At 56.7% G+C, this 115,343-nt stretch carries 96 protein-coding genes, 2 tRNA genes and 1 riboswitch (1 of these 99 running past the window's edge); of the genes, 20 read left to right on the forward strand and 78 right to left on the reverse strand.

Annotated features, from left to right (window positions below; all coding sequences use genetic code 11):
* Positions 1 to 521 precede the first annotated feature (521 nt).
* The 21 genes from ftsZ to IDH41_RS16255 form a co-directional block, all read right to left on the reverse strand.
* Entirely contained in the window at positions 522 to 1,640 is a 1,119-nt protein-coding gene (gene ftsZ, locus IDH41_RS16155) for a cell division protein FtsZ (protein ID WP_190862786.1), read from the reverse strand.
* Between the two features lie 115 nt (positions 1,641 to 1,755).
* Positions 1,756 to 3,003, reverse strand: a complete 1,248-nt coding sequence (ftsA, locus tag IDH41_RS16160; RefSeq protein WP_190862788.1) for a cell division protein FtsA — start codon at positions 3,001 to 3,003, stop codon at positions 1,756 to 1,758.
* A gap of 222 nt (positions 3,004 to 3,225) precedes the next feature.
* On the reverse strand, positions 3,226 to 3,996 hold the full coding sequence (locus IDH41_RS16165) for a cell division protein FtsQ/DivIB (protein WP_190862790.1): 771 nt from the start codon (positions 3,994 to 3,996) through the stop codon (positions 3,226 to 3,228).
* Between the two features lie 125 nt (positions 3,997 to 4,121).
* Positions 4,122 to 5,390 (reverse strand): UDP-N-acetylglucosamine 1-carboxyvinyltransferase, encoded by a 1,269-nt coding sequence (murA, locus tag IDH41_RS16170; protein WP_190862792.1) that lies wholly within the window; start codon positions 5,388 to 5,390, stop codon positions 4,122 to 4,124.
* A 15-nt stretch (positions 5,391 to 5,405) separates the two neighbouring features.
* Positions 5,406 to 6,311 carry a UDP-N-acetylmuramate dehydrogenase gene (gene murB, locus IDH41_RS16175; RefSeq protein ID WP_190862794.1) on the reverse strand — a complete coding sequence of 302 codons (906 nt, stop codon included), beginning with the start codon at positions 6,309 to 6,311 and terminating at the stop codon, positions 5,406 to 5,408.
* Positions 6,312 to 6,623: 312 nt separating this feature from the next.
* Positions 6,624 to 7,721 (reverse strand): stage V sporulation protein E, encoded by a 1,098-nt coding sequence (gene spoVE, locus IDH41_RS16180; RefSeq protein ID WP_190862795.1) that lies wholly within the window; start codon positions 7,719 to 7,721, stop codon positions 6,624 to 6,626.
* A 46-nt stretch (positions 7,722 to 7,767) separates the two neighbouring features.
* Positions 7,768 to 9,198 carry a UDP-N-acetylmuramoyl-L-alanine--D-glutamate ligase gene (murD, locus tag IDH41_RS16185; protein WP_190862797.1) on the reverse strand — a complete coding sequence of 477 codons (1,431 nt, stop codon included), beginning with the start codon at positions 9,196 to 9,198 and terminating at the stop codon, positions 7,768 to 7,770.
* A 72-nt stretch (positions 9,199 to 9,270) separates the two neighbouring features.
* On the reverse strand, positions 9,271 to 10,227 hold the full coding sequence (mraY, locus tag IDH41_RS16190; protein WP_190862798.1) for a phospho-N-acetylmuramoyl-pentapeptide-transferase: 957 nt from the start codon (positions 10,225 to 10,227) through the stop codon (positions 9,271 to 9,273).
* A gap of 5 nt (positions 10,228 to 10,232) precedes the next feature.
* Entirely contained in the window at positions 10,233 to 11,645 is a 1,413-nt protein-coding gene (locus tag IDH41_RS16195; RefSeq protein ID WP_190862800.1) for a UDP-N-acetylmuramoyl-tripeptide--D-alanyl-D-alanine ligase, read from the reverse strand.
* Entirely contained in the window at positions 11,642 to 13,129 is a 1,488-nt protein-coding gene (locus IDH41_RS16200; RefSeq protein ID WP_190862802.1) for a UDP-N-acetylmuramoyl-L-alanyl-D-glutamate--2,6-diaminopimelate ligase, read from the reverse strand. Before IDH41_RS16200 ends, IDH41_RS16195 begins: the two co-directional genes overlap by 4 nt.
* A 76-nt stretch (positions 13,130 to 13,205) precedes the next feature.
* Positions 13,206 to 15,146 (reverse strand): stage V sporulation protein D, encoded by a 1,941-nt coding sequence (locus IDH41_RS16205; RefSeq protein WP_190862803.1) that lies wholly within the window; start codon positions 15,144 to 15,146, stop codon positions 13,206 to 13,208.
* 110 nt (positions 15,147 to 15,256) lie between these two features.
* Entirely contained in the window at positions 15,257 to 17,524 is a 2,268-nt protein-coding gene (locus tag IDH41_RS16210; protein WP_190862805.1) for a penicillin-binding protein, read from the reverse strand.
* A gap of 11 nt (positions 17,525 to 17,535) precedes the next feature.
* Complete coding sequence (ftsL, locus tag IDH41_RS16215) at positions 17,536 to 17,928, reverse strand: cell division protein FtsL (RefSeq protein ID WP_317890762.1); 393 nt, start codon at positions 17,926 to 17,928, stop codon at positions 17,536 to 17,538.
* Positions 17,929 to 17,950: 22 nt separating this feature from the next.
* Positions 17,951 to 18,901: a 16S rRNA (cytosine(1402)-N(4))-methyltransferase RsmH gene (rsmH, locus tag IDH41_RS16220; protein ID WP_190862808.1), complete on the reverse strand. Its 951-nt coding sequence runs from the start codon at positions 18,899 to 18,901 to the stop codon at positions 17,951 to 17,953.
* Positions 18,902 to 18,931: 30 nt separating this feature from the next.
* Positions 18,932 to 19,369 (reverse strand): division/cell wall cluster transcriptional repressor MraZ, encoded by a 438-nt coding sequence (gene mraZ, locus IDH41_RS16225; protein WP_190862810.1) that lies wholly within the window; start codon positions 19,367 to 19,369, stop codon positions 18,932 to 18,934.
* Between the two features lie 129 nt (positions 19,370 to 19,498).
* Entirely contained in the window at positions 19,499 to 20,509 is a 1,011-nt protein-coding gene (locus IDH41_RS16230) for a DUF4349 domain-containing protein (protein ID WP_190862812.1), read from the reverse strand.
* 115 nt (positions 20,510 to 20,624) lie between these two features.
* Positions 20,625 to 21,890 (reverse strand): adenosylhomocysteinase, encoded by a 1,266-nt coding sequence (locus IDH41_RS16235; RefSeq protein WP_190862813.1) that lies wholly within the window; start codon positions 21,888 to 21,890, stop codon positions 20,625 to 20,627.
* A gap of 50 nt (positions 21,891 to 21,940) precedes the next feature.
* Positions 21,941 to 23,581: a bacillithiol biosynthesis cysteine-adding enzyme BshC gene (bshC, locus tag IDH41_RS16240; protein ID WP_190862815.1), complete on the reverse strand. Its 1,641-nt coding sequence runs from the start codon at positions 23,579 to 23,581 to the stop codon at positions 21,941 to 21,943.
* Positions 23,582 to 23,725: 144 nt separating this feature from the next.
* Positions 23,726 to 24,127: a DUF3397 domain-containing protein gene (locus tag IDH41_RS16245; protein WP_190862817.1), complete on the reverse strand. Its 402-nt coding sequence runs from the start codon at positions 24,125 to 24,127 to the stop codon at positions 23,726 to 23,728.
* Positions 24,102 to 25,130: a ketopantoate reductase family protein gene (locus IDH41_RS16250; RefSeq protein WP_190862819.1), complete on the reverse strand. Its 1,029-nt coding sequence runs from the start codon at positions 25,128 to 25,130 to the stop codon at positions 24,102 to 24,104. The genes IDH41_RS16245 and IDH41_RS16250 overlap by 26 nt, the downstream gene beginning before the upstream one ends.
* A 157-nt stretch (positions 25,131 to 25,287) precedes the next feature.
* Positions 25,288 to 25,938: an RsfA family transcriptional regulator gene (locus IDH41_RS16255; protein WP_190862820.1), complete on the reverse strand. Its 651-nt coding sequence runs from the start codon at positions 25,936 to 25,938 to the stop codon at positions 25,288 to 25,290.
* A 261-nt stretch (positions 25,939 to 26,199) separates the two neighbouring features.
* Here IDH41_RS16255 and IDH41_RS16260 point away from each other — a divergent pair, with 261 nt between their 5' ends.
* On the forward strand, positions 26,200 to 26,436 hold the full coding sequence (locus IDH41_RS16260) for a DUF2626 domain-containing protein (protein ID WP_190862822.1): 237 nt from the start codon (positions 26,200 to 26,202) through the stop codon (positions 26,434 to 26,436).
* Positions 26,437 to 26,523: 87 nt separating this feature from the next.
* Here IDH41_RS16260 and IDH41_RS16265 read toward each other — a convergent pair whose 3' ends face one another.
* Entirely contained in the window at positions 26,524 to 27,702 is a 1,179-nt protein-coding gene (locus tag IDH41_RS16265; protein WP_190862823.1) for a class I SAM-dependent methyltransferase, read from the reverse strand.
* Between the two features lie 80 nt (positions 27,703 to 27,782).
* On the opposite strand from IDH41_RS16265, the gene IDH41_RS16270 reads away from it, so the two are divergent.
* Positions 27,783 to 28,880, forward strand: a complete 1,098-nt coding sequence (locus IDH41_RS16270; protein ID WP_223829783.1) for a coiled-coil domain-containing protein — start codon at positions 27,783 to 27,785, stop codon at positions 28,878 to 28,880.
* Positions 28,881 to 28,931: 51 nt separating this feature from the next.
* On the opposite strand, the gene IDH41_RS16275 is transcribed toward IDH41_RS16270, so the two are convergent.
* Together IDH41_RS16275 and IDH41_RS16280 are read right to left on the reverse strand one after the other, a co-directional pair.
* Positions 28,932 to 30,221, reverse strand: a complete 1,290-nt coding sequence (locus IDH41_RS16275; RefSeq protein WP_190862825.1) for an ABC transporter substrate-binding protein — start codon at positions 30,219 to 30,221, stop codon at positions 28,932 to 28,934.
* A gap of 135 nt (positions 30,222 to 30,356) precedes the next feature.
* The gene (locus tag IDH41_RS16280) at positions 30,357 to 31,688 is read right to left on the reverse strand and encodes a PhoH family protein (protein WP_190862827.1); all 1,332 of its coding nucleotides are present in this window, start codon (positions 31,686 to 31,688) and stop codon (positions 30,357 to 30,359) included.
* Positions 31,689 to 31,806: 118 nt separating this feature from the next.
* Here IDH41_RS16280 and IDH41_RS16285 point away from each other — a divergent pair, with 118 nt between their 5' ends.
* A complete protein-coding gene (locus tag IDH41_RS16285; protein ID WP_190862829.1) occupies positions 31,807 to 32,346 on the forward strand; it encodes a YhcN/YlaJ family sporulation lipoprotein in 540 nt (179 codons plus the stop codon).
* Between the two features lie 255 nt (positions 32,347 to 32,601).
* On the opposite strand, the gene IDH41_RS16290 is transcribed toward IDH41_RS16285, so the two are convergent.
* The 6 genes from IDH41_RS16290 to IDH41_RS16315 all read right to left on the reverse strand — a co-directional run bounded on the left by IDH41_RS16290 (position 32,602) and on the right by IDH41_RS16315 (position 37,522).
* Positions 32,602 to 33,642, reverse strand: coding sequence for an LCP family protein (locus tag IDH41_RS16290; RefSeq protein ID WP_190862831.1), 1,041 nt, complete (start codon positions 33,640 to 33,642; stop codon positions 32,602 to 32,604).
* 17 nt (positions 33,643 to 33,659) lie between these two features.
* Positions 33,660 to 33,932: a hypothetical protein gene (locus IDH41_RS16295; protein WP_190862833.1), complete on the reverse strand. Its 273-nt coding sequence runs from the start codon at positions 33,930 to 33,932 to the stop codon at positions 33,660 to 33,662.
* Positions 33,929 to 34,243: a YlaH-like family protein gene (locus IDH41_RS16300; RefSeq protein WP_190862835.1), complete on the reverse strand. Its 315-nt coding sequence runs from the start codon at positions 34,241 to 34,243 to the stop codon at positions 33,929 to 33,931. The genes IDH41_RS16295 and IDH41_RS16300 overlap by 4 nt, the downstream gene beginning before the upstream one ends.
* Positions 34,244 to 34,322: 79 nt before the next feature.
* Positions 34,323 to 36,164: a translational GTPase TypA gene (gene typA / locus IDH41_RS16305; protein WP_190862837.1), complete on the reverse strand. Its 1,842-nt coding sequence runs from the start codon at positions 36,162 to 36,164 to the stop codon at positions 34,323 to 34,325.
* A gap of 41 nt (positions 36,165 to 36,205) precedes the next feature.
* Positions 36,206 to 36,688 carry a hypothetical protein gene (locus IDH41_RS16310; RefSeq protein ID WP_190862839.1) on the reverse strand — a complete coding sequence of 161 codons (483 nt, stop codon included), beginning with the start codon at positions 36,686 to 36,688 and terminating at the stop codon, positions 36,206 to 36,208.
* A 171-nt stretch (positions 36,689 to 36,859) separates the two neighbouring features.
* Positions 36,860 to 37,522, reverse strand: coding sequence for a TerC family protein (locus tag IDH41_RS16315; protein ID WP_190862841.1), 663 nt, complete (start codon positions 37,520 to 37,522; stop codon positions 36,860 to 36,862).
* Positions 37,523 to 37,661: 139 nt separating this feature from the next.
* On the opposite strand from IDH41_RS16315, the gene IDH41_RS16320 reads away from it, so the two are divergent.
* Entirely contained in the window at positions 37,662 to 38,360 is a 699-nt protein-coding gene (locus IDH41_RS16320) for a TerC family protein (protein WP_190862842.1), read from the forward strand.
* Positions 38,361 to 38,396: 36 nt separating this feature from the next.
* Here the strand turns inward: IDH41_RS16320 and thiI are convergent, their stop codons facing one another.
* The 10 genes from thiI to IDH41_RS16370 form a co-directional block, all read right to left on the reverse strand.
* Positions 38,397 to 39,617 (reverse strand): tRNA uracil 4-sulfurtransferase ThiI, encoded by a 1,221-nt coding sequence (gene thiI / locus IDH41_RS16325; RefSeq protein ID WP_190862844.1) that lies wholly within the window; start codon positions 39,615 to 39,617, stop codon positions 38,397 to 38,399.
* A 2-nt stretch (positions 39,618 to 39,619) separates the two neighbouring features.
* Positions 39,620 to 40,768, reverse strand: a complete 1,149-nt coding sequence (locus IDH41_RS16330; protein ID WP_190862846.1) for a cysteine desulfurase family protein — start codon at positions 40,766 to 40,768, stop codon at positions 39,620 to 39,622.
* A gap of 94 nt (positions 40,769 to 40,862) precedes the next feature.
* Entirely contained in the window at positions 40,863 to 41,534 is a 672-nt protein-coding gene (locus tag IDH41_RS31805) for a lytic transglycosylase domain-containing protein (RefSeq protein ID WP_190862848.1), read from the reverse strand.
* A 56-nt stretch (positions 41,535 to 41,590) separates the two neighbouring features.
* On the reverse strand, positions 41,591 to 42,451 hold the full coding sequence (locus IDH41_RS16340) for an HAD family hydrolase (protein ID WP_190862850.1): 861 nt from the start codon (positions 42,449 to 42,451) through the stop codon (positions 41,591 to 41,593).
* A gap of 52 nt (positions 42,452 to 42,503) precedes the next feature.
* Complete coding sequence (locus IDH41_RS16345; RefSeq protein ID WP_190862852.1) at positions 42,504 to 43,106, reverse strand: nitroreductase family protein; 603 nt, start codon at positions 43,104 to 43,106, stop codon at positions 42,504 to 42,506.
* A 98-nt stretch (positions 43,107 to 43,204) separates the two neighbouring features.
* The gene (locus IDH41_RS16350; protein ID WP_190862854.1) at positions 43,205 to 43,894 is read right to left on the reverse strand and encodes a YwaF family protein; all 690 of its coding nucleotides are present in this window, start codon (positions 43,892 to 43,894) and stop codon (positions 43,205 to 43,207) included.
* A gap of 80 nt (positions 43,895 to 43,974) precedes the next feature.
* Entirely contained in the window at positions 43,975 to 44,661 is a 687-nt protein-coding gene (locus IDH41_RS16355) for a response regulator transcription factor (RefSeq protein WP_317890759.1), read from the reverse strand.
* A gap of 7 nt (positions 44,662 to 44,668) precedes the next feature.
* Entirely contained in the window at positions 44,669 to 46,087 is a 1,419-nt protein-coding gene (locus IDH41_RS16360) for a sensor histidine kinase (protein ID WP_190862856.1), read from the reverse strand.
* 194 nt (positions 46,088 to 46,281) lie between these two features.
* Positions 46,282 to 48,036 (reverse strand): methyl-accepting chemotaxis protein, encoded by a 1,755-nt coding sequence (locus IDH41_RS16365; RefSeq protein ID WP_190862858.1) that lies wholly within the window; start codon positions 48,034 to 48,036, stop codon positions 46,282 to 46,284.
* A gap of 86 nt (positions 48,037 to 48,122) precedes the next feature.
* Positions 48,123 to 48,207: riboswitch (cyclic di-GMP riboswitch) on the reverse strand.
* Between the two features lie 78 nt (positions 48,208 to 48,285).
* Complete coding sequence (locus IDH41_RS16370) at positions 48,286 to 49,056, reverse strand: DUF1836 domain-containing protein (protein ID WP_190862860.1); 771 nt, start codon at positions 49,054 to 49,056, stop codon at positions 48,286 to 48,288.
* A 242-nt stretch (positions 49,057 to 49,298) separates the two neighbouring features.
* On the opposite strand from IDH41_RS16370, the gene IDH41_RS16375 reads away from it, so the two are divergent.
* A complete protein-coding gene (locus IDH41_RS16375; protein ID WP_190862862.1) occupies positions 49,299 to 50,618 on the forward strand; it encodes a hemolysin family protein in 1,320 nt (439 codons plus the stop codon).
* Positions 50,619 to 50,661: 43 nt separating this feature from the next.
* On the opposite strand, the gene IDH41_RS16380 is transcribed toward IDH41_RS16375, so the two are convergent.
* Complete coding sequence (locus IDH41_RS16380; RefSeq protein ID WP_190862864.1) at positions 50,662 to 51,195, reverse strand: pyridoxamine 5'-phosphate oxidase family protein; 534 nt, start codon at positions 51,193 to 51,195, stop codon at positions 50,662 to 50,664.
* Positions 51,196 to 51,300: 105 nt separating this feature from the next.
* Between IDH41_RS16380 and pdxR the strand changes: the two genes are divergently transcribed.
* From pdxR to IDH41_RS16395, 3 genes are all read left to right on the forward strand, one after another.
* Positions 51,301 to 52,716, forward strand: a complete 1,416-nt coding sequence (gene pdxR, locus IDH41_RS16385) for a MocR-like pyridoxine biosynthesis transcription factor PdxR (protein ID WP_223829785.1) — start codon at positions 51,301 to 51,303, stop codon at positions 52,714 to 52,716.
* An 87-nt stretch (positions 52,717 to 52,803) separates the two neighbouring features.
* A tRNA-Thr gene (locus IDH41_RS16390) sits at positions 52,804 to 52,879 on the forward strand.
* A gap of 9 nt (positions 52,880 to 52,888) precedes the next feature.
* Positions 52,889 to 52,965 (forward strand) — tRNA-Pro (locus tag IDH41_RS16395).
* 121 nt (positions 52,966 to 53,086) lie between these two features.
* Here the strand turns inward: IDH41_RS16395 and IDH41_RS16400 are convergent.
* Entirely contained in the window at positions 53,087 to 54,472 is a 1,386-nt protein-coding gene (locus IDH41_RS16400; protein ID WP_190862866.1) for a M48 family metallopeptidase, read from the reverse strand.
* Between the two features lie 311 nt (positions 54,473 to 54,783).
* Between IDH41_RS16400 and IDH41_RS16405 the strand changes: the two genes are divergently transcribed.
* Positions 54,784 to 55,203, forward strand: coding sequence for a GNAT family N-acetyltransferase (locus IDH41_RS16405; protein WP_190862868.1), 420 nt, complete (start codon positions 54,784 to 54,786; stop codon positions 55,201 to 55,203).
* A gap of 77 nt (positions 55,204 to 55,280) precedes the next feature.
* Here the strand turns inward: IDH41_RS16405 and IDH41_RS16410 are convergent, their stop codons facing one another.
* Positions 55,281 to 58,037 carry a glycoside hydrolase family 2 protein gene (locus IDH41_RS16410; RefSeq protein ID WP_190862870.1) on the reverse strand — a complete coding sequence of 919 codons (2,757 nt, stop codon included), beginning with the start codon at positions 58,035 to 58,037 and terminating at the stop codon, positions 55,281 to 55,283.
* A gap of 214 nt (positions 58,038 to 58,251) precedes the next feature.
* The gene (locus IDH41_RS16415; RefSeq protein ID WP_190862872.1) at positions 58,252 to 59,916 is read right to left on the reverse strand and encodes a hypothetical protein; all 1,665 of its coding nucleotides are present in this window, start codon (positions 59,914 to 59,916) and stop codon (positions 58,252 to 58,254) included.
* A 152-nt stretch (positions 59,917 to 60,068) separates the two neighbouring features.
* Here IDH41_RS16415 and IDH41_RS16420 point away from each other — a divergent pair, with 152 nt between their 5' ends.
* Positions 60,069 to 60,278 (forward strand): DUF2536 family protein, encoded by a 210-nt coding sequence (locus IDH41_RS16420; RefSeq protein WP_190862874.1) that lies wholly within the window; start codon positions 60,069 to 60,071, stop codon positions 60,276 to 60,278.
* A gap of 379 nt (positions 60,279 to 60,657) precedes the next feature.
* On the opposite strand, the gene IDH41_RS16425 is transcribed toward IDH41_RS16420, so the two are convergent.
* Genes IDH41_RS16425 through IDH41_RS16440 form a run of 4 tightly spaced genes read right to left on the reverse strand, consistent with a single transcriptional unit; the run spans position 60,658 to position 65,171 of the window.
* Positions 60,658 to 62,031, reverse strand: coding sequence for an ADP-ribosylglycohydrolase family protein (locus IDH41_RS16425; protein ID WP_190862876.1), 1,374 nt, complete (start codon positions 62,029 to 62,031; stop codon positions 60,658 to 60,660).
* A gap of 24 nt (positions 62,032 to 62,055) precedes the next feature.
* Complete coding sequence (locus tag IDH41_RS16430; protein ID WP_190862878.1) at positions 62,056 to 62,868, reverse strand: MBL fold metallo-hydrolase; 813 nt, start codon at positions 62,866 to 62,868, stop codon at positions 62,056 to 62,058.
* A gap of 22 nt (positions 62,869 to 62,890) precedes the next feature.
* Positions 62,891 to 63,742 carry a sugar phosphate isomerase/epimerase family protein gene (locus IDH41_RS16435; RefSeq protein ID WP_397328082.1) on the reverse strand — a complete coding sequence of 284 codons (852 nt, stop codon included), beginning with the start codon at positions 63,740 to 63,742 and terminating at the stop codon, positions 62,891 to 62,893.
* A gap of 52 nt (positions 63,743 to 63,794) precedes the next feature.
* A complete protein-coding gene (locus IDH41_RS16440) occupies positions 63,795 to 65,171 on the reverse strand; it encodes an N-acyl-D-glucosamine 2-epimerase (RefSeq protein WP_223829786.1) in 1,377 nt (458 codons plus the stop codon).
* Positions 65,172 to 65,324: 153 nt separating this feature from the next.
* Here IDH41_RS16440 and IDH41_RS16445 point away from each other — a divergent pair, with 153 nt between their 5' ends.
* Positions 65,325 to 66,893, forward strand: a complete 1,569-nt coding sequence (locus IDH41_RS16445) for a DUF4127 family protein (RefSeq protein WP_190862882.1) — start codon at positions 65,325 to 65,327, stop codon at positions 66,891 to 66,893.
* Here IDH41_RS16445 and IDH41_RS16450 read toward each other — a convergent pair.
* The 11 genes from IDH41_RS16450 to IDH41_RS16500 all read right to left on the reverse strand — a co-directional run bounded on the left by IDH41_RS16450 (position 66,890) and on the right by IDH41_RS16500 (position 82,591).
* Positions 66,890 to 67,951 (reverse strand): Gfo/Idh/MocA family protein, encoded by a 1,062-nt coding sequence (locus tag IDH41_RS16450; protein ID WP_190862884.1) that lies wholly within the window; start codon positions 67,949 to 67,951, stop codon positions 66,890 to 66,892. The two genes, IDH41_RS16445 and IDH41_RS16450, sit on opposite strands and share 4 nt — an antisense overlap.
* Before the next feature lie 126 nt (positions 67,952 to 68,077).
* Positions 68,078 to 68,776 carry an N-acetylmannosamine-6-phosphate 2-epimerase gene (locus tag IDH41_RS16455; protein WP_190862886.1) on the reverse strand — a complete coding sequence of 233 codons (699 nt, stop codon included), beginning with the start codon at positions 68,774 to 68,776 and terminating at the stop codon, positions 68,078 to 68,080.
* Positions 68,773 to 69,732, reverse strand: coding sequence for an ROK family protein (locus IDH41_RS16460; RefSeq protein WP_190862888.1), 960 nt, complete (start codon positions 69,730 to 69,732; stop codon positions 68,773 to 68,775). Before IDH41_RS16460 ends, IDH41_RS16455 begins: the two co-directional genes overlap by 4 nt.
* A gap of 43 nt (positions 69,733 to 69,775) precedes the next feature.
* The gene (locus IDH41_RS16465; RefSeq protein ID WP_190862890.1) at positions 69,776 to 70,771 is read right to left on the reverse strand and encodes a carbohydrate ABC transporter permease; all 996 of its coding nucleotides are present in this window, start codon (positions 70,769 to 70,771) and stop codon (positions 69,776 to 69,778) included.
* Between the two features lie 17 nt (positions 70,772 to 70,788).
* Positions 70,789 to 71,691 carry a carbohydrate ABC transporter permease gene (locus IDH41_RS16470; protein WP_190862892.1) on the reverse strand — a complete coding sequence of 301 codons (903 nt, stop codon included), beginning with the start codon at positions 71,689 to 71,691 and terminating at the stop codon, positions 70,789 to 70,791.
* Positions 71,692 to 71,694: 3 nt separating this feature from the next.
* On the reverse strand, positions 71,695 to 74,259 hold the full coding sequence (locus IDH41_RS16475) for a DUF5696 domain-containing protein (RefSeq protein WP_190862894.1): 2,565 nt from the start codon (positions 74,257 to 74,259) through the stop codon (positions 71,695 to 71,697).
* A 4-nt stretch (positions 74,260 to 74,263) separates the two neighbouring features.
* Positions 74,264 to 76,330 carry a YIP1 family protein gene (locus tag IDH41_RS16480; protein ID WP_223829787.1) on the reverse strand — a complete coding sequence of 689 codons (2,067 nt, stop codon included), beginning with the start codon at positions 76,328 to 76,330 and terminating at the stop codon, positions 74,264 to 74,266.
* A 20-nt stretch (positions 76,331 to 76,350) separates the two neighbouring features.
* Positions 76,351 to 77,166, reverse strand: coding sequence for a carbohydrate ABC transporter permease (locus tag IDH41_RS16485; protein ID WP_190862977.1), 816 nt, complete (start codon positions 77,164 to 77,166; stop codon positions 76,351 to 76,353).
* A gap of 59 nt (positions 77,167 to 77,225) precedes the next feature.
* Positions 77,226 to 78,179 carry a carbohydrate ABC transporter permease gene (locus tag IDH41_RS16490; RefSeq protein ID WP_223829788.1) on the reverse strand — a complete coding sequence of 318 codons (954 nt, stop codon included), beginning with the start codon at positions 78,177 to 78,179 and terminating at the stop codon, positions 77,226 to 77,228.
* A 15-nt stretch (positions 78,180 to 78,194) separates the two neighbouring features.
* Positions 78,195 to 81,089 carry an extracellular solute-binding protein gene (locus IDH41_RS16495; RefSeq protein ID WP_190862897.1) on the reverse strand — a complete coding sequence of 965 codons (2,895 nt, stop codon included), beginning with the start codon at positions 81,087 to 81,089 and terminating at the stop codon, positions 78,195 to 78,197.
* Positions 81,090 to 81,193: 104 nt separating this feature from the next.
* Positions 81,194 to 82,591, reverse strand: a complete 1,398-nt coding sequence (locus IDH41_RS16500; RefSeq protein ID WP_190862899.1) for an ABC transporter substrate-binding protein — start codon at positions 82,589 to 82,591, stop codon at positions 81,194 to 81,196.
* A 463-nt stretch (positions 82,592 to 83,054) separates the two neighbouring features.
* Here IDH41_RS16500 and tlp point away from each other — a divergent pair, with 463 nt between their 5' ends.
* Positions 83,055 to 83,270 (forward strand): small acid-soluble spore protein Tlp, encoded by a 216-nt coding sequence (tlp, locus tag IDH41_RS16505; protein ID WP_190862901.1) that lies wholly within the window; start codon positions 83,055 to 83,057, stop codon positions 83,268 to 83,270.
* 63 nt (positions 83,271 to 83,333) lie between these two features.
* On the opposite strand, the gene IDH41_RS16510 is transcribed toward tlp, so the two are convergent.
* Entirely contained in the window at positions 83,334 to 84,200 is an 867-nt protein-coding gene (locus IDH41_RS16510) for a MurR/RpiR family transcriptional regulator (RefSeq protein ID WP_190862904.1), read from the reverse strand.
* Positions 84,201 to 84,462: 262 nt separating this feature from the next.
* On the opposite strand from IDH41_RS16510, the gene IDH41_RS16515 reads away from it, so the two are divergent.
* Complete coding sequence (locus IDH41_RS16515) at positions 84,463 to 87,171, forward strand: glycoside hydrolase family 10 protein (RefSeq protein ID WP_190862906.1); 2,709 nt, start codon at positions 84,463 to 84,465, stop codon at positions 87,169 to 87,171.
* Between the two features lie 30 nt (positions 87,172 to 87,201).
* Positions 87,202 to 88,017, forward strand: coding sequence for a creatininase family protein (locus tag IDH41_RS16520; RefSeq protein ID WP_190862908.1), 816 nt, complete (start codon positions 87,202 to 87,204; stop codon positions 88,015 to 88,017).
* A 50-nt stretch (positions 88,018 to 88,067) separates the two neighbouring features.
* Here the strand turns inward: IDH41_RS16520 and IDH41_RS16525 are convergent, their stop codons facing one another.
* The 8 genes from IDH41_RS16525 to IDH41_RS16560 all read right to left on the reverse strand — a co-directional run bounded on the left by IDH41_RS16525 (position 88,068) and on the right by IDH41_RS16560 (position 95,086).
* Positions 88,068 to 88,541: a GNAT family N-acetyltransferase gene (locus IDH41_RS16525; protein ID WP_190862909.1), complete on the reverse strand. Its 474-nt coding sequence runs from the start codon at positions 88,539 to 88,541 to the stop codon at positions 88,068 to 88,070.
* A 28-nt stretch (positions 88,542 to 88,569) separates the two neighbouring features.
* Complete coding sequence (locus IDH41_RS16530) at positions 88,570 to 88,959, reverse strand: response regulator (RefSeq protein WP_190862911.1); 390 nt, start codon at positions 88,957 to 88,959, stop codon at positions 88,570 to 88,572.
* 352 nt (positions 88,960 to 89,311) lie between these two features.
* Positions 89,312 to 90,763: a SulP family inorganic anion transporter gene (locus IDH41_RS16535; RefSeq protein WP_190862912.1), complete on the reverse strand. Its 1,452-nt coding sequence runs from the start codon at positions 90,761 to 90,763 to the stop codon at positions 89,312 to 89,314.
* A gap of 244 nt (positions 90,764 to 91,007) precedes the next feature.
* Positions 91,008 to 91,682: a DUF1961 family protein gene (locus IDH41_RS16540; RefSeq protein ID WP_223829789.1), complete on the reverse strand. Its 675-nt coding sequence runs from the start codon at positions 91,680 to 91,682 to the stop codon at positions 91,008 to 91,010.
* A gap of 181 nt (positions 91,683 to 91,863) precedes the next feature.
* A complete protein-coding gene (locus tag IDH41_RS16545) occupies positions 91,864 to 92,256 on the reverse strand; it encodes a YmaF family protein (RefSeq protein WP_190862916.1) in 393 nt (130 codons plus the stop codon).
* Positions 92,257 to 92,421: 165 nt separating this feature from the next.
* The gene (tatC, locus tag IDH41_RS16550; protein WP_190862918.1) at positions 92,422 to 93,153 is read right to left on the reverse strand and encodes a twin-arginine translocase subunit TatC; all 732 of its coding nucleotides are present in this window, start codon (positions 93,151 to 93,153) and stop codon (positions 92,422 to 92,424) included.
* Position 93,154: 1 nt separating this feature from the next.
* Positions 93,155 to 93,370, reverse strand: a complete 216-nt coding sequence (tatA, locus tag IDH41_RS16555; protein WP_190862919.1) for a twin-arginine translocase TatA/TatE family subunit — start codon at positions 93,368 to 93,370, stop codon at positions 93,155 to 93,157.
* 78 nt (positions 93,371 to 93,448) lie between these two features.
* The gene (locus tag IDH41_RS16560) at positions 93,449 to 95,086 is read right to left on the reverse strand and encodes a PhoX family protein (RefSeq protein ID WP_190862922.1); all 1,638 of its coding nucleotides are present in this window, start codon (positions 95,084 to 95,086) and stop codon (positions 93,449 to 93,451) included.
* Positions 95,087 to 95,178: 92 nt separating this feature from the next.
* On the opposite strand from IDH41_RS16560, the gene IDH41_RS16565 reads away from it, so the two are divergent.
* The gene (locus IDH41_RS16565; protein WP_190862924.1) at positions 95,179 to 95,427 is read left to right on the forward strand and encodes a hypothetical protein; all 249 of its coding nucleotides are present in this window, start codon (positions 95,179 to 95,181) and stop codon (positions 95,425 to 95,427) included.
* Between the two features lie 230 nt (positions 95,428 to 95,657).
* Positions 95,658 to 96,020, forward strand: coding sequence for a winged helix-turn-helix transcriptional regulator (locus IDH41_RS16570; RefSeq protein ID WP_190862926.1), 363 nt, complete (start codon positions 95,658 to 95,660; stop codon positions 96,018 to 96,020).
* 78 nt (positions 96,021 to 96,098) lie between these two features.
* On the opposite strand, the gene IDH41_RS16575 is transcribed toward IDH41_RS16570, so the two are convergent.
* From IDH41_RS16575 to IDH41_RS31430, 8 genes are all read right to left on the reverse strand, one after another.
* On the reverse strand, positions 96,099 to 96,659 hold the full coding sequence (locus IDH41_RS16575; RefSeq protein WP_190862928.1) for an NAD(P)H-dependent oxidoreductase: 561 nt from the start codon (positions 96,657 to 96,659) through the stop codon (positions 96,099 to 96,101).
* 305 nt (positions 96,660 to 96,964) lie between these two features.
* A complete protein-coding gene (locus tag IDH41_RS16580) occupies positions 96,965 to 98,506 on the reverse strand; it encodes a GH35 family beta-galactosidase (RefSeq protein ID WP_190862930.1) in 1,542 nt (513 codons plus the stop codon).
* 102 nt (positions 98,507 to 98,608) lie between these two features.
* Positions 98,609 to 100,111 carry an ABC transporter substrate-binding protein gene (locus tag IDH41_RS16585; protein ID WP_190862932.1) on the reverse strand — a complete coding sequence of 501 codons (1,503 nt, stop codon included), beginning with the start codon at positions 100,109 to 100,111 and terminating at the stop codon, positions 98,609 to 98,611.
* A 185-nt stretch (positions 100,112 to 100,296) separates the two neighbouring features.
* The gene (locus IDH41_RS16590; RefSeq protein ID WP_190862934.1) at positions 100,297 to 101,184 is read right to left on the reverse strand and encodes a carbohydrate ABC transporter permease; all 888 of its coding nucleotides are present in this window, start codon (positions 101,182 to 101,184) and stop codon (positions 100,297 to 100,299) included.
* Between the two features lie 17 nt (positions 101,185 to 101,201).
* Complete coding sequence (locus IDH41_RS16595) at positions 101,202 to 102,104, reverse strand: ABC transporter permease (protein WP_397328084.1); 903 nt, start codon at positions 102,102 to 102,104, stop codon at positions 101,202 to 101,204.
* A 317-nt stretch (positions 102,105 to 102,421) separates the two neighbouring features.
* Complete coding sequence (locus tag IDH41_RS16600; RefSeq protein ID WP_190862936.1) at positions 102,422 to 104,005, reverse strand: response regulator transcription factor; 1,584 nt, start codon at positions 104,003 to 104,005, stop codon at positions 102,422 to 102,424.
* Positions 104,002 to 105,747, reverse strand: coding sequence for a sensor histidine kinase (locus IDH41_RS16605; RefSeq protein WP_317890760.1), 1,746 nt, complete (start codon positions 105,745 to 105,747; stop codon positions 104,002 to 104,004). Before IDH41_RS16605 ends, IDH41_RS16600 begins: the two co-directional genes overlap by 4 nt.
* A 399-nt stretch (positions 105,748 to 106,146) precedes the next feature.
* Positions 106,147 to 110,055, reverse strand: coding sequence for an adenosylcobalamin-dependent ribonucleoside-diphosphate reductase (locus tag IDH41_RS31430; protein WP_223829791.1), 3,909 nt, complete (start codon positions 110,053 to 110,055; stop codon positions 106,147 to 106,149).
* A 278-nt stretch (positions 110,056 to 110,333) separates the two neighbouring features.
* Here IDH41_RS31430 and IDH41_RS16625 point away from each other — a divergent pair, with 278 nt between their 5' ends.
* The 3 genes from IDH41_RS16625 (at position 110,334) to IDH41_RS16635 (ending at position 114,143) form a co-directional block, all read left to right on the forward strand.
* Complete coding sequence (locus IDH41_RS16625; protein WP_190862937.1) at positions 110,334 to 112,163, forward strand: DEAD/DEAH box helicase; 1,830 nt, start codon at positions 110,334 to 110,336, stop codon at positions 112,161 to 112,163.
* Complete coding sequence (locus IDH41_RS16630) at positions 112,160 to 113,119, forward strand: YqhG family protein (RefSeq protein WP_190862939.1); 960 nt, start codon at positions 112,160 to 112,162, stop codon at positions 113,117 to 113,119. Before IDH41_RS16625 ends, IDH41_RS16630 begins: the two co-directional genes overlap by 4 nt.
* A 121-nt stretch (positions 113,120 to 113,240) precedes the next feature.
* Positions 113,241 to 114,143, forward strand: coding sequence for a hypothetical protein (locus IDH41_RS16635; protein ID WP_190862940.1), 903 nt, complete (start codon positions 113,241 to 113,243; stop codon positions 114,141 to 114,143).
* Here IDH41_RS16635 and IDH41_RS16640 read toward each other — a convergent pair.
* Positions 114,134 to 114,334 carry a YqzE family protein gene (locus tag IDH41_RS16640; RefSeq protein ID WP_190862942.1) on the reverse strand — a complete coding sequence of 67 codons (201 nt, stop codon included), beginning with the start codon at positions 114,332 to 114,334 and terminating at the stop codon, positions 114,134 to 114,136. The two genes, IDH41_RS16635 and IDH41_RS16640, sit on opposite strands and share 10 nt — an antisense overlap.
* A 131-nt stretch (positions 114,335 to 114,465) precedes the next feature.
* On the opposite strand from IDH41_RS16640, the gene IDH41_RS16645 reads away from it, so the two are divergent.
* Positions 114,466 to 115,158 carry an N-acetylmuramoyl-L-alanine amidase family protein gene (locus tag IDH41_RS16645; protein ID WP_190862944.1) on the forward strand — a complete coding sequence of 231 codons (693 nt, stop codon included), beginning with the start codon at positions 114,466 to 114,468 and terminating at the stop codon, positions 115,156 to 115,158.
* Here IDH41_RS16645 and IDH41_RS16650 read toward each other — a convergent pair.
* On the reverse strand, positions 115,123 to 115,343 hold the 3' portion of the coding sequence (locus tag IDH41_RS16650) for a divergent polysaccharide deacetylase family protein (protein WP_190862983.1). The gene runs 562 nt beyond the window's last position; only the last 221 of its 783 coding nucleotides appear in the window; its start codon lies beyond the right edge, outside the window — the gene reads right to left on this strand; the stop codon is at positions 115,123 to 115,125. The two genes, IDH41_RS16645 and IDH41_RS16650, sit on opposite strands and share 36 nt — an antisense overlap.

A 115,343-nucleotide genomic window follows, 5' to 3' on the forward strand; every position in this document is an offset into this window, starting at 1 on the left:
TGACGCATCTTTTTTTGTCGAGCATCCGTATAAAAACCGTCATGCTCTTCGTTCATGCCAATTGCTATTTTTCTGGTGATTGTTGTAAAAAATAAGTGTCCGCCTCGCTTTGATGGTTGCCGCTATACCGGGAAAGCTTACTTTACCGACATTATCGGGTTATTTTTTGGAGGTGAGGCTGCAGGATCTTGTCATTTCATGCGGTAGGCGAGGAAGGGTTGATGGCTGGTCACAAACAGCGTAAGGGAGAGCTTCTCCTCATAGAATAGAATTGCCAAATCACTGGCGTCTGCTGTATGACGTTGGCTGACTGCTTGTTTCAAACAACGGACAGGGGAAAATAAGAGCAGACTCGAGCAGGGTTTGGGACATGCGGAAAAGCAGTCTTTGGTGCAATCGTACTTATTGGCCGTGCGCCCTCCCGTATCGCAATAAGGGCGTTATCATGCCTGCACCGCACCGCAAGCAACAAAAAATCCCGCCTCATCCGGACAGCGCCGGATAGGCGGGATATCGGGTTATTAACGGTCGTTTCTCGGACGGTTGCGCAGGAACGCCGGAATTTCCAGCTGATCGCTCGAGGCGCCGCTTGCGCCGAACGGCTTCACGGCCTGGGAGCTTCCGGACTGTCTTGGATCCGCCGCTTCCGGCTGCTGCTGGGAAGCGCGGCGAACCTGGGCGGCCGGCTTATGCTCGAAGCCCGTCGCGATGACGGTTACCTTGATTTCGTCCTTCAAGTCCTCGTCGATGATCGCGCCGAAGATCATGTTCACTTCCGGATCGGAAGCGCTGATGACGATTTCCGCCGCTTCGTTCACTTCGTACAGCGACAGGTTGCTTCCGCCGGTAATGTTCATGATGACGCCGCGCGCGCCGTCGATCGACGTTTCGAGCAGCGGGCTCATAATCGCTTTCCGCGCCGCTTCCGCCGCGCGGTTCTCGCCCGTCGCGATTCCGATGCCCATAAGCGCGGAGCCGCGTTCGGTCATGATCGTCTTCACATCCGCGAAGTCGAGGTTGATCAGGCCCGGAACGGCGATAAGATCGGAGATGCCCTGCACCGCTTGGCGAAGCACGTTGTCCGCCTCGCGGAACGCCTCAAGCATAGGCGTCTTCTTGTCGACGATTTCAAGCAGGCGATCGTTAGGGATAACGATCAGCGTGTCTACCTTCTCCTTAAGCGCTTCGATGCCGAGCTCGGCTTGCGAGGAACGCTTGCGGCCTTCGAAGGTGAACGGACGCGTCACGACGCCTACCGTAAGCGCCCCGCATTCGCGGGCGATTTCCGCGATGACCGGAGCAGCGCCCGTGCCCGTTCCGCCGCCCATGCCGGCCGTGACGAACACCATGTCGGCGCCCTTCAGCTGGTTCATAATAATTTCGCGCGATTCCTCCGCCGCCTTGCCTCCGACTTCCGGATTGGCGCCGGCGCCGAGGCCGCGCGTCAGCTTGTCGCCGATCTGCAGCTTATGCTCGGATTTCGCCAGGTGCAAAGCTTGCGCGTCGGTGTTGACCGTAATAAACTCGACGCCCTTAACGCCGTTCTCGATCATTCGGTTGACGGCGTTGCTGCCTCCGCCGCCTACCCCTATTACTTTAATTTGAGCAAGCGTTTCGAGCTCAAAATCGAATTCCAACATTCTTCATCTTCCCCCAGTCAAGCGTAAACCGCTGCGGCCGCCAAGACGGCGGCCGGCTGCGTTCCGCGGTGAAATATAAGCGCCTTTAGAGCAGAACCTTATATTGTGTTCATAATTAAATAAATTCGTTAAACATGCTTTTAATCCGCTCGAACATGCCGGGTTTAGGCGCAGCTGCCGGCGCAGCCGCTTTGCGGCTTGCGGTCGATTTCTTCACCGCGCCCGTTCCGCGGGCGCCCATGTATTTCGACACGTATTGGATCATGCCGACGCCGCTGCTGAAAGCCGGATCCCTAACTCCAATGTAATCCGGCAAAGCGATTCTGACGGAAGATTCCAGCTCTTGCTGCGCGAGTGGAAGCGTGCCCGGCATCGATACCGTTCCGCCCGTCAGGACGTAGCCGTTCACCTTGTCCCCGTATCCGAGTCTGCGGACCTCTTGACGGATCAGATGGAAGATTTCCTGCATTCGAGGCTCGATGATGCTTGCCAAATCCAATTGGGAAAATTCCTTCTCGACGTTGCTCCCCATGCGGGTCACCTTGAACCTTACGTCGTCGGCCGCGTCCGCTACGTTCGCGCAGCCGTATTTCAGCTTGATCTTGTCCGCTTGCTCGCTCTGCGTCCGCAAGCCGTACGCGATATCGCTCGTGACGTATTCGCCGCCGATCGGCAGCGTCGATACGGCCGCCAGTCCGCCCTGGTCGAAAATGGCGATCGTGGTCGAGCCCTCTCCGATGTCCGTCAGCACGGTCCCCATCGATTTCTCGTCCTTCGTTAGCGACATGACGCCGGATGCCAGCGATAGCAGGATAACGCCCGAAATACGCAGTCCTGCCTTCTCCACGCAGCGCATCAAATTATGGATCGCCGTCTTCGTCCCCGTGACGATGGTCGCCTCAACCTCGAGGCGGACGCCGATCATTCCCCTCGGATCGGATATCCCTTCCAATCCGTCTACCAAATATTGCTTCGGAACAAGATTGATGATCTCGCGCTCCGGCGGCAGCGCGACGACCTTCGCCGCCTGCAGCACGCGCTCGATATCCTCTTCTCCGATTTCGCGATCCTCGTTGGATACGGCAACGACGCCCCGGTTGGTCTGCAGCGCGATATGATTGCCCTGTATTCCGACGTAGACGTCTGATATTTGAATGTCAACCATGCGCTCCGCATGCTCGACCGCGTTGCGGATCGATTGCACGGTTTGATCAATATCTACGATTGCTCCTTTGCGAATACCCTCCGAGTCGGCAGATCCAACTCCAATAATATTAATGGCCCCGTTGTTCACTTCGCCAATAATAGCACGAACTTTGGATGTACCGATGTCCAAACTAACGATGATGTCGTTGCTGCTCAACTCGCGGCACCTCCGTTTCAAAATAATGAAATAATATTGCGCTTGCTAAAGGTCTTTCTACATATTCAACGCTTTTAATATTTTCCCTCTTTTTTCAACAAAATTTTCGTCGTTTTTTTCGGTTCTTGTCGAGGCCCGCCCCTTGCGGAGCCTCATTTTTCTAATGAATTCCAGCTTTCACGGCAACAAATGCGATAAATAAAATTCTACCATTCTTTCAAGCTATTGAGTAGTCTCTTTTTGCTCGGAGTCCGCATTTTCTATAGGCTCGTTGTTGAAAGGAACGTAGGTGTCGGCGAGCAGCATCGTAATTTTGCCCGGCTCCTGCGTCTCGATGACCGCGTTCAACGCTTCGATTTTGTCCGCGAGGACGGAGACGGCCGTGACCACCTCGAACTTCGTCCGCGTATAGATCACGATCCGGTCGGGATAGGCGTTCGATGGGTTCGGAATGATTTCCGACAGGTCCGAGAGCTGTTTTGCGGGGATTTGGCCTAGCTGCTTCGTGAGCTCCGCCTTAACCGGATCGCCTTGCGCCCAGCCGGAGAGCACGGGCTTGTCCACCAGAAGCAGCTCGTCGTTGCTCGCGTCGACGCTCGTTCCGTTCGACAACAGCGCCGTCATTTCACCTTGATCCGACAGCTCGAACGCGACGACCGGGTGTTCCGTCACGGCAATCTTCACGACGCCCGGAAACACCTTCGTTACCGCCACTTCCTTAACCGGCGGAAGCGTTCCGACCCTCGCTTCGATCTCCGCCGACGACGTCCCGAAAAAAGCGTCTCCCACCGCGACAGCGGCGGCTTGTCCGACCTCCTCCTCCGCCGTGAACCTCGTTCCTTCGATCTGGATTTCCGAAATTTTGCTGATTGAAGAATTGAAGAATAATACGGCCAGAATGGCAATAAATAATAGAAAGAGGATGGTGAGCAGCTTGCGGCTTCCCATTCGCTTTCGGGCAGGTTCCTTAAGTACAGGCATCTGAGAGCTCATAACTCGTCCCTTCCTTCGCCAAAAAACATCCGGCTTTCCCGTCGCGTAATGTCGGCTTAGCTTTACGGCGTAAAGCTAAGTGAGGGAAGCCGGCCGTTTCGATCTTGCTGCTCATGCGCATATCCTTAATTGTTAGGCACCGGCGAGTTGCGCATGATGCGCGCGCCAAGTCTTGATAGCATCGTTTCGATTTTGTCGTAGCCGCGGTCGATATGGTGAATCTGCTCCACGACCGTCTTGCCCTGCGCAGCCAGACCGGCAATGACAAGCGCGGCGCCAGCACGCAGATCGGTCGCTTCGACCGTCGCCCCGTACAGCCTCGGCACGCCTCGAATGAACGCGGCGTTCAAATCCACGCGAATATCGGCGCCCATTCGGGTCAATTCGTCGACATGCTTCAAGCGGCCCTCGAAAATCGTTTCCTTCAATACGCTCAACCCGTCGGCAAGCGTTAAAAGAACCATGACTTGCGATTGCAGATCCGTCGGGAAAGCGGGGTACGGAGACGTGACGATTCTTTCCACCGCCCTTGGTCTGGCGGAGCTGCCGACTTTAATTATATCACCGTCGACGATGATTTGAACACCTGCGCGGCGCAGAACGTGTATGAGAGAAGATAAGTGCGCGGGCTGCGTATTCTGGAGCGTCACTTGGCCCCGCGTCGCCGCGGCGGCTACCATGATCGTCCCCGCGACGATCCGGTCCGGAATCACCTTGTAACGACATGGCGTTAGCGACTGTACCCCGTCTATCGTAATGGTGTCCGTGCCGGCGCCCATGATCTTCGCGCCCATCGTGTTCAGAAAACGCTGCAAATCTTGAATTTCCGGCTCGCGCGCGGCATTGCTGATCGTCGTCCGGCCTTCGGCCAGAACGGCGGCCATCATAATGTTCTCCGTCGCCCCGACGCTAGGGAAGCTCAAATGGATGTCGGCTCCCGTCAATTTATCGGCCCGACATATGATGCGGTTGCCAAATTCCTCGATTTCCGCGCCAAGCGCCTTCAATCCTTCCAAATGCAGATCGATCTTGCGCTCGCCGATCGCGCATCCGCCCGGCTGGTAGACCTGCGTCTCGCCGAATCTCGCAAGCAGCGGCCCCATAAGAAATATGGAAGAACGCATCTGTCTCATTAACGACTCCGGCACGTGGGACGTATGCGCGGTTTCGGTATCCAGCACAACCGTACCTCCCGCATGCTCGGCGCGGCATCCCAGTTCGCGCAAAATGTTCAGCATGACGTCGATATCCAGCAAATCGGGCACGTGGTCGACCGTAATCGTGCCTTCCGCCAGCAGACTGGCAGCCAATATCGGCAAAGCGGCATTTTTCGCTCCTTGGATAACGATGGTTCCTGAGAGAGGTTTCCCGCCTTCAATCACCAATTTGTCCAATGTATCACCTCCGAATTACCGCTCGCCCACCACCAATACTTCCGGTACCAGCAGGATGCCGAAGCGATCCTGGACGGTGCTTCGAATATGTGCGATGAGGGCGAGTACGTCTTCGGCTGTCGCTTGCCCGGTGTTCACGATAAAATTGGCGTGCTGCTCGGAGACTTGCGCGCCGCCGCGGCGTACGCCTTTGAGCCCAGCCTCTTGGATGAGGCGGGCGGCGTGGTCGTTCGGCGGGTTGCGGAATACGCTGCCCGCGCTCGGCAATTGCAGCGGCTGCGTTCTTCGCCTCTTGTCCTTATACGTGGCCATAGCCGCCGCAATTTCCTTCCGGTCCCCTTCCGCGAGCTCGAAGGTGGCTTCGACGACGACGCCCTTCTGCTCCTGCAGGATGGAATGCCGGTAGGAAAACCGCATGTCGTCCTTCTCGTAGCGAACCAATTCTCCCGTTTCCAGTACAATGTCAGCCGACTTAAAAATACGTGACACATCCGATCCGTGCGCGCCTGCGTTCATGTAGACGGCTCCGCCGACCGTTCCCGGAATTCCCCCCGCGAATTCGAGTCCGGTCAGCCCTTCCTTCCCCGCCATGACCGAAAGCTTAATAAAGGAATACGAAGCGCCGGCCGTCGCGAGCGATCCTTCGAAATGCGCGTAATCTAACCCTTTGTGCGGCTTCATTACAACTCCGCGAATCCCTTTGTCGCTCACCAGCATGTTGGAGCCCCTGCCCAGATTGGTCCATGCGATCCGATGCTTATTCATCAGCCGGACGGCGGTAACCAATTCTTCTTTGCCCCGGGGAAGGATAAGGATGTCGGCGGGTCCGCCGATTTTCCAAGTCGTATAGTTCGATAGCGGTTCATTGTACAATATTTCGCCGATGCCAGCTTGTTCCAATTCCGCCTTAAATGCTTCCATTGTTGAATCCTCCTAAAGAACCAGCATTGTTGTTGAGCTGCATTCGGTTCGCCAATGCCGGGCCGCCGGCGCGCAGCCGGGCTGCCGTTCGGCGGGACATTGCCGTTGCAACGGCCGCCTTTCCGGGCGACGGTCACGAATATAGTGTATCTTATGCCCCCGTAGGCTCTTGTGTGACAAACGCCCATGCGGCTGCGCGCCGCCCCTTGCCCACGGTATGAGGCAAAGTTCCTTCGTCCTTCTATCTTCAATCGGGCGGCCGGCATGTTGCGCCTCGCCGCCCGTTCCATTCGCGCTTAAACGTCCGAGAGCTCATCTTGAATAACGCGATATATTAAGCAAAATGCCCAGCGCCGTCAGAAGCAGCGTCAGCGAAGAGCCGCCGTAGCTCACGAGCGGCAGCGTAATGCCGGTAACCGGCATCATGCCGATGACGACGCCGATGTTGATCAGCACCTGCACCCCGATGATGCCCGTAATGCCTATCGCAAGCAGGCTCCCGAACGTGTCGGGCGAGGCGATCGCCGCTCGCACGCCGCGCCATACGACGACCAGGAACAATAAAATTAACGTTACTCCGCCGATGAAGCCTAGCTCCTCGGCCAATATCGAGAATATAAAATCCGTCTGGGGCTCGGGCAAGTAGCTGTATTTTTGCCGGCTCATGCCGAGTCCCAATCCGACCAGGCCGCCCGGCCCGATCGCGAACAGCGATTGAATGATTTGATAGCCTCCGCCAAGCGGATCGGCCCATGGATCGAGGAAATTCGTAATCCGCTTCAACCGGTATGGCGCCGCGATAATGAGGCCGACGAAGCCGGCTACGCCGATCATCGCAAGCCCCCCCAGATGCGCCATTCTCGCGCCCGCCGTGAAGATGAGCAGCAGCGAAGCGCCGACCATCACGGCACCCGTGCCGAGGTCGGGCTGCAGCATGATCAGGCCGAAGGCCAGTCCGACGAGACCGAGCGGGGGAAGAAGGCCCTTCGTGAAATGCGTGATCGTCTGCTGCTTCTCCGACAGCCATTTGGCCAGGAACAGGATCATCGCAAGCTTCATGAACTCCGAGGGTTGAATGCCGAAGGAGCTGATGCCAAGCCAGCTGCGCGCCCCCCCGCGGACGACGCCGACTCCGGGTATAAGGACGAGCACAAGCAAGCCGAAGCAGACAAGCAGCGCCATCGGCGCCCATTTTTTCCAGACGGTATAATGCGTATTCATCGTAAAAATCAGCGCGCCGATGCCGAGAGCGGCAAATAGCGCCTGACGCTTCACAAAATAGAATCGATCGCCGTGCTCGTGAAAAGCGAGGACGGCGCTTGCGCTGTACACCATAATCAATCCGATCGCGAGTATAAGCCCGATTGCGGCAAGCATCCAAATATCCGGGGCAGAACGCGCTTTGGCCATAGCGAACACACCTCTTAGCATGGGAAAGTAGGGACATGCCCCCTACTTACAAGGTATGCGCCGAATCTTTAAAAATGCGCCCTCTTTGCTCGTACGACGGGAACATGTCCCAGCTCGCGCAGGCCGGCGACAACAAGACGATGTCGCCCGGCTCCGCCATGGCTGCCGCTTTCTTCACCGCTTGCCTGAGGACGGACTCGGCGTCCTCACTAGGTTCGACGGTTTCCACGCTCGCTAAACCTGCCAGCTCCGCTACGCGCGCCAGCTTCCCGCGCGTCTCGCCGAGCGCGACGAGCCCTTTCAGCCGATCGCGGAACAGCGGCACGAGCTCCATGTAATCCGAGCCGCGGTCAAGCCCGCCCGCCACCAGCACGATCGGCGCGGACAACGAGCGGACCGACATCGTCGTCGCCGCCGGGTTCGTCGCTTTCGAATCGTTGTAATAGTTGACGCCGTTCACCTCGCGCACGAACTCCAGCCGGTGCTCGACGCCTTTGAACCCGCGCAGCGGCCCGGCAAGCAGCTCGGGCGCGACGCCCGCCGCCAGACACGCCGCGATGGCCGCAAGCGCGTTGGCGGCGTTGTGGCGGCCCGGAATGCCCAGCTCATCCACCGGCATGATCGCCTCCTCCCGGCCGCCCTCCGGCCGGAATACGATATGCCTGGACGCGTTCGGCGCCGTATCCTCCGGATCCTGGGAGAAGGGAGGCTCCAGGTAGACGCCCTGCTCGAGGCGCTCGTACAGCGAGAACGGGAACCGGCGCGCCGCAAGCAGCTCCGACAGAGCCCGGCATTCCGGGTCGTCCCAATTGACGACGGCGACGTCTTCCTCCGTCTGATTGTCGAAGATCTTCGCTTTGGCATTCACGTAATCGTCCATATCGCCGTGATAATCGAGATGCGTCTCCGCGATGTTGAGCAGCAGCGCGACGCGCGGGCGGAACGCGTCCGTCCCCTTCAGCTGGAAGCTGCTCAGCTCGGCGACGATCCATTGCTCCTCCGTCGCTTCGAGCGCCGCTTCGCAGAGCGGCCGCCCGATATTGCCGGCCACGATCGGCTTCAGGCCGGCAGCGTCCAGCAGCTCGCCGATCCACGTCGTCGTCGTCGTTTTGCCGTTGGAGCCGGTAATGCCGATAATCGGCGCGGGCGAGAGCCAGTACGCGACCTCCACCTCCGTAATAATCTCGACGCCGAGCTCCTCGGCCTTCGCCACGGGCGGCGCGGAATAGGGAATGCCCGGGTTTTTGACGAGCAGCGCCGTATCCTCCGTCACGAGGTCGTCCGGATGATAGCCGCATAGCACAGAAATGCCCAAAGCGGTCAATTCGTCCGCTTCGGGGCATAGATCGCGTTCCTTCTTGTCGTTCACGACAACGTCCGCGCCTAATTGGTGAAATACTTTCGCGACGCTTACGCCGCTTCTGGCCAACCCCAATACGACGACTCGGCGGCCTTGATATGTAGCCGGATGGTTCATATGTGACAGTCCCTTCTATGGATACATGAAACGGCTTTTCGCGCATGCGCAAAGCCGCCGTCTGCTTCATTTTTAAATAACGAACAACAAGCCGATCGCCGCCAGAACGAGCCCGGTGAGCCAGAAGACCGTCACGACCTTCCATTCCGACCAGCCGAGCAGCTCGAAGTGGTGGTGGATCGGGCTCATCTTGAATATCCGCTTGCCGCGGAGCTTGAAGGAGGCCACCTGCAAAATAACCGACAGCATCTCGAGCACGAACACGCCGCCGATCACGATGAGGAGCAGCTCGGTTTTGGTCAGAATGGCCACCGCCGCGATCCCTCCCCCGATGCCGAGCGAGCCCATGTCGCCCATGAACACCTTGGCCGGATGGGCGTTGAAGACGAGGAAGCCGAGCACCGCTCCCACCATTGCCGCGGAAAATACCGCCGACTCGTGCGCCGAGGTTTGCAGCGCCACGATCGTGAAGGCGCCGAACGCGATGGCGCTCGTCCCGGCCAGTAAGCCGTCGAGGCCGTCGGTGAAGTTGACCGAGTTGCTCGCGGCGAACATCATGATGACGACCAGCGGATAATAGAACCAGCCGAGGTCGACGCCCCACCCGGTGCCGGGAACCGAAATTTCCGTGCTGTGATTCATATTGTACAGCATCGCGCAGACCAGAATCGAGAACAACAGCTGGCCGAACAGCTTTTGCCGGGCGGTCAGGCCGAGCGAACGCTTGAACACGATTTTGATGTAATCGTCGAGAAATCCGACGAGGCCGAAGCCGAGCGAAGCCGTCAGCAGCACCCAGAATTCGGCCGTCTTGTCGGAAAACTTCATGAACGCGATCATGAGCGCGATCATAATGATGATGCCGCCCATCGTCGGTGTCCCGCTTTTCTTCAAATGGCTTTGCGGGCCCTCCGTCCGAATCTGCTGCCCGAACTTCAGACGCCGGAGGAGCGGAATAAACAATGGTCCGAGCAAGATCGTTAGAAGGAACGAGGCGCCGATCGAAAAAAAGATGACCATCATGTCCATCCCTCTCACCCCATCTCCAAAGCTTGGACAATCTGTTCCATGCGCATGCCGCGGGAGCCTTTGATCAGCACCAGATCTTCCGGCTGCAGCTCCGCGCGCAGCTTCTGCGCCAGCTGTTCCTTATCGTCGAAATGAAGGACCGCATTCGCCGCACCGGGAGCGAACCGCGTTCTCGCGCCTTCTGCCGTATACGCTGACAGCGGCCCGAAGGCGAGCACGGCATCGGCCTTGGCCGGCGTGATGTAGGCGCCGGTCTCGAAGTGCAGCTCATTCTCCTCCGGTCCGAGCTCGAGCATGTCGCCGAGCACGATCCATTTGCGGCGGTAGCCTTCGAGCTGCTCGACCAGGTCGATCGCCGCCCTTACCGCGGTCGGATTGGCGTTATATGCGTCGTTGAGCAGCATCGCGCCGTTAAAGGCGCGAACCGGCTGAATCCGCATGCCCGTCAGCTTCATGCCGGCGAGGCCTTCCGCGATCTTCGCGCCCGGAACGCCGAAGAAACGGCCGACGGCGATCGCCGCCAGCGCGTTGCTGACGTTATGCCGACCGGGAACGGGAATGCGGACCTTGCCGACGCCGCTCGGGGTTCCGCCGTAGACGGGCGTGAACGCCGACGACTCCGGGCCGACCTCGATATCGGACGCCGACCATTCATTGCGTTCGGACAAGCCGAACGTCCGGCGCACGATGCCGCCCGGCAGAACGCCTCGATGAAGCTCGGCTTCCAAGAGCGGCTCGTCGCCGTTGTACAGCAGCAGGCCGTCTTCGCTTAAGCCTTGCGCGATCTCCAGCTTCGCCTTGGCGATGCCCGCTCTCGAGCCGAGCTGGAGCAGATGGGCCTCGCCGATATTCGTAATGATTGCGGCGTCGGGCTGCGCGATCTTCGTCAGCTGCTCGATCTCGCCGAAGCCGCTCATGCCCATCTCCAGCACGGCGACCTCCGTCTCCTCGTCAAGGCCGAGAACCGTTAGCGGCAAGCCGATATGGTTGTTCAAATTCCCTTCCGTCTTGACGACCTGATACGTCGTGCCGAGAATGGCGGCCGTCATGTCCTTCGTCGTCGTTTTGCCGTTGCTGCCCGTAATGCCGACAACGCGAACGACGAGCTCGCTGCGGTAGGCCGAGGCCAAGCGCTGCAGAGCGACCAGCGTATCGCCGACGATGAGCAGCGGCAAGCTCTCGAGGCCTTCCGGTACTTTGCGTCCTTTCTGCCAAAGCGCGGCGGCCGCTCCGCGCTCCGCCGCCTGCTTCGCGTATTCATGTCCGTCGAACCGCTCCCCGACCAGCGGCACGAACAACTGACCCGCTTCAATATGACGCGAGTCGGTCGATACGCCCTCTATTCGGAGCGAAGGATCGCTTCCCTTCCATATGGCGCCGCTCATTTCGGCAACTTGCTTGATCGTACGTTTAATCAATTTATGATTCCCCTTATCGCTTCTTTCGCAACTATTCGGTCGTCAAACGGATGCTTGACTCCGTTAATATCCTGATAGGTTTCATGTCCTTTCCCCGCAATCAATACTACATCGCCGGGGCTTGCCATTTCAACCGCTTTTTGAATGGCGGCCCTCCGGTCGGCGATCAGCTCGTATTTGTCCCGGGGCGCGCCTGCGCCGGTCAGCCCTTCCTCGATGTCCTTCATTATAAGCGCCGGATCTTCGGTTCTCGGGTTATCGGAGGTAACAATAATATATTCGGAAAGCCGCGCCGCTATCAGTCCCATTAACGGCCGCTTCGTGCGGTCGCGGTCGCCGCCGCAGCCGAAGACGCAGATGATCCGCTTCCCGGCGAACTCCCTTACCGCCTTCAGCACGTTGTCGAGACCGTCCGGCGTATGCGCGTAATCGACGATGACGGCGAAGCTTTGCCCCGCATCGACCGCTTCCACGCGTCCGGGCACGCCGGGAATGGCGCCCAGGCTCGCGGCGATCGCATCGAGCGGCACCCCTTCGAGCAGGAGGGCGCTCATGGCCGCCAGCGCGTTATTGACGTTGAACTTGCCGGCCATCCGCAGCGTGACGTCCGCCTCTCCGCGGAACGTGTTCACATGGAACGCGGTTCCCTTCGCCGTTATGCGGATGTCCGATGCCCGGACGTCCGCGGCGTTGTCGATGCCGTAGGTGACGACCTCCGCCGCCGTCAGCTCCGCGTATGCCGCTGAGGCGCCGTCGTCCGCGTTCAGCACGGCGTAAGAGCGGTCGCTCTCCTTCGGCGCGTATTCGTTCCCGAGCCGCGAGAAGAACAGCCCCTTCGCCGCTTCGTAGCGGTCCATCGTTTCATGATAATCCAAATGATCCTGGGATAAGTTCGTAAAAACGGCCGTTCGGAAACGGCATCCTTTCACCCTGCCTTGCTCGAGCGCATGCGAGGATACTTCCATCGCGCAATATTCGGTTCCGGCATCGCGCATCCGGCTTAAATACTCTTGAAGCCGCAGCGTCTGCGGCGTCGTTCCCGACATCGGGAACGATTGTCCGCCGTACCTCAGCTCGATCGTGCCGATGACGCCGGCCGGCATGCCCCGATCGTTCAAAACCTGTTCGATCAAATACGTGGTCGTCGTCTTGCCGTTCGTGCCGGTAACCCCGATCAGCTTCACGTCCCGGCTCGGATACCGATAATAATGATTGGCGATCGCGGCCATCGCCAGCCGGGAATCCTTGACGATAAGCTGCGGCACGCGAACGGCAAGCTCGCGCTCCGCCACGATCGCGGCCGCTCCGGCCTCCGCCGCTTCCGCGGCGAACCGGTGGCCGTCCACCCGATGCCCCTTCAGGCAAATAAACAGGTGGCCGGCCCCGATCGTTCTGGAATCGTTGCCGATTCCGGCAATTTCCGTCTCTCCGTCCCCGACGAGCCTTGACGTGACAAGCAGCTTCGCAACATCCTTCAATCGCATCTGCTTTCAACCCCTCTCCCAAACGTTGACGAAACATGATATGCGTCTGCAGCGCCCTCGTTAACTACCATTATAGTCAATGGGAGTGGGATATATTATCGTCTTCGCCCAAATAGATGCGGATCGTGGACCCCCGATCGACGCGGGTGCCGGCCGCGGGCGCCTGCTGGATGACCGTCTTGCCGGAACCGGCGGTCGTCAGGTTGAAATTCATGTTCAAGTCTTCGTAAATTTCCGATACGGTCTTGCCGATCAGGTTCGGTACCGTCACGATCGGCACTTCCCCGTAGGCGTATTCGCGCTCGATCTGCTTCTCCCGCCGAGGAATTTCCAGAATGGCGAGCGCATCCTCCATAATGTTGTGGACGATCGGCGCGGCGACGACGCCGCCGAACTGGATGCCCTGCGGATTGTCGACCGCCACGTAGACGACGATCTGCGGATCGTCGGCCGGCGCGAAGCCGATGAACGAGACGATATGCTCGTTCGGGGAGTACCGCCCGTTCTTGACCTTCTGCGCGGTACCGGTCTTGCCTCCGACGCGGTAGCCGTCGATGAACGCGTTTTTGCCCGTTCCTTTGGCCACGACGCTTTCGAGCGCTTCGCGCACCTCCTTGGACGTTTCCTCCGAGATGACGTTGCGCACCGCCTCCGGCTCGACCGTCTTCACCGTCTCGCCCGTCTCGGGGTTGACCCATTCCTTGGCCACGTGCGGCTTGTAAAGCGTGCCGCCGTTGATCGCGGCCGACACGGCCGTTATTTGCTGAATCGGCGTGACGGAAACCCCTTGGCCGAACGCGGTCGTCGCCAGCTCCACCGGTCCGACCTGGCTCGGCTTGAACAGGATGCCGTTCTCCTCGCCGCCGATGTCGATGCCCGTCTTCGTGCCGAAGCCGAAGTTCTTAATATATTCGAACAGCTTATCTTTGCCGAGCCGGTTGCCCAGCGTAACGAAGCCAGGGTTGCAGGAGTTCTCGACGACTTCCAGGAACGTTTGGCTGCCGTGGCCGCCCTTCTTCCAGCAGCGGAGCTTCGCCCCGCCCACCTCGATGGAGCCCGGATCGAAGAATCGCTCGTTTTTCAAATCGACCTTGTTTTCCTCCAGCGCCGCGGCAAGCGTAATAATCTTGAACGTAGAACCCGGCTCGTACGTCATCCAGATCGGCAAATTGCGGTTGTACACCTCGGAGGGCACCTCGCGGTACTTGTCCGGCTCGTACGTCGGCCGGCTGGCCATGCCCAATATTTCTCCGTTGTTCGGATCCATCGCGATGGCGATAATGCCGTCGGGCTGAAGCTTCGTCATCGCCTGGTCAAGCTCCCGTTCCATGACGGTCTGGATGTCCTTGTCGATCGTAAGCTTCATCGTAAGGCCGTCCTTCGGCTCGTCGTACGTATCGGACGAGCCGGGCATCAGCCTGCCGGCCGCGTCCGACAGAAACGAGACGCTGCCGCCGATGCCGCTGAGCTCCGAATTGTATTTCGCCTCGACGCCCGTCAGCCCTTGATTGTCGATGCCCGTAAATCCGAGCACATGCGCGGCCAGGCTTCCGTGCGGATAGAACCGCTTGTTGTCCTCGGCGACCACGATGCCCGGCAGTCCAAGCTCGCGGATCTGCTCCGCCTTGTCGATCGTAATTTTTCTGCCGCCCGGCCCGAGATTCACGATGAATTGCTTCTTTTTTATTTTGCCGAGAATCGTCTCCTGCGACATGTCGAGCAGCGGCGCAAGGGCGGCCGCCGTCGCCGGATGATCCTTGATTTGCACCGGAATCGCGAATACGGTCGGCGAGCTCACGTTATAGGCCAGCTGCACGCCGTTGCGATCGACGATCTCGCCCCGCTTCGCGACGTACGGAATTTCGCGCCGCCACGAATCCTCGGCTTTGCCGGCCAGCTCCTCGCCTTGCCAGAGCTGCACGTAGGCAAGCCTGAGACATAAAGCAATAAAGGAGACGCCGGCTAGCAGCAAAATGATGAATAGCCGGCGTCTGACCGTCACGTTGGATACTTTCATTCCTTGTTCCCCCTCCGCAAGACTGGTTTGCGCGGAGCGTACGCTTACGCTCACTCCCAGCCTATTCGGGACAAGCGGAGGATAGAACAAGCCTTACGGGGTCATTCGCGTTACTCCGGAGAATCGCCGGACTCGGCCTGTTCGTCGGTCGAGCCCTGCTCGCCGCTTGCTTCCGAGCCGCCGTCGCTGGCTTCGTCTTCGGCGCCCCCGGCATTTTGTTCGGCCGCGCCGTTCGGCGGCTGCAGCACCACCCTCAGCACCTTTACGTTGTTCATCGTCTCTTCCTGCTGAGAGACGACGAAGCCCTGTCCTTCGGGTATGAGCCGGATGCCGATCAGCGCGGCGATTTCAAGCGCGTCCCGGAGCGATACGCCGGTAAGGTCAGGAACGACCAGCTTGTCCCGCTGCTCCGTGATCAAGTAGACGCGCTGCGTCGGATGGACGGCGGAGCCGGCAGCCGGGATTTGCTGGACCACCGTCCCTCCGTTTCCGACCAGCTCGTAGCCGAGCGTCTTCGCCTCCAGCTCCGCTTTCGCCTGCGCGACCTTCTTGTCGGTCAAGTCCGGAACCTGCACGCTCGCTTCCTTCTTCTCGGAGCCGCCTGCCTCCGTCTCGTAATTCGGCGCCACGCCCATCTTGCGGAGGCTCTTCAGCACGATCTGCTTAAAGGCGGGAGCGGCTACGGTTCCCCCGCCGACGAGCGGATCGTTCGGCTCGTCGACGACGACGTACACGACGATTCGCGGATTGTCGACCGGCGCGTATCCGATGAAGGAGACGACGAATTTGTCCGCCGAATATTCACCGCCTACGACCTTTTGCGCCGTACCGGTCTTGCCCGCGACGCGGTAGCCTTCGATGTAGGCGTTTTTGCCGGTGCCGTTCTCCTGGTCCGAGACGACCTGCTCCAAATATTCGCCGACCTTCTTCGAAGTTTCCTCCGAAATGACGCGGCGAACGACCTTCGGCTCGATTTCGGTCGTCGTTTTGGTAACCGGATCGGTTATTTTGCGCACGATCTGCGGCTGCAGCAGCTCGCCGCCGTTCGCGACGGCCGCCACCGCGGCCACCTGCTGGATCGGCGTGACCTGGACGTTGCCTTGTCCGAACGTCGCGCGGGCCACGTCGCTCGGATATTGGAGATTGATCGCGCCGGACAGCTCGTTGCTGAGCGCAATGCCCGTCTTCTGCCCGAAGCCGAAATTCGTGAAATAATCGCGAAGCTTCGCGGCTCCGAGCCGTTCGTAGCCAAGCTTGACGAAAGCGACGTTACTCGAATGCTTCAGCCCTTCCAGGAACGTGATCGTTCCCCAGCCTTCACGCTTAATGTCGCGGATCGGAACGGGAATGTCGTCGAGCTTGATGCTGCCCGACTTGTATTTTTCGTTCGGATTGAACACGCCCTCCTCGACCGCCGCCGCGAGCGTGGCGATTTTGAAGGTGGAACCCGGCTCGTACAAAGACTTGATCGCATGATTGTAAAAGTTCGCGTAATCGCTTTTCCAAAACTCGTTCGGGTTGAACGTCGGTACGTTCGCCATCGCCAATATTTCCATCGTGTTCGGATCGGCCGCGATGACCGTCGCGCTCTTCGGGTTGTATTCCTTGACGATTTCCTGCAAAGCCTCTTCCGCGTATTGCTGAATGTCCCCGTCGATGGTCAGCTCGATTTCCTGTCCGTTCCTCGCGGGTACGAATTCGACTTCGCCTTCGGCCAGCTGAACCCGCTTGCCGTCCTTCTCGTACTTGATCTTGCCGTTCTCGCCGCTGAGCTGCTCGTCGAAGAACGCCTCGACGCCCGTAATCGCTTTGCCTTCCTTGTCCAAATAGCCTACCAGCTGCGAGGCGCGCGCGTTTCTTGGATAAAAGCGCTTCAAGCTCTCGGTGAGGTAAATGCCGACATCAGTCACACCCTTGTCTTTGTTTTCTTTCAGCAGCTCCTCGCGGAATTCCTTCAGCTTGTCCGCCAGCGCCTTATCGACTCCCCAGCCTCCTTGCCGCATTTCCCTGTTGCTATAGTACTTGCCGTCCTTGTTCTTCGCCGTCACCAGCTCGCGCAGCTCTTCCTTCGGCCGGCCCAAAATGTCGTGAAGCCCGTCGACGACGTCCTCCACGAGATCCGCGTCGTGAATCGCCTGCGGATTGACCGAGACGTTGTAGGCGATCGTATCCATCGCCAGCACGTTCCCGTTCCGGTCCGTGATCGAGCCCCGTTTGGCGGTCAGCGTCTCTTCGGCCGACCAGCGCTCCTTCGCGAGTCCATACCATTCGGCCCCTTGCACGACCTGCACATAATAGATTCGGCTAATTAAAATAAGAAAAAGGAGGGTCATAATCCCTCCAAACAACAACGTCCGCAATCTGATTCGTTTCGCCATGACCGTTCACCCTATTCGCCCATTGCCGTTTTCGTTTCTTTATCGCCGGTCTTTACCGTGATGCCGCCTTCGAGCATGCTGACCATCCCTTGCGATTCCGCCAGCTTGCGGATTCTCTCCGGATCGCTGAGCATCTCGACCTGCTTCTTCATATCTTCCATTTCCACGTTCATCGTCTGATAGTCGCTGGTCAGCTTCTTGATCTGCAGATTCATATCGTAGATTTGGGCGTAGCGGAAAATAATGACGCCTGCCACGGCCACGCATACGAGCACCGTGAACATGTACAACAGCTTCTCCTGGACCGGGATGGATCTGCGGGTCTTTACGACTCTCTTCGTTTCTTTCACTACCGTTTTCCGATCTTGCTTTCGTTTCGGCTGGAGCGCCAAATTACCGTTCACGTACGCCAACTCAAATCCCCCTTTACAATTTTTCGGCTATTCTAAGCTTGGCCGATCTGGCCCGCGGATTGCGTTCGAGCTCCTCCTCGCCGGGCACGATCGGCTTCCGGCTGACGAGCTTCAAGATGCCCGCGTTCCCGCATACGCATAGCGGAAAATCGGGCGGGCACGTGCATTTCTCGACAAATTTGGCAAATATTTGCTTGCAAATGCGGTCTTCCAGCGAGTGGAACGTGATGACGGAGGCGCGTCCCCCGGGCTTCAAGCAGCGCACCGTCTGCTCAAGCGCGTCCTCCTCCGCTCCCAGCTCGTCGTTGACGGCGATGCGGAGCGCCTGGAAGGAACGCTTGGCCGGATGAGGGCCGGTCCTTCGCGTGGCCGCCGGAATCGAATTTTTGATGAGCTCCGCCAGCTCGCCCGTCGATTCGATCGGCCCCTTCTCCCTGGTCTTGACGATATTGCGGGCGATCTGTCGCGCGAACTTCTCTTCGCCGTAACGGTCCAGTATACGCGACAGTTCCCGCTCGTCCCAAGTATTCACGATTTCGCGGGCCGTCAAATCCCCCTCCCGGTCCATCCGCATATCAAGCGGCGCGTCATGGTTATAGCTGAAGCCGCGCTCCGCTTCGTCAAGCTGCGGGCTGGAGACGCCGAGGTCGAACAGGATGCCGTCAACCTGAGGCACGCCGTCCTTCATCGGAACGCCGCAGCCCGCCAGCTCCCGTTCCAATTCGCGAAAATTGCTTCGTACCAGCGTTACTTTATCCATATAAGGAGCCAGCCGCTTGCGAGCATTATCCAGCGCCCAATCGTCCTGGTCGAAGGCGATCAGCCGGCCTCCTTCGCCGAGGCGCGAAGCGATCAGCTCGCTGTGGCCCGCTCCTCCGAGCGTGCAATCGACGTATATGCCGTCCGGCTTTATGGCCAAACCGTCAACCGCTTCTTCCAATAGCACCGTAACATGCTGAAACACCATTCAGCCCTCCTCGTCATGTTGTCCGCTCTAGAAGTTAAAGTCGAAATCGACGAGCTTCTCGGCGATTTCGTTAAAGGCTTGCTCCGACTGCGCGTAGTAGCCGTCCCATGTCTGCTTGCTCCAGATTTCCACCCGGCCGGATACGCCGAGCACCATGCATTCCTTGTCCAGCTTCGCGTATTCGCGCAGATGGCTCGGCAGGTTTACCCTTCCCTGTTTATCCAGCTCGCATTCGGTGGCGCCCGAGAAGAAGAAGCGCGTGAAGGCGCGGGCGTCCGACTTCATAAGCGGCAGCGACTTGAGCTTCTGCTCGAGCACGCTCCACTCGCTCATCGGATAGACGAACAAGCAGTTGTCGAGGCCGCGGGTAGCGATGAACGAGGCGCCGAGCGCTTCGCGGAATTTCGAAGGGATGATAATGCGGCCTTTCTCGTCGATGCTATGTTGATACTCACCCATAAACATGAGACCGCCCCACTCCTTCCCCCTGAGCCACCACTTTGCCCCACTTTTCCCCACCTTGATACTTTAGTTCGCCACCTAAAATAAAAATCCTGCTCCATGAGCAGGATTTTTCAAATTTAATTTATCCTATTAATGATCGGGATCGGACGGCTCCCGCTCCTCGTCAGGCGAGACTTGAACGGCTTTCGCGGGACGCCGCAGCCGGCGCGACACCCATACGGCGGGAACGGCGACGACCGCAAGAACGACAATGACGGGAATCGCGCCGGCGATCGCGACGAGCAGGAACTTCAAGCCTTCCCATACGGCCTTCGTGCTTCCCGCGAGCGCTTCGGCCAGCCGCGTGCCCAAATTCGGCTCGCCGTCGCCCGCTTGCTTAATCGCTTGGTCCGTTTGATACAGGCGGAGCTCGACGGTGGAGAAGGCGACGTTGTTGTCCAAGTAACGGATCCTCCCTTTAATCCGTTCAATCTCCTCCTGCACGTCGCCGAGCTGCTGCGAAAATTTCAGCAAATCGTCGGCCTTCGCCGCTTTCTCCATCATGGAGAGCAGGCGCTCCTCGACGAGCTGCCTCGCCTTAAGCCTCGATTCAAGATCGACGTACTCCTCGGACACGTCCTTACTCCCTATATTTCGCTCGAAGCTGCGATGTTCGATCTGCTCGATCCGGTCGATGAAGGACATGAAGCCGTCCGCGGGCACCTTGACCGTATAGCTCGCGCCGATTTCGCCGTCATGTCTCGTATCCTGGAATTGCATAATGTACGCGCCGCTCAGTCCGATCGCTTGACGCAGCGCCGACGACGCCGCGCCAACGTCATCCACCTGCATCGTCAAGGACGCCGAATAAATGATCTTCTGGTTGTACGCCTCCCCGCCGGTCAGCGCGTCCGCGGCAATCCCGCCGCCGGCCGCCTCGTCCGAAGCCGCTCCTCCGTCCGCGGCAGCGATCGCAAGCGCTTCCGAATCGCCGCCTGCCGAATCGGCGACCGAGCCGCTTTCTTCGGTGAGCGCCTGCCCCTTCGCGGCGTTGCTCATCGAACTAGCCCCGTTCTCGTTCGCTGCCGAACAACCTGCTAGCAAGCAGAATGCCAATAGTACGATAAATCCGAGCCATATCCCTCTCTTCTGTCTATGCAAGGAAATCCCCCCTCATCGTTTCCTTTCTTGACGCAGACTGCAAATAAAAGGTTACAGCCCGAATAAAAGAAAAACCGCGATTGCTCGCGGCTCCCTCCTTGGCTTGCGCAGCCTGTTATTCAGCTTCTCTCCAGCTGTCCAAATAAGCGATCTGCTCGTCCGTCAGCTTATCGATGCCGAAGCCGAGCGATTCCAGCTTCAGTCTCGCCACCTGCTCGTCCAGCTCGTACGGCACGTTGACGACTTTGTTGCCGATCGACTCGTACTTCTCGTTCACGTGCTTAAGCGCCACCGCCTGCAGCGCGAACGTCATGTCCATAATCTCCGCCGGATGGCCGTCGCCGGCCGCCAGGTTGACGAGACGCCCTTCCGCCAGCAAGTAAATGCTGCGGCCGTCCTTTAGCCTGTATTCCTCGATATTGCGGCGAACGGTACGGACGCTGCCCGACAATGCCGCAAGCTCCGGCTTATTCGCTTCCACGTCGAAATGGCCGGCATTGGCGATGATCGCGCCGTCCTTCATCGCCTCGTAGTGCTCGCCGCGAATGACGTCGCGGTTGCCGGTTACCGTTACGAAGAACTCGCCGACCTTCGCCGCTTCCAGCATCGGCATGACCGCAAATCCGTCCATGTACGCCTCGACCGCTTTGATCGCGTCGATTTCCGTTACGATCACGTTCGCACCAAGTCCCTTCGCGCGCATCGCCACCCCTTTGCCGCACCAGCCGTAGCCGACGACGACGACGGTTTTGCCCGCGACCATCAGGTTGGTCGTCCGGTTGATGCCGTCCCACACCGACTGGCCGGTACCGTAGCGGTTATCGAACAAATGTTTGCAGTACGCATCGTTGACGGCGACCATCGGGAATTTCAAAGTGCCGTCCTTCTCCATCGCCTTCAGGCGGATAATGCCGGTCGTCGTCTCCTCCGCGCCGCCGCGCAAATTGTCCGCGAGCTCGGGGCGCTCCGAATGCAGAATGGTGGCGAGATCCCCGCCGTCGTCGATAATGAGATCCGGCTTCCATTCCAGCGCCTTGATGTTCAGCTCCTTGAACTCCTGCGGGGACGGATTATATTTGGCGAATACCGTAATGCCGTCCTCCACCAGCGCGGCGCACACGTCGTCCTGCGTCGACAGCGGGTTGCTGCCCGTAATTGTCACGTCCGCGCCGCCGGCTTTGACCACTTTCGCCAAATAAGCCGTTTTGGCTTCCAGGTGAAGCGCGATCGTCACCTTCAGCCCTTTGAACGGCTGCTCCTTCTCGAAGCGCTCCCGGATCGTGTTCAATACCGGCATGTGCGCCCGCACCCAATAGATCTTCCGATGCCCCTCCGGCGCCAAAGCCGGATCGGCGATAATGCTTTTCTCCGCAACGCTCATCTCATGACAGCCTCCTTATATAGATAGAATAAAGCCCCATCGCCGCCGCATTATAAATAAACGATCCGATGCCCGCCCGTGCGGTCGAATGGCGTATCCAGCAGCTTCTCGATCCATGCCGCGTCGTACCGGTTCCAGTACGCCGCCATGTTAAGGACGCGCTCCTGCGGCTTTCCGAGAGGCTTAATGGCGAGCTGGACTCGGTCGAGCTGGCGGGTGGAAGCCTCGAACTGCTTATTGAAGGCGTCGACCGTCTTGCTCCCCATATACTGGATTTGCTCGATAATCTTCTGCATATTCGTGTCTCCGAGCTTGGCGAGCCCGGGTTGCACGCCGGCGGCGAGCGTCAGAAGCGGCTTATACAGCTCCTCGAAGGCGCGCTTCGCGTCGTCGAACCGCTGCTCGATGGACAAGCCGTCCTGCACCTTCAGCCAAGCCGCCTTCTTCTCGTCGAACCGGTTCATGACGTCGTCGAACGAAAGCTCGTACTTGTCCATATATTTCGCGATCGTCCCCTCTACGAGCGTATAGGACATGCGCGGAACGATGATCGGCATCTCCATGCCCATGACGCGGAACGCCTCGCCGGTCAGCGCCCAATACGCGATTTCGCCGGGACCTAACACGACGGCGAGCACCGGGAACAAATAATCCTGCATGAGCGGCCGGGTCAGCACGTTATTGCTTAGCTGCTCCGGCTCACGATCGGCGATATGCAGCAATTGCTCCGCGGATATCGAGAGCTGGCCCTTGCGATCCTGGAAAGCGCCGTCCCGTTTATGCAGCAGCGTGCGTTCGTAGCCGTTCGCCTCGTGGAAGAGGAACAGGTTGGCGCTGCCCGGCGTTACGTCGGCCTGCATCGAATAGCCGAGCTGCCTCACCTTCTCGGCGGAAGCGGCATACGCCCGCTCCAGCTCGTCGTTGCGCTCGATCATCGCCCGGAACATCGGCGCTTCCAGCCGGCGGACGTTCTCGTCGTCCGCGTCGATAAGGACGAGACCGGACTTGCCGAACAAATGGCTGATCACCCGCGCGAACATATCCGATAAGGATCGGGCACCGAGCGACATCCGGCGCAGCTCCGCCAGCATGGCCGGCTTGAATTCGGAATGCGGCAGCGCCTCCTCCAGCTCGCCCAGCAGCCGCTCCCACGTCTCGTCTGCGACGGCCGTCCGGCTGACCGATGTGCGCGACCCTTCCGGGCGCGCCGCCGACAGCTTGCGAAGCTCCTGCTCCGCCGTAATCACGTACGCGTGGTTGGCTTCGTCCCAATCATGGTCTTCCCCTGCTACCCAGAACACCGGCACGACCGGTCTCCCGAGCTGCTCGGCCGCTTCGGCAGCCGCCCGGACGATGGACACGGCCTTGTGGATGACGAGCAGAGGTCCTGTCCACAAGCCGGCCTGCTGCCCGCCGATCACGACCGGCGCCCCTTCCGCTATCGCCGCGATGTTCGCGAACGTCTCGGGCGAAGCGCCGGCCTTCTCGTTGTACAGGCGAAGCGCATCCGCGAGCCCCGCGGAATCCGTCCGCGTTCCGCCCGCGGCCGCGAGCCGCTCGGCGCGTCTTTGCCAATCCTCGTCCGCTCCGGCATGATAGCCGTATAGCGAATCGATGCGGCTATCCGTCCGGTGTATATAGGCCTCTGCCAAAGGCTGTGCGCTTGGCATCGGATAGGTATCGGTTCTCATAGCGCAGCTTGCAACCTCCCGCTTGATCGCCGCGATCGCGGCATCTCGTATAATAATGTTACCCTCGTCATTGTACACAAATGGAAAGCCGCCCGTCAAAACAAAAACACCTCTATGCGAATAGAGGTGCTTCCCCGTTGAACGTCAGGCGTTGCCGGTAATGATCATTTTGCTGACGGCGATCAGCATGAACACGATATAGAGAAGGCTCATCGTAAAAAAGCTGAGTCTCCAAATCGCGCGAAAAATTTTTTTGGCGTCGATGTTGCCGCGCTTGCGAAACTGCGCGTTGCCGATCAGGCCGCCTCCCAGCAGCATGAACAGCAAAATGCCGTATAAGCCGAAGCGGCTGCTGAATATATCGTCGAACAGCACGGCTACGCAGCCGATCAGCAGCGCGGTCGTAATGTCCATCGCCAGGCGGAACGCTTTCTTCCGATCCTGCACGATCGCGCCGTAACCGAACAAAATCAAAGCGAAGGGAATGACGGGAATGACCGCCAAGTAGGCGTATAGATGTTTAATGCTCTCCCAAATCATCGCCATGATCCTTCGCTCCTTTCGTTAACGGCTCTTTATGCAGCGCATGAATTAGCTCGGTAACCGCTTCGTTGAGCGGGGACTTCAGCTTCCATTGCCGCGCCAGCCGGATAATGCCGCCGTTGATGGCGTCGATTTCCGTCCTTCTTCCGGACCTGACATCGCCGAGCATGGATGAAATATTGCCGCTTGTCCGATCGCACACGTCCAGAACGGCTTGCCAGCCATCCGGATCGGTCGCGATGCCTGCTTGCCGCAATAAGCATTCGGATTCGTCGTACAGCGCTCTCATCAGCCTTCGCCTGGCCGGATGGGCCGGCAGCTCGCCGTTCGTCACGTCAAACAGCGCAGTAAGCGGATTAATGACTGCGTTAATCAATAACTTATTATACATGCGATCTTTCATGTCATTCGACAGGAACGCGGCAAATCCTGCCGATTCCAGCATCGATACCAACATTTTTTGCGAGCTTTCGCGCGTATCCCCATGGCGGCTCGCTACGGTTCCCCACTCGCCCAGCCACGTCCGTCCGGATCCGGTATGGACGACCGTTCGGGCATCGAGCCGCTTGGCGCCTTCCGTCGTCACCGCCGCAACGAGAGGCGCTTCAGGCAGAACGGTCTGGATCCGCTCCATATGCCCGATGCCGTTCTGAAGACATACGACCGCCGAAGCCATTCCGTCCCCGCGCGCCGCCAGCCGTCCGATCTGCCGCAGCAAGCCGTCATTCAAATCCGTCTGCTTGACCGCCAGTATAATAAAACGTACCGGCGCCTGTCCAGGGCTCGCCCCGGCCTCCGGCTCCATATGCGCCGTTTCGATCCATTTGCCGTCGACGCGGACGATCCGCTCCTCCGCATCCGGCGAACGCAGCCGGATACCGCCGGAGCCCAGCAAGTAGGCCTGCCGCTCGCTTCTCGTCCAGACCGTGACGCCCGCACCCGCTCCGGCAAGCCGCCCGCCGAAGAGCAGGCCGAGCGAGCCGCCGCCGATTATATCGAATTTCACGCCGCACCTCTTTCCGGACGCCAAGGGCTTTCAGCCTTATCTATCCGCGATCCTAATCGCATCCATCGTAACAAATTTGCACAAATTATGCCAACGCAAACGTAGGCGGGGCATGCCGATCAACCCGGCTCGCCCCGCCTATGCCTTGCCCGATAACTTATTCAATACGTTCCAAATTGCCGTTCGCATCCATTTTGAATCGCGGCTTCGCTTCTTCTTCATCGGTTAATACGGTTAACCTTCTCGCGCGGTCCATGATCTGGATCAACGTCTTATAATCGTCATTAACGGCGCGGTAATCCGTTTGCACGTTGTTGACTTCTTTAGACAATCTCTCATTCTGCTCGCGCAGCCGGTCTAACTCTTCCTCTTTGTCTTTCAGTTCCTTCTCGAACAGCTTGATCTGTCTCGTTAAATCCTGATAGGTCGTCTTCCAGCTACGCAAGAAACGGATGACGGCGTCGATCGAGATGCCTTCCTCGATCGAGCCGGCGTCTTGCCTGAAGCCTCGCTCTTCCGATTCGAATACGGCTATCGACGAAACGTGCGGCGTTGCTACTACCGTTTGCTTTTTCAAGTAATTGCGTTTTTGCCGCTGCTGTTTGGCGATCTGAATGGCGTCCTCGTACCGTTTGCGAACGCAGCTGTTCCACCGGAACCCGCAGGCGGCGGACGTACGGCCGATTCGTTCTCCGACTTCCTCGAACGCGGCAAGCTGTGTGCTTCCTTCGCGAATATGGCGTAGCGTTACCTCGGCGAGAATCAAATCGTCGTCCGGACTCCACGCGTCTTGTCTGACTGCTGTCATGCAACGAAAACCTCCTAACGTAAAGGCGCTTACTTTATCTCTATGCCCTTGGTAGAGTTCATAGAATCTATTGGATACTAATTTGTATAACCATTTTTTCGCGCGCTCATACATGTCAAGTCTTATTCCGGAGCAAACTATGGACAGGAACGGCAATGGACAAAAAGTTTGCGAATTCGTCACCGTTGCCGGTTTACACAATTTTCTTCAACCGTTATAATGATCATTAGAAAACGGGTCGAGCGAAAGGGGGATATTATCATGGCACGCATGTATCGGGTACTCGGGTTTTGGACCCTGGTAATCGGACTAATGGCTTTCGCAGGCCACATGACCGAGTTTGCGCTATTGTTCTTCGCGCAGGCCGTCGCTTTCGTATTTCTGGGCTACTTGAATTTCTCCGAGAGAACTTACATAGTGATGTTCTGGGGATATATGGCTATTTCATTCGTGGGCTTCACGTATTGGTCGGTCTTCAAGCTGGACTTGCCTTTCTAAAGGCTCATTCGTTCAAGTGCAAGCATGCGGGAATAAAGAACCGGCGTCAGCTCCTAGGAGCTGACGCCGGTTTTTTATTCCCGCGCCTCAGCGCGTCCCGTTCGCCTTGTCCAGCACCATCACCTTAAACGACTCGCTCATCCGGTCGCTGAGCAGCAGCTGCCTGACGGCCCGGTTCATGCGTGCCGCCTCCCCGAACGGATCGGCGCCGCTATGTTCCGCAAGAAGATCGAGAACGCCGTTGTCCGTCAAAAATTGCTTCTGGCTCGAGTAGCCGGCCAGCCGCCAGCCGCTCCGCTCCGCTTCCTTGCGAACGAAAGTGAACGGCACGTGCGAAGTCATATCCTGTTCGCCGATTCGCTCGTACGGGCTGTCGCTCGCCTGATGCCGCCAATAGCACATCAGCGTGCCGAGCATGCGATGCTCCGCCGCGTATTCGTCCGCCTCATGGCCGTAATCGATGAGGATCAAGCGGCCTTCGGTCATCGCGCCGCCGAGACGATTCAGAAACGACGCCGCATCGGCATGAACTTCCGTCCGCTGGCCTTCGCGCAGCCGGATGCCGTCCCGCGCCAGCCATCCGCCGATTCGCGGATCGGAAACCGGCATGCACGCCTCGCGAAATCCTTCCGCCGCGTCTCCCGTTACCCCAAGCTCGACCAATTCGTCTTGCAGGATTTGCACGCGATGAACCGGGAAAGCATCCAGCAGTTCGTTGGCGAGGATGACCGCCGGTTCCCGAAGCCAATCCGCGCCCCATGCCTCCTCGGAAGAGGCGACCACGGGTTCGTCGATTCGCTGGTACCCATCCGACCGAAGCACCCGGAAGCTCTCCTTGGCCGCATGCGTATGGGCCGGATGATCCTCGACGATTACGGATCGGTAACGGCTGCCCCAGTCCTTGTCCAGCAGGCTGCCCGCTGCGGCGATTTGTGCCGACAGCCTGCCGGTGCCCGCTCCCCACTCGATAAGCGGCAGCGGCCCCGCCTCTGCCCCTCGCCCGAATCGGATCAAATAGCGGGCAAGCACTTCCGCCAGAACCCGTCCGATGCCGGAGCTGGTGTAGAAATCGCCCTCCTTGCCGATCCGGACGCCGCCCTTCCGGTAATACCCGTACGCCGGGTGATACAAACATTGCTGCATATAGTCCCGAAATGTAATGCAGCGGACCGGCTGACCGGCAGCCTCGCCGCCGGCAAGCCAGCCGACTGCCGGCGCTGCCGCGATTATGCGGGCGATCGACGCCGCAAGCGGATTTTCTTTCATCGCTCGTTCATCCTTTTCCAAATGTAAGATATAATAGATTTGATTGCCGCATAAACTAACTGCTGAGGAGGGGGATGCCGTTGTCCGAAACTGCAAAACGCAACCGCATCGTCCGCAAAGCCGCCGCCCTGCTGCTTGCCGTATTCGTCGCGCTTCAGACGCCTGCGTCGGCTGCGCCCGATCCGGCGGATGACGAGTTGCATGATTTGCTTGAAAAAAGCTTGTCCGTCGTCGAAATCGACAAGGAAATCGAACGCATCCGGAAGCAGCAGGAGCAGTTGACGCAAGAAATGGCCGATGCCGAACGGCAGTTAGAGCAACAGGAAGAGCGGATAGCGGACAAGCGGGATGAGGCCGGGAGCGTCCTGCGCGCTTATTATATGGGAGAACGCGATTTTTTGTTGGCCGCACTCATCTCTTTCGATTCTTTATCCGATTTGTTGCAGATGATCGATTACGCGGAATTTTTGTTTTCGCACGACAAGTTTACCTTGGATTCTTACATGGAGCAATATCGAAAAGTGAAGGAAGGCCACGAACGACTTGAAACGAGGAAGTTGGAGCTTGCTGCCGTCGAAAGCGGGCTGAAGCTTCAACGGGAACGGGTGCTCGACCTGGAAAGGCAGCTGGACGAGCAGCTGGCCGGAAGATCCGACGCCGACAAGCTGCGGCTTCTGATGGAGGAGCTGACCTCCTTCTGGGAATCGGCAGGCATAGACGAAGTGAAGCAATATTTCCAGGCGCTGTCGAAGGCTATGCAGAAGCTGCCGGAATGGGTGCAAAGCAATAAGCAGCTGCTGGAGATTAACGGCTTCCAATACACGATTACGGTGCCGGAGAAGGAAATCAACGCGTTCCTGCGGGAGCAGAACGACATTTTCAACAACTTTTCGTTCGAATTTTCGAACGGCGCCGTCGTCGCGCGCGGGCAGAGTGACAATATGGAAATCCGGATCTCCGGCCACTATACGATCGAGAACGATCCCAAGAACGCGATTTTGTTCCATGTCGACGAGCTGCTCTTCAACGGTTTCCGGCTCCCGGATACGACCCGGCAGGCGCTCGAGCGGGAATTCGATTTGGGCTTCTACCCCGATTTGATCGTATCGTTCCTGAAGGCGACGAGCGTCGAGATGAAGGACGACAACCTGATCATCCAATTGAGCCTCAAGCTTTGAATACGACCGACAGAGACCGCCCGCGTCTGCCGGCCGGCGGTCTCTTTCCCCTTATGCCCCACCCTGCAGCGCTTGAACGAAAGCTTCCAGCTGCAAGCCGCTCTCGGAATACTGCCTCCACATCCCTTCGCGGCGCTGCCAATTCTCCGGCCATTGCGGATCGGCGGCCGGGATGTGGCCGGCCGGCTGGTTTGCGTTAAGCGCCGACTTCCACCAAGCGGGCGGTATGCGCGATTGCCCGGACCGCTCATCGTCGTTTGCCGCATACAAGGAAGCCCGCGCGGGAAGCTGGCCGAATAAATCGTAATTGCGCTGCTGATTATAAATTTCCGTCATTTCGGACACCCATAGCATCGACTCTTCTTCCGCCTTGCAATACGAAGAGACGACATAGCTCCGACCGTTCAGCCAAGGGAACAAGATACGCTCTCTGTCGAAGATAAGCCCGTCTCGAACGGATGCGCTCAGCTTCTCGAACGCCGTCCACGGCAGCACCGCCGTCAGCAGCTTGCGGCCGGCCAAGGCTTCGCTGATTTCGGCGATCGAGTCCGTCCCTATGCGGCTGATGCGGGCATTCATCGTGTCCAGCCAGCGAAGCTGGCTCACCAGCGCGTCGCTCGGTTCCTGCAAATTGATCAAATCGGAAGGATCCGCTTGCAAGGCGGCGAGCCAAACCAGCTGCTGGCGCAAGTCGCCCGCGCTCCAATTCAGGATGCTCGCGTCCGCGTGCCTCTCGATAACCTTGGCCGCGGCGGTCTGGTAAGCCGGCCAATCGGCGGGCGGAGTCTTAAGTCCCGCTTCGTCGAGCAGCAAGCGGTTCCATACGACTACGTACGGATCCACGTCCATCGGCACGCCCCATAAGTACCCGTTCCACTTCAGCGGATCGAGCAGCCCTGCCATTTGATCCGTAAGCGTGTCTCCCGTCATTGCGTTGTCCGCGGATTGCAAATATCCCCTCACCGCGAACGCCCTGACCCAGCCGTTGTCCATCAGCATCACGTCCGCGGCTTCTCCCCTCCTGCTGTCCTCCGTCCATGCGCCGTAAGCCTTGTTCGCGTCCGGCTCGTTCGCGAGCGTCACTTGGATATAAGGATATTTAAGCATAAAATTATCGGATAACTCCTTCAGCTCGCGATATTGATCCGCGGGCAAGGAAACGTTTACACGAATCTCCGTCCGCTCTTCGATGACCGCTTCGCCTGTCGCGGGCTGATCCGCGGATTTGCCGTCCGGGCTGCCGGTGCTTGCCGGATCCGCATTTCTCGATAGTTGGAGAAGCAGCAGTGCCGACAACAGGATGACGCCGATAAGGAGCGGCGCGTATTTTCGGGGAGACACGGCATTCTTCCTTTCATCCTAAAGACCTACTACACACAGGATAGCAATAAATGTGCGCCTTGTCCAAACGAACTTACGACAGCCATAAAAAAAATCTCCCTTCGCATATAAGGGAGACAAGTAGCTTGCTTGCGATTACAACAAATCCGCGGCAAGCTGCGCCAGTTTGGAGCGTTCGCCTTTCTCCAGCGTCATATGGCCGCTTAGGCTTTCGTTCTTGAACCTTTCCACGATATGCGTCAATCCGTTGCTTATGGAGTCAAGGTAAGGATGATCGATTTGCTCCGGATCGCCCATCAGGACGATTTTGCTGCCCTCGCCTACACGGGAGACGATCGTCTTCACCTCGTGCTTCGTCAAGTTCTGGGCTTCGTCGATAATGATGAATTGACCGGGAATCGACCTTCCGCGAATATACGTGAGCGCCTCGACCTGAATGCTGCCCATGCCCATCAATATTTTATCGATGTCGCCCGCCTTCTTCGTATCGAACAAATATTCCAGGTTGTCGTAGATCGGCTGCATCCACGGCCGCAGCTTCTCCTCCTTCTCGCCGGGCAAATACCCGATGTCCTTGCCCATCGGCACGACCGGTCTTGCGATAAGCAGCTTCTTATATTTATGCTCATCCTCCGTCTTCAGCAGGCCGGCCGCAAGCGCGAGCAGCGTCTTGCCGGTTCCGGCTTTGCCCGTTAACGTGACGAGCGGAATTTCGTCGTTGAGAAGCAGCTCCAGCGCCATTCGCTGCTGCGCGTTCCGAGCCGTAATTCCCCATACCGGGTCGTTGCTGAGGAAGAGCGGCTCCAGCCGCACGCCGTCCTGGCTCACCTTCAGAAGCGCGGATTTGGACGTCCCCATCTCATCCCGCAAAATGACAAACTCATTCGGATTCAGCTTGACCTTGAGCTGCAAGTTGTTGATCGTCAAAAACCGGTACGTGTAAAATTCGTCGATGACGGACGGATGAACGAACAGCGTCAAATAACCCGCATAAAAATCCGAGGAGACGACGACTCGATCCGACAAATAATCCTGCGCCTGCAGCCCGAGGACGTCGGCCTTGATCCGGACGAGCACGTCCTTGCTCACCAGCACGATGCTCTGTTTCTCCGATTCGTTCTCCTGCTCGAGATGGTAATTGAGCGCTACGGCCAATATCCGGTTATCGTTGGACATCTCGCCGAACATTTCCTGCACGCGCATGAAGCTGCGGTGGTTTAGCTCTACTTTCAGCACGCCTCCGCCCGGAAGCTCGATCCCCTCGTGCAGCCGTCCTTCTTCTCTCATCTTATCGAGGAGACGGGAGACGGAACGGGCGTTGCGGCCCAATTCGTCTGCAAGCCTCTTCTTCGAATCGATCTCTTCCAACACGACCGCGGGAATTATGACCTCATTATCATCGAATGCAAAAATCGCTTGCGGATCATGAAGCAGCACGTTCGTATCGAGCACGAATATTTTTTTCATGAGAACCCTCCCGGCGTTGGATAATCATTAGAAAGCATACATAGCCTTGCTCTGCTGCGGGTACACTATGGCGGACAAGCGACGATTTTCAATGACAAAAGAGGTGGCAGACATGCACATGAATAAATGGCTTGCTTCAGCGATCATCGTGATCCTGGCGACGACCGGCTGCACCGTCGCAAGGAACGAAACATCACCCTCTCCCCAAAATAATGACCGCGTAGAAGCTCAGCAGACCGAGCCGCGGAGACAGGAAATCAATAATTCGGAGCAGGTGGCGACGCATTTGGAGCAGCTTGCCAAAGGCATTGAAGGCGTTCAGGACGCGCATTGCGTCGTCATCGGCAATACGGCCGTCGTCGGCATCGACGTCGACGCGAAGATGGAACGCTCCAGAGTAGGGACGATCAAGTATTCCGTTGCCGAAGCGTTCCGCAAGGATCCTTACGGAATCGACGCGCTCGTGACGGCCGACATGGATTTGGCCCAGCGGCTGAACGAAATCGGCGCGGACATAAGGCGCGGCCGGCCCGTAGCGGGCTTTGCCGAGGAGATGGCCGACATTATGGGCCGCCTCGTGCCGCAGCTGCCGCGGGAAATTATGCCGGTGGAGCCCGAGAAGCGGCAAGACGCTCCCAAGCTGAACAAACAAATGTGATTCGGCCTCGCATGCATGAAGAAATGGTAAACGCCATCCGAAGACGCAAAGAGCCTAGTGAGTAATCACCAGGCTCTTCGTCAAGCAGCGGAACCTTGTACCAATGTCCCGTACTCTGCCGATTCGTATGTTATTCCCCTTATGGATGGCTGCCGCGTTTACGGATTCGGTCATGCAACATGACCTCCTTCTGAACAGAATTCATTACGACTTCTGTAGCATCATTATATCCATAATATTAGCGTTAGTCCATGGTTATTCAGCCATTTTTGCTTGAAGAGCGGCTTTCGCCTCTTCGAGCTTAGTATCGTCCAGGTAGACGTACGGGCTTCTCCAGCTGCCTTCGAGCGCGATGAAGTTAATGTCGCTTTTGCCCATGCCGAAGTACTTCGCCATCATGCTTCGGATCTCGTCGGACGGCATATCCATCGTCAGGTTGTTGCCGACCGCTTCGATGACGCCGCCCAGCTTGGACACGCCGCTTAACGACTTCATCTTGTCGGTCAGCGCCCCGATCACTTCGCTTTGCCGCCTGTTGCGGTCGAAGTCGCTCGACATGTTGCTTCCGTCGTTCGACTTGCGGTAGCGGACGAAGTCGAGCGCCTGATCGCCGTCGAGCACCTGCAGGCCCTTCTCCAGATCGATGTTCGTGCCGTCGGCCGAATCCTTGTACTTCATCCGCATATCGACGTTCACTTCCACGCCGCCAAGCGCGTCCACGACGTCGGAGAAGCCTTGGAAGTTGATGACGCCCGCGTACTTCACGTCGATGCCGAACAGCTTGCTCATGACCGTCCGCACTTCCTGCTTCGCATCGGCGTATGCCGCTTCCTTCTTCAAGCCGTCATTGAGCGCCATGCTGTAGAAATCCGCGTAGAAGCTGTTCGCCTTCCTCTCCCGGTAGCCCTCGACATCGATTAACGAGTCTCTCGGGATGGATACGACCGTCGCCGATTTCGTATTCGGATTGAACGCCGCCACCATCATGACGTCCGTGTTCAATCCTCCCCCGTGCGAGCGGGAATCGAGGCCCATCAGGACGAGTGCGACTGACTTTGCCTTCACCGATTCCTCCGGCGGGATGACGACTTCGGGATTTTCCACCCCGATCTGTCCGACGGCATCGTCCACCTTCAGCACCAAATAAGCCAGAAAACCCGCCGTTATGAGCAGTATGCCGAAGACCGTTATAAAAAAGATCTTGAAAAACGACCGTTTTTTGCGCGGCTTCTGCTTGCCCGGCTTCGGCGCTTTGCGTGCGCCCGATCTAGGAGGTAAGGATGATCCTTGACTCATAAGTTCCACCTTCAAGCTCAGTTGTATTTGGGGTTCGATTCGATGTCCGCGAGGAGCTGCTCTGCCTCTTCCCGGGGGTAGAGCTGCAGCTTCAGGCGTCCATCCTTCTCGAACTTCACATGGATCATCGTCGCATCCGTCTTCGCGATGGCAAAATCCGTCAGCCCGTGATCCTCCCTCAAAATCTGTTCGAAAAAATCGGCCGTATCGATCGCGGCCCGGTCATCCGGCCGGGCATCCGCCACGAGGCGGATCTGCAGCCAGTTGAACATAGCGTCCTCCAGCTTCATTTGCCGGGCTCCGCTTTGCCTTGGGCCGATGCGTCGCCTGCTTTGTTCCCCTTCCATTTGTCGTACAGCTGGCGTCCGCGGAGCATAAGCATCATGATGACCGCCACGCCCATGCACTGGATGATCGGCAGCTTGTCGACCTGCAGGATCATCAAGATGAACGAGCCGAACGCGATCAGGACGTACACGAGAATTTCCTTGAGCAGCGGCAGCTTCTGCTGGGGACGAAATACTTTGTTGAATATGTAAATCGTAAAACCCAAAATAAGCAAATAGGAGACAAGCTTGTGATCGCTTAGCCATGCTTGCATAGAACGTACCTCCTTTTGAAAATAGAACGTAAGGCTTTGCCCCTTGCGCAAAACCTTACGTTCGAATCAATCCGTTAATTTACACGCCTGCTTGAGCGGTTTTGCGGTGCTTCTCGGCACGCTCGCGCTCGCTCTTGTTCAAAATCTTCTTGCGAAGGCGAATCGACTTCGGCGTAATTTCGCAATATTCGTCGTCGTTCAAATATTCAAGCGCTTGCTCGAGGGAGAACAGGCGCGGCGTCTTCAGCTTAACCGTATCGTCCTTGCCGGCCGAACGCACGTTGGAGAGCTGCTTCTCTTTGCAAATGTTGACGATGATGTCGTTGTCGCGCGTATGCTCCCCGACGATCATGCCTTCGTAAATCTCGGTGCCCGGCTCCAGGAACTGAATGCCGCGGTCCTCGACGCCCAGCATGCCGTAGAACGTCGACGTGCCGGTCTCGCTTGCGACGAGAACGCCTTGGTGGCGGCCGCCGACGCCCGCGCCGGCAAGCGGCCCGTAGCTGTCGAACGCATTGTTCATAATGCCGTACCCGCGCGTAAGCGTAAGGAACTGCGTACGGTAGCCGATCAAGCCTCGCGCCGGAATGACGAACTCAAGGCGGACTTGGCCGTTGCCGTTGTTGATCATGTTCACCATCTCCGCCTTGCGCGTGCCGAGGCTCTCCATGACCGCGCCCATGCTCTCTTCCGGCACGTCGATCAAGAGGCGCTCGTACGGCTCCATCTTCTGGCCGTCGATTTCCTTGATGATGACTTCAGGCTTCGATACTTGCAGCTCGTAGCCTTCGCGGCGCATGTTCTCGATCAGGATGCCGAGGTGAAGCTCGCCGCGGCCCGATACGATGAAGGCATCCGGGCTGTCCGTCTCTTCGACGCGAAGCGCCACGTCCGTCTCCAACTCCTTGTACAACCGCTCGCGGAGCTTGCGCGACGTTACCCACTTGCCTTCGCGGCCCGCGAACGGGCTGTTGTTCACGAGGAACGTCATTTGCAGCGTAGGCTCGTCGATCTTAAGCACGGGCAGCGCTTCGGGCTTCTGCGGATCGGCGATCGTCTCGCCGATGTTGATCTCGCGGATGCCCGCGATCGCGACGATGTCGCCCGCTCCCGCTTCCGGAACCTCGATGCGCTTAAGACCCTGGAAGCCGAACAGCTTCTCGATTCTCGCCTGCTTCGTCTGGCCTTCGCGGTTAATGACCGCGACCGATTGGCCTTGGCGGATGAGGCCGCGGTTAACCCGTCCGATCGCGATCCGCCCCAAATATTCGTTGTAATCGAGCAGAGTCACAAGAAATTGAAGCGGCTGCTCGGTATCCTCCGTAGGGGACGGAATATGCTGCACGATCGTTTCGTACATCGCTTCCATGTTCTCGTCCTGCTTGTCGGGATCGAGGCTGGAAGTACCCATGAGGGCGGAAGCGTACACGACCGGGAATTCGAGCTGGTCGTCGTCGGCGCCGAGCTCGATGAACAGGTCAAGCACCTCGTCGACGACTTCGGAAGGCCTCGCGTTCGGACGGTCGATCTTGTTCACGACGACGATCGGCGTCAGCTTCGATTCGAGCGCCTTGCGCAGGACGAACTTCGTTTGCGGCATGCAGCCTTCGAAAGCGTCGACGACGAGAAGCACGCCGTCGACCATCTTCATGATTCTCTCCACCTCGCCGCCGAAGTCGGCGTGTCCGGGCGTATCTACGATGTTAATTAAATAGTCCTTATAATTAATGGCTGTGTTCTTCGCCAAAATCGTAATGCCGCGCTCGCGCTCCAGATCGTTGGAATCCATTGCGCGCTCCTGCACCGCTTCATGCTCGCGAAACGTTCCGGATTGTTGAAGCAGCTTGTCGACCAATGTCGTTTTGCCGTGGTCGACGTGGGCGATGATCGCGATATTACGAATGTTCTCTCTTGCTTGCATGACTCTTAATCCACTCCAATTGTTTTTTTATTTATGCTTGATTACCAACGTTTGCGCTTGCCCAGCATCATCCAGGCGCCTGCCGCGATGAGCGCGATGGCAATCGCGTAAATTCCCCAGCTCCACAATAAGGGAAGAACGATAAAGACGGCGGATGCGGCGGCGAGGGCGATCGATGCCGTAAACACGACGCGGTTTCGGGACGAACCGAACAAATAATATTCGTAAAGGCCGGCTGCGACGCCGAATACGAAGAGCGGCCACAAATATCTCAATTTATCCCATCCGAACAGGTTGCAGAAGATAAACAGCAAGGCGTAGACGATCAACGCCCCGCCGGGCACGAGTACGACTGCCGGAACCAGCCTGCCGAAATAAAGCACGTGCAGCAGCAATCCCGGAATCAGAACGAGCAGCGGCCAGAAGATCGCCCCCAAGAAGCTGAATACCCCCAACTTGCCAAGCAAAATAACGACCCCGGCTAACAGCAAAATGATTCCAGCGGAATATTTGTTATTAGGCATGTGCGCTTCCGCTCCTTACAACGCCGATCGCGAATTTCCGCGAAAGACGACAGTTTTTATCTATACTAGTTTAATGGAACTGAAACGAAAATACCAGTGCGAAGCCTCTCTTTGCGCAAAAAAAACCGTTCCGCCATCGTTTGCGGGGAACGGTCGGCCTTCCGATCCGCCTCAAGCCGGCTTTCTTTTTAATACCGCCAGCGCGATGACAAGCGGCACGCACAGCAGCGGAACCGCCTCGGCGAGCGTCTTCGAGCCGTGGAACAGCAGCTTGTCCAGGCCCGGGTCGTGCATCAGCATCTCCCCGGCCGCGTAAGCGAGAAGCGCGGCGCCGATATAAGACAGCGCGGGAAACCGGTTCAGCAGGCTGCCGAGCAGCTGGCTTCCCCATATGATCATGGGGATGCTGATCGCGATTCCGAGCAGAATGAGAATCAGATCTCCTTCCGCGACGGCGGCGATCGCCAGCACGTTGTCGAGGCTCATCACGAAGTCGGCGACGACGATCGTCCAGACCGCCTGTCCGATCGTGCCCGCTTTTTTGACCGACTGCCTTTCCGAGTGACCGCCCCTTGCGTCCGCCAGCAGCTTGAGCGCGATATAAAATAACAGCAGCGCTCCAGCCGCCTGGAGAAACGGGATTTTCAGCAGCGTAACCGCGGCAACCGTAAGCAGGCACCTCAGCGCGACCGCGGCGAGCGCCCCCCAGCGGACCGCCCTCTTGCGCTGCTCCGGCGGAAGGTGGCTGCTCGCCATCGCGATGACGATCGCGTTGTCTCCGCTAAGCAATACATTAATCAATACGATTTGGATAAAAATTAGCAAGCTGTCCAAGGTGCATCCCCCCTCCTATCAGCAATATGAACAAGCTTTGGCGATTATGTCCAAAAAAAATGTGAATCCATCTTTTCGCGGGCTCGTATTTATTGTAGACTTCAAAGAGTGCTTGTTTTAGAGAGGAGGGAAACAACGAATGGAATTATTCTCGCCTGAGTTTTTCACCGCTCTGTTGACTATCGTTTTCATCGACCTTATATTGGCTGGAGACAACGCCATTGTCATAGGGCTGGCAGCTCGCAACTTGCCTAAGGAACAGCAGAAGAAAGCGGTCATCTGGGGTACGGCGGGCGCAGTAGCCATCAGGATCATCGCGACGCTTCTCGTCGTTCAGCTGCTTAACGTGCCGTGGCTGAACCTGGTCGGGGGCCTTCTCCTCGTCTGGATCGCCTACAAGCTGCTCGTACAGGACGATGCGCACGACAACGTGAAGGCCGGCAATACGCTCTGGCAATCGGTACGCACGATCATTATCGCGGACGCGGCAATGGGTATCGACAACGTCATTGCGGTCGCGGGCGCCGCGCACGGCGATACGCTGCTCGTTATTTTGGGCCTTATCATCAGCGTGCCGGTCGTCGTATGGGGAAGCACCTTGTTCATCAAGCTGATCAACCGCTTCGAATGGATCGTGTACGTCGGCTCCGGGGTACTTGCCTACACGGCGGCGAAGATGATCACGCACGAGAAATCGTTCAAGGAGTTTTTCGAAAGCAGCCCGGCGATTTATTGGGCTTTCATCGCGATCGTCATCGTTCTCACCATTGCGGCCGGCTACTTTACGAACGTCCGGAATAAGCAAGCGGCGCAACAAAAAAGCAGCGAATCCCACTAAGGGATTCCTGCTTTTTTTGTCGTGCGCGGGCAACGATCAGAACCAGCTGTCTTCGCCCGCGGCTTGCGCGGCGGTCGCGGTGTCCGGCGACAGCATGACCGCTTCCGTCCCGTCGGCCGCCGCGGCCAGCAGCGCCTCGTAATCGGGAATAAGCGATTCCACCTTCTCCACGATCTTTAAATTCGGATTGGTCGTCGGCGACTTCGGCAGGAACAGCGTGCAGCAATCCTCGTACGGCAAGATGGACGTGTCGTAGGTCCCGATCCGCATCGCGATATCGATGATTTCCTGCTTGTCCATCATGATTAACGGCTTAAGCAGCGGCAGTTCGGCCGACCTGCCGATGACGTTCATGCTTGGCAGCGTCTGGCTGGCGACTTGGCCGAGGCTCTCTCCGGTTACGATGCCGCCAGCGCCGCTCCGGGCCGCCAGCTCTTCGGTAATGCGAAGCATCGCCCTGCGCATGAGCGTAATGATCAGGTTGTCGTTATTCGACTGTGCCAGCCTCGTCTGAATGTCCGTGAACGGCACGAGATGAAGCTTGATCGGCTCTCCGCTGAAATAGGAGAGCCGTTTGGCAAGCTCGACGACCTTCTCCTTCGCCTGCTCGCTCGTGAACGGATAGCTGTGGAAATGGACCGCCTCCAGCTCCAGCCCTTTGCGCAGCGCCATCCAGCCCGCTACCGGGCTGTCGATGCCGCCCGAGAGCAGCAGGAGCGCTTTGCCGTTCGAGCCGTACGGAAACCCTCCCGCCGCCGGAATGACTTCATGGAACAGATACACCGCTTCCTCCTGAATATCGACCCGCAGCTCGACTTCGGGATTCCTCACGTCGACCTTCAGCCCCGGCAACCCGCGCAGCACGTGGCCCCCGACCAAATGATTCATTTCCTGCGATGTATGCGGATACCCTTTCCAAGCACGCTTCGCGCTGACCTTGAAGGTAGCCGGCTGCACGGGGATCGCTCGCATGAGCTCGAGCGCGGCCGCCTGGATTTTCGCCAGATCGGCCTCCGAGCTGATGACGGGGCTGAGCGAAGTGATGCCGAACAGATCCTTCAGCCGGTCTGCGACCGGTTCGTATGGCTGCCCGTTCAGCTTCACGTATAACCGTCCGTATGCTTTAAAATAGGAAATCCCGTCAAACCCGGCAAGCGCGCGCCTCACCTGATCGATCATACGCTTCTCGAACCGGTTCCGGTTCCGCCCCTTCATCGTTAAATCGCCGTAGCGCAGCACAATTTGTTCATATTGCAACGTTAGGTCAATCTCCTCTCAAGCGGCTTCAATTGCTCGACGATGCTTCGGAGCGCCTCGCCGAGCCTGTCGACGTCCCTTTCACGGTGCTCGTCTCCGAAGCTGATGCGAATGCCGCCGGCGGCATTCTCCAGGCTTGCCCCTAGCGCAAGCAGCACGCGGCTCGGCTTGGCGTCCTTCGACGAGCAGGCCGATTTCGTCGATGCCATTATACCATGCTGCTCCAGCATGTGGACGATGACCTCCGGCTTCATTCCGGGATAGGAGAAATGAACGATATGATCCGCCGACGGCTCGCCGCCGTTCACCCTCAGCTCCGGAATGACGCCAAGCAGCCGAAGCAGCCTCGCCTTTAACCCGGCCATGCGCCGCCCGCGCTCCTCCATCGTTTCCGTTGACATCCGCAGCGCTTTGGCGGCAGCGACGATGCCCGGCACGTTCGGCGTGCCCGGCCGGTAGCCGGATTCCTGCGCCCCGCCGGCAAGCAGCGGCTGAAGCGTCACGCCGTCGCGCACGTACAACAGCCCGACGCCTTTGGGTCCTCTAAGCTTATGCGCCGAAGCGGACAGCAGATCGATGCCCCATTCCTCGATCCGGACGGGCAGCTTGCCGACGCTTTGAACGGCGTCGACATGGAACAATACCTTCGGATGGCGCTTCAAAAGACTGCCGATCCGCTCGATCGGCTGCACGGTGCCAATCTCGTTATTGACGTGCATGACGCTGACGAGCACGGTATCGCCGGTCAGCGCTTCCTCCACCTGCTCAGGACGAACGTGGCCCGACTCGGAGGCCGGCAAATACGTGACCCGGAACCCTTCCCTCTCCAGCCGGCCGAACGTCTCGAATACGGACGGATGCTCGATCATCGTCGTGATCAAATGCTTGCCCCTGCCCGCGTATTGCCGCGCGGCGCCCTGGATCGCCAAATTATTCGACTCCGTTCCGCCGCCGGTGAACAGCCACGTCCCGCCGCGGGTCTGCAGCTGGCTCGCGACAAGCGCGCGCGACCGCTCGATCAGCTTGTCCGCGTCCGTGCCGGCGGCATGCAGCGAAGAAGGGTTCGCATAATGCGCGCGCATCACTTCCGCCATCGTCTGCACCGCTTCCTCGTAGGGCGGCGTCGAGGCGCAATGGTCAAAATATAACATAGCCCTTCAGCTCTCCTTCCCAAAAAAGAAAAAGACCAGCGATCAATTTCGCGTGTGGCGGAAGGCCGGATCGTGATCTAATCGGCAAGCCCCCTTACCTGGCTTGCAATACCTTGGCGACGTAACGCTGCGTCTCCTCGGGCAGCGCTTCGTGATTGGCGATCAGCTGCTCGTTCGTCTTGATGCCTGCACGGTCGACGCGGCCAGGGCCGGCATTATAGGCGGCCAGGGCAACCTGTACGTTGCCGTCATATTTCCGAAGCAGCATGGCCAAATATTTCGTCCCGCCGTCAATGTTCTGCTCCGGGTCGAAGGAATCCGTGACGCCAAGCCCTCTCGCCGTACCGTCCATGAGCTGCATCAAGCCCTTCGCCCCGGCACCGGATACCGCGTCGGCACGGAAGCCGGACTCCGTGCGGATGACCGCTTGGATGAGCGAAGCGTCCACGTTGTACTTCGACGACGCCTGCATGATCAATTCGTCGTATTCGCTCGTAACGGGCGATGGATGATTGCCGCCGTCCAGGATATTCGGCATGCCGCTTAGCGAAGACAGTTGGGCGAGCGCCTCGGCGGGCATGACCGGCGCAGCCGCTTCGCCGCCAAGCGCGCTATCGGACATATATTGGGACAATAAAGTATCGAATAAGGAGGCGGAACTTTGTCCTACAGATGCGCGCAGCGGGCTGGCCGCGGACTTGAAGTCGACGCCGGGAGTCAGCTGCAGCTGAAGCAGCGACTTGATGATTCTCGGATCAATGCTCATAATTTCCTCCATGACGGTCTTTGTTACTTCTTTATCGGCTATTATTGTACATGATTTTAGACCGGTCGGCCAGTTTCCTTGGCGATGAGCTTCGATAGCAGCGCGGAAAGCTGTTCGACGTCTCCGCATTCGAAGCGGCGCACGCCGGAATCGTCCGTTTCCGGAAGCTGCTTTCTCCCGTTCAGCCAGATCGGCGTCCAGCCCGCACGGAAGGAAGGGACGATATCGTTATGCCAGGCGTCTCCGACATAAGCGAGCTGCTCCGGCCGAAGCCCCGACAGCCGCTGCGCGTATCGGAACGTTTCCGGGTCGGGCTTGGCCACCCCGATGCCGTCCGAAATATGGATGAATCGATCCATGATCCATCTATCAAGACCGAGCGCCATGATTTTGTTTCCTTGATGATCCACCGGACCGTTCGTGATGAGTCCGATCCGAACGCCGCATGCCCGAAGCTGTTCGAGAAGCCCGCTAACTCCCGGACGCAGCGCGAGACGCAATTGCTCCCGCTCGTAATGCCCCTGCAGCCTAGCGGCTGCCTCAGCCGTTATCTTGACGCCTAAATCGGCGAACGCGGCCGTCGTCCGCTCGATCCGCAGCTCCTTAAGCGTCAACTCGCCGTTCTTATGCAAGCTCCACAACCGGTCGCTGTGGCGTCTTAGGCGCGTATAAAGCGCCTCGATCCGCACGTCCCGAATATCCTCTTCCCGGAAGCCTGCTTGCCGCACCGCCGTCCGGAACGGCAGCAGCTGATCGTACAGCGTATCGTCCAAATCGAAATAAACGGCTTCGATCAACGCCGTCCCCCCTTCCCCCGGGCTCGTTATCCCGTCTCCGAATCGCCTTTCCTTATTATAGGCGGAGCGCTGCCCGTTTGCCAGCGTTTGCGTAAGCGGCCGATGCGCCCGGCCATGCAAAAAGCGGACTCCGCCGGAGCATCGGCGAAATCCGCTCATCCATATTCATCGGTTATTTGAATACTTTAATCCGCTCGTCAAGCGGCTTAAATTCCTTCTCGCCCGGCTGCGCGGTCGGCTTGCCGAACGGCATTTGCGCGATCAGCTGCCACGAGTCCGGAATCGACCAAGCCGATTTCACTTCTTCGTCGATCAATGGATTGTAGTGCTGCAGCGAGGCGCCGAGCCCTTCGTTCACGAGCGCCGTCCAGATGACGAATTGGTGCATGCCCGACGTTTGATTCGACCAAATCGGGAAGTTTTGCGCGTACGACGGGAAGCTTTCCATCAAGCCGTCGACGACGGTTTTGTCCTCGAAGAACAGGACCGTGCCGTAGCCGCTTTTGAAGGATGCCATTCTTTGCGCCGTCGATTCGAATTGGTCTGCCGGAACGATCTTGCGAAGCGTTTCCGTCGCAATATCCCACAGCTTGTCGTGGTTTTCGCCGAATAGGACGACGACCCGCGAGCTCTGCGAGTTGAAGGCCGAAGGCGTATATTTCACCGCGTCCTCTACGATTTGAACGACTTTCTCGTCGGGGATGACGGATTCCTTGCTAATGCCGTAATAAGTACGTCTGTTCTTGACTGCTTCCAGAAACGCTTGCGATGTCATAGTTTCTCCAGCCTCTCCTTTAGTTCAATTCTAACTTTATGTTAGTTACTTTAATATATCTAGGTGCCGTTGTCAAGCAGCACGGATACATTATGCCCTTATTTGCCGTAAGTATGACTTGCCAATCTTACCGCTCCCCAAAGCAGCATGCACATCGCGAAAGCGACGAGCTCCAGCTGAAGCAGGTACCAAGGCCAAGGTGCCAGCAAATCGAGCAGCGAGGCCGTATCGGGCTTGCGGGCCAGGAACATGAAGTTCGTCGTCCCCGTCAGGGCATTCGCGATTGCCGCCGGAACCGCCAGCGCGTGAAGCCCGAGCAGCGCGCCGATCACGGACCGGATGGTCGGCCGGTAACGCTCGACCGCCAGCAGGAAGACGGCTGCCCCGATAATCGCGATATGCGCGGCGAAGAAGTGGAAATACCGGAAATGCGGAAACCCTTCGTTAAGGCTGGGCGTCAGCAGCGCCTGCAGCGCGCCCAAAGTTCCGAGAAAAAACACGAGTCCGTACAGCCGCTTCCGGTTCGCAAGCATGACGACCGCCGACAAAAGCACCATCAGGCTGCACAGCTGGAACGGAAGCGACTCGACGCCCCAGCTGCCGGCCAGTACGTACGAGAGCTGGAGCGACGCTTCGCTGGCGAGCAGCACAACGGCAAGCGAGGCCCGGGCAATCCGGTTCGGCTTGGGCCGGCGCAAATATTTCCTGCATGCGATGATGATCGCAAAGAAGATACCGGCAGCGCCAAGCGCCGAATAATGCGCAGCCGAGAACGGTTCGAAATCCATCGCCAATTCCCCCTCGAATAACCATTAAGCGTCTTTACCCTTATCATGCGAAATAAGGGCATAAAAAAATAGTACCAACTTCACTTGGTACTATCGTTGTCGTTGCCGCGCTGAAATAAGCCCATTTCCTTCACTTTGTCTGCCGCTTCGCGAGAACCCGGGAGGTTCAGCTTTTTTAAAATATGGTTTACGTGGTTCTTGACCGTGCGCAGCGATACGACAAGCTTGTCGGCGATTTGCGGCTGCGTGTACCCTTGATCGATCAGGTCCAGCAGCTGCAGCTCCGATGGCGTAATCAGGTCGCCAACCTTCTTTGCCTCAAACTCGCGCTCCAGCTGCTTCAGCCTGCGGAACTCCTCCCGCATCCGATCCGCTACCGCAGCGTTGATCGGCGACCGGCTGGCGTAGGCGGACCTGATCGCCGACGGCAAGCTTTCGAAATCGGATTTGATCTGGTAATCGATCGCTCCCGCTTGAAACGACCGGAAGATCAGCTCCTTCTCCTCCATCGACGTCAGCATGACGATGCGCGCTCCCGTCATCGCCGCCGCTTCCTCGGCGAGCAGCACGCCGTCAGGCTTGCCGTCCAGCATAATATCCATCAGGACTACGTCGGCCCGAGCGGGTCCCGCATCGCCCGATCCCGCGAGCGCCTCCCTGACCGCATCGGTCCGGTTAGCGGTCCATACAACTTCGATATCCGTTTCCTTATTTAAATAAGCAACCAAACCGCGGAGCCAGTCCGGATCGTCCTCTACGATCCACACCCGTATTTTATCCAGAATGCTCCCCTCCTTCCATAGCTTCCTGCCGAGTCTCCTCCGCGTTTGCTTTCGACGCCTGAACGCTCCTCTTCGGGAACGTCATGTAGACCGCCGTCCCGGCGCCGGGCTTGCTGCGGAGCTGCAGCATTCCTTTGTGCTTGCGCATGACATGGTACGCATAAGGCAGCCCAAGTCCGAAATTCGCGCCGCTGCCTCCCTTGGACGTATAAAACGGCTCAAGCGCCTTCGCCGCCTCGCGCCTGTCCATGCCCGGTCCCGTATCCCGGACCTCGATAATGAGCTCCCGCTTCGTCTCGGTCAGGAACACGGACAACTCGCCGCTTCCCCGCATCGCTTCAAGCGCGTTCGCCACCAGATTGCCGAGCGCTTCCCCCACCTGCGCGGGATCGATCCGGACCTCCCAGCCCCGGGCCAGCCCGCGCGTCAATCTTACGTGGCCGAGCGCCGGCTCGTAAGGCTTCAGCGTCCGGTCGATCAATCGGGAGAGGTCGACGGCTTGCGTCTGCAGCACCAGATCCTCCGTCCGCCTATGAACCCGCTGCAGCATTTCCTGCATATGTCGCGAAGCCTGCAGAACCGTCTCCACGTCGGCCAGCAGTTCCTTCTGTCCGGTTTCGATGGCGTAGGCTTTCATTTTCTCCGAGAAAAGCCTCATCTTGCCGGCGTCGTTTTTGATCGCGTGGTTGAGGATGGCCGTGCCGGACGTAACGGCCCGCAGCGTGGAATCGAATCGCCGGCGGTCTACGAGCACCCGGACGCCCATGAAGCCGTACGTGAACAGCCCGATGACGAATACCGTAACGCCAAGCCCGACGATCCACGTATTGTACACCCACATCCGCAAATGGCCAAGCGTCGGGAGGATGTAGTTCATGACCATGCTGAACAGCACCGGCGGCAGCACGGCCGAACAGACGATCCAATGGGTGCGCGAGAACGACGCATACAGCTGGCGCTTCAGCAGCACCTGCGCCGCACCGTACAAAATATAAGGCACCGCCCACCAAACGACGATGCGGAACGTGATCGGATACATTTCGTTGTAGGCCGGCGTGAAGATCAGGCAAAAGGCGATCGGAATCAGAAGAACGAACGGCAGCCCTTGCTGCCAACGCTTCGATAACGGCACGGGGCGGTAGGCGATCGCGAACAGGACGAACGAATACGGCACGCCGTAGTATGAAAAAACAGATGACGCCGCCTGCAGCCGGTAAAGCAGCTGCCTCCCCACTTCGTTCAAGCCCGCTTCCGCCGCTGCGGGCATCACGTACAGATCGATGACGGCGGCCAGCGCCCCCGCTCCGCCGCTGAACGCGACCATTCCGAGCCACCGGTTGACCGCGGCCTGCCGGTCCGACAGCCAGACGATGGCGGCCACGGCCCATAATGCGATTAGAACAAACAGCATGACGCTTCTCCTTCGCTACGCTATATAGAAATTCAAACATTTAATCGGCTATTTTACAAGTATGCGGCTCCTCTGAACGGAGAACATTTTCCGTTACGATTTCCCGGCCCAGGCGCGAACCCCTTCCTGCCGCGCAAAAAAAAGCCGTCCGGCATCATACCGGACGGCTTCGCTTCATTCGTTACGGACCACGCTTACACTTTAAATACGGATGCGCGCTCCTTCAGCTCCAGCGACGAACGGTTAAGCTGTTCCGCCAAGACGCGCAGCTCGTCCGAAATGCCGTTCTGCTTGACGGTCAGCTCGCTCATGTGCTCCATCTTGCCGTTTACGTCCGAGGACGTCTGAAGCAGCTTGTCCACGGCGGATACGATATGCGTCATGCCCGTCGTAATTTCGCCGATCGCCGTCGAAATTTCGCTTACCTGATCCGACAGCACGCTGCTCTGCGATTCGAGCGTGTCGAACGTTGCGCTTGCCGTCTCCGAAGCCTGCCTGGTGGAGTGGATCACGTGCGAGAAGCTGCCGATCGTCCGGCTGCTCGCTTCCACGTCGCCCTGGATAAGCGCGAGCTCCTGCGTAATTTGTTTGGAGATCGAATCCGTCTGACCGGACAGCTTGCGGATCTCCTCCGCGACGACGGCGAACCCCCTGCCGTGCTCGCCCGCTCTCGCCGATTCGATCGACGCGTTCAGGGAGAGCAAATTCGTCTGCGTGTTCAAGTCTTGAATGCCGGTCAAAAACTTCGAAACGTTGCCGTACCGGTCCGTCATCGTTTGGAATACTTCCGTCAGCTTCTCGAATTGCTTGGACGTCTCGTTAACCATTTGCACGACGCCGGCCATATGCTCCGAGCCGTTCTGGGAGGAATGCTTCATTTTTTGCATATCGCCGTTAATATACTCGCTGGAAGCCGCTATCTGCTGCGAGCTTGCCGATATTTGCTCCGTGACGGCGGAGATCGACGAGGCGTCGTCGTACTGCGACAGAAGAACCTGCTTGCCGAGATCGACTTGCCCTCTCACGTCCTCGGACGCTTTGCGGTTGCTGCCGATCATCTCGTTCATGTTTTTCGACACGGTCAGAACGGACTGGCTGACGGCCAGCGTGGATTGGATCGTATCGCGCAGGTTGCCGCCCATGCCGGCGAGCTCCCGGTCGATCTGGCCGAATTCGTCCGAACGCTCCAGCTTCTCGTTATACGTAAAATCGTTGTCGCCGTATGCCTTGATCCGTCTTGTCAGGCCCGCAAGCCCCGTCTTGATCGACTGCGTAATGCCGAATATCATCAGCGCCGGAAGGACGGCCAGCAAAATAATATTAATGATAACGATAACGTTGGCGCTCGAGACGCTGCCGTTCAGCGAATCCATCGTCAGCTCCGAATCATGGTCAAGCCGGCTCTGGATCGTGTCGTTCGCGAAGCTGAGAATGATCGTGTACGTGCCGATCAGCGTGCTGATGCGCAGCGATTTCTCTTCAGCCTTCAGCCCTTTGATTTCGGTATTCGTCTTCAGCAGATTATCGAGCGCCAGCCGGATGACGTTTACCTGATTCGCGTACAGCGGCTCCTCGTCCACGGCCGGATATTTGCGATCGAGTTCGATCATTTGCTTCTCCAGGTCGTCGATTTCCGGAGGCAGGCCTTTCAGCTCCTCCAATATGGCCGCGGCGTCGCCTTCGCCGTTCTCGATCGCGTCGACCATGCGCAGCATCGCGTTCAAAATTTTGTTCGAAATGTCCTGATAGTCGCTCTCGGCTCTCGTAATGATCTGCGAGTCCTCGACCGCGCGCGCCACCGACTGGTTCTGCACGTAGATAAGCACGCCCGAGCCCAGGTTGAACAGCGTAATAACAGCGGTAACCGCAAGCAATCTCGCCGTAATTTTTTTCGCGTTCGCTTTCTTTGCGATTCCGGCGAATCTCTCCATCCATTGTTTCCGTTTCAAGCTTCTTTCTCTCCTCCGCGTTCTGAAAAAACAAAAAAGCCATCCAGCCCCGGAAGGCTGACAGCTATATGAACCGTTCTATTCCTGCCGGCAGTCTGGCGACCGTTGCGCTAGCGCCTTAGGCCCATGACTTTGCGTCCTTTCCTTTCGGAAAGTTTGCCTTTTTCAGTTAGTCTGTATCTATTTGTTAGCAACATAAACCAGTATAGGGGATATTCGCCTGCTTGTACATCCCTTTAGCACTATTTTTTATTCAGGAGATAGAAACAAAGTCGCATTGCAATATCGCCTCGCCAGCGAATGGAAATAGGACGTTTGGATCGATATGACCGCGACGAGCAAAATGTTCCGGACCGCTTCCCGCTGATTGAGCGTCAAATTCGGCAGCTTGGCCGCGAACTGGTCGGCAGCAGCCCGTATAACCTGCTCCGTCGGACCGTCCTGATGCGGATGTTCCTTCATGGGCCCTGAAATATCGAGCAGCTGGTCGTTATTCGCGTCGAGCTCCTCGAACATGCCCGTATAGGCGGCGTACAGCTCGATCGGTCCGACTAGGTCGTCCGTGTCGTCCTCCGGCTGCTTGAACACGATTTCGAACAGCCTGCGGATCGATTCGAAATCAAGATTCGACTTCAGGTCGTCGATGATGAAGAGCAGCGCCGCCTGATTGAGCGAATATTTTTTGCCGACCTTCGGGGATTCGAAATACGGCTTGAAATCCCGCTTCACCCAGTTTTGCATGGAGGTGATCGTCAGGTTCGAATATTCGATGAGCTGGCCGAGCGTCGCGATCTCGTGGAGGGAGAAGCCCTTCAGATCGCTTCGCTTGATCAGCTTCTCGATGATCGGCGGCAGCAGCGTGGACAGAAACGCGGGAAGCACCGCGCCCTGCTCCACATCGTTCTTATGCGATTTGTTCCAGGCGGCTTGCAGCACCTGCAGCGGTTTGGGACCCGGCCTTCCTTCCAGCGACAGCAGCAAGCATGCCATATCTTTTCGTGTGAGCGTAAAGGACTCCATGACCGTTCCTCCTTGCATTTCTTTCGTTCGAGTTCATATGAACTCATCATAAGCCCGAGAATGTTGCTTGTAAAGGCTCGAAAATCGATGAGAATAAGCCGCTCTATTTGCCAAAATCGCTTTTTAAGCGCAAAAAAGGCCGCTAGCGTTGCATACGGCGTTTGTCATAGCGGGCCCGGATTCGATATAGTATCTCATAAGCATATAAAAATTTATAAAAAAAAGGGTAGTGAGAATCGAAAATGGGTATAGGATTCAATTTATTCATGGTTGCTCTTCTAATCGTATTGACTGCTTTTTTCGTCGCTACGGAGTTTGCCATCATCAGACTTCGCTCGAGCCGGATTGATCAGTTGGTGCTTGAAGGCCGGAAGAACGCGCTTGCCGTTCAACGGGTTACGAGCAATCTGGATGCCTACTTGTCGGCCTGCCAATTAGGGATTACGATTACCGCGCTCGGGCTCGGCTGGCTAGGGGAACCTACGGTTGAAAAAATGCTTTTACCCTTGTTTGAACGAATGGAGTTAAACGACGATGTCAGTCATATATTATCCTTTTTGATTGCCTTTATGTCCGTCACGTTTCTTCACGTCGTCGTCGGCGAGCTCGCCCCGAAATCTTGGGCGATCCAGAAGGCGGAATTCATCAGCTTCCTTACGGCAAAACCGATTATTTTTTTCCATAAGCTGATGTATCCTTTCATCTGGCTCTTGAACGGTTCGGCCAACGGCCTCGTGCGCATGTTCGGCTTGAAGCCGGCAACCGAGCACGAGGAAGCGCATTCGGAGGAAGAGATTCAAATTATCCTTAACGAAAGCTACCAAAGCGGCAAGATCAACAACACCGAATACGGCTACGTGAGCCGCATCTTCGCGTTCGACGAGCTGCTTGCCAAGGAAATCATGGTGCCGCGCACCGACATGATCTGCTTATTTACGAACAAATCGCTGCAGGAGAATATGACCATCATCCGCAAGGAACAGTACACCAGATTCCCGGTTGCCCTCGAGAGCAAGGACAACATCGTCGGGATGATCAATACGAAGCAGCTGTTTCTGGAATACGAAAGCAATCGTGACTTGGACTTCAAAAAGCTTGTACATCCCGTACTTAGCGTATCCGAGGTTACGCCGGTCAAAATGCTTCTGAAGCGGATGCAGCAGGAGCGCGTTCATATTGCGATATTGGTTGACGAATACGGCGGAACGTCGGGCCTGATCACGATCGAAGATATATTGGAGGAGATCGTCGGCGAAATCCGCGACGAGTTCGACGCGGACGAACGAAGGGAAATCGAGCAATTGGCGGAGAATTGCTACCTGCTCGACGGGAAAGTTTCGCTCGGGGAGCTGAGCGATCTGACCGGCGTCAACTTCGAGGACGAGGACGTCGACACGGTTGGCGGCTGGCTCTACAGCCAAGTGCCCGATCCGAAGCCGGGCAAGGAGCACGAATTCGAGCAATTTAAATTCATTATCCGCGAAACGAGCAAAAACCGCATTCGCAAGGTCGAGCTGCTCATTCAACAGAACGAGCCCGCGATCGAAGGCGAATCGGCCTAACATAGATCGTAAGGGCTGTCCCCGGGGACGGCCCTTTTTTGTCTTAAGCTTGCCCGCGCCCTTCGTGCATGCGGCCCGGAACCGGCTCGTTCTCCTTCGCCGTTATTTGGCGGGCGACCAGCTTGAACACCGCGGTCGCGCTGTCCATCGAGGAGCGGTATTTGTCCAGATGGGCCTTCGCAAGCGGCTCGCCGTAATAGCCGGGGACGTATTTGTCCAGCATGGCCTGCATGGCCCCCGTCGCTTCGTCGAGATCGGCTACCTCCTCGATGCGGCCGAACGCCATGACGCTCATGTAAGCCGTGTCGGTATGGGCCGGCACCGGATCCGTAATCGTCCCGTACGCCTCGCTAATCGTGAAGCATCCTTCGTTATTGGATCTTATCATATCCAGCTTGCGGCCTTCCCCCGCGCCGTGGAAATAGAACGAATCGCCAACTTTGACGAAATTCAGCGGCACGACGTAAGGCAGTCTTCCGTCCGACAACCCGAGAAAACCCGTCTGGGCGCCGCTTAAAAAAAGCTCGATCTTATCCGTATCCGTACACTCGCGTTTGCTTAACCTTACCGAAAACATGGTTATCCACTTCCTTTTTGCGTTCATCTGTGATAGGGTCACTATAAATCGGATTTGTCACCTTGAAAAGTGACAGAAATCGAATAACGGAAGGGGACAGACTTGATGAGACTCGGCTATACGCCTTTGCTGGACGACAGCAGCCCGACGCCGATATACATGCAGCTTTATCGCTACGTCCGCGGGCTCATTGAGACCGGAACGGTCTGCCCGGGCGAGAGGCTGCCTTCGATCCGGCTGCTTGCCCAGCATCTCGGCATCGGCAAAAACACGGTGGAATCGGCCTACCAGCAGCTGCTTGCCGAAGGGTATGTCGCAAGCAAGGAGCGGGGCGGGTACGTCGTCCAGCCGCTCGACGAGCTCGACGCCGTCAGCGAGCCCGCAATAGCGGCTCCGGTATTCGCGGTCGGCAACAACGGCGACCGGCTAGCCTGCGCTTACGATTTTCAATACGGAGACGTGGCGTTTCATCGGTTCCCGCTGGATGCGTGGAAACGGTGCATGGCTGGTGCGCTGGCCTCATCCGACCCGCAGGTGCTCGGATACGGCGAGCAGCTCGGTCACGAAGGGCTTCGCGCGGAAATCGCGAGTCTGGCGCTTCAGTCGCGCGGCGTGAACTGTCACCCCGATCAGATTTTGATCTGCGCGGGAACGCAGCAGGCCGTCAGCCTGCTGTGCCAGCTGCTGCCCCTCAGAGGCGCTGCCGTCGGCTTCGAGGAGCCGGGCTACAACGGCGTAAGGACGGTGCTTCGCAATCACGGCTGCGCGCTATCCCCGATCGCGCTCGAGCCGGATGGCATCCGCCTCGACCTGCTCCAAGCTTCCGGCGTCAAGACCGTCTACGTGACGCCTTCCCATCAATTCCCTCTCGGCATGGTGCTTCCGATCGGGAAGCGCATCCAGCTCCTTCAGTGGGCGGACGAGAACGGTGCGCATATTATCGAGGACGATTACGACAGCGAATTTCGCTATAACAGCAAGCCCATCCCTTCGCTTAAAGCACTGGACAAGCGGGAGAGGGTCATCTATTTGGGCACGCTCTCGAAGTCGTTCCTTCCGGCCGCAAGGCTCAGCTACATGATTCTGCCTCCAGAGCTGATGCGGTCGATGCACGGAGAGCTGCAAAATTATAACCAATCGGTATCTCCGATCATTCAGCAAGCCGTGTGGCTGTTCATGAAGAACGGGGATTACGGCCGTCATATCCGCAAAATGAGACGGATTTATCAAGCGAAGCATAAAGCGCTGATCTCGGCGGTTGCGCGCCATATGGGAGAACGCGTCCGCGTCGTCGGGGACGGATCCGGACTGCATGTTATCCTCGATGTGAAGAACAAGTCAAGCGAATGGCTGATCGAACGCGGCGCGCGATTCGGCTGCAAGACGTACTCCCCCCTCAAGCATTGGCACGACCCGCTGCAATGCCCGGAATCGTACGTCATGCTCGGATTCGGCGGCCTATCCGAAGAACAAATTGAACACGGCGTGAAGCTTCTGAGCGAGGCCTGGTTCTCCGATTAGATCCGGCATGTTATTTTAACAAAAAAACTGTTGCATTTATTTTGGATTCTGTGTAATAATACATCTTGTGCTTCACGATACAGGGATGCCGTTGTAGCTCAATTGGTAGAGCAACTGACTTGTAATCAGTAGGTTGGGGGTTCAAGTCCTCTCGACGGCACCATTTATTTTACGGGACGTAGCTCAGCTTGGTAGAGCACCTGGTTTGGGACCAGGGGGTCGCATGTTCAAATCGTGTCGTCCCGACCATTATGATATTTTCATGTACGTTACATAAATGAAGGAGCTGTCTCCAAAGGTCATATGGCCTGAGAGACAGCTCTTTTTATAAGGAGTTCTCCCCAATCGATGAGCAGACAGCAACCGGGCATTAGATCCTATCTCCCCGGTCCAGCAGCAGCGCCGCGACGTCGTCGTAGCCGTTCTCCATCGCGTAATCGGCGGCGGTAAACGCCGAATCATCGGTTAAATCCGGATCCGCTCCCGCGTCAAGCAGCAGCCTGACCGCTTCCATGTCCCCGCCCGATGCGGCGGTCATGAGCGGCGTCCAGCCCAGACTGTCCTGCAGATTCGGATTCGCCCCGTTCATGAGCAGCAGCCGAGCCGACTCCAGGCTCCCGTTATAGACCGCGACCGTAAGCGCCGTCTCTTCGTAGGTTTGCTCGACGAGGTCCGGATCGGCCCCGGCTTCGAGGAGCGCGGCCGTCAGCTCCGCTTCGTCGAGCTGCACGGCCCACATGAGCGCCGTCCAGCCTTCCTCATCGGTCGCGTTCGGATCGATTCCGGCATCGAGCAGCTCGCGCACGCGGTTCAAGTCGCCCTCGGAAGCCGCCGCCAACAGGTCGCTCTCCGTAGCGGTACCGGCAGCAGGCAACGAATCTACCAGCTTCATGATCCCTTTCGAGAAGACGACGCCGACCGTAATCGATCCCGTGACGGCCGCCGCGGCGATGACGAGCGCGACGATCCACGTCCTGGACGCCGCAAACTCGGTCGATTGGGGCATACCGGCAAACTGCCGGATCGCGTGAATCCGCTTCGGCAGCGTCGGATGCGTGGACAACCGCTCGGCCAGCCAGACGAAGAACCCCTTCTCCCTGCTGCTTTGCAGCAAATATTCGTCGCGGTCGACCCGCTTGTACATCGATTTGCCGACCGCGAGAATCGTCAACCCGTCCAGCGCCGCTTCCGGATCGCCCGTGTAATAGGCAGCCATTCGGTCGCATGTGTATTCACAGGCGCGGGAATACGCTTCGCCGATGAACGGAAACCATAACGCCGGAATGATGAGCAGCTGCTTGACGACATGGTTGCGCTTCAAATGCGCGAGCTCGTGCGCGATGACGTAATTCAGCTCCCTGTCCCCGCCCGATTGGATCAATTCGAATAAATCCGAATAAAGCACGACCATGTTGCGCCCGAAGAAGCGCGACGCGAAAGCGTTCAAAAATCCGCCCGACTCCATCACGTATACGTCGGGAACGGCGGCGAAGCCCATTCTTCCGCACTGCTCCTGCACCATCGCGTGCACCTCGGGAAATTGCCTGGCCGTAATTTTGACGCCGTTCGTTCGAATCGTCGCCATGGCGATCGCCCGCGCGAACAGCGGCAGGAGGATCATGAGCGGAATAACAAATATAAGCACGATGGATAAGAGCAGGCCCAAGTAGACGAGAATGCTGAATACGAGGGCGATAATAAAGTATCGTTCTTCCTTTTTATGAATAAGGGAAGACGTCTGGTTAGGGTCGTTCAATAAAGGCTGCCTCCTTGCACATTCCGATCCGGATCACGAAAAAGACGTCTATTGATCGGAATCGTCCCATTTTTTGGAATACGCCTTTCTCGTTACCCAAAGCGTCAGCCAAGTGAGCAGCACGAGTATAATCGCTGCGGAAATCCATACGCCTGCCGGAACATTCATCTTAACATGCCTCCCTTTCACTATCTTCATCGTCTATTTTACAGGATTCTATTCGGTTATTGGAGCCGAATCCGTTAACAAATTCGTAATATTGCCGTTATACTTGAATAGTCGCCGGTTGGCGATGGAAAGGTGGTTTGCGCATGACGCAAATTCCGTACGAGCTCGAAGAGCGGCTTCCAACCGTTGCCGAGCACCGCGCGTTATGGGAGGCCGTCGGCTGGGGGACGGCGAACGTGGCGATGACTGGCCCCTCCTTGGCTCGATCGCTCCATGGGGTCGTCATCCGCTGCGGGGAGGACATCGTCGGGATGGGAAGAATCGTCGGCGACGGCGCGATGTACTATTACATCCAAGACGTCGCGGTGCTGCCCGCGCATCAGGGCAAAGGGCTCGGACTGCGAATAATGGACAATCTTCTCGCATACGTCGAATCCCATTGCGAAGGGGCCGGATTCGTCGGACTGTTCGCCTCGCATGGCAACGATTCGTTCTACCGAAGGTTCGGCTTCGCCAATTATGCGCCCGGCATGACGGGCATGTTCAAAGTATTGGGGGAATAATGCGGTTCCATTGGCGCAAGAAGGGCAGCTCCCCGGTCGGAAACGACCGTGAAGCTGCCCTTTTTTTGTTGCCTGTATCAGTCTTTGCAATGGACGACGATATCGATCGGGTAACGTCCGGCATTGCGCCCGTAGAGCGCAAGCCCCCCTTCGGCCGCTTCAAGCTGCAGCTTGAATTTGCGGCTGTCGTTCAGCCTCGCCGTCAACGCGCTAGGAAGCGCAACGCGGCATAAATAGCCGTAGGATCCCGCTTCCTCGAGCTTGCGGCTCTCCTGCTGGTAGTGCCAGGACAAGACGCCGCGGCTGTCCGCCGGGTTATCCGGAAGCACGATCGTATCGACGAGCACGCCGTCGACGCGAACGTTCAGCTTCGCCTCGTGACGCTCCGTATCGGTCATGAAATACGTGTTGGCGTTGAATTCCGGATCGGCGAGCTTGCCGTGCATGAACGAAATGTCCAGCTTCGCCTGTTCGGTCTCCCCGATGTTGCGCTTCAAGAGCCGCTTCGAGCTTGCTTCGAAGTACAGATCGATCTCGTATACGGCCTGCTGCTCCTCCGCCGTAGGCAGCTCGACCTCATAGGCGAAATAACCGGTATCTCCGCCGTTTACTTTATGGTCCTGCAGCGCATGCCAGCTGTGCGGCCACTCGCTTGCCGAATAGCTGCCGACAGGAACGCTGACTATGCGGCCGTCCGCCTCGTAAGCGCCCTGCTCCTTCCCGCCGCGAACGTCAAAGGTGACGAAGTTGCGTGCGATGACGCGGCCATCCGGCGATGTCAGACGAACGGCGAAGACCGCAACGGCGTCCTGGCTCGGCAGCGTCAAGGAGACGGAAGCAAGCGGGTTCACGCCATACCCGTTCCATTCCACCGCTTCGCTGCCCGATTCGGACACGACGCGCGTGCCGAGGTTGTCGTGCCACAGCTCCCAAGAAAGCTGCAAGGTCTTGCCATGATACCGGTCCGAGAAGCTGGAGCGAAGAAGCTCGATCGTCGCTTGGCCGCCCGCGTCCGCCGTCCGGCAAGGAGGCGCGTCGATTACGACGAAATCGGGCGAGTGCAGGTCGGCGACGGACATGCCCGGATTGAACCATTCGTAGCCGAATTGCTTATCGGAGCCGTCGAGACGGTAATAGCCGTTGAATTCGTTAATAACGTCCTTGAATTCCGTGAATACGAAGCCGCACATTTTGTCGTGGCGGCGGAATTCGTTCATCATGTAGCGATAGTGCCAGGCAAGGTCGCTGTCGCCGGCGCCACCTTCGATTCCCCATACGTTGCCGCATTCGCTGTTCATGAGCGGAGCGTCGGACTGCGTATTGCCGCCGATATAATTGAACGTCGAGCCCGGATACGTCTTCTCGACGACTTCCGTCACATGGCTGCGCAGCTCGTTATAACCGTTAACATAGAAATGCCAGGTGTTAAGATCCGACTCCACGTGATCGTAGTTGCACGGCGAATTGTCCTCGATGATGCGCGTCGGATCGAGCTCCTTCGCCCAGCGGTAGATGCCGCGCACCCATTCTTGCGTCTCCGGCAAATAATTATGCGGAAGCCGGTCGTCGGACGTCAGCGAAGCCGCCTTGCTGTTCGTCTTCAGCCCCCACGTTTCGTTGAACATCGCCCAGGAGAAGATCGACGGATGGTTGTAATCGCGGTCGATGACTTCGAGCGCCTCGCTCTCGTAGGCGGCTCTCGCCGCGTCGTCGGGGTCTCCCCAGAAGCAAGGCATGTCCTCCATGACCAGAATGCCGAGCTTATCGGCCCAGTAAAGCTTGCGCGGCTCCTCCGGTTTAATATGGATGCGGACGAAGTTCAGCCCCATCCGATTCAGCAAATAAATTTCGTCCTGCATTTCCCGGTCGGTCGGATAGGTAAAGAAGCCCGTCGGATGGAAGGACTGATCGAGCGTGCCGTTTAAATAAACCGGCTTGCCGTTCAGCGTAATCCAGCGGTAATTCTTGTCCCCTACAAGGGCCGTTCCGATCTCGCGAACCCCGAAATACGTGCTGACCGTATCGGTCCGTCCGGCGCTCTCGAGCGTTATTTCGCCTTCGTACAGGTACGGCGATTCCGGGCTCCATAGCTTCGGCTCATGAATGGCGAAGGAGGCGCGGAACGCGTTGCTTCCTTCCGCCAGATCGGCCTCCGCTCGGTGCGACACTTCCCCGTCGGCGAACGAGAAGGCGAGCTCCGCCTTGCCGGCTATGCTTGCGACGACGGTCGCCGTTACTTCCACGGTGCCGTCGATGCGCGTATTGAATTTGGCGTCCCGAACGTAGTTTTGCGGACGGGCCTCCAGCCATACCGGCTGCCAAATGCCGCGAATTTCGCCGTAGCCCTGCTTGCCGCGCGCTTGATGCGCATGGTCGAAATCCTCGACCCGGACGATGATTTGATTCGGTTTGCCCGCGGCCCAAACGTCCGTTACGTCGAATTCGAAGGTGCCGTAGCCGCCCGTATGCGAGCCGACCGCCTGGCCGTTCACCCATGCGTCGCATTTATAATCGACGGCCCCGAAGCGGAGGAACACTTTCGACTCCTTGTCTTCCGGCGCCCAGTCCGTTTCCTTGCCGTACCAGGCAATCCCTTTGTCGTTGCTGCCGATGCCGGACAACGGGCTGGACCACGAGAACGGAACCGTAATTTCGTCCCGGAATGTCCGGGCTTCCCCCTCCTGCCACTTCGCGGCAAGGCCATGGTTCTCGTGATCGAATTGAAACGACCAGCTTCCGTTCAAATTGAGCCACTCCGAGCGCTGCCAATCCGGCCGCGGATATTCCGCCCGCGGCATTTCGTACCGGACGGCGCTTGCGGTGTTTGCAGTCATCCGTTAACACAACCTTTCGTCATCATGAATGAATCGAACCGCAGCTAACATCATTAAACTTAATTAAAAAGTTAACTACAATCCGTAAAAACGGCTAATTCGTAACCAGAATACGCCTTCATTAACTTATTTGTCAACCAAAACTTTTATTTTCGCCATTCTATTAACTTTAAAATTAATGAAAAAGAGCCCGCCATAACGGACTCCTCTCATCTTAGAGCTTGCGGATTTGACTGAGCAGCACCTCGGACGTTAACCATTTCCGCAGCAGAAGGAACAAGACGACCGCAGGCACGCTTAGCAGCGCCCCGAGCTGCAGCAGCTGCTGCATCGGCAGCGCTTCGCCGCCGGAGCTGAACAGCTGCATATATCGCATCATCGGCGAATGCAGCTGCGGATTCACGGTGTAGAGCAGCGAAGTGAAATAGGAATTCCAGAGCATGATGAATTGCAGCGCGCCCAGCCCCAGCAGCGGCTTCCAAATCTTTGGAAGGAAGAGGGTAATCATCGTGTGGAGCTCTCCTCGCCCTTCCGCGGCCGCCTTCTCCTTCAAATCGCCGTATTTGCTATTGAAGATGCTTTTGAGCACGAATACGGCCGCAAGGTTGAAGAAGCCGGAGAACAGCTGCGGAAATAAGGTGCCGACCATGCCCGCGCCGCGGAAAAACATATACTCGCCGACCGTCCCCGCGCCGATGACCAGCGCGAACAGCAGAAACAGCTTATAGAGGCCGCGGCCGGGCAAGTCTTTGACCGTCAACGGGTACGCCAGCGTGACCGTGATCAGCAGATGAATGACGACGGCCGCCAAATTGATGAACAGATAAGCGGCCGTGCTGCCGGCCGGCAGCCATTCCGACCAATGGAAGGCGTCGCCTCCCGCAAACGGATAGACGAACAGCAAATAGAGCGCAGCCAGCACGACCGCGGCGAACGGGGCCGCCACGGCAAGACCGGCCGCTCCGCCTCCTCGTCCCGCCGGCGCGATCGCCTGCGCTTCGCGGCTGCCGAACAAATCGGACAAGAACGCGCCCCTCACGATGAAATAAGCGCCCAGCGCCAGCGCGAATTGGATCGCAACCTGCAGCACCTCGGCCGCTGCCGCATAGCCGTACTGCGCGTTCATCAATCCGGTTCTGTAGATGTACGTGTCCAGCATATCGCCGGTCTCGTAGACGAGCGGGTTCACCAAATTCAGCAAGAGCTCGAAATCGGAGCTGAGCAGGACGGATAATTGAAGCAGCATGTAAGCGGATACCGCCCGAAGCGCGGGGTAGACGTTTCGATGAGCGAAGCTGCCTCGGTAAAGCCTTCTTTCTTCTTCCTTCCGGGCCTCCGATGCATGCCTCGCGGCAATGGCGGCAAGCGCGATCAAGATCGGCACGCCGCATGTCTTCAGCGTCTCCGCGAGAATGAGGACGGGCCTGAACGAGGCGGGATCGGCAAGCAGGAACGATTCCCCGAAGCCGAAGGGCGACTGCGAGGGCGACAGCGTCAAAATGACGAGGCTCGCGAATACCGCGGACGGGATAAAGAATGGAAAGAGAAACAACGCCGACAACGCCTGCCGGAGCCCGTTCGAGGGGATGGCGCTGAGTGCCAGGGCGACGACGAAGGCAACGGCGGCGCTCGCAAACACATAGCCGAATTTCATCGCGAGCGTATTGGCGAGCACTTGAACGAAGGCGGGCTCGCCGAATAAAGCGGAGAAATTGCCGAGCCCGACCCATTCGCTGCCGAATAAGCCCATAAACGGTTTATAATCCTTGAGCGATAAAACGACACCGTACAGAAACGGCCATATTTTAAATAGCAAAATCAAGAGCAACGCCGGAATGACGATGATGTAATGCAGTTTGTACTTCCAAATTTTATCCACGCCGAGGCCTCTCTCCCATCCCCTAATTTTTACTAAATTATATAGGCTGCCGCGCCTTCTTGTATAGAAAAAAGCGGGCGGAAGATTCACGGCATGCCGGACTCCGTTGTATAATAGGCTCGTTCCGATAAACTGACATGGGAGTAGAGCTTATGGAATTTCGTTTGGATTTAATCGATACGAAGATTGAATTTTTTGAAGCGCATGATGTAAAGACGCTGGAGCAAATGATCGAGAGGCAGATTGAAATCAACAAAGCGCTGCTGCTCGACGTGCACGGCGTCAGCCACCAGGCCGCGTTCAATCCGAAGACCGAAAAGATGCATTTCAGCGCGGTCGTTCACTTTAAGACCAAAGAGTAAAAAATAGGGGCTGTCGAATAAAGGTCATGCTTGATCATAGTGGCAGCTCCTTTTGTTACTTTACTTACGGCCTTCGCCACTCCTCTCTTTTCGCTCGCTCTCCCGCGATACGACATTGCTAATTTCAAAAAATGCAACTAAATCATTCTCACTTCAACACATCCCCGATTTAGTTTCAATATTTGAAATTAAACGTACTCTTTAAGCTTTATAGCCCGATATTCACCGGTATAGTTTCAAATTTTGAAACTAAATCCCCTTTTTGTCTCCTTCTTTCTCTCTTAATTTCGATTTTTGAAATTAAATCAAATACTCCGTTCCGGAGATTCCCGAGGTCGGCAAATGACGAATAGAAGCGGCGGTGCTAGTCGGTTATCCCCTATGCACCGCCGCGCGCCGCGAGCTCGCACGTCCGCTTCGCAAGCTGCGAGATCGGCGTCAGCCCGAAGCCGTCGACGCCGGATAGAATCAGATCGTTCAGCGGTTGAACCCACGCCTCCGGCAGCGCTTCGGCGCCCAGCTGCATCCCGACGACGGAGCCCGACGTCGCCGCGTTGCAATCCGTGTCGAAGCCGGCGGCGGCGGCCATGCCGATCGTTCGCTCGAGATCGCCGCCGCCGTACAGCAGCGAGACCGCCACGATCATCGCGTTCGAAATCGTATGGCACCAATGATGGGGATCGCCCTCGTCGTATTTCCGGTGAATCCGGTCGATCGCTTCTTCGTGGACGACCTCTTCGCGGCGCCAATGCAGCACCGTGCGAATTTCCGCGGAGAGCCGGGATGCCGCTGGAATTTGCCCAAGTCCGGCCAGAATGACCTCCTCCATGTCGTTCGTGACGGCCGCGGCCGCCAGCATGGCGGCGACCCACATCGCGCCGTATATCCCGTTCTTCTCGTGGGATATCGACGCGTCGCGCCAAGCCATCTCCGCGGCCAGCTCCGCGTCGCCCGGATTGATATAGCCGTAGAAGTCCGCCCTGATCTGCGCGCCGATCCATTCGCGGTATGCGTTCCGGTAACCGGCAGAGCGCGGCGGGTCGATGCCGTTCATCAGATTTCGATAGGCGATTCTTTCAGCCGTGCAGGTACGAAGGGCGGGCAGCCAGGTGAGCCAAGCCTCGGCAACGTCGTCCGGGGTGAACGACTCGCCGTATTTTTCGAGAACGGCGAGCGCGATGATCGTGTAGTTCATGTCGTCGTCTTCTACCATGTGCCTCACGTTATTGATCCAGCTTACGCACGGATTGCCGTATGAACCGCCTTCGTCCTTGACGCCGTATTTGTCGGCGATGCCGCGGTCGATCGCGGACGACAAATAACGCCGGATCGGATAATTGTCCGTCTCCCCGAGCAATCCGGCGATCCGCTCCCTGCGCCAGCCTTCGATCGGCTGCCCGAGCAGGCAGCCCGCCGAGCGTCCGAGCCACGCCCCGTACAGCTTATCTTCGAGCGCCGGTCCTGCCGGCAGCGGGGCGGCAAGCTTCGCCGCGGGCGGCCTTTCGGCCCGGATGCCCGCAAGGTCCGAGGGCTCGGCGAACGGATAATCCGGACGCATCGGCATGTTTCTCATTTCGTCAAGGTATTCCGCCGCCAGCGCTTCCCGTTCCGGATCGCCAGGCGTCATGGCCGCTAGCCGTCCGTAATGGGCCTCGATCGCTTCGCTCAGCGCTCGCCCCTCGTCGATTCCTTGCTGCCTCTCGATCGCGAAGTGGCCCTCGTATTGCAAATAGTGGTACGCGGAAGCTTTCATAACCCCTGCCTCCTCCCTATTCCGTCAAATCGTCAAAACCATCCCGTCATAAGCGGCGATAATGTGCTCGGTACCCAAAATCCGCGTCAAGTCGTCATGCTGCAGGCCGATGTTATGGGAAAAATGAGTCGCGACGACTTTGCTGTTGCCGCACAGCGCGCCGGCCTTCGCCAACCGGTCGCGAATGCCGATCACCGCTTCGATGTTGAGATGGCCTCCCGTAAACGGCAAATTGCCGTTCGTGCAATCCAATATCGCCGCGTCCAGACTCGTTGTCTCCAGTCGCTCCCACGTCTCCTCGGGCAGCAGGCCCGTATCGTGACCGTAGAAGACGCGCTTGCCGTCCTTCTCGATCAGATAAAGGAGGCAGGTTTCGTCCTGGTCGTGATTGGCCGGCAGCGCAGTCACTTTCGCGGTGCCCGTGTCGACGGTCTGGAACGGCGAGATGCGGCTGATCGCGAGCCGCTCCGGATCCGGCCTTCCCACCGCCTCTCTGCATTTCCGGACGACGGCGTCATGGCCGTACACGCGAAGCGGCCCATCCAGCCCGTGGGCGAACACGGGAAGCCGCATGGCCAAATCCTCCGCGCGGAGATGGTCCATGTGCGTATGCGTAATAAACAAATCGCTCACCAGCGCCAGATCGATGCCGTCGCGCAGCACGTGAAGAAGCGTATCGGGCGGAAAATCGATCTTCAGCACGCCGTCGACGATGGCGGAGCTTCGGGTCCGGACGTTGCGTCCGCCCAGCCGCCGGGCTTTCCGGCAATGCGCGCAGCGGCAAAACAAGGCGGGAAAGCCTTCCGCGGCAGCCGTTCCGAGAAAATGGATGTCCAATCTTCGTCATGTCTCCTCTCTTCTACAAAGCGGCAACGAGCTTCTCGACATGGGCCAATGCCTTAAGCGATCCGAGCTTCGGCTCCTCGTCGCCTTCGAATTCGACCGACAGCCAGCCGCCGTAACCCGCTTCCTTCAGCTTCGAGAAAATATAGGCCAGATCGACTTCGCCTTCGCCGGCGATTTTGCCGAGAAACAGCTCTCCCGTAAGCCCCCTGATTACCGCCCCCCTCGTGCCTTCCTCCGCCTTCGCAAAATCTTTGACGTGCACATGCTGGGCAAAGTGCTTCAGCTCGTCGACGGCGTCGCGCGGGCTTTGGCCGACGAGCAGGAAATTGCCGGTATCGAACGTGCTGCGGAGCGCATTCGAACCAACCTGTTCAATAATGGCGTTCACCTGGTCGCTTCGTCCGGCGAACAGCCCGTGGTTTTCCAGACATAGAACGACTCCCTTCCGCTCCGCGTATTCGGCGGCCCGGCTGAGGCCGTCGATGACGTAGGCCAGCCCTTGCTCGTAGGAGATCGAATCGCCGTGAACATCGCCCGAGAACACGCGAACGACCTTCGCTCCGAAGTGAACCGCGGCATCGACCGCGTCCGTCACCTCCTTCACCTGCGCCTCGCGCTCCCTTTCGTCCGCCGCGATGAAATTGTTGCACGCGCAGAAGCAGGCGACCTTGAGCCCGTATCGGGCAAGCGCCTCGTCAATCCGGGGAATGTCCCGTTCCTTGTCCTTCCAGAAGCAGCTGAGCAGCTCCACCCCGCTAGCGCCCGCTTCGGCCGCGAATCCGAGAAAATCGACCGTGTCCCACGTGCCGTCATACCAATATTTATGCACGCTCCACATGCTTAGACTAACGTTCAACGCCTTCACGCTCCCCGAAATGTTATCGTTCGAACTTGGCCTTGCCGCTTCCCCGCGTTCCCTATTCATCCGTTCCCGGAACCGGACATGTCGTTCCGGCCGAGATCGTATTCGCGCGCTTCTCCTTGAACAGCCATTTGTCCGGCGCGTCCCGGATCCCTCGCAGCTCGATTTGCAGCGGCTTCGGCGGCAGCTGTCCCGAGCGGAGACGGAGACGGTTGCCGTCCACCTCGATCGCGTCCCATCGCACCGGGACAAGGCGACCGTCGTCCATCACCCGATAGTTGCCGGCGCTTGCCGCCGACCGCTCGTCGATCCGTTTGTTGAAGGTCACGACGATCTCTTCCTTCGATGGGCGGGTGCAGCCGAGCGGCGCCGGCTTCTCTTCGTACATATAGCCGCCGGTATGATACTCGTACGCCGTCCATGACGAGAAGCCGAGCTTCGATGCCGTCTCGCTGAATCCGCTCAGCCAGCGCCCCCCTTTGACCATATGCCTGGCCGAGCCGATATCGGCTTGCACCGATAAGGGCAGATCCGGGAATTGCGCTCGCAGCTCGTCGATGAACGGTTGATAGCGCGTCACGTAATCCGCCGGAAGATCCGCCCGCGTCCAGTCCGGCCAATGCGTTTGCAGCACGTGCATATCCGGTCTCACGCGGGCGACCATCGCGGCGGCGTCGAGCCCTTGCTCCTCCCGCAGGCGCCGAATGCTGTCCGGCCCGGCGTCGATCGCCAGCGACCATGTGGCGACGGCGATGCCCGGCCTCGCCTCCCGGACGCCTCCTCTCCCGTTAATGAGCTCGTCCAGGAAGCCGTTCACCGCCTCGACGCGGAAATCGACCCATTTGCGGTACGTCTCCACGCTTCGCAAATAATAGTCCGGCGAGCCGGCGTTGACGAAGTCGGGCATCTCGAGACCGTGCCTATCGCGGAATGCCGCTTGCGCGAGCGGGCCGACGTCGCCGTATACGCCTCGCTTTATGCCGCCCCACTCCGGAAAGTACGGCTCCGCGATCTCGATGCCGTCGAACGGGTACTCCGCCGCCAGCCGGGCAAGCGCCGCTTTTTTCCACGCCACATACCGTACGCTGAACGGCGACAGCCGCTCGAAGCCGTCGTTCGTTTCCTTCAGCAGCCTCATCTTCCAAGAAGGCCAATCGCTCGGAAACCGGTCGGTCGAGAATGTGCCGTTGCCGATCGCCATCGCCCATACCGGCATCCCCCTCCGGTGAAAGGCATCGATAAGCTTCTCTTGAATGACGTGCTCGTTCACGACGAAATAATGGACGCTCCTGAAGCCCGCGAGCTCGATTTCTTCGGCGATGCTATCCGGCGTCCGCCCTCCGTAATAAGGAAACGAAGGATCGATCTGGATGCTCGGGCCATAAAACGGCCGGCTCAGGGAGCTTCCCACGCCTTGGAACCAAATAGACAATCGAAGCTCCTCCTTTCCCGGCTTTTCCGTCTGGATAACCGGCAAATAAAAAATAGTTCCGTGATATTATCGATAAATAAAAAAATATTCCTGACTATCGTATTGCTGTATAATAGAAATCATTCATCATCTTTCCAATATGGAGGTCATCGCATGAGTAAAATCGTTTACTTGCCGCTAGACGAACGTCCATGCAACGCGAAGTATCCGAAGATGATTGCCGCCATCACCGACCTTGCGCTGGTCGCGCCGCCGGCAGCGCTGCTCGGCGCCAAGAAACGGCCCGCCGCGTTCGAGGGGCTCGCTCGCTGGCTGTCCGCGGAGGCGGAAAGAGCAGACTACCTGATCGTCTCGGCCGATATGCTCGTATATGGCGGCATCGTGCCTTCGCGCCTGCACCAGCTGCCGTATGCGGAATGCGCCGCGCGGCTGTCGGTACTGAAGGAATTGAAGCGGCGCAATCCGGCGCTCCGCATTTATGCCTTCAGCCTCATCATGCGGGCGCCGGCGTACGACAGCAGCGACGAAGAACCCGACTACTACGAGCATTACGGGCAAGCGATATGCAGGTACGGCTGGCTGGAGGACAAACAAGCCGCCGCGCCGCCCGGCGAAGAGGAACGGCTGGAGCGGGAGCGTCTGCTCGCCCGCATCCCGCAGGAGGTACTTGGCGACTTCCTCCGGCGGCGCGCGACGAATGCCCGGATCAACGAGCTTGCAATCGAATTCGTGAAGGAAGGCGTCATCGACCAATTGATCATTCCGCTCGACGACAACGCCGAATACGGCTTCAGTCCGATGGAGCAGCGGAACCTGCTCTTCGCCGTCGAGCGCGGCAACCTGATGGACCGCGTGCTCATCCATCCCGGCGCCGACGAAGTCGGCTGCATTCTGTTCGCCAAAGTGTTCTGCGAAGTGAAGCAATATCAGCCCGAAGCGTGCGTCCGCTACTCTTCGACGCGGGGGCCGGCCATCATTCCGAAATACGAAGACCGCAGCCTGAACGAGAGCGTCAAATCCCACTTGAACGCGGGAGGCGCCTTCATGGGCGACAGCGCCCATACGGCCGACTTCGTGCTGATGGTCCACTCGCCGCCCGTCTCCCAGCAGGACGTCGCCGAATCGCCCAATCCGTTCGCCAGACGCCACCGCGCCTATTATTCCGAGGTGCATACGGCGGAATTCGTAACGGCGCTGGACGCGCTGTCCCGCAGAGGGCATCTCGTCGCGCTTGCCGACGTCGCGTCCTGCAACGGCGCGGATCATGCGCTCATGCAGCTGCTCGCGAAGAAGAACCTGCTGCGGCGGCTGACGGCGTACGCCGGCTGGAACACGTCCGGGAACACGCTCGGCACCGTCGTTTCGCACGCCATCGTCGCTTCCTATTACCGCAGGTCTCCTTCCCGTCCCGCCCACAGCGACGCGATGAGCGATCGTTTCCGGCTATACCGGTTCATCGAGGACTGGGGCTATCAGACGCTCGCGCGCCAGCAGATCGCCGCTCATTTGCCCGAGCTCGGAGGCAACTACTTCCAAATCGGCCATATCCGGGAGCGGGTGTCGCAGCTCGTCACCGATAAGCTTCGCCGTTTCTGCACCGACTTCCTGGGCGAAGCGGCCGGCGGCGCGGCAGACGGCTTAAGCGCCGATCTCCCCTGGAACCGCATGTTCGAAGTCGATTTGACGCTGGGGCAGGATGGACCCGTGCGCGACGGGCGCTAGTCGAAATAAATTTCCCGTTTCTTCTCGGCGGATTCATAGATGCCGCAAAGCATCTTCATGACCTCGAGACCGTCCTCGACGGGACTGAGCGTCTCCTTCCTGCCGAGGCAGCTGTCGATGAAGTGGTTGATCTCGCTTTGGAAGCCGCTTGCGAAGTCAAACCCGAGCTGGTCGACCTGGGGCGTAACGTTGAGAATGGTGTCGTGCTGCTCGGAAACGATGAACAGCCCGGGCTCGATTTCCGCCCCGCCCTTGTCGCCGAACAATTTGACCGTCATTTCATCCTGCTTCGCATGCAGCGTAAAGCTGACGTCCACGACGAGGGAAGCCCCGTTGTTGAAGCGAATGATCGCATTGGCGAGATCCTCGACCGTGTTTTTGGCCGAATCGTAATCCGACGCCTTATAGAACGACAGATTGTTAATGTTGGCGCGGTTGCCGAGCCGATTGTAGGCGTTGCCGCTAATCGACCTCACCTTCGGCTTGCCCATCAAATACCAGCACAAATCGATGATGTGCACGCCGAGGTCGATCAACGGGCCGCCGCCCGATCTTTCCTTATCCGAGAACCAGCCGCCGGGGTTGCCGAGCCGACGAAGACAGCTTGCCTTGGCGTAATAAATGTCGCCGAGCTCCCCCGCTTCGATGAACCGCCTTAAAAGCGCCGTGTTCGCCCCGTAACGTCTGACGAAGCCGACCTGCAGCACCTTGCCGCTCCGCAGCGCCGCCTGCTTCACCTTCTCCGCTTCTTCCACCGTTTTGCAAAGCGGCTTCTCGACAAGCACGTGCTTCCCGGCTTCCGCGGCCGCGATGCTGATTTCGGCATGCGAATTGTTCCACGTGCAGATGCTCACGGCATCGATGGCGGGATCGGCCAGCAGCTCGCGGTAATCGGCGAACGTCTTCTCCGCGCCGTACGCCGCGGCTTTCGTCCTTGCCCGTTCTTCGTTCAAATCGCATATCGCGTAGATGTCAACCTCCGGATTGCGCGCATAGGAACTGAGATGAATGTCCGATATCGAACCTGCTCCGATTACGCCGACCTTAACTTTGCTCATTTAAGCCTTCTCCCCTTTATGAACGAATGGATCCGATCGTAGACGTCCCGCCTCGACGGATCGGTTGCGCACGCCGCATCGGCGTGCGGCTTCACGTCCCCTCCATCGGCATCCCTCCCCTGAACGCTAGCTTTGCGCCTTGACCTTAAGGCGCGTAACGAAGCGCCGGACGATCTCCTGCGGCCTCGTAATCGCCGTTCCGATCACGACGGCGTGCGCGCCGGCCTCGTAACAGCGGAGGCATTCCTCGACCGTCCATATTCGGCCTTCCGCGAATACCGGCGCGCGCCCGAGCGCCGCAAGCTTGCCGATCAGCTCGAAGTCCGGCCCCGCGAGCTGCGGACTGTAAGGCGTATAGCCGGACATCGTCGTGGAGACGACGTCGGCGCCGAGCTTCATCGCCTCCAAGCCTTCATCGAAAGTCGAGATATCCGCCATGATCGGCGTATCCGGGAAGTTCTCCTTGACGCCGGCGATCAGCCGCTCCAGCTTCTCGTTGCCCGGCCGCGCCATAGCGGTGCTGTCGATCGCCACGATGTCAGCGCCGGCGCGGACGACCTCGCTCACCTCGCGTAGCGTCGGCGTAATGTATACGTCGCTGTCGGGGTAATGCTTCTTGTACAGCCCGATGACGGGAACTTTGCACTTCTTTTTAATAAAAGCTATGTCCTGCGGCGTATTCGCCCGAATTGCCGAAGCGCCGCCCGCTTCCGCCGCGGAAGCCATCGCGGCCATCATTTCCGGGCCGTGCAGCGGCTCGTTCTCCAGCGCCTGGCAGGAAACGATGAACCCGCCCCTTAAGCTTGCGATCAACGGACGGGTCATAGCGCCACCCGACTGGCTGCAGCGTCCGGACCGTAATGCCACACTTGAGCCGCGGCCCCGATGACGCCGGCGTTCGCGCCTACGCCGGCCGGAACGATCCGGCAATCGCCGCGCATGCTCGGCGACGTCCTTGCCGCCGCCTCCTTCGCAAGCGCCGCGAAGAACGCGTCCCCGGCCCCTGAGACTCCGCCGCCGATAATGACCGCTTGCGGGTTGAAGGCATGAATGATCCCGGCTACGGCCGAAGCGAGCGCCCGGATGACGCGGTCCATGACCAGCGCCGCGTAAGCCGCACCCCCGGACCAGTCCGCGAGCACCTCCTTCGCGCCGAGCCCGGCTTCCGCGGCAGTCCCCTGCGCGGCAAGCGTCTCGCGCGCAAGCCGGGCGATGCCGGGACCGGAAGCGTACAGCTCGACGCAGCCGTAATTGCCGCAGCTGCAGCGCGGCCCGTTGAAGTCGACCGAAACGTGGCCGAGCTCTCCCGCTCCGCCGGAAGCTCCGCGAAGAAGCCTGCCCGATTCCACGATCGCCCCGCCGATTCCGGTTCCGAGCGCCAGGCAGACGAAGTGGTCCAGCTGCCTGCCCGCGCCGAAGCATTTCTCCGCGACGGCCGCCGCGTTGACGTCGTTATCGACATAGGCGGGAAGGCCGAACCGCCGCTCGACGATTTGCTTGATCGGCGTTCCGGTCCAGCCGGGGAGCGTATCCACCGCGAACGATACCTCTCCCGTCCGGAAATCGATCTGTCCCGCGCTTCCGATGCCGATGCCCTCGATCCTGGCGCAGCCATCGCCGATCACCCGGTCGATGCCTTCGACGACGGTCTGCATGACGCCCTCGGCTCCCCGCGCAGCCTCGGTAGCGACGACGTCACCTCTCGCGATTCGGCCTTGTTCGTCGACCAGCGCGAACTGAATTTTGGTCCCTCCGATATCTACCCCTACGGCATATTTCATTGCAGCACTCCTCCATCGTTTGTCCTGTCGCCCCGGCAAGCCGTCATCCCACGAGTCCGGTACGCTCGACGCTCTCGACGAAATACTTTTGCGCGAATAAATACAGGATGAAAATCGGCAATATGCCGAGCAGCGTCCCCGTGTTCAAATATAGCGAAGTATGGGAGATGCCTCCGACGTATTCCGGGCGCACCGTTCCCGGCAGCAAATCGAGCATTCTCGCAAGCAGCGTGTAATTCGGCGCGAACAAATTGACGAAATAGCTGTCGTTCCACTGCCAGATGAAAGAGAACAGGACGACCGTCGCGATGGCCGGCACCGCGTTCGGCAGCATGACCCGGAGAAACGTGCCGGGAACGCCCGCCCCGTCCACGTACGCGGCTTCCTCCAAATCCTTCGGCAGCGAGCGAAAAAACTGGCGGAATATATAAATGTAAAGCCCGTTCTTGAGCCCCATGGCAAGACCCGACGAGATGAAGAACGGCCAGAAGCTCTCCAGCAAATTGACGCCGTCCTTGCCCGTGAACAGGCGGAACAGGCCGAATATGTCGAAAAACCGGTAATGCAGGTAGGTCGGCACCATGATCGTCTGCGGCGGAACGACGATCGTGAAGATGACGATGCCGAACAAAATGCCGCTTCCCCAAAACTTCAGCCTCGCGAAGCCGTAACCGGCCAGCGCGCACGAGGCGAATTGGAGCAGCGCCGTCCCGAGGCTAAGCAGCAGCGTATTGGTCACCGATTCGGGGTACTTCAAATAGTCCATGACCGTCTTGATGTTATCCAGGGTGAAATGCCTCGGCAGCCATACGACCGTCGCGTCGAACATATCCTGCTTGTCGCGGAGGGCGATCGACAGCTTCGTCAGGATCGGATACAAAATAATGAAGCAAATGCCGACGATCAGCACGGTGCGGATAAAAATCCATAGCCAGCGCTTCGCTTTCTCGAGCGGAGCGTGCGTATCGTACCAGCGCGCCGCCGCCTGCGCCGCGGCGGATGGCGAACGTCGTTTCGATGGTTTGGGCGACGTATCCATATTCCTTTCCTCCTTTCTTAGTCGTAATAGAAGACGCGCTTCGAGATCCAATAGGTGGAAATCGCCAATATGACCGAGATGACGAGGAAGTAGATCCACGACATGGCGGAGCTGACGCCGAAGTCGAGCCTGCCGAACGCGGCGTCCTGGATCATCTGCGTCATGCCGTTGTCATAGAAGGAATCGATGATCGTATAGACGACGTTCGTTAGAATGAGAGGCGAAATCATCGGAAACGTAATTTTCCAGAACGCTTCGTAGCCCGTCGCCCCTTCCATCTTCGCGGCCTCGTACAGCGAAGGCGAGATCGACTGCAGGCCGGCGAGGAAAATTAGAATTTGCACGCCCGATGAGCTGATGATTTGATAAATGCGGTCGACCGCGCCCGTCAAGTAGTCGACGATATTGATGCCGAGGCCCGCCTCGAGAAGAAGCGGCCTCAGTTCGATGCTGCGAAGGCCCGAATAGTTGCCTTCGAGATCGGTCGACGCGGCGCCGATCATCTGCGCCAGAAAATTGCCGTTGTCCAGCTTGGCGATCACGCCGGAGGCCAGCACGACGGGCAGGAAAATGATGGCCCGGGCAAGCATCCTTCCCCTGAACTTCTGGGCAAGCAGCGTTGCCGTGAACAAGCTGAAGAAGATGATCAGCGGCACGTCCAGCACCATCGCGATGACCGCGTCGGTCAGCGTCCGGACGTACCACGCGTCGACGAAAAAAATATTGTGGTAGTTTTCGAGCCCTACGTATTGCAGCGAGTAGCCTTCCGAGTTCAGGGTCAGCTTATGGAAGCTGAACTGCAGCGACTGGAAGAACGGAATCGCCATGAGCAGCACGAATCCGAGCAGCCAGGGGGTTACGAACAAGACGCCGTAAAGCTGCTTCTTACGAGATAAACCGAGCGACCGCCCCTTCGCCATGCTTTAGCCTCCCTCCACGTAGTAATCGTTCGGCTGCACCGTGACGCCCCCCGCGGAATACGCTTCCCCGCCGTAATTGACGATGATCGCGAGCCCGTTCTCGTACTCGGTTCGATACACGCCGTCGGCAAGCTTCTCGTGTCGCTCGATGTAGCGGCCCCGCGTTTTCCGCAGCACCTCGTTCACTTCGCCGTAGGCCGTCAGCGCCTCCTCCATCCACGCCTCGTAATGGTTCGAATACAAATAGCTGAACCGGGTATCCTTGAGCGCGGAAGGCTCTTCGTAGAACCAGCTGAAATAAACGCTCGCTCCCGTCTCCAGCGACCTCAGCACGCTCATACCCACGTCCTGCTCGTCGGCCAGGTTATACGGTTTGCCCGCGTAATCGACGAAGCCGTGAAGCACCATCTGCAGGAATGGGACGGATTCGCCGGCAAGCTGATAGCCGTTGCTCGTCTCCGGCACGCCAACGATATGCGAGGCGTAAGGCAGCGAATAGGCGTTTCCGCCGCTCAGCATCATATCGGGCGCCGCTTCGGCAAGGCGCGCCAGCTGCCCGGTTACGGTATTCTTCGCGTCCTCGCGCGTCACTTCCCCGTTCCGCCGGAAATCCGAGTACAGCTCCGAGCCGAGATCGCGGAGCGAGATCGCGCCCGGATTCAGCTTGCCGTAATCGCGCAGGAAGCCGGATACAACGGTTTCAAGCTTCCTCGGCGCGAGCAAATAATGCGAGAGCCGGCTGTTGTCGCGGAAGAAAGCCGCCCGGTCGAACTCGTAAATTTTCGCGTATCTCCGGGAAATATGCTGCGCCGCGTCCTTGGTCGGCCTGAAGCTTGCGGAATCGTCGTATACCCGCAGGAACGCCGCGTCCGGATAGAAGCCGCCGCCGCTCTCCTTCAGCTTATCCGCGAGCCGCGCCCACTCGCCGCGGCTGCCGACGACGCCGTCCATGTCGATGCCGTAAGCGAGCTTATGGTTCAGGCCGCCGTTGAACCAGCCCTTGTATTGGAGCCGCACGTTCTTCGCTCCTCCCGCGAGCAGCCGGTCGACGACGCTCCCCGCTTCGTTCAGATCGGTGAGCGGGACAAGCGCCTCGTAAGGGAAGCCGAGCACGTTTTTCTTCTTCGGAATGCTGCCGGTCAGCTCCAGATAGAACGGCATCTCCCCTTCCGGGGCTTGCTTCTCCATGCCTTGCGTCCGCTCCAGATACGAACGGTAGCGAGCCGCCATCCCGGAGTAATCGGCCTGCCGGCCGCTCAGGAAGGAGTAGCGGATGCGCAGCTCGCCCCGGTAGGCGTTCTGCGGCGTTTTGTGCATAATTTCGTTGTTGCTGAGCCGGACCTCGTCCTTGGGCAGGATGACGAACTGAGCCGAAGCCGTGTTGAACTCGTGAAGGCGTCCGCTAATATCGGCGGACAGCCTCGCAAGCGCCGCTCCTTCCTCGATGACGGCAAGGAACGCGGCATCGTTCTTCTTCATTCCGAATACCGGCAGCCGGCTCGGCTCGATCGGGCCGAATCTCTCCCTGACGTAGATCGCGCCGTCTTCGCCGTAGATCGGGATCAGAATCGGCTGAGCCTGGACATTCCCGCTGTTGAACGGGATCAGCGCGCCCGAGCCGTCCGGCAGGAGAATGTATCCTTCGTCCGTCAGGCCGGCTGCCCCGAAGTTTTCGAGCAGGCTGATCGAATGGACGCGATAGGGCGGCGTATCCTCCGTGATGGTCGCCGCGTCGACCGAAGCGATCAAATCCCCGCCGTCCAGCGTATAACGCAGCGTCGCCGAAAATTTCGGATTGGCCGCCGCCTCGGGATCGGATCCTTCCCCGCCTTCCCCGTTGTCGATCGCCAAGTCCTCCTCCGTATAGCCGACCTTCTCGAACAGCGATAGCAGCCGCCCTACGACCGCTTTCGGAATTTCCCGCCGTTCGTAGACGTTCTGCTCTTCGACGAATTTGTAGCGGATCTTCAGCTGCTCTTGATCGGCGGGATCCGTCAGCCTCGCGAGCAGACGCTCCTCGAACCGTTCCTTGCTCACCTTCAGCGGAATCGATTCGAGCCCTTTATCCGGGTTGCCGAACGTATAGGTCACGGATACGTCGCGATCGGATTCCTTGATTTCGAACCGGCCATGCTTGACGCTGTCGTTGAAGCTGTCGTAATCTTTGTTCTGCCCGCTCTGCGTCAAATAGACGAAGGACAGCTGCGCCGACAGCTTTCCCTTCAAATAAGGCGATGCCAGCTGATCGCCGGCGCTGTCCGGATTCGAGCGCCACATCTGCCCGCTTGCCTTATCCGTCACCGCGATTTCGGCCGTCTCTTTGCTGATGTACAGGAGCAGGCTGTCGTTTTCCAGCACCGGCGCAAGGCCGTCGATCCGCGGTACCGCGGACGCGTCCGGCTTGCGAAGCGACGGATCCGGCGCGGCGGCTTCTCGGTTTTGGTCCGCCAAGGCGGCGGCGTACGGCGCATCATCCTGCCGGCCGTCTTCGCCGGAGGAGCAGCCGGATAGCGCCGATGCCGCAAGCAGAAGGGATAAGGCGGCGACCCGCAATCGATTTTTCAACACGGCGTTACCCCTCCCCTATGCGGAACATCGCTTCTTTGTATATCGTCGCCAGGAACGACAGCATCTGCTGCGCCAGGCTGAAGAACAGCAGGCCGAGAAAAATGACGATGCCCATCACGAGCAAGGTCAGCAGCATCGTCGCGATCGTCTTGCCGACCGTATACTGGTGGACGGTCAGCATGCCGACGAAGAGCAAGGCGAAAAACCAGGCGAAGCCGGCCGACTCCAGCAGCCGGTAAAACGACCCTTCCTGCAAAGTAATGACATTCGACAGCAGAATGAGCGGAATTTGCATCAGGATGACCGGCAGGAGCGCGTACGCGGCCGCCGTCACGATTTCCTTGAACTTGCCTTCGCCGTCCATCAGCGTCGTCAGCGACCAGTTCGCGACGCACCACAACAAAAACGGAAGCACGATAAACTTGACCTCGTCCAGCAGGTTGACGCTGTCCGCATCGACGTTCGGGTTAAAAATAAAGCCGGTAAACTGCCGCTTCAGCACGTACAGCAGCGATAGGAGCAGCAGCAGCAGCAGCGCGAACCAAATCTTCCCCTTCTTCTCGAATTTCAATTCCCAGAAGCCCTTGAACGGATGGAACATCGTATACCAGGCCATCCCCAGGGCGCCCGGCTCGGTTGTTGCCTTCCGCCCGGCCAGAAGCCTCGCCGCGGCCAGCAGCAGGACGGCGCCGATTGCCCCGCCCGCGATCTTCCCGAAGTGCTCCCACATAAAGTCCTTCCGGTACCGCTCGAACGCCCGCGAATAATATTCCCGGTGCATGCCGAGCTCGAAATGCTTCATGGCCGCATAGTTGTTGCCCTGCCTAAGCTCCGCTTTCCCGATGCCGAGGTAGGCGATCTCCAGGTTGCTGTTCAGGCGGAGCGCTTCCCGCCACTTCGCGACCGACTTCTCCTCTTCGCCCGTGTCGTTATAGAAGACCGCGTCCCGGATGACCTGCCCGTAACGGGTCGGCTCGAACATAACGAGCCGGTTCAAGCCTTTGTCGAGGACGACCATTTTGTCGCCCAGCATGTCGATGTCGGCCGGCGTCTTGAACGTGCCGAGCTGCTCGCCGAGCAATCCGTAGACGTACATCAGCTTGCCTTCCCTGTCGTACGTGAATATTCTGCCGCGCGTATGGTCGAGGATGCTGTAAATGCCGTTCCGGTCGAGCGCGACGCTAACGATCGCGGAGGTACCGGGCCGCGTCCCGTTCAAGCGGAAGACGACGTCCCCCTTCGGCGGATGGTAGCCGGTGCGCTTCAGCACGTCCGTACCCGACGGATTCAACCGCTTAACCGGCGCGTTCGAGAACGCCTCGTTCGTCGTGGCGTAGACGAACCCTTCGCCGTCGATGTCGACATTGTTGAATTCGACGGGGATGAACAGCACCATTTTGGACCGCTGCTCGCGAGTCATGACGCGCTTCCAGAACAGGTCGGCCGCGCTGTAACGCACGTTGTTCACGCCCATGAAGCCGGTGAACGAGCCGCCGGAATCGAATTGCATAATGCCGTTGAAGACGCCCTTGCCGACCACGTACATCCTGCCCGCCGAATCGAGGACGAGCTTGATCGGCTCGTAGACGAAGCTGTCGCCGAGCACGTCGCTCTCCGGCGCGCCGATCGCCCGGACGAATTCGCCGTCCTCCGTCAGCTCGACGATCCGCTTATTGCCCGTATCCGCCACGAACAGACGGCCGTTCTTATCGACGAATACGCCCTGCGGCGAGGCGAACGCGTCTTCCTTCCCGTTGTTAACGAACGAATCGATGACCAGCGTCTCCTCCGCGTCTTCATCCATTCGCACGATCCGGTTGTTGCCCGTGTCCGCGACGTAGATGCGGTTATCCGGCGCGATGAAGAGGTCCTCCGGCGAGCTGAACGGGCCGGATGGCAGAAGGTCGCCGCCGATTTGCTTCCCGGGCAAATAAGGGACGGGCGCCGGCTCGGCTTCCCCCCGCCAGGAGTAGTTATAGCCGTCGTAAGGGGCGGCGGACGCCGGCACGGAAGCGAAGGCGAGGAGCGCGATTAACGGGAAGAGCCGCCATGCTTTTACGAATCGTTTCAACGTAAGCCTCCCCTTCCCCATTAATCTTTCATGCCGGAGGTGGACATCGTCTGGATGACGCTGCTCTGCGACAGGACGAAGATGAGAATCGGCACCGTCAGCAGCAGCAAGGTGGCGGCCATGGAAGGGCCGGTGCGGATGATGCCCCCTGCCAGTATTTGTCCGAGCGCGTAATCGATCGTTTTCAATTGCTCGCTGTAAATGTACATGGAGCCCGCCGCGCCGCCCGCCCCCCATAAGCCCTGGAAGGAGAAGATGATCAGCGTGAGCCAGGCCGGCCTCACGACCGGCATGACGACGTTCCAGAAGATGCGGAATTCGCTGCAGCCGTCGATTTGCGCGGCCTCGAGCAGCGCGTCCGGAATTTGCTCCATGAATTGCTTCATAAGATAGAGCCCGAGCGAGGATCCGATCGCCGGAACGATGACCGCCCAGTGGGTGTCAAGGAAGCCGAGCCAGGACATCGTCATGTAATTCGTGATTTGCGTAACCGTCGCGGAGAACATCAGCGACAGGACGACGACCGAGAACAGCATGGCTCTGCCAGGAAACTTCCGCTTGGCCAGCGGGTAGGCCGCCATCGAAGCGATCAGGACGTGGCCGGCCGTTCCCGCGATCGCGATAAAAAAGGTGTTGAACAAATAACGGGTGAACGGCACCCACGAGCCCGACAGCAAATGGTACAAATCCGTAAAGTTCGTCAGCGTCGGATGTTTGACCAGAAAGTCGGGCGGAAACTTCAAAATTTCGTTAATCGGCTTAAACGCGTTGCTGATGACGAACACGAGCGGCATCGCCATGAAATAGCCGACCGCGGCAAGGACGAGGAACAGCATAATGTCGCCCGCCCATGAACGGCTTACCCTCTTCCTTCTCAGGCTGATCCGGATCACCGCTACTCACCGACCTTCGCAAGCAGCCTTCGCACGATCAGGTTGGACCCGAGCATCATCGCGAACAGCACCGTCGCGATCGCCGAGGCATAGCCCATCTCGAAACGAATGGAGCCGTAATCCATCAAATGCGTCACGATCGTATGGCCCGCGTATTTGACGCTCGGGAAGCCGGCCAGCGCCGTCGCGACCTCCGCCACGCCGAACGAAGCGGTAATCTGGATGACCGCGCCGAACATGAGCATCGGTCTCATCGAAGGGAGCGTAATGAACCACAGCTCCTGCCAGCGGTTTCGGATGCCGTCGATCGCGCCGGCCTCGAACAAATTTTTGTCCATGCTTTGCAGACCGGCGATGAAGGCGAGAAAGCTCGTTCCGAGGCTGAGCCACAGCTGGACGATAATGATGATCGGCAAAATGTATTTCGGCGTCTTCAGCCATAGAATCGGCTCCAGGATCAAATGCCACTTGAGCAGGAACGCGTTGATATAGCCGTAAGAATCGCTGCTGAACAGCAGCGTCCAGACGATGAACGCGCTGCCGGACAGCGCGGGCGCGTAGAACACCAGCGTCGCGAACGCTCTAAGCTTCGGCGGAAATTCGTTGATGATCCAGGCCAGCACGAAGCAGGCGACATAGCTGACCGGGCCGGTGACGGCCGCGAAGATCAGCGTGTTCTTCAGCGCGATCAGGAAGACGTCGTCCCTGACGAACAGCTGGGCGTAATTCCGCCAGCCGACCCATTGCGGAAACTCCAGCATGTTGAAATCCGTGAAGCTGACGAGCAGCGACAAGCAGACAGGGAGGACGGTGAACGTGAAAAAGATGAGGAAGAATGGCGCTAGCATCGCGTAGAGCGCCTTGCTGCGCTTCGCCTCCTTCCACTTGCGGGCGAGGAGCGGCGCGAGCGGCCCGCGCCCCGTACCCGCACTCGCCTTTTTGACAAGCGGGATCATGCGTATCCCTCCCTTCTACTTCGTCGGCAAATCGAATTCCCGGCGCTTGACCGCAATTTCCTGATTGATCGTCCGCACGTAGTTTTCCAGCGTCTCGCGCGGCTCGCTTCCTTCGGTGTACACCTCGTAGAAGGCGTTGTTCAGATGGCGGTCCAGCGAGTAGCCGCCCGGAACGGCCGGTCTACCGACGACCCATTCCAATTCGTCCGTCAGCTGCGCAAGCTCCCTTGCCGACCACGGCAGCCGGCGCAGCGCTTCCGTGTTGGCCGCCGCGTACCTCGCCGATTCGCCGAGGATCGCCTCCATCTCCCGCCCGAACGTCGCCTGCGCCTCGCTGTCCGTCCACCACTTGATAAAGGCCCAGCCGGCTTCTTTGTTTCTCGCGTTCTCGAACATGACCGTGCCGGTCGACGTGCTGAGCGTGTCGTGCCGGACGCCGCCGTCCGCGCCGCGGATGCCCGGAACGGCCGCGAAGTGCCACTGCCCCCTAATTTCCGGCGCGAATATCGTCAGGAAGTTGAACGTCGTATAGTCGGCGATGCCGATCGGCATTTCGCCCGTTCGGAACCGGTTGATGAAGTCGAATTCGATCGGCAGCTTGTAATTCGTGTACAGCTCGGTCCACTTCCGGAACGTCTCGATGCCGACGTCCGAATCGAGATCGGTGGCGATGCCGTCGCCTTGGTAGTACTGGCCGCCGCTTTGGTAAAGCATCGATTCGAACACGATGCCGTGCGGCAGCGCCAGGTCCATGTTATGCTTCTGCAGCTCGGGGATGATCCGGTACATGTCCTCCCACGTTTGCGGAACTTCGAGCCCCAGCTCCTCCAAAATATCTTTGCGGTAAAACAGCATCGGGAACGATTGCGTCTCCGGAATCGCGTAGACGCCGCCTCGGTATCGGAAGCCGGCGAACGCGCTGTCCTTGAACCGGCTCTTCACCTCGTCGAAGCCGGGAAAATCCGAGAGGTCCGCGAGCGCGCTCCGCATTGCGAAGTTGACGACGTCGCCCTGGGTGAGCGCGATGTCCGGCCCCTTGCCCGCGAGCGTGGCCGGCAGCACGACCGCGGGATTGACGAGCTGCAAATTGACCGTTATGCCGGTTTGCGGCGTGAACGAATTGTCGATCATGGAACGGAGCAGCTGAGCCTGGTCGCGTCCGGCGGCGATCCATACGGTGACGTCCTTGTCCGCTTCCTTGCCGCTTCCGACCTGGTTGTATTCCTCGGAGAACGATCGCGCGAAGGACATGACCTCGTGGACGGCTTTGCCGACCGCCCCCGTGCTGACGTCGGGTACGGGAGAGTCCGGCGACTTGAAAAACAAATAATCGATCTCGAGCGGCTGCTCGTTCACCGTCAGCAGCCAAGTCCCAAGCGCCGTCACGTTGTCCTTGAACGTCTTCAGGCGCGAGGTGAGCGTTTCCGTCCGGTTGCCGATATCGTTCAGCTGGTATGAGGTCGTCCGAAGAATCGTCGTGCTGGCGCTCGTGCCGCCCACCATTTCGTCCATTACATCCGCGGCGAGCGAGAGCCGCTCGCTCTCCTCCTCGAATACCCGCTTCAGCTCGGGAATTTTCCGGTCCAGCTCGTAATCGCGCAGCGGATCGGGCGCGGCCGACGTGATCATGATGATTTTCAAATACAAATCGTTCAGCCGGCCGATGCTTGACCGGACCATGCGGATGATGTCGGCCAAATCGCCCATGGTCAGCTCCAGCTTGATCTGATGAGTGCCCTTGGTCAGGTAAAACCGGTATGGCTTGCCGTCCTCGCCGGGCATCCCGATCTGCCAAGCCCCGTCGTAAGGGAACGGGATCGCCGCCGCTTCCGCGAACGGAACGGCGCCGTCGATCGTCAGCTCCCGCACGACGTTGACGCCCCTCACCGTGTTTTGCTTATACCGGAGACCGAATTCGTACAAGCCGTCCTCGGGAATATCGATGTTCCAGCTAATCCATTGGCCCGGAATTTTCCAATTGACGCCGCCGATCGTGTTCATTCGGATTTTCGATACGTGGTACGGCTCGGTTCCCGGGCTGGAACGGTCGTTAAGCGGATATAGGGAGGGGCTCGATTTGAACGCCGCGTCCTCGCCCTGAACTTTGACGAAGACGCCTTCCGTCGGTTCGTAGCCCTTCTCCCCGTAGCCCTGCGCGACTTGTTCGTACGCGGGTGCGTCATCGTGCCGGTAAAGCTTCAAGTAGTCTATGATCATCGGTTCCCTGAGGGAAACGAGCGATAGTCGATGTCGGCCTTTCGAGAAATAGAACGAGAACGGCTCCCTGTAATAGCCTTCCGCATCGCGCAGCACGCGCTCCTGCCACTGCGGGCTCTCCGTTTGCCGCGGCCTCAAATCGTTGCCCCCGGCATCCCGTTCCGGCGATGCCGCTTCATTCCGCCATACCCTGGAGAAGACGAGCCTGGAAGCTTCCTCGAACGGCGCGCTCCCGTCGACGAGCAGCTCCCTCTCGATCTGGGAGGTGTTGCCCTCCATCGGATAGTATCGCAGACCGATATGGTATAAGCCGTCCTCCGGCACGTCGATGTCGAAATGGATGGCGCCGGCTTCGCCCGTCGCGACGACCGGCGTATCCGCGCCTTCATGGCCGTCGATCACGACGGCTTCCATTCCTTCGGCAGCGGCATAGCTCTCCGCTTCGATCGTTCGTTCAATGGAAGGACGTGCCGCATCCGAATACTTTGCCGCATAGGCTTCGTACCGGCTGCCGGATTCCTCCTGCGCGGCCGTCTTGCCTGCCGCAAGCTCCGGCATCGTCCTGACGGGCTCCAGCACAAGGCTGCTTCCTGACGTAAAATTCGCGGGAACGACGGAGACGATTGTCGCAAGGAAGGCCAGAGCCAGCGCGGCGACCGCCGCTCTCTTGGTTTTCGTGGCTGCATTCAGCATGCGAACCCCTCATTCCTCTCTGGTATGGTCATCCGTATAAATGGGAGGGAATCCCTCAGGCGGGGGATTCCCGATGCGCCGCCTCTTCGTTCAGCCGTACCCGTTCACTGCGCCGCCGCTGCGCTTCCCTGCGTATTAAGCTCCTTGTCGATCGCGTCCTGCGCGATTTGCTTGTTCCGCTCGAGCACCGTCTCCGGCGATTCGCCGCGATTCGCGATCGAGTACGAAATGTCGGTCAGCGCGCCGCCGAGCGGAAGGAAAATCGGCTGCGCGTAATGGAGCGAATCGAGCATCGTTTCGATATCCTTCTCGTCCGCGAGCAGCTGCTTCTCCGCCTCTTCGCGGTTGATCGGGTCGACGCGGTCCCACATTTGGATTTGCTCCCAAATATACGCTTTTTCTTTGGCCCGCTTCACGATGGCCGGAATGTAGAATTGCACGTAGTTCTCGATGCTGCCCTGCCAAGTCGTCGCTTTCGGCCCTTTCGGGAAGTAGACGAAGCCCTGTTCGTCCGTCATGGTCGTTCTCGTCATCCCTTCCCATACTTCGCCGGTCACCATTGCGGCTTTGCCGGAGTTGAACAGCGTCTGGGATTCGTTGTAATCCTCGAAATTTTCGTTCTTGTTGGGAGCGACGACCTTGTGCACGTTGAACAAATCGCCGAAGAAACGAAGAGCTTCCAGCAAATTCGGGTCGTCGTAGTTGTAGACATGCTTGCCGTCTTTGAGCGTTATCATGGAGGAATTGTTGGAATGAATCAAAATTCTGGAGAGATTGGTTGCGATGTTCGTGATGCCCCACTGGTCGATGACGCCGTCGCCGTTCGTATCCTTCGTCGCTTTTTTGGCGATGTCGAGGAATGCGTCCCACGTCCATTTGTCCTGCGCGATCAGGTCGTGCGGGTCCGGCAGGCCTTCGCGCTCGAACAGCGTTTTGTTGTAATAAATGCCCGATGCGTTATTGATCGTGGAGGTGAAGCCGTACATCTTGCCGTTCACCATTCCGTGCTGCTTAAGGCCTTCCGGCCATTTCGGATCGTCGAAGTCGAAGAAGTCGTCTACGGGCATGAATAAGCCCTGATTGATGGCGGGTACCGCGAAGTAATAATCGAGAGGAACGATATCGGCGACCGATTCGCCCGAGAGCGCGGCGTTCGTGACCATTTTGATATTCTCGCCCCAGGGGACCTTCTCCCATACGATCTTCACGTTGTACTTCTCTTCGGCCGCTCTCCACTTCTCGAGCGTGGCGGCGCCTTCCGGCGTATCCTCCGAAGGTCCGTCGATCCAGTGAATGATCTTCAGCGTCTCGCCGTTCATGTCGATCGCAGGTTCCGCAGACGGCGTCGGCGTTGCCGACGGCGCCGTCGACGCCTCGGCCGGATCGTTCGAAGGCGCGTTCGACGCTTCGTTATTTCCGCCCGTCTGTCCGCTGCTGCAAGCCGATACAAAAACCAGCGTCAATGCCGTCAACCCCATGGCCCACGCTTTTGCTTTCCGCATAGAAAACCCCTCCAATGTATGAATTGCAAGTCGTTCTCTTCGCTTGCCTTGCCGGTGCGTTTCAGGCTCTTGCTTCGGTCATCCCTCCCCGTTACCCGGATTCAAGTTCCAACCCCTCTTGGCTGCCTGCTTGCCTCGCTTCCTTGGAAGGAAATCGGCTGACGTGCTTATGCGGTTATCAAGCTGATCTCTCGATCGGTCTGCGTCTGCTGCCGGGACTGCGGCTGAATTCGTTATGTTAATGTAAAGATAGCACCTCTGGAGGAAATGTTCAACAATTTTATTTTTTGTGGACGAAAAATTTTTCTTCAAAAACAATGCGGCATCCCTCAGGATTTTTCCTCCGTTATTCATTTATATTGTAAAGGAATATGCCTTTATTCTTCATTCGCCTGCTGCCGCATAGACGAAGCCGATATGGGTATGTTAACGAAGTATGCCGTAGCGGAAAGGAGGAACGAACATGGCCAAGCCGGATGACCGTTCGAACAACGCCGAGCGCTTGCAGCAGCATCTCGACGACACGGAACAGAATCTTCATGAAGCGGAGCAATACTTGAACGAATTCGCCGGGGAAATTTCCGCCGATGAGAAGCAGGCGATCGAGGCGAAGAACGAGCGCCGCAAGCAAAGCATTCAAGGATTCGCGGAAGAGATGAAAGACGAAGCCGGACAATAAACGGCGGCGCATAAACGCACAATAGCCGGGCGATCGCGAGATCGCCCGGCTATTCGCGCGGGATCAGTATAATTTGTCGGCCACGGCGCGCGCCGTCCGTTCGAGCGCCTCCGCCGCGTTCGCTTTCCGCTGGGCAAGGAGCGTGCACAAAATATCGAGCAGATGCACCTGCGTAATCTTCGTTGACAACGAGCCGCCTTCGGTCGGCATCTCGCGCGACGGCACGAGCAGAATCGTATGGGCATGCGCCGTGATTGGCGATCGCATATGGCTGGTCAGGCAGATGATTTCCGCGCCGTTTGCCTTTGCCTGCCGCATCGGATCGACCAGATCCCTCGTGCTGCCCGAGGTCGAAATGCCGAATACGACGTCCCCCTTCTTCACGAGCGCAGCGGACATCGCGATAATGTGGGAGTCCCGGTGCGCCTCCGCGTTCAGCCCGATCCGCATAAGCCGGTAATGCAGGTCGAGCGCGGTAATGCCGGACGAACCGACCCCGAAAATATAGATTTTGTCCGCGGCCAGCATTCGCTTCACCGCCTTGTCCAGCTCCTCGGGATTGATGAGCTCCAGCGTGTTTTTCAGCATCCATTCGTTTCTCATCGTAATTTTGCCCGCCATCGTCAGCGTATCGTCCTCCTCTTCGATTTCGACGTTCGAATAAGCCGGCTTGCTGACGAGATCCTGCGCGACGGACAGCTTGAATTCGTGGTAGCCCCTAAAGCCCAGCTTCCGGCAGAAGCGGATGACGGACGTCTCCCCGACGCCCGCCAGCTCGGACAGGTCCGTCACGGTCGCCATGACGGCCTCCTCCGGATTCGACTGCACGTAATCGGCCACCTTCTTCTCCGCCTTCGTAAGCGAGGCATAAATGCTTGATATAAGTAAAAGCGTATTCGATTGGTTAATTTTCTGTCCTGCCGGTTTCATCGGATCAACTCGCTTTTCGCTGGGATAAGATCGTGAAAAAAAGATTTTTTTTTTAATTTTATCATATTTGGCGGATATAATCTCTATACCATAGTAGAATCGAACGGATTTTCATACGGCTCCGATCGTTGCCGCCTCTATCATCGTATTTCCGCGTGTGCGAACCAAGAACGGATATAATATCCTCTTTTTATAAAAAATGTGGCGGAATTATCCATTTGCTGCTACACTACTGCTAAATCCAGAAAACGAGGTGTATAGGATGAAGATCAAACCGATTTGGAATCTTGCGCTTTGTTTCTCGCTTCTCCTGCTTTGCGCCGCCGAGGCCGCCTATTCCGAGCCTTCCCCCGCATCCGCCGATCCCCCTGCCGTAACGCTCGAAGACGGAACCGCCCATGTCATCGACCTGATCGACGAAGGCAGGGAAGACGGCAAGCTGTCGCTCTTCACCGTCCGCTCCGGCAAGCAAACGCCACCGCCTAGCCTCCCCTCCCGCGACGCGATCGTCGCCGGCGGCATCGTCGCCGCCAAATACGAAGGAAGCGAATTCGGCACTTACATTCCGCCGGACGGATACGTGCTATCCGGAACCGGCGCCGCCGCGGCCATCGTCGATGCGCTTCGCGTAGGCGACTCGGTAACGGCAAACTTCCCGATTCCCGCTCTTCCTGACCGCTATTTCTCCATAGGCGGCGCCGTCGTGCCGATCACGCAGATCAACGCCGGCCGCGGCCCGGCCGATATCGTGCTCTACCTTCCGTCCTATGGCTCCGCGACGAGAACGAACCCGTGGGGAATGGAATTGACGGTGGAGAACGGCACCGTGACCCGAATCGTCGCCATCGCGCAGGACGCCGGCGGCAATTGGCTGGACAATAATTCGCCTATTCCTCCCGGCGGCTACGTGCTATCCATCCAAGCGGACAGCCCGCACTACGGCCAGTTGAACGGGACGGTACGGGAAGGAGATCCGATCGACTTGCATACCGATAACGAATCGCTTATTCAAGCGTACAAGACGGGCTATGACGCCCTGAATCCGAAGACGAGGGAAGACAATCCGGGCGGCTGGGACGACGGAAGCAACGCCCCGTTCCCCGGCCATCGCGGAGCCGATCAGCTGATCGTCTACGACGGCAGCTACGGAAGCTCGACCGGAACGAATCCGTGGGGCTACGAGGTGACCGTGAACGCCGATGGCAAAGTGACCCGCATCGGAGGCAACGATTCCCCGATCCCTGCCGGCGGCTACGTCATTTCCGGCCACGGCGTCCAAGCGGATTGGTTGAGCGAGCACGTCGCCGTAGGAAGCGCCTTCAAGCTGCTAGCGGAGAAGAAGCAAGCGCTGTTCCTCTTCACGCCGGAATCTTATCTGGACAAAGGCCGTATTGGCATCGACGCCGCCGGGCAAGCGCTTCTTGACGCCAAACGGCAGTTCCTCGACGTGGACTACGCCGGTATCGAGCGGGAGCTTGCGCAAGCGGAGGAAGGCCTCGGCGCGTTAAGCGAGCGGATAAGGCAAGGCAATTTCGAGCGCTTCGCCGAAGATTTCGCCAAGCTGGCCGAGGGCGTCGACAGAGCCGGCTTCATGACGTACGAATCGAGGGCCGTCGATCACCGGTCGATCTGGATCCGCCCGAAGGAAACGAGCCGCGCCCAAGTAAAGGAACATATCGCGAAGCTGGCCGCCATGCATATCAATTCGATCTATTTGGAAACGTGGTGGAACGGCTATACGATCTTTCCGACGAGCAACCCGCTCGCCGCCCAGAATCCGATGTACGGCGGCTTCGACGTGCTGCAGGCGTATATCGACGAAGCGGGGAATGCGGGCATCGAGGTGCATGCGTGGGTCGAAAATTTCTTCGTCGGCGTAACGGGCATGACGGGGCCGGTCAAAGGGCTGAAGCCCGAGTGGTCTATGATCAGCAGGAAGGGCGACGATTTCCAGGACGTGCCGCTCTATAGCACCCGCTATTATTTCCTCAATCCCGTCCTGCCGGAGGTCAGAGATTTCGTGGCCGGCATTTACAGGGAGCTTCTGCAAAATTACGACGTGGATGGCCTGCATCTGGATTACATCCGTTACCCCGACGCGGGCGACTATACGAACGATTTCGGCTTCGATCCGTATACCCGCGACCTGTTCAAGCAGGAGCACGGCGTCGACCCGATCGAGCTGCATCCCGGCGATGAGCTGTGGAGCGCCTGGTCGGACCTGAAGAAGAACACGATCAACGAGTTCGTCTACCGGGTATCGGGCGAGGCGAAGGCGATCAAGCCGGGCATCAAAGTATCGGCCGCCGTATGGCCGAATTACGAACGCGGGCCGGAGTATATGAGCCAGGAGCCGAAGGACTGGGCGGCCAAAAACAAAATCGACCAGCTCTTCCCGATGTCCTACCATCTCGACGCGGTCTCCGTCGCGGCCGACGCCGCAAGCTCGGTTGCGCTCGTTGGCGGCAAATCGCTCGTCGTCATCGGCGTCGGAACCAATCTCGGCTTGACGAAGGAAATGCTGCTTGACCAGATCAAACAATCGGTCGATCGGGGCGTCAGCGGCTCCGCTCTGTTCGAGTTCGAGTCCTTGTTCAACAACGGCTACGACAGCGCGCTGCTCGCGGGCATTTACAGCAAGAAGGCGATCGTGCCGGATCGCGACCCGCTCCTGTCCGTGCGAACGATTGCCGGCGAGATGCGGCGCAAGATCGAACAAATCTACATCCCGATGGGCGGCATCAAGGGCGGCAAAACGTACGTCAAGGAGCTTGAAAAGCTGGAGAAAGGCTGGAAGGATAACAAATCGGCCGCCAAGGAAGCGGCGAAATCGATCAAGGACATCGCCAAATTGACGGAGGGGATCGCCGGCGATCGGTACGTGAACGAGGAAGTGAAGAAACGGATGGCGGCGGACCTTGCCCAGCTTCGACGGATTGTCGCCGTCTATTTGTCGAAAGCCGCGAAATAAGGCATTCGCTTTCAGGAAAGGACGAGAACGATGCTTTGGGAAAATTTGACCGTCAAACAATTCGAAGAGGCGGTCCGCTCTTCGGGCGGGGTATGCGTGCTGCCGATCGGCTGTCTCGAGAAGCACGGCGACCACCTCCCGCTCGGAACCGATATGATGATCGCCCGCGAGATCGTCGAGAAGACGGCGGAGGCCGAGCCCTTCGTCGTCTTCCCCTACTATATTTTCGGCCAGGTATCCGAGGTGAAGCATTTCCCGGGCACCGTGGCGCTGGGAAGCGAGCTGCAAATGCTTCTCTTGCGCGAGGTGTGCAAGGAAATCAGGCGCAACGGCTTTCGAAAAATCGTCCTGGCGAACGGTCACGGCGGCAACAACAGCTGGCTGCACTATTTCGCGCAGACGATGCTCGACGAGCGCAAGGACTATATCGTCTACGTCTATCATCTGTGGGAGCTGTCCGCCGAGCAGCTGGGCGAGCTGGAGAGCCGGTTCCGAACGCCGGACGATTACGGCCATGCCGATCATATGGAAACTTCGCAGATCCTGCATATCGCGCCTTCGCTCGTCCATATGGACCGGCTGAATCCGGGGGGATGGACGTCCACGGGACGAGGACGCTCGCTTGCCGAGCACGGGCTGTCCGCGGGCATCCACTGGTACATGGAGTACCCGAACCAGATCGCGGGCGACCCGTCGCTCTCCTCCGCGGATTACGGCGAAGCCTATCTCGCCTGTTGCGCGGCCAATTTCGCGAAAGCCGTCAAGGAAATTAAAAACAACGAGGCGGCATTGAAGCTGCAGACGGAATTTTTCGACCGATGCGATGAAGTAAAAGACTTCCGCTAGACAAGGAAGAAGCCGGCAAGAGCATCGAGCTCTGGCCGGCCTCTTCCTGTTTATTTGGAGAGCATGCCCTTGTAAACGCCGGGCGACGAGCCTTCGATCACGGTGGCGCCGACCATCTTGGCATAATACTCCTTCGGCCCCGCGCTGCCGATAACGGCATAACCGTATCCGAGCGCGCGCATCGAATGCAGCGAGGCGAGCAGCAAGCCCTTGCCTGCGCCCGCCTTGCGTTCATTCTCCGCAACGCCCGTCGGCCCGAAAAAGTTTTTGCAGGTCGCCTCGTAACACGCGAACCCGATCAGCTCGCCTTGCTTGACGGCAAGGTAGCACGAGACCGGCTGATTGGCGAAGGCGGCTTCGCATTCGCTCGCCCAGCCGTCGTTAAAGTTTCTTCGCACCCATTCGACGACGATATGCTTCTCGGGCGCGATCGCGCGGCGGATATCGATCCCCTTCTCGGCCAGCGATTTCGTGACCGGCGCAAGCTCCGGAAGCTCGTACAGCTTAACCAGCATGTCGGACATATTTGGACTCTCCTTCGTTTTTGTTCCATTATACATTATCCGGACCGGTCGCGAACGACCGGTTATTGCCGAGCAGCCCGTCGATCTCCCGCTTAAGCTCCTCGACGTCGAACGGCTTGATGATAGCGCTTACACCTAGCTTCGCAGCCTTACGCTTCCAGTCGGCAGCGCCCGGTACGAAGATGACGATCCCCGCGCGCTCGTCCGAGAGAAGGATTTGCTTGGCCGCGCTTAATCCGTCCACCTCGGGCAAATCATAATCCATGATCGCGATGTCGGGCCTTATGGCGGAGTATAGTTGAAGGACCTCCTTGCCGCTTTGGCAGGAAGCGACCACCTCATGGCCTTCGATCCTCATAATTTCGTGAAGTAGGAACCGAACATTGCTGCAGCTATCCGCAATCAGAACTTTTGCCATAATGACCTCCTACACCTCGGAATTGTGGAAGGAATGGATCGTTCTACGACAATGAGGAACTAGTTCAGTATACCTATTATTCACTTTTGAACAGGCTATTTTATCTATTATCATATCTTATTTTGACGAATTCGTCTAATGGTGTCGAATCGAAAGCGGGATGTGCATGCAGTTGATCGTATATCGTCTCCTCCGCGAAAGGAAGTAATTTCAAAAATCGAAATTAAAAAGCGATCATCGAGCCATAGTGGCGGGCGAGGTTGTCAAGAACGGCATGGAGGATGATATTGCCAAAAAAACAAAGCTGCCTCTAAGGTCCTTGAAGACCTTGCGAGACAGCTCTCCCGTTTTCTTAGTGTCCTGACGTAGCGGCAAGACCTATCCGGTTGATAATGCGCTGGCTTTCTTCGTTCAGCCCGATGATTTCGGCCTTTTTCCCGTTTTGCGCGTATTTTTGCACGACCTTCGAAATGGCCGTCACCGCGGATTGGTCCCACACATGCGAGGCCGTGAAATCGATGACGATGCTGTCCGGGTCTCCGGCGACGTCGAATAGCTCGCCGAAATGGTTCATCGTCCCGAAAAACATTTGGCCCCGGATCGCGTAATATTTCGTCCCGTCCTCTTTGACGGATGCGGCAGCCTGGATTTTGGACATTTTCCACCCGAAAATAATCGCGCTCAGCACGACGCCGGCAAGCACGCCTCTGGCCAAATCATGCGTGTAGACGACGACCGCCACCGTAACGATCATGACGAGCGAATCGGCGAGCGGCACTTTACGGATCTGGCGGACCGATTGCCAATCGAACGTCCCGATGCATACCATAATCATGACGCCGACGAGCGCCGCCATCGGAATTTGCACGACGACCTTGCCCAGCACCATGATCAGGAACAGCAGGAACGTGCCTGCCACAAATGTTGACAGTCTTCCCCGGCCGCCCGATTTGACGTTGATGACGGATTGCCCGATCATGGCGCAGCCCGCCATGCCGCCGAAGAAGCCCGTTACGAAGTTCGCGATGCCCTGCCCTCGCACTTCTTTGTTTTTGTCGCTTTTGGTCTCCGTCGCTTCGTCGAGGATCGTCGCCGTCATCAGCGACTCCAGCAAGCCGACGATGGCCATCGTGAGCGAAGTCGGAAAGATAATCGCAAGCGTTTCGAACGTCCACTCGATTTGCGGAATATGGAAGATCGGCAGCTGCTGCGTAATTTCCCCCATGTCGCCGACCGTGCGGACATCCAGCCCCGCCCATACGGTAATGACGGTCATAATGATGATGGCGACAAGCGCCGAGGGAACGGCTTTCGTAAATTTGGGCAAAATATAAATAATCGACAGCGTCGCGCCGACCAGTACGCACATCAGCCAGCCCTGGCCTTTAAAATGGACGAGCTGCGCCATAAAAATAAGGATGGCGAGCGCGTTGACGAATCCGATGACGACCGGATGAGGCACGAACGTAATAAATCGCCCGAACTTGAGAACGCCGAACAAAAACTGGATAAGTCCGGTCAGAATCGTCGCAGCGAACAAATACTCGAGGCCATGGTCCGCTACAAGCGTAACCATCAGAAGCGCCATCGCGCCGGTAGCGGCGGAAATCATGCCGGGACGGCCTCCGAAAATCGAAATCAGCACGGCGATGCTGAACGAAGCGTAAAGGCCTACCATCGGATCGACGCCCGCAATGATGGAGAAGGCGATCGCCTCCGGAATGAGCGCAAGCGCGACGGTCAATCCGGCCAGAACGTCTCCTCTCGCATTGAAGAGCCACGTCGTTTTCAGTTGTTTAAGCAAGACAAATAAACTCCTTCTTTATCTAAATTATTGATCTTCCACTCTCAGAAAGATCGGGGCCGATGTTCACTGAAACTAAGTATACACAGTAGGTTCTCCGTTCACTACCTGGCAATTCCACAATGTAAGCGCATAAAACAATCATTTACATCCTTATCCTTCGTTTTTCTATAACATGCTCAGCATCCGCAGTCATTCGTGCTTTATTAGCTGTCAGAACCATGCTGTCGCTTGCTCCCCCTTTTTACGTCAGCCGGTAGACCTTCAAGCTCGCGTATTCCGCGATCAGCGGCGCCATCTGGCGGAATCCGATCTTGCCTCCGCCAAGAACGGGCCCGTACGATTCCCCGTCGTCTTTCCAGGCCAATACGGACAGCTCGTTCACGCTGAAGCGGACGGACGCTCCCCGCTTGTTCAGCTTGAGCCGGTACGGCGGCTGGCAGTCCTCGACGTTCGGAATCGGGTCCGCTCCTTGCGCAACGAGATGGAAGCCTCTGCTCTTGCGAAGGTTGACGGTATGAAATCCGCGCTCGTCCGCATATTTCCGGCGGAAATAGGATAGGTGCAGCGTGCGGATGTCGCCTTGCGTGTAATGCTCGTATTGGCCGGCTCTCGGCTTCAGGCCGGAATCGAACAAATCTTCCCCGTTCAGCCCCGCAGCGGCAAAAAACAGCATGCAAAGTCCAGGCTCGCGCAGCGGCCAAAACTCCCACTCGACCTGAATGTCGCCCGGAAACGGTTCGGGACACCATAATACGAAATTCGCCGCCTGCTCCAAGGCGGGATCGAGCGCGTTCTCCATCCGCAGCCGCCCGTTCGGAAAAGCAAGCTTCGCCTGTCCCTCCAGCTTGAAGCCTTGCATGTCTTCGGCCGAAGCGAGCTTGTTCTCGTAGATCAGCTCGAGCTTGTCCTCATTCATCGCTGACAGCCCCCTTCTATCCATTTAGGGTCAGTCTAACGCTTTCGTCAGCGGGTTACAATAGGGCGAATCGTTCAAGTCGACCTGATAAAAAAAAGAGTCTCCGAAAACCGCCTGCGGAAACTCTTTCCTTTCCATCATCCTGCTATGGATCATCGTCTGAAAAAACCGCTTTACCTCTTCACATACCGCTTACTTCGTTGCCGGTTCGCCCGCTGTAGGCATGTGAATGAGGATGAGCGCCGTTAATTGTCGTAAATCCTTCAAATAAGTGATAGTGGCCACCGCCGGGGAGAGCAATGGCTGGACCGGTTGTTCCTTGAATGACGTGGGTATGGCCTTGACTCAGAGCAGTAACCGTATGATAGCCATGTACATGGGGCACCCCTGTCGGAGCGGGTGCGGTCCAACTCGCATATTGACGAGAATGTCCGTCATCGATGGATGTTACGCCGGAAAAAGCATGAACGTGGACAGGGTTGCCATTCCAAGACGTGATATACAGTTTGTGCGAATGATTGCTATCGTTATCATCTGAAGATTCCATCATAAATCCGGTAACGGGAATTTTCATTTCTCGCTCTCTTTCCTCTATTAGAGTTAGGCTCGGAAATAGTCTATGAAGACCAGGCTGGCCAGGTAACGGCAGAAGCCCATACCGTTATCGATGAAGGAAGGCTCAATAAGCAATCTTAATGAAAAAAGAGCAGCCGCTAGGCTGCCCTTTCGTTGACTTAGCTTACGCCATCGCATCATTTTGCATGGCCAGCTGCTTGCGGTACACGAACCTGGATATCGAGATGCTGATCTCGTACAGCAGGAACAGCGGCACGATGACGATAATGTCCGATATAATATCCGGCGGAGTGATCGTTATCGCAACGATTGCCAGAATAAAGTAGGCCAGCTTGCGCGCTTTGGCCAGCCGGGCGGGGTTCAGAATGCCCAGCTTCGTGAGGAACATGACGATCGCCGGCATTTCGAACAGCAGGCCGAACGGGACGGTCATGTGGATCATGAACGTAAAATATTTTTGCGCCGTGTACATCGTCGCGAATTCTTCCCCTGCCATCTGGTTCATGAAGTGAAGCACCATCGGGAACAAAATGAAATAGCCGAAGCAAAGGCCGACGATGAACAGCATGCTGATTCCGGGAATGAAGACGAGCGCTGCGCGCTGCGCCTGCTGCGGCATGGCCGGCGTGACGAATTTCCACGTCTGATAGGCTGCGATCGGCAGCGTGATGGCTATCGCGACGACCCCCGCGATCATCATATATACCCAGATGACGTCGGATGGCCCGAGCAGCACCAGCATTTGATCGAAGTCCCTGACCAGCCACTGATAAATATCCTTCACGTAAATGAAGGCTGCGGCCATCGCCACGAGGAATGCGGCAAGCGTCCGGATGAGTCTCGATCGCAGTTCCTCCAAATGGCCGATCACGCTCTGCTCATTCGGATTTTTCATCTTACTTGCCCGCTGCCGCGGCAGCCTTCGGCTTCTCCTCTTCCTTGCGTTCCTCGTTGTCTTCGCCGCCTACGAGTCCTTTGGTAGCTCCTTTGAACTCGCTCAGCGTGCGTCCGAATGCGCGGCCAAGCTCCGGAAGCTTGGAAGGTCCGAAGACGATAAGCGCGATAATAAGGATTAACACCAAACCTCCGATTCCAATATTGCCGAATGGCATATGAATCGCTCCTTTATGATGGAATGACAGCCGCAGACCGGCAGTCTACGGCTGTGACGCGAATAATCGTCCTTGCGGTTAACCGAGCTTGAAGCCGCTGATCGCGACGACCGCGCATCTTGCCATTTTCTCGCCCGGACGATGCGGCCATGTGCTCGTCGGCTTGTTCATATCGGTCGTGTTCTCCCCCGGATGCTGGACCGACAGGAACAGCGTCTGCTCGTCCGGCGTGAAGAACGGACCCGTCAGCTCGCTCTCGACCGGGCCGGAAGCGAATTGCAGCGCGACCGCCTTGTCGGGACCGCTGGTCGGGATGACGAACAGGCCGTTGTTCATGAACGACTTGTGCACGCCTTTGTTTTGGCTGGAGCTCGAAATATCTGTGACGACCCACAAGTTGCCGTTCGAATCGAAGGCAAGGTTGTCCGGCGAGCTGAAACCGGATTGGCGGCCGCCTGCGGCAAAAATCTCGAAATCGAATGCCAGGCTGCCAAGATCGCTATTCGCCTCGAAAATGCGCGTAATATGTCCATGGATATTACCATGGTTATCGTTGTTCGTATGGCAGATGAATACCGTGTTGTCAAACGGCGAAATTTCGATGTCCTCCGGACGGTCGGTCGGCGTGCCGCCTACGAGCAGCGCTGCTTCCTGGCAGTAAGCGACGACGTCGCCCTGCGTTTTGAACTTGTTCAGCGCTTCAGGCTTGTCCTTGGCGGCCTTCTTGACCTCCTCCAGCGTAACGGGAACCCATTTGCCGGATTTCAAATTCGCCACGTACAGCGTTCCGTCCTCGAGCAGCGCCGAATTCGCGCGTCCTTTGCTCTTGTCGTATTTGCCCTTGCTCACGAACTTGTAGACGCAAGCGTCCTTCTTGTCGTCGCCCATATACACGACGACACGTCCGTCCGCGGCCAGTCCCATCGCCGTATTCTCGTGGTTAAAGCGCCCGAGGGCCGTATGCTTCTTCAAATAGGCTTTATCGAAAGGATCGACCTCGACAACCCAGCCGTAATGCGTTTCCGGCAAGCTCGAAGCGGCAGCCGTCTCGGCGAAGTTCTCTTCGCAAGAGAGCACGGTATTCCACAGCGTCACGCCGCCGGAGCAATTCGCGAACGTGCCTTTTGCCTTCGTCGCGCCGCCGAGCGCGGAACCGCCCCTGGCCGGACCGGTAATGTCGAAGTCCGTGAAGCCGTTGATGCGTCGGGCGTGCTTCGACTTCGTATCCATCTTCCATACGCCCTTCTCATCGCGGTATACCTCGATGACGGACATGCCCTGATAGTACAAATTGTCCTTCTGCTGCTGGGCCGTCATTTTGCCGTCCTTCACCGGACCGATCGAGAAGACCGTGCTGTACTCGTGGTTATTGACAAGCAGCCCTCTTGTATTGGAACCGTTAAGCGGGAAGAACGCATTGTAATCGCAGCCGGATCCGAATTTCTCCCCCGCTTCGTTGATGACGTCGCCGAACGCGGCGACAACGTCGTATTTAAAGTTGTTCGGAAGCAGAAGCTGGTCTTCCATGGATGGTTCGATAGGCTCGAAATAGCCGCTGACGCGGTTCGTGCTGAACCCGAACAAATGATCAGCCGTCTTAGACGCGGCGGAAGCCTTCCCGTTCAATACGCCGAGACCTGCCGATGCCGTCGCGAGCGCGGCCGCCCCTGTCCCTAAGTACGATAGAAACGTTTTACGGTCGATAGTTTTGCTCAACCTGTCCACTCCTTATAATTAGGATCCTCTACACAGACAAGGATAATCAGGCAGTGTTAAGCTATTGTTACCTGGAGCTGGAAGGTTTGTAAATGCGGGAATCATTATCACTCAAGGCGGTTCCCCCGAAGCCGCTCGCCGGCGTCGACGAAGCCGTCAAGCATATCCTTGAAGGCAATTGCGTCCTGTTCGAAAATATCGGGTCAGAACAGCGGGAACAGGCCGGCATGACGGGCCTCCTCTCGCTGCTCGTCGTATTCAACGCCGCGGGCATTCTTTTATTAAGGAAGGATAAACGCAGTACCCGCAAAGAATACGCCCTCTTTATCGGACGGTCATAGGCGCCATTCTGTGGGGAAGCCTGGTCCTTCGCCATCCCAACGACTTTAATCGGCTGATCTGCATGGCGATCGACTGGCTGCTCTAAAATAGAAAGCCGCCGTTCCTTTGGCCGGAACGGCGGCTTTCTTTTGATTTTGACGAAGGAACGCCCTTTGCATAATCGGACATTATGTACTACTGTAAAAGGTAGAAATTATCTCGTCAACTTACCGGAAGGAGCGTGTAATCGGTGCAAAAAACCTGTGTCCCGGCCGGAGTGAAAGGAATAGACACCGGCTTTGGCTATACGTTGTCGTTAATCGGCGGCAAATATAAAATGATCATTTTGTATTTGCTAGCGGAAAAAGTGATGCGGCATAACGAGCTGAAGCGGCGAATCGATACCATTTCCTTCAAAACGTTAAGCGTCATGTTGAAAGAACTCGAGAGCGACGGACTTATCCTCCGCGAGGAATTTCCCCAAGTCCCTCCTAAGGTCGAATATTCGTTAACGGATCGGGGTCTATCTCTTATTCCGGTGTTACACATGATGTGCGAATGGGGAGAGACAAACAGATTGCCGGCTCAACAGGCAACGAAGCGGCAGGCATAGGCCAATTTCATGCATGCAAAAGAAGGATCTCCCCAAAAGGGAAATCCTTCTTTTTTGTAGTTTTCGTTAGTCTGCCACTTACAGATTGTCGATAAACTTCAAATATTGCTGCGCGCTTGTTTCCAATTTGTTTGCAGGGGTCTCGTTTTCCGCGCCGGGCACATTCTCGCCTGGCGCGGATTCGGTACCGTAATACGCAAAGAACGAACGATAATCCGCCTTGCAGTAGAGGAACGTCGTTTCGAAAGGGGCTAATAATTGGTCAAGCGTATAGCGGTATCTTCCCTCTTCGCGATAGTCTTCTTGCTTGATCCCGGCGGACACCGCCAAGGCGATCTTGCGATTTTTCAGCTTATCTCCCTTTGAGCCATAGGCCCAACCGTAAGCGAATACTTCGTCCAGCCATTTTTTGAGGAGCGGCGGGCAATTAAACCAATAAATCGGGAACTGCAGAACGAGATTCCGATGCGATTCAATAAGCCGCTGCTCCCGCTCCGCATCGATGGTTCCGTCAGGATAAACCTTATGCAGTTCGTGTACCGTATATTTTTCCGGATATTTGTTCAGTTCTTCTACCCATCGCTTGTTGATTACCGATGTTTCCAGGCTTGGGTGCGTTACGATAACGAGCGTTTTCAAGGCTTCGTCCTCCTCAAGATTCATGTCTCCTCTTGAGTATAACGGTCTTCCTTCATAGACGTAAGTACGCACCTTTAGTACAGGTACTTACCTCAAGGAGAGCGTTAAGTCTTTCCATAATTTTCCTTATCAACGAAATGTGTGCACAAAAAAATCCTTTACAATAGATATCGTAGGTAGCCCTGTCCATAATCCACTGGAAATCAGATGGGTATTGAAATGGTTTGCAGATCATGGAAAAGCCAAGCGGACTTTCAAATCCCGGTTTTTATCGCCATCGTCTTCATCCCTTCGTTTCGCTGTTTCTAATTATATTTATACATCTCCACTTTAAGAGCAGCTGGTTTTCGACCTACCGAAATCATATAGGCAGCTTCATCACCGTTCAATACTCTGCCTCTAATCCATTGATCATTCCTAAACTCGCCTTCCTCGATTCGAATGTAGCCGATCTTATCCGTTTCTCCCGATTTCGGAAGAAATTCCACCGAGAACCCGATTCCCGCGAATAGAAACTCATCCTCGCTAACCTCGATAACCAGCCCCCCTGAAACCGGCTTGCCGTCCTCCTGCCGTTTATAGGTAAGCTTCACATCATATTTCGAGAAATTCAGCAAGCATCCGCTGTTATGATGCTGCAGGAAACCGGTCATTTTCCCAGTACTCCGATACCGGTGAATAATGCCTATCATATTGCTGAGCAATCTATAGCTTTCGGCCAGATAAGGTCCGGTACCGTTTAAGATGAAGGCTGACATATCGATATTAAGCGCCATCATGATTCCGAAATCCGGCCCGTCTTCATTAATCTCAGTAGCAAGAAAATCCTCAATACCGAACGGGGCAAAGCATAGTGCATTATGCTTTCCGATGGCGTAAAATACGTTCGTTGCCGACACCATATCTCTTCTTGCTTCCGGAATGAAGAGAGGATTGCCGTCTGCCGTATACTCTTCGCAAACCTCGGCAAAATTAGGCAAATAAATATCAGGCGCATACAGACAGATGGTCGGAGCAGCGTGCTTCCATATTTTCATAACCTTCGCAATTGGACCGCCGCTCGGATAAGTGCCAGCCTTCCAAGGATATTGCTCCAGCCACGCGTTAACAAACATAGGCAGCGGATACGCTTCCGAACCTGATTTAGCAATTTTCTCTATTGCGCAAGCATAGTGATAGGCCATGAAATTTTCAGCGGCTGCTTCGCCAAATACCTCTCTCCAGTTCCCGTTATTACGATATAGGGCAGCAAGACCCGAAGGAATATCCTCTTCGAATTGCTTGTTAGCCATATCCGAGTAATCTCTTTCCGCGCCCAGAAAACCAATTTCGTTCTCGATCTGCATCATAATGACGGTTTGCTCCTCCCCGTCTATTTCCTTCAAATGCTTCATCAGAGAATGAAACGCCGTGGCGTCCGCTTCAACGGCTGCGCCGCATAGCGGTGATATCGTATCCGATGCCGCTCCGCCCGGATAACGCGCTCTGAAATAGGTTTGATCATCTTTTTTCATCCAGGAAGGTGCATAAGTAGATCGACCATTTTTCCACAGCCCGAACCATAGCAGGACAAGTCTTACGCCTTCTTCTCTTGCCTGCTCGATAATGCCGTCAACTAGAGCAAAGTCATACTGACCTCGAACGGGCTCCATTAGTTCCCAAAATACGGGAACGATCACGGTATTCAAATGCAAGCCTCGTAAATTCGGCCAAACTTTCGTTTTCATATATTCGAGACTGGACGAACTGGAGTTATGAATCTCACCGCTTAAAGCGATATAGGGTGCTCCGTCCACGTACAAAGTTGTTAATCCATCCTCATTTTTGAGATAGGGTAATTGCTTCATATCATCTGCACCTCGCTATTATTGTCATATATGTTCGAAACTCGCCGATTTGACCTCTGTTCTAAACGAGAGCCCCGCCCAGTGGTCCGGGGCTCATCTTTTTTATTTATTCGATTTCGCCCATTCATCCAGCTGCTTTTGCTTTTCAGCTATAATTTTGTCGATTCCTGCCGATTTCAGCTTCGAAATAAATTCAGGAAGGTGCTTATTCGGATCCATCATCCCCGTTTCAAGTGCGAGACGGAATTCCTGACTAACAGCTGTCACGGCTGCAAACTCCGTTTTTACCGGGTCAACATCAAATATAAATCCTAAAGCTTTGGATTTTAACGCCGAAGAATTGAATTCGTCCATTTGGCTCCAAATGTCAGGGTTCTCGCCTTCAAAGGTGTAAGAAAGAAATTGGTTGCCAAACAACCAGCCCATGAACAAATTGTATCCGCTGTTCGTCCCGTCGACGCCTTGCGGAAATTTGATCACGTTATCCGATACTTTCTCATAATGCTTGCCTTCGATTCCCCAATCGAATAGATTTACGATTTCTTTATCTGTATACATCAGATTTAAAAATTGCATCGCTTTATCAGCATTGTTGCTGCTGCCTGGAATCCCCCACATAATTCCAGTAATGGAAGATGTCGTAGCGACAGGCAGGGTAAGCGGAACGGATACAACGGCAACGCCGTTCTTTGATTCCTGTTCGTCAAAACCAGGCTTTGTTTTTGCCAAGTAGCCGAAGCCGCGATTCGATTTCAATAGGTCGAACTGACTGTCTTTATTCGTAGCTGCATCCTTAAGGATGTATCCTGCTTTGTACCAGCTATGAATTTTGTTCAATAGCTCTGCGTATTCGGGCATTTCGTACAAATTGACGACCTTCAACCCATTATCGAAATTTGGCAATACACCGAACGACTCCCCCAAGCTATCATAAGTAATATAGCTGTCTGCGATCGATGCTCCAACTGCGGATGGTATAAGAGGTGCCATAGTTGGCTCGTTTTCTTTAATCGTCTTCAGAACCGCTTCCACATCATCTAACGTTTTAATGGACGTAACATCAATTTTATATTTATCGACCATGTCCTTCCTCATCGCAAACGAATAATTCGTTGCGAGATCGCGGTTCGAAGGGACACCGTAAGTGCTTCCGTCTATTTGGCTGGCAGATAAATAAGCAGGATCGAATACCTTCTTTATCCCTTGACCATGCTCTTCAATCAAGTTATCCAGCGCCGTCAATTGGCCCTTGGCCACCTTAAGCGGATACGTATTGCCGGACAGCATCATAAGATCAATCTTCTCGCCGCTTGTCAGCATCAGATTCGTTTGCTGATCCCAAGCGCCGAAATTAATCGGAGTCAGCTTGACAGTCGCGTTAATCTTCTCCAAAGCCAAATTGCTGATTTGATCTTGTACAGCTTGCAGATCGGTCGGCACACCGCCAAAAATAGGAAATACAATATTTAGCTCGTAAGGCTCTTCTCCTTCGCTTCCAGAATGGCTTGCCGTTTCACGATTGCTGTCTCCATTTGAAGAACATGCGGAAAGCACTATCATGCAAAGAGCCATTAATGCGGACAACCACTTCATTTTCTGAACCATCGTGAATCCCCCATTTCATTGTGTATAGTATCACCAGCGATTTGATAGCGATTCCATGCAGATTGTTGAACCCCGCCGGCTTGTGTACCCATTATATAATCATGCTTCCAAGCACTCTGCTCCGAGCTCGACCTCTGATTTGCACCATATCGACTTTGTGTTCGTTCCCTCGGATCAAAAAGTTATTATCCTTTTACCGCTCCGATCGTAATTCCTTTAATGAAGTACTTTTGGAAAAAAGGATAAGCAATCAATATGGGAATAGCACCCACTACGGCAATTGCCATGCGTACTGACGTGCTTGGCAGCTGCTGTGCCGAACCGCTGGCTCTCGAGTCCGCCATCCCGCTCGATAAAAACTGGATATCCGTCAATATTCGGTTCAAAATGTTTTGAATGCTGAACAGCTGCGGATCTGTCAAATAAACAAGCCCATTAAACCAGTCGTTCCAATAGGCGATCGTCTGGAATAATCCGATGGTGGCTATGATTGGCATCGAGAGCGGAATGACAATAGAAAAAAATGTCCTGAACTCTCCTGCTCCATCGATATTGGCAGACTCGATAACCGGCAGCGGAATGGAAGTCATGAAAAACGTCCGCATGAGCAATACGTTGAAGCCATTCATTAGCAGTCCTGGAATAATCAGCGCCCAAATCGTGTTTTTCATATCAAAATATTGCGTGTAGATCAGATATGTCGGAACTAGACCTCCATTGAACAGAAGCGTGAAGAAGACGAAGAAGGCAAGCTGATTTTTTATAGGGAAGTCTCTTCTTGACATTGGATAGGCAAGTAGCGAGGTGATGGCTAGACTTGTCGCCGTGCCAGCCAGCGTAATGAATATCGTTATTCCGTATGCCCTCAAAATTTCTTCGGATGCTTTCCCTAAATATTCATAAGCGGAAAAGCTCCACTCCTGCGGAAAAAACGAGTACCCATTGCTAAGGATAGATTGCTCGCTCGTCAATGAGGAAACGACCAGCAGCAGGAACGGTATAAGACATGCACCCGAAATGATGATCATCGTAATATGGCCAACCGATTGGATCATCCGATTTTCTGCATTCATAATGGTTAAGCTCCTCTCTAGAACAAAGCGTTATCACTGTTGATTTTGCGAACGACATAATTGGACATTAGAACTAATACAAAACCGACAATCGATTGGTAAACGCCGGCAGCAGACGACATCCCGATGTCACCAAGCTGCATCAAGCCTCGATAGACATAGGTGTCAATAACGTTTGTTGTGCTGTTCAATGCGCCGGCGTTTAGCGGAACCTGATAGAACAGGCCGAAGTCAGAATAAAAAATACGCCCGATCGCGAGCAGCGTCATCATCGTAATAACCGGCATAATTAAAGGGATCGTTATCAACCAGATTTGCTTCCATTTGGATGCGCCGTCGAGCGTAGCTGCTTCATAATACTCCTGATCGATGCCGATGATTGCAGCCAAGTAAACAACGCACAGAAAACCTGCACTTTTCCAAACATTGATGACGGTTAAAATAATTGGCCAATATTGCGATTCCGTGTACCAGGAAATTTCGTTTAGCCCGAGCATTGGAAGAATCGTTTTGTTCATCAATCCAGTTTCAGCGCTTAACAAAGCGAATGCAAGATAGCTGACAATGACCATGGAAATAAGATGCGGCAGCAAAATAATGCTCTGATAAAACCGCGACAGAAATCGATTTCGAATTTCATTGAGCAAAATAGCGATGCCTACAGCTACAATTAAATTAATCATAATAAATGCGGTGTTGTACAGGATCGTATTCCTCGTAATGATGAAGGCATCGCTTGTCTTAAACAAATACTCGAAATTTTTGAAGCCGATCCATTCACTGCCCAATATGCCCTTCGAAAAATTAACATCCTTGAAGGCGATTACGATTCCGAACATTGGTAAATAGTTGTTGATGATCAAATACAAAATACCCGGCAGCGTCATCAATATTAGCGGCATATATTTCTTTAGTTTCATGGTTTTTTTCTTCACGCCGATCTGCTTCTCTTGTGCCCTCATGACCTGTGTCATCGAACAATCCTCCCTTTCCTCATCTCGCTTGTTGTATATTCTCTATAGTAATGCGAATGGAACAAGCCAACTGCTCCGTGATCGACCTTTCATTTGCCTGATCTCGACCAATAATATTTTCGAATAAATAAAAAAAAAAAACGACCGGAACGGTCGGCTTTAAAATATAGGAAAGTATAAGATACCCTCATACTTTTTCTATATTTCTCCGGAATGAAACGCGCTCCGCCGCCAAGGACGGCGATAGCCGTTTCACCTTGGGACTACGTGAGAGACTTGAGCCTGTATTCTAACGGATTCATCCCGGTATGCTTCTTAAATCTCCTCGAAAAGTGCGACAAATTCGAATATCCGACGCTTACGGCTACCCTGCTGACTGGCAGCTCCGTTTTCAGCAGCAGCGATTCCGCAAGTTTTAGACGCTCCAACACAAGCAATTCCGTTACGGACATTCCTTTCTCTCTCTTGCATAAGCGATCTAGATAATCCGGATTTAAATGCACCTGCTGAGCGATCTCTTCCCTGGTTAATGGCATGTCCAGATGCTGCGCGATAAATGCCATAATATGCTCTATCACGCAATGATTCGGGTCCTTTTCTTTCTTTAATGCAGATATTGTTTCCGAGAAGCCGGAAATCCATGCAATGAAATCAGGAATCGATCGCGTTGCATTCTCGGACAGTTCCATCAGTTTAATATCTCCGAACAAAGATTGGAACGGGGCACCTTCCTGTCTCATCATATAGTACTGAGTCTGTGTAATAAATTGCTGAAAAAGATACAAGGCGCTCGCGTCAAGCACGTTATCATGTGCAAGATTCACCAAGTAACGCTCCGCTTCCATCACGATTTTTTGCTGTGACCCTTCACGCAGCAGCACCGTCCACATCTGCTGGTCCGGTTTTCGGATCGCCGAGCTAATGCGTAGCGGCTCGCTCCCAATTCGCATAACTTTATTATGATGCGCCACGTTATTTCTCTGGGTAACGATCAGCTCATCAACAAGCTCGGAAAGCTGGTTCACATAAACCTGCCCTCCAATATAACAGGTGAGATCACAGAAGAAGTAACTGCGGCAAGCTGTAATATATTGCTCGCAAAGACGGTTTAGCTCTTGTTCCTTATAGTTAGCTTCATCAAAAGATATGATTGCGAGCAGAGATCCTTTTGTGAAAGGAATAACTTGGATTACGGAAGACTCGCCCTTCATCGTCTCTTCAGCCGTGTTCTTTAACGCATATTCCAATATGCGTTCATCGCGTTGATTGATGGGCTTGTGCCATCTCTGAATATGAATAAGCACAGGCACGAATTTATCTAAAGCATTAAACGGTATACCGCGTTCCGTTGCAATTTCTTCGATATGAGAAGCTTGCAAAGAAATAGAACGATTCAATACATCAATCCAAAATCGCTCCATCAATATGGATTGATGACGGAACCACTTCTCGCCCAGGTTGACGGTTTCTTTATCTTTTATAATTTTGTCTGCTGCCTTCGCTACGACTAACTCAAGCTCCTCATACGGAAGGGGCTTCAATATATAATCCAAGCTGCCGAGCTTTATCGCCCGTTTGGCGAAATGAAAGTCAGCATGGCAAGTCATAATAATGGATTCCGTTGTCTCCGAATGTTCCCTCACCCATTCAAGCAGATCCAATCCGCTTCCTTGCGGCATTTCGATATCACATAGCATAATATCAATGGCCGTACCTTCGAAGAGCTCCTTCGCTTGCCGAATGTTGAATGCTGTGTACACACCCGTAATACCCAGCTTAGACCAATTAATATCGGATATAAGGCTGTCAATTACAATACTCTCGTCATCTACAATTAGCAGATTCATCCATTATCCACCTTCTTCAAGTTGTTTGGTTCGAGCGGCAAATGAATTTCAATAACGGCTTCGGTAGGATTTCCATTGTAAAATAGGATATCAGCTTGTCCAGCATATAGAAGGTAAAGCCTCTGTTGAATATTACGAATGCCAATATGCTCGCCCTGTTCGTCTCGAATCGGTTCGTTTCCTCTAAGCCGTTGAAGCATTTCCTGAGAAAAGCCTTCTCCCGTATCTCTAATTTTAATATGCACTCTCGATGCTCCCCCGCTATGATCCATTCGAATGTCAATGAACAAATATACGGGTGTATCCAATGTTACGGCATGCTTAATCGTATTTTCCACAAACGACTGGATAAGAAGAGGCGGGACAAAGACATCCGCAACGTCTTCATGAACTTCAATGGACGGAACAAGTCCAGTTGGCGACCGTAGTTCCTGAATTCGTAAATAATTCCGTACATGCTTAAGCTCATCCTGGAGCGGCACGACCGATAGATTGCTTCTGAACATATATCTGAAATATTGAACCAAGCAGAGTGTTATCTCCTCGATCACCTTCGTCTTACCCGATCGGGCAAGCGTATAAACGATATTTAGTGAATTCATAAAAAAATGAGGATTGATTTGTAACTGCAGATGCTGCAGCTCTGCTTTTTGTTTATTGATCTGTTCTTCATAAACGCTGATACGCAGTTCCTCGATCTGAGTCATCATATAATTAAACGAATTGTTTACGACCTGATACTCGTCACTTGTACGGAAAGGTTGTATGCGAATGTTCAAGTTTCCTTCTCCAATCAACTTCATTGCTGTGATGATTCGATTGAGCGGACGCAGGACCGTTTTGCGCAGCATAATGAGGAAAACTGGCAGCAGTAAGATCGATCCCAGAGAGATAAAAGAGACAATTTGCTGCAAATAAGGCAAGTTTTCCAATATTTGTTCATCTGGAATGAGCGCTAACAAGCTGAAATTCCCCTTCATTGAGCGGTCGCCTACGACCAGAAAACGATTTTTATCACCGGACATATAATAACTGTCGAAGCCTCGATTTAAATCGACTCGATTCTCATTTACAAGCTCCGCATGAATCGTCGGTATACCTTTATCCGTTACCATCAAAGAAACGCCTTTCTCACCGAGATTTATTAGCTTTAAAGGCATCAGCAACTGATTGATATCTACCCATGCACCTACATAGGCATGTTCAGTAGCTAGTATACGTAACAGATAATATTCATCACCAAGTTTTTGCACATTCCAATCTATGGAAAGCTGATCAGTTGAATGAAGGTCATTCTTTAAATAACCACGCACCGCTTCTCTCTGTTTATAAGAAGCGCTTAGGTTAATGCCTTCCAGCAAATCATCCTTTCCCGTATATATAAACAAAGAGTCAATCGTTTTATAGACCAGCACATCATTGGACAATTTTCTGGAAAGCCGGATTTGACTTAACAGTTCCTCTTTTGGAGAACGATTGTCCGGCATGTTCTGCAAATCCAGATTGGTAGCAACCAGACTGATTAAATAATTATCGACATCATCAAGGCGGTCATCGATCTGTCCCATATAGAGGGATATCAAATTTTTATTCGATTGTGCAACCTGATCTCTAACGACGTCAATGGCATAAAAGGTGTTGTATAGCAACAAGGCAAGTATGGGCAAAATAATAGCCACGACCAACGCTGTCAACTTGAAGCGTAAAGAATTCCTCGATAGATGTGGCAACAGAGCATTCACGGTAAGGACCTCCCAGAAAGCATTATGTGTCCATTTTATTAATTAATCATTCTATATATAATGTCCTTAAATCGCTACTCCAAATTCTACATATCGTTTGCTTCTGAACGACTTTTTTAAAGACGCGCTTTTACTCGCTAACTTGACCTTGTAAGCTCCTATAATTATGTAGGCGTTTTCCATACACAAACGTTCTAATTCAGCTTGTAGAGCTTTAACTGAGCCCAACTTCATTTGGAGACGTCCCATTCTCGTTCAAATAGTGGAGTACGTCTATCTAAACTCAATTTATGCAAAAAAAACTGCACCTCCATTGTTAGTCGTGTCTAACAAATGGGGGTGCAGTTTACTGATTAGACGCCTTTCTTTAGCGTCTTTTCCCTTATCCCAGGCTCTTCCTTACGAGCATTTGCTGTATCCGCAATTCGAACACTGCTTGCAGCCTTCGATGTTGATCAGCGTCGCGGAGCCGCAGGACGGGCAGAGATCCCTTGAGGCGCTTGCGGACACGTCATGCTTGTCGTACGCTGCCGATGGCTCAGCCGCCCCCGCCTCGTAGGCAGGCAGCGCGTCCGCCTCGACGGAAGCCGCCTGCTCCTCGCCGCTTTCCATGTGGATTTCAAGCGACTTCGCGACCGCGTCCGCAATCGACTCCACGCGGTTCACGCCGAAGCCTATAGCGCCCGATCCGCCGATACCCTTCAAATGCTTGATGAGCAGCTTCACCTTGTTGCCATGATCGCCGTAGCGCAGGAACAGCGAGCATACCCGGCCAAGCGCCTCGGCCATCGCGAACACGTCCGATCCCGCCTTGCCCACGTTCAGGAAAATTTCGCCCGGCGTACCGTTCAGGTCGTTGATCGTAATATAGGCCATGCCGAACGGTGTATTGACCTTATACGTCGCCCCCCTCAGCACCTGCGGACGGCTCTTGTACTGCTTATCCAGCACCAGATCGCCTTTGGCCGCGGCAGGCACCGCCGGCTCCACTCGCGATTCCGCGAACGGCGCATCGATCGCCGCAGCCGGCAGCGCATCCGCTTCCTTCGCATCGTCTTTCGACACGGCTTTCTCCTCCGCCGGCTCCTCCTTCTTCGTCGACAGCACCTGAACGTCGCGGCTGCCGTCGCGATAGATCGTGACGCCCTTGCAGCCCAGCTCGAACGCCAGCTCGTATAAACGCTTCGTATCCTCGACGGTGAAATCCGAAGGCGCGTTCGCCGTTTTTGAAATGGAGCTGTCGACCCACCGCTGAATGGCGGCCTGCACCCGGATATGATCCTCAGCCGACAGGCTCATCGCCGTTACGAAGTAATCCGGCAGCTCCTCGCCCGGATGCGCGTCCTTCCAGGCTTGCGCGATCGGCACGTACTGCTTGTCGAAGCCGAGGCGGCTTTGCCGGAAATATTCGAAGGCGAAATACGGCTCGATGCCCGTGGACGTGCCGACCATCGTTCCCGTACTGCCGGTCGGCGCCTGCGTTAGGACCGTCACGTTGCGCATGCCGCTCCTCGCGATCGCCTCGCCGATCTCCGGATAGGCCGCGATCATATGCTTCATGAAGCCGCTTTGCACGTATTTGTCCGTCTCGAATGCGAGGAAGGAGCCTTTCTCCGCGGCGATTTCGGTGGAAGACAAGTACGATTCGCGGGCCATGAAGCCGTACAGCTTATCGAGAAAGACAAGCGATTCCGGGCTGCCGTAACGGATGCCCAGCTTGATCATCAGCTCCGCGAGACCCATCGTGCCGAGCCCGATGCGTCGCTCCCGCTTCTGATTGTGCTCGTTCTCTTCGAAGTGATAAGGCGTCTTCTCGATGACGTTATCGAGAAAACGGACCGACCAGCGCGTTACTTTGGCCAGCTCCTCCCAAGCGACGTCGTGCTTCTCCTCATCATAAAACTTCGAGAGATTCACCGCGGACAGGTTGCAGACGCCCCAGCCGGGTAATCCTTGTTCTCCGCACGGATTAGTACTAATAATCGGATTGAAATACCAGCTGTTCGACATCTGGTTGTAATAATCCATGAACACGACGCCGGGCTCCGCCGACTTCCAGGCCGATTCGATGATCAAGTGCCAGATGTCGCGGGCGCGCACCGTTTTGTAATGGTTCACCTTCTTGCCGAGGCGGCGCCACTGCTCCAGATCGCCCGTCCAAAGCTCGTCGTAGCCCTCCTCCTTCGTGTCCGGGAAGACCAAATCCCACTCGAGATCCTCCTTCACCGCTCTCATGAAAGCATTGCTAACGCAGACGGACAGGTTCGCATTCGTGACCTGACCCATCGTTTGTTTTACCGTGATGAAATCAAGCACATCTGGGTGCCAATCGTTGATCATTAGCATTAAGGCGCCGCGCCGGCTATTGGAGGTATATAACCCGTTGCCGCTAAGCATATGGACATCGTCAACTTCAAAGTCGTACACTTTCATGGTACCGAGGGGCTCGATAGAGACGATCGTATCCGGTACGGTTTGCAATAATTCCTCTACTCTGGCTGCCAATGCAACTTGGCTATCCTCCAATAAACGTTCCTTAATTCGGCTAAGCGCCCGATACGATATGCTCGGTTTAGTCGAATCCCATACGCCCTGATAGTATCGGCCAGGCACCTCCAACTGCTTCCAAACCTCCCGCGGATATCCGTTCCCATGATTCCGCCGTCCTGCGTTGCTTTTATTTTTTACAGACATGACCATAAATTCGTTCATCCGCTGCTTGAACTCAGCTCCGGTTACGGCTAAACGGTAAATCGTTTGCCAGCCTGAGGTGCTTCTAACCGATTCATTAATATGCGATAAAATTCCGTTCGCAGCGAGCAGCTTCTGTACGTCCTGCAGCATCGGTTGGCTTATGGAATCGAAGCCGTACCCGCCCTTTGATCCTCTGTCGCAGCCATCCGCGTCGAAATAACCGCTAATAAACGAAGCCATTACGCTGGAAGGAGATTTGAATAAAAGCTCGGGGACACGCACCTCCCCGCTTTTTTGTTTCAGAATTCCGTTCTGGGACAGCCACTCCACCAATTGACGAGAATAAACGGTAACGTTCGAGCATGCTCCGTCGCCTTTCTCGACAATCGGTTCGAGTCCAAACAACTCACGGATATATTGGGTCAGTCGTTCCCGAATGAGAGGCCTGTCATCGGCAGTCGCCAGTTTAATCGCTTTTGGTGCTTCCCAGGTCACTTTACGACCCCAATGAACATACCCGTCTCCGTAAAAGTAGCCGAGAACGTAAGCTAGACGTTCATCGAGTTCTGCCGGGAAATTAACCACTTCCTTCAGCTTCGTGCTCATGGCGGAACGTTCATATACCAGTTCTGTCAAGCCGGCATAGGACTGATTCATCTGTTGCTCCGAAATGAGCAAAAGCGTATTTGAACCTACATTTAATTCTCTCAAGGGAGCCGTCTTCACTATACCATCCTGTAAAATGCCCATCTTATGATCCTTTGTCACATCCACCTGATAGCCTCGAGCCGTTCGAACGCGGAATACAGGTTTTATGCCGTTTCTGAACGAAAAGGTTATGGGGCGCATTCCTGCGTGCGTCGCAGCCTGGAACGATTCACCCATATCCATCCGGTCTGCAAGCTCCTCAGCCTTGATCAACCCTTTATTAGTCGCGATTCGCTCCTCGGGTCCAAAGCAGCCGCCCTGCTCGATCAGCCCCGTCGTGTAGCTGAACAAGCCGCCCCAGGATACCGCGCCGCTGGACGAGCCGTTCACGCCCGCCACGATCGTCCGTTGCGGCCTGAGCGAGGACAGGTTCATCCCTACGCCGCCGCCGCGCGCCATAATTTCCGTCATTTCCGTCAGCGTCTTCATAATGCCGCCGCGACTGTCCTTCGGCGACGGAATAACGTAGCAGTTAAACAAGGTCAGCTCGTCGCTGGCTCCGGCTCCCGCCGCGATTCTGCCCCCGGGCACCAGCTTCCAGTCATCCAAAATATATCTGAATTTTTCCTGCCATTCCTTCTGCTTCTGCTCGACGGTCTCCACCGAAGCCATGGCGCCGGCCAGCCGGTCCCACATTTCTTCCGGCGTTTTCTCGATCGTCAGCGTCAGCTTCTCGACGACGGAATCGACGAGATCGCCGTTCTGCAGACGCACCGTCACCTTATGGCCGTCGCGCGAGACGACTTCCCCGACTTCCTTCGCCGGAAACTTCGGATCGTCCTTCGTCAGCACGAGCACGACGTCTCCCGGCTTCGCCCCGCTCGTATCCGCGTTCTTCCATGCATACCTGTCCAAAAAAATCTTCTCGCTTAGCCCTTTCAGCCGCTTGCCCCGCGCTCTCTCCATCGTTCGTCCGTTCCTCCTTTAGGTCTCGTCTTCCCATGTCTAATGATGCTTCTCAGCCACTAAATAACAAGATGTAGTGTTATTAATTGATTATAGCACACTATATATAGTAAATCATCCGAGCCTTTGGTTGATTTTAACAACCGATTCCGCACAAGCTTCCTCTTCCGGGCCGCAGCTTGTCCGTTCTCTTTTTTTGAACGTCTTCTTATTAATATGGAACGGAAAGGCAATACTGATTACATCTTATCCCCTTACTGCGGAAGGAGCTGTACATAATGTCGCAACCTACTACGCCGCAGGCCGGTCAAGCCCAATCCGGCTCGGCTTCCGTAACACGCAAGCTTCACCCGCTCGTTGATTTGCAATGCGACAGGGCCTGGTTCGACGAGCTGCAAAACCGTCTGGCCAGAGGCGGGCCTTGGGATGACTGGACGCTCTATCAATTGACGATGGAAGCCGAGCAGGCCAAACGGATCGAAAGCTTCGAGCAGCTGCTGTGCCTTCGCTCGCTTCCGTCGTTCGAGCCGATGCCCCACCAGATCAGCACGGCGAGAAAGGTCGTCCATGAAATGGGGGGAAGGGCCATCCTGGCGGACGAAGTCGGACTCGGCAAAACGATCGAAGCCGGGCTCGTACTGAAGGAATATATCGTTCGCGGCCTTGCCAAACGGGTGCTCATTCTCGTTCCCGCTTCCCTCGTGCTGCAATGGGTAAGAGAGCTGAACCAGAAGTTCGGCATCCCCGCGGTGGCTCAGAAGAAAGAGCATTCTTGGGGTTACGACGTCGTCGTCGCCTCGATCGACACGGCCAAGCGCGACCCGCACCGCGACATCGTCCTCGGCTCCGATTACGACCTGATCATTATCGACGAGGCGCATAAGCTGAAAAACAAAAAAACGACGAATTATCAATTCGCGAATTTGCTGCGCAAAAAATATTGTTTGCTGCTCACGGCGACGCCTATTCAAAACGACCTGGACGAGCTGTATAACCTCATTACGCTGCTGAAGCCGGGCCAGCTTGGCGGCCAAAGCGAATTCGCGGCCAACTTCGTCGTCGACAAGCGGCTGCCGAAAAACGAAGACCAGCTGCAGGAGGCGCTGTCGTCCGTCATGATCCGCAACCGCCGCGGCGACGGCGGCATTCATTTCACCCGGCGGTTCGTCAAGAACGTGCCGCTCGCCTTGTCGGACGAAGAGAAAGCGCTCTACGACGCGGTTACCGGGTTCGTGAAGGAGCGTTACGAGGAGAGCGGCGGGGATCTGTCGAGCATGCTGTCGCTCGTGACGCTGCAGCGCGAAGTATGCAGCAGCCGCGACGCCGTGTTCCTGACGCTCGTCAACCTGTTCAAGAAGACGGCGGAGGATTCCCCGGTCCGCCCGAAAATATGGGAGCTCGTCGAGAAAATCAAAAACATCAAGGCGAACACGAAAGCCGAGAAAGCGATGGAGCTCGTCAAGCAATTCGGCGAGAAGGTCATCATCTTCACCGAGTACCGGGCGACGCAGGAATATTTGCTGCAGTTCTTCCAGCAGCACAACATGATCGCCGTACCGTATCGGGGCGGCATGAACCGGGGCAAGAAGGATTGGATGATGGACCTGTTCCGCGGCCGCGCGCAGGTGCTGATCGCGACGGAAGCCGGCGGCGAAGGCATCAACCTGCAGTTCTGCCACCATATGATCAACTTCGACCTGCCATGGAACCCGATGCGCGTCGAGCAGCGGATCGGACGCGTGCACCGGCTCGGCCAGACCGAGGACGTGAAGATCTACAATCTGTGCACGCTCGGCACGATCGAGGAGCATATCGTCAACTTGCTGCATGAAAAAATCAACCTGTTCGAGCTCGTGATCGGCGAGCTGGACCATATTTTGGAGCGCTTCGAGAACGGCGAAGGCACGCTCGAGCAGAAGCTGGCGAAGATGCTGCTGGAGGCCGGCAGCGATACGGCGCTGAAGGAACGGCTCGGCGAGCTCGGCTCCTCGCTCAGCCGCATCCGCTCCGAGGTGCGAACGGGGCAAAATCCGTACGCGCCGGCGCCCGCCCCCGATCTGCTCGTGAAGATGGATAAGCTGGGACAATCCGTGGAGGTGAGACCGTGAACGAGAAGCAGGTCCACAAGTTCGTGAACCGATATCTGGATGCGACCGAATGCTCGATTTTGGAAAAATCGCCCGTTCATTTTACCGTCAAGCTGTCTCCCGTCGCCGACCGCGAGCTCACCAACCGTCCTTACTACTGGAGCTTCGTCGACCGGGTTGGGGCCGAGCCGGAGACGATGACTTTCCTGTTCGTTACCGACAAAAACAGATACGACGCCATCGAGGAAGAAAAATCGAGGAAGGCGCGGGCGCCTTTGCCCGATCCCGAGGAAGCTGCCCAGGACGCCGCCGCGAACGCCGCGCTCGGGCGGTCGCTCGGCTTCCTGCACGGCAGCTTGGCTGCGCCCGCGCGGGTGCCGCGCGAGGATTTGTATTTCGGCGCGCGCAGACTGGATCAGCTGTTCGACGCCGCCAAAGCGAAGGGCAGCTTCGTCTATTTGTTCCAGGAGCCCGAGAAGCGCAGCATCGACCCGTTCAGCTCGACCCCTTATACCGCCTGGCTTGGCGTCAATATTCGCGTCGAATTCGCCTGCGACCGCAAGCGCGAGGAAATTCATTGCTACGGCGTATCGCTTGCGACGGGCCAATGCGTCGAACAATTCCACGACCGGCTCCTGACGCGCAAGCTCACGCCGAGGCTGCCGGCCAATATTCACGTGACCAAAAACGGAATAACCTATAACAAAGCGCTCGGAATCGTGGAGCAGACGCTGGAAAGGAGGCTTCGCGGTTACGACTACGGATGGGCGGAGGATGCCTCGGCAAGGCTGCGGGAAGAGCTGGAGCGAATCGGCAGCTATTACGAGCCGCTGATCCAGAACGCGCCGGAAGAGAATAAGCCTCAGATCGAGGAACAATACGCCCAGCGCCAGGCGGAGATTCGCTGGCAGTACGAGCCGCGCGTGACCGCTTCCGCCATTAATTGCGGCATCTTTCACCTGGAAGGAATCGATTGACGCTCATTAGACGATTTCCCCGGCGAAACGCCAAAAAAAGGCGGTCTTCGGACGGCCGCCTGGCGACAGGAAGCAACAGCCTTCTTGCGGCTTGTCCGATACAATGGAAACGAGGTGATCCATGATGCGCAAACCGTTCATCAAACTGACAGCTGCATGCGTATTAACCGCTCTTGCGTTATATTACGGCGGAATCCAGCAGCAAGCCGCGACGGCAACCGCGGCCGATACGCCAAAGGCGGCTGTCGAACCGCTTGCGGCGCAAGCCCGGCATTACGTGGACGAGCTCGCCGTTCAGCCGCAATTCGCGGACTGGAAGCAGTCCGATCTTCGCATCGCCCCCATCGGTCCCGGCACCCACGGCTGGCTCGTCATCGTGAAGCAAAACGCGATAACGGTCGGCTATTTGATTATGCATGCGACCGAGGACGGCGGATACCGGCTGGGCGAATACGGCACGGGCAGCCGCCCGCCGTTCGACGAGCAAACGTTGTCGAGATCGCTCATGCAGCTTGAGCTGCAGGAGCCGGCTGGCCCGACCGAACGATTGTACGCCCATCCGCTGCTTGCCGCTTGGCAAGTGACCGCAGCCGACGAGTATTATTTGACGGATGCCGCGAGCGGCGAGCTGCTGCCCGTCCAGCCGGCGGAATGGCTGGCTGCCGCTTCGGCTCCGCTCCAACATAACGAGAAGGATCAAGCTCCTTCTACAGCCAAGCTGATCAAGCATTTTACGCTGCCGTCATTCGATCCCTACGCCAAGCTGCCGTGGCTGACGAAAGCTCCTCTTCCTTTGAAAGCAGGCAGTTACATGCCCCTGTTCGCCCAAATTAACAAAAAAGAACAGCTCCGCTATACCGCGGAACTGTTCGAAGGACAAATGCTGTATGTGTGGTCCGTCGTCGGTTATAACAAATGGGATACCGGACAGCTCTATCTCGCTTTGGAAACGGGGGAAGACGGTTCCGACCGCCGGTATATCCCGCTGCCGCTGCTTGAGGAGCTCGGCCGTTTTTACCGCTGACGGTGCGTTATGCCCCGCCACCAGAGCATAAGGCTCATCGGCCCCCAGCCGAACCATCGCGTCAGCCACGGCTCCCTCTGCGCCCTGGCTGACGTTCTCGTTTGTTTGCGCTCCGCTTTCGGCGTTTCGATATATTGCACGAATTGCTCCGTTACGAATTTCACGTATTCATCGCCTTTGATCTTAGCCATTCCAGCCCACTCCTCGCTAAGTAGAATGATACCTTCAGTTTGCCCCGGACGAATCGAACGTAAACATGCATGAGTTTTCCTTCAAACAGCCACGCTACTTATAAAACAGCAAGAGGAGGAAACGAATCGTCATGCTTCGAAAAATCATTGCAGGAACCGCCGCTTTATGGATGACGGCGGCTTGCGTCTCCGCCGCTTCGCCGCAGCTGCCGGCCGCGACCGAACGGGATTGGGCGCTGCCGCGCGCGGAGGTCATTATCGACGCGGGCCACGGCGGCATCGACGGCGGGGCGACCGCGGCGAACGTGCTCGAGAAGGACATCAACCTCGCTATCGCCAAAAAGCTGTACCTCCTGCTTCAAAGCCAAGGCATCGCGGCCGTTCTGAACCGTACGGGCGATTACGCGCTGAGCGACGATAACCGCTGGCATGCGACGAGATCGCGGCACCGCAAAGATCTGTCGCAGCGCAAGCAGCTTACCGAGGAAATCGACGGCAAGCTGCTCGTCAGCCTGCACGTGAATTGGTCCAAAAACGGCTCGCAGTACGGGCCGCTCGTTCTGCATCAAAAAGCCGGCGAAAGCGCGCTGCTTGCGTTCTGCATCCAGGATACGCTCAACCGGCAGCAGAATACGGCTTTCCTGCCCAGGGAAGGAAAGCCGTATTATTTGCTCAACCGCGTAGAGCTGCCGGCCGTTATCGTTGAAATGGGGTTTATTAGCAGCCCTCGCGATCGGGCTATGCTGACCGATTCGCGCCGCCAGACCGAGATCGCGGCGGCGATCGCTTCAGGAATTCGGCAATATAAATGGATCGCCGATTGAGCCTTTCGTCAATTGCGTCAGCTTAACGAACTTCACGCTTTGCCGCATGCCGGGGATCGACCGGGCGAGCACCGACGCCGTCTTTTTCCCCGGCGGGCCGACATGGCCGATCGTCACGCAGCTGGCGTTCGATTCCAGATGCTTGCGGAGCACGCCGATTTGCTTCGAAATATGCTGCACGGTGT

This window comes from Paenibacillus arenilitoris, assembly GCF_014705655.1.
Lineage (GTDB): Bacteria > Bacillota > Bacilli > Paenibacillales > Paenibacillaceae > Pristimantibacillus > Pristimantibacillus arenilitoris.

Bases quoted from the DNA above. Each gene is read 5' to 3' on its own strand.
- ftsZ (WP_190862786.1), bottom strand. From the start codon at position 1,640: ATGTTGGAATTCGATTTTGAGCTCGAAACGCTTGCTCAAATTAAAGTA.
- IDH41_RS16165 (WP_190862790.1), bottom strand. From the start codon at position 3,996: ATGAGCTCTCAGATGCCTGTACTTAAGGAACCTGCCCGAAAGCGAATG.
- murB (WP_190862794.1), bottom strand. From the start codon at position 6,311: ATGGAAGCATTTAAGGCGGAATTGGAACAAGCTGGCATCGGCGAAATA.
- spoVE (WP_190862795.1), bottom strand. From the start codon at position 7,721: ATGGCCAAAGCGCGTTCTGCCCCGGATATTTGGATGCTTGCCGCAATC.
- murD (WP_190862797.1), bottom strand. From the start codon at position 9,198: ATGAACCATCCGGCTACATATCAAGGCCGCCGAGTCGTCGTATTGGGG.
- mraY (WP_190862798.1), bottom strand. From the start codon at position 10,227: ATGGACATGATGGTCATCTTTTTTTCGATCGGCGCCTCGTTCCTTCTA.
- IDH41_RS16200 (WP_190862802.1), bottom strand. From the start codon at position 13,129: ATGCGATTGAAGGATGTTGCGAAGCTGCTTGTCACGTCAAGGCTCGTC.
- IDH41_RS16205 (WP_190862803.1), bottom strand. From the start codon at position 15,146: ATGAAAGTATCCAACGTGACGGTCAGACGCCGGCTATTCATCATTTTG.
- IDH41_RS16210 (WP_190862805.1), bottom strand. From the start codon at position 17,524: ATGGCGAAACGAATCAGATTGCGGACGTTGTTGTTTGGAGGGATTATG.
- mraZ (WP_190862810.1), bottom strand. From the start codon at position 19,369: ATGTTTATGGGTGAGTATCAACATAGCATCGACGAGAAAGGCCGCATT.
- IDH41_RS16235 (WP_190862813.1), bottom strand. From the start codon at position 21,890: ATGAGCGTTGCGGAGAAAAGCATTATCGCCGATCCGGCTTTGGCGCCG.
- bshC (WP_190862815.1), bottom strand. From the start codon at position 23,581: ATGAGAACCGATACCTATCCGATGCCAAGCGCACAGCCTTTGGCAGAG.
- IDH41_RS16245 (WP_190862817.1), bottom strand. From the start codon at position 24,127: ATGGCGATGATTTGGGAGAGCATTAAACATCTATACGCCTACTTGGCG.
- IDH41_RS16255 (WP_190862820.1), bottom strand. From the start codon at position 25,938: ATGACAGCAGTCAGACAAGACGCGTGGAGTCCGGACGACGATTTGATT.
- IDH41_RS16260 (WP_190862822.1), top strand. From the start codon at position 26,200: ATGGCACGCATGTATCGGGTACTCGGGTTTTGGACCCTGGTAATCGGA.
- IDH41_RS16265 (WP_190862823.1), bottom strand. From the start codon at position 27,702: ATGAAAGAAAATCCGCTTGCGGCGTCGATCGCCCGCATAATCGCGGCA.
- IDH41_RS16280 (WP_190862827.1), bottom strand. From the start codon at position 31,688: ATGAAAAAAATATTCGTGCTCGATACGAACGTGCTGCTTCATGATCCG.
- IDH41_RS16285 (WP_190862829.1), top strand. From the start codon at position 31,807: ATGAATAAATGGCTTGCTTCAGCGATCATCGTGATCCTGGCGACGACC.
- IDH41_RS16290 (WP_190862831.1), bottom strand. From the start codon at position 33,642: ATGAGTCAAGGATCATCCTTACCTCCTAGATCGGGCGCACGCAAAGCG.
- IDH41_RS16295 (WP_190862833.1), bottom strand. From the start codon at position 33,932: ATGAAGCTGGAGGACGCTATGTTCAACTGGCTGCAGATCCGCCTCGTG.
- IDH41_RS16300 (WP_190862835.1), bottom strand. From the start codon at position 34,243: ATGCAAGCATGGCTAAGCGATCACAAGCTTGTCTCCTATTTGCTTATT.
- typA (WP_190862837.1), bottom strand. From the start codon at position 36,164: ATGCAAGCAAGAGAGAACATTCGTAATATCGCGATCATCGCCCACGTC.
- IDH41_RS16310 (WP_190862839.1), bottom strand. From the start codon at position 36,688: ATGCCTAATAACAAATATTCCGCTGGAATCATTTTGCTGTTAGCCGGG.
- IDH41_RS16320 (WP_190862842.1), top strand. From the start codon at position 37,662: ATGGAATTATTCTCGCCTGAGTTTTTCACCGCTCTGTTGACTATCGTT.
- IDH41_RS16330 (WP_190862846.1), bottom strand. From the start codon at position 40,768: ATGTTATATTTTGACCATTGCGCCTCGACGCCGCCCTACGAGGAAGCG.
- IDH41_RS31805 (WP_190862848.1), bottom strand. From the start codon at position 41,534: ATGAGCATTGATCCGAGAATCATCAAGTCGCTGCTTCAGCTGCAGCTG.
- IDH41_RS16345 (WP_190862852.1), bottom strand. From the start codon at position 43,106: ATGACATCGCAAGCGTTTCTGGAAGCAGTCAAGAACAGACGTACTTAT.
- IDH41_RS16350 (WP_190862854.1), bottom strand. From the start codon at position 43,894: ATGGATTTCGAACCGTTCTCGGCTGCGCATTATTCGGCGCTTGGCGCT.
- IDH41_RS16360 (WP_190862856.1), bottom strand. From the start codon at position 46,087: ATGCTGTTTGTTCTAATCGCATTATGGGCCGTGGCCGCCATCGTCTGG.
- IDH41_RS16370 (WP_190862860.1), bottom strand. From the start codon at position 49,056: ATGGAGTCCTTTACGCTCACACGAAAAGATATGGCATGCTTGCTGCTG.
- IDH41_RS16375 (WP_190862862.1), top strand. From the start codon at position 49,299: ATGGGTATAGGATTCAATTTATTCATGGTTGCTCTTCTAATCGTATTG.
- IDH41_RS16380 (WP_190862864.1), bottom strand. From the start codon at position 51,195: ATGTTTTCGGTAAGGTTAAGCAAACGCGAGTGTACGGATACGGATAAG.
- pdxR (WP_223829785.1), top strand. From the start codon at position 51,301: ATGAGACTCGGCTATACGCCTTTGCTGGACGACAGCAGCCCGACGCCG.
- IDH41_RS16405 (WP_190862868.1), top strand. From the start codon at position 54,784: ATGACGCAAATTCCGTACGAGCTCGAAGAGCGGCTTCCAACCGTTGCC.
- IDH41_RS16410 (WP_190862870.1), bottom strand. From the start codon at position 58,037: ATGACTGCAAACACCGCAAGCGCCGTCCGGTACGAAATGCCGCGGGCG.
- IDH41_RS16420 (WP_190862874.1), top strand. From the start codon at position 60,069: ATGGAATTTCGTTTGGATTTAATCGATACGAAGATTGAATTTTTTGAA.
- IDH41_RS16425 (WP_190862876.1), bottom strand. From the start codon at position 62,031: ATGAAAGCTTCCGCGTACCACTATTTGCAATACGAGGGCCACTTCGCG.
- IDH41_RS16445 (WP_190862882.1), top strand. From the start codon at position 65,325: ATGAGTAAAATCGTTTACTTGCCGCTAGACGAACGTCCATGCAACGCG.
- IDH41_RS16450 (WP_190862884.1), bottom strand. From the start codon at position 67,951: ATGAGCAAAGTTAAGGTCGGCGTAATCGGAGCAGGTTCGATATCGGAC.
- IDH41_RS16455 (WP_190862886.1), bottom strand. From the start codon at position 68,776: ATGACCCGTCCGTTGATCGCAAGCTTAAGGGGCGGGTTCATCGTTTCC.
- IDH41_RS16460 (WP_190862888.1), bottom strand. From the start codon at position 69,732: ATGAAATATGCCGTAGGGGTAGATATCGGAGGGACCAAAATTCAGTTC.
- IDH41_RS16465 (WP_190862890.1), bottom strand. From the start codon at position 70,771: ATGGATACGTCGCCCAAACCATCGAAACGACGTTCGCCATCCGCCGCG.
- IDH41_RS16470 (WP_190862892.1), bottom strand. From the start codon at position 71,691: ATGGCGAAGGGGCGGTCGCTCGGTTTATCTCGTAAGAAGCAGCTTTAC.
- IDH41_RS16485 (WP_190862977.1), bottom strand. From the start codon at position 77,166: ATGCTGTTCCTCGTCCTTGCCGCGGTCGGCTATTTCATGGCGATGCCG.
- IDH41_RS16490 (WP_223829788.1), bottom strand. From the start codon at position 78,179: ATGATCCCGCTTGTCAAAAAGGCGAGTGCGGGTACGGGGCGCGGGCCG.
- IDH41_RS16495 (WP_190862897.1), bottom strand. From the start codon at position 81,089: ATGCTGAATGCAGCCACGAAAACCAAGAGAGCGGCGGTCGCCGCGCTG.
- IDH41_RS16500 (WP_190862899.1), bottom strand. From the start codon at position 82,591: ATGCGGAAAGCAAAAGCGTGGGCCATGGGGTTGACGGCATTGACGCTG.
- tlp (WP_190862901.1), top strand. From the start codon at position 83,055: ATGGCCAAGCCGGATGACCGTTCGAACAACGCCGAGCGCTTGCAGCAG.
- IDH41_RS16510 (WP_190862904.1), bottom strand. From the start codon at position 84,200: ATGAAACCGGCAGGACAGAAAATTAACCAATCGAATACGCTTTTACTT.
- IDH41_RS16515 (WP_190862906.1), top strand. From the start codon at position 84,463: ATGAAGATCAAACCGATTTGGAATCTTGCGCTTTGTTTCTCGCTTCTC.
- IDH41_RS16520 (WP_190862908.1), top strand. From the start codon at position 87,202: ATGCTTTGGGAAAATTTGACCGTCAAACAATTCGAAGAGGCGGTCCGC.
- IDH41_RS16525 (WP_190862909.1), bottom strand. From the start codon at position 88,541: ATGTCCGACATGCTGGTTAAGCTGTACGAGCTTCCGGAGCTTGCGCCG.
- IDH41_RS16530 (WP_190862911.1), bottom strand. From the start codon at position 88,959: ATGGCAAAAGTTCTGATTGCGGATAGCTGCAGCAATGTTCGGTTCCTA.
- IDH41_RS16540 (WP_223829789.1), bottom strand. From the start codon at position 91,682: ATGAATGAGGACAAGCTCGAGCTGATCTACGAGAACAAGCTCGCTTCG.
- IDH41_RS16545 (WP_190862916.1), bottom strand. From the start codon at position 92,256: ATGAAAATTCCCGTTACCGGATTTATGATGGAATCTTCAGATGATAAC.
- tatC (WP_190862918.1), bottom strand. From the start codon at position 93,153: ATGAAAAATCCGAATGAGCAGAGCGTGATCGGCCATTTGGAGGAACTG.
- tatA (WP_190862919.1), bottom strand. From the start codon at position 93,370: ATGCCATTCGGCAATATTGGAATCGGAGGTTTGGTGTTAATCCTTATT.
- IDH41_RS16565 (WP_190862924.1), top strand. From the start codon at position 95,179: ATGCGGGAATCATTATCACTCAAGGCGGTTCCCCCGAAGCCGCTCGCC.
- IDH41_RS16580 (WP_190862930.1), bottom strand. From the start codon at position 98,506: ATGAAGCAATTACCCTATCTCAAAAATGAGGATGGATTAACAACTTTG.
- IDH41_RS16585 (WP_190862932.1), bottom strand. From the start codon at position 100,111: ATGGTTCAGAAAATGAAGTGGTTGTCCGCATTAATGGCTCTTTGCATG.
- IDH41_RS16590 (WP_190862934.1), bottom strand. From the start codon at position 101,184: ATGAATGCAGAAAATCGGATGATCCAATCGGTTGGCCATATTACGATG.
- IDH41_RS16595 (WP_397328084.1), bottom strand. From the start codon at position 102,104: ATGAAACTAAAGAAATATATGCCGCTAATATTGATGACGCTGCCGGGT.
- IDH41_RS16600 (WP_190862936.1), bottom strand. From the start codon at position 104,005: ATGAATCTGCTAATTGTAGATGACGAGAGTATTGTAATTGACAGCCTT.
- IDH41_RS31430 (WP_223829791.1), bottom strand. From the start codon at position 110,055: ATGGAGAGAGCGCGGGGCAAGCGGCTGAAAGGGCTAAGCGAGAAGATT.
- IDH41_RS16625 (WP_190862937.1), top strand. From the start codon at position 110,334: ATGTCGCAACCTACTACGCCGCAGGCCGGTCAAGCCCAATCCGGCTCG.
- IDH41_RS16635 (WP_190862940.1), top strand. From the start codon at position 113,241: ATGATGCGCAAACCGTTCATCAAACTGACAGCTGCATGCGTATTAACC.
- IDH41_RS16640 (WP_190862942.1), bottom strand. From the start codon at position 114,334: ATGGCTAAGATCAAAGGCGATGAATACGTGAAATTCGTAACGGAGCAA.
- IDH41_RS16645 (WP_190862944.1), top strand. From the start codon at position 114,466: ATGCTTCGAAAAATCATTGCAGGAACCGCCGCTTTATGGATGACGGCG.